The organism is Parerythrobacter aurantius (genome assembly GCF_045291475.1).
GTDB classification, from domain to species: domain Bacteria; phylum Pseudomonadota; class Alphaproteobacteria; order Sphingomonadales; family Sphingomonadaceae; genus Parerythrobacter; species Parerythrobacter aurantius.
In genome coordinates, this window is sequence record NZ_CP147985.1 from 1 (window position 1) to 111,263 (window position 111,263).

The window sequence follows — 111,263 nt, forward strand, 5'->3', positions numbered from 1 at the left end:
AGCACGGCATTGGCACTGCTGGCAGCAACCCCGTTGATCGTGTCGCTGGTGAAGGCGTTGACCACCGCGGTCGCGCCGGCCAGACCGTTAACCCCGCCTACCGTGTCGTTGGTCGCAACGATTACGGCCAAGACATTATCGGTGTCGGTTGCGGAGTTATTGGCTGTGTTCGCTTCGAACGTTCCTGCGGGTGCACTTACGGTCGCAGTATTCACGGCCGTGTCGGCAAAGGCGACTGTCGGTGAGAGTAAGACAGCAGCCGGCACCGCACTGGTCATAAGACGAGAAAGCAGGGCCTTGCGCGAGAATGCCGAGCGGCTGATTTCGTTGGTGTTTGGCATGTCAATTCACCTTGCAGGAGTATGTAAGAGTTGCGGTTTGGCCGTTTGCCAGCGTGCCAAGGGCAATGCCGGCGCCAGTTAGATCGGAAATGGCGAAGGACCCGGCCGGCACCCCGCTTCCCGTGATCGTCACGGGATCGGTGGCGAGGCAGGTCAGGCCGGAAACAGGGTTGTCTTGGACGATCGCGCCAGTCGTGCTGGAGGGTCCGTTGTTGGTGACGGTCACCGTGTAGGTAGTGGTCGAGCCGGAAACGAGAGTGGTACCGCCGTTGGTCTTGGTGATGACAAGATCGACGACCGGGGTGACCGTGTCGGTGTCGGAAACAGCGTTGTTCGCCGAGGTAGGATCGACCGTTCCAGACGGCGCGGCGACAGCTGCGCTGTTGGCGACGCTGCCTGATGTGGCGGTGACGTTAGCGGCAATAGTGATCTGATAGGTCTGGCCTGAGGCGAGCGCCGGCAGGGCATAGCCGCTTTCGAGCTGCACGATTGTCGGCGTGGAACCCGCGGAGCACTGGCCTGGCGTGGCGGAGCAGGCGATGGCAGTCTTGGCAAGACCGGTGGCTGGTGCGTCCGTCAGGATTGCACCTGTCACCGTCGACGGGCCGTCGTTGGTAACGGTGACAGTGTATGTCGTAACGCTGCCCGCATTCACGCTCGTGACGGCGTTCGTCTTCGTAACCGACAAATCTGCAGACGGGAGTATCTGGAGTGGATAGTCCTCGACCTCGCCATCGACGGCCACGCCGCTGGGTGTCGCACTCGTTATGGCTGGATCCGACGTGAAGCGGAACCGGGCGTAGGTTGCGCCAGTCGTCATCGCAGGTAGCCCATTGAAGACAAGGTCGCCCGAAAGAACACCTGCGGCGACGTTCACGCTTGCATATTCAGTCGCCTGGAATGCACCATCGCGGTTGAAGTCGATCCACGCGTGCAGTCTTCCCGTTCCAGTAGCAGCTATGTTCGCGGAGGGAATTGTGTAGGTCGAGCGTCCAATCGAAAGTGCCGGAAGCGAACTCACGCCATCTTCGTCGTCCGAACCGCTGAGATCGTCCCCGTTTGCGTTTGCACTCGCTTGTGTAGCCGTTTCGATATCGATCGAAGGGCCGAGGAGAATGCCGGATACCAGACGGTGCGTTGCATCGCCAAAGCTTGCAGGCACGTCTGAATAGTCTTTCTGCACGTCCCATGCGAAGGTCGTGAGATAAAGCGTGGTGTTTGCGTTGTAGCCGACCAGGCTTTTGCCCACCCTGCTGAACACCACACGCTTGATACCGAGCGACAGCGGGGCTCTGAAATCGACATAGATCTGCCCGGCGGTGGAAGTGCCATCCGTTTCGGTTACATAGATGCCCTGGCCTTGCTGTGTGACTGCCAGTTCAGTCCCGAATGCGCTGATGTTGGCAGCCACAGTGAGAGGGACGATATTTCCGGCAGCGTCGTAGGCGTTTATGACGAAGGAGTCATAGAAATTGACATCCTCCATCCGGAACGTGAGGCCATAAACAGTCTTGCTGAAATTAATCGTATATGTGCCGGAGTCACCGTCCGGTACGATCGTGCTCTGGGTCTGAAAGCCGATCTGCGTCGACGTCGGGAACCACACACCCGAGCGCCAGGCTGCATTGAAGGCGCTTGGGGCGTTTGTAATTTGGCCTGTAACGTCGAAGGTTACACCTTGATTGAGCCCGAGGCCGGTCAGCGTCGCAGTATTCTGGGTGCCATTCGCGGAACCGCCCTGGTTCAAAGTCGCGACCGGGAATGCACCATTCACAGTTGCCGGAGGTGTCGATTGCCCGAACGCCGGCGAATTCGCCAGAACAATGGCAAAAATGGCGCAAAGCATTGCAAGAATTCGCTTGCTCAGCGCGGCGTTGCGAAACCAATGGAATGCACAGCCCGCAATATGAGGCGGCGCCGGGTTAGCAGAGACGATTTTAATGTCACGCCGCAGCAAAGCTCGCCTGCATATCAACGCATCATATTTTCCTAGATTTAGAAAAAAATCTGGCATTAACGTGCGCCCCAAATGATTATTTTATAATCTCAATAGCTATTTATATTTTATGATACCACGTTGATAAAATGCAACGCCGGATACCATTTTTTACATTGTTAAATTTATTCGAAAATTGCGATAGGGGCACTAACGCAGGTTTGGTTAATCAATTGATAAGTTTCGGGCCGCCTTTACACGGTTTTACATTCTCGTTCCCGCTTGGATGTGCTGCGGGCAGTAGTAAGGATCGGTCAGCAGGCGCAGGCGATCTTTCGACTATTGACCCAGCAAATCGAGAGGATGAATTCAGTGTGAGTAAAACTTGCCGAAGAAAGGCAGAGCCATCCCTTAAGGCAGTTCACCGCAGGTGAGATGGCCGTCGATAGCGGAGAGGACCGGACATTGATCCTGCTACCCCTCACAATGCAGGTGCGCAGTGGTCGGCGGATCGTCGGACCGGCCGCGCAGTGCGGCGCGAACATAGATCCGGCACTTATCACTGCCCTTCGAAGGACCCACGCCATGCTCGAACGTGAACGCGGCCTGCCCTCCATGACCGCCTCACCGGTCTCACCCTACAAGCGCATGATCCTGCGCCTTGTCTTCCTTGCGCCCGACATCCAGCAGGCGATCCTGCGCGGGCTCCAGGCGCCGGGGTTCAACCTTGAGGTGTTCAGGAAGATGTCCGTTCCGCTGACATGGTCCAGGCAGCGCGAAATGCTTGGATTCGCCCAGCTCCGTCCACCCTGTTAGGGCGAGCGAATTTCCTGATATCGTCGATTAGCAGGGAAGCGGCGTTTTCGCTCCTCCAAGCCACCGAAATTGCGGCATTGTTTCAGACGCGAGCGGCCGGATTTGGTCGGAAAATGGCCTGCTTTGGGGACGAAATGCGCAATTTTCCCTGCTTATTCCCTGATTATCAGGGAAACCGAACCGATCCACTTCGCCCAAGAGACGCGGCGCCTGTTCGGGCCCTGAAAGCCGCGATGAGACGCGCAGCTCAATGCTGCGGTTACGGATTGGCGGGAAGATAGCGCCCTGTTCCACGGACTTGCAGTAGGTCTCCTCAAAAGGAGACAAGTGCCGGGTGTAGCTGGCGGAGAGGGAGGGATTCGAACCCTCGATACGGTTGCCCGTATACCGCATTTCGAGTGCGGCGCATTCGACCACTCTGCCACCTCTCCGCATACCCGGGTGCGAGACACGCCACGAAGGCGCCGGTCGTTCAGGAAGCGGCGCTGCTAGACGAACGCCTCGGCCTTGCCAAGCCCGAATCATGCGAAATCCGGGGAGCCGTCCGCTCGGAGCATTGTGCACCGCAGCAGGGCGCCTATATTCCCTGCATGGACAACGCGTTCTTCTTTTCCCCGCAGGCCGGCCGCCAGGTGGAAGCGCCGCGCCGCGTCAGTGCCCGCTTTGCCATCGGCGATGTCGTCCGGCACCGGATGTTCGATTTCAGGGGCGTCATTTTCGATATCGATCCGGTCTTCGCCAACAGCGAGGAATGGTACGAATCCATCCCCGAACATATCCGTCCGCGCCGCGACCAGCCCTATTACCATCTGTTCGCCGAGAACGAGGAATCGTCCTACGTCGCCTATGTCAGCCAGCAGAACCTGCTGCTCGACGGTGACGGCGGCCCGGTCGATCATCCGCAAGTGGCGGAAATGTTCGAGGATTTCGCCCTCGGGCGTTATCGCATGCGGCGCAAGCTCACGCACTGAACCGTGATTGTGCGCAGCCCGCGCTCAATCCTTCAGCTTCCATCCCGACCTGAGAACGCGGTAGACCACCGCCGCGAAGGCCAGGTTGAACAGTCCCAGACCCATTGCGGCATAGACGATCTGGTCGTTACCGCCCGCTATGTCGCTTTCTGCCAGGAAACCGTAGCGGAAGCCGGAAATCACAAAAAAAAATGGGTTGAAATGGCTGATCGTCTGGAAAATCCCGTGCAGGTTGTCGATCACGTAGAAAGTGCCCGACAGCAGGCTGAGCGGCGCGATCACGAAGTTGGTGATGGCGGCGTTGTGATCGAATTTCTCCGACCAGATCGAGGTCATCAGCCCCATCAGCGACAGCAGCACCGCCCCCATCAAGCCGAACCATGCGATGGCCCAGGGGTGTGATGCGGCCAGCGTGACGCCCGGCCACAGCAGCATGGCCAACGCGACCGTCAGGCCGACGAGTATGGCCCGCGTTACCGCCGCCCCGACGATGCCGGCCATCAGCTCCCCTTCCGACAAGGGAGGCATCAGCAGGTCGATGATCGTTCCCTGGATCTTGCCCGACAGGAGCGAGAAACTGGAATTGGCAAACCCGTTCTGCATCATCGCCATGACGATCAGCCCGGGCGCAACGAAGGTGGCGAAAGGCACGCCCAGCACTTCGCGCCCCTCGCGCCCCAGCGCCACGGTGAAGATGACGAGGAACAGCAGGGTGGTTACGGCAGGTGCCCAGATCGTCTGCGTCTGCACCTTCATGAAACGCCGCACCTCTTTCAGGTACAGGCTCCACAACCCCAGCCAGTTGATGCCGGTGAAGACCGGCTCGCCCCGCGGGCGGAATGTCGGCTGCGTGGTGCCAGTGTTTGCTTGATCGCTCATCCCTGCGCGGGTAGGCGCTCGGCTCTGCACTGGCAAGATCGTGTCGGTCTCCCTATATGGCCGCCACACACGAGATACGGATCACAAGCACCTATGAGTTGGACCGAAGAACGCACGGCAACCCTGAAAAAGATGTGGGAAGGCGGGGCGACCGCCAGCCAGATCGCCGATGAACTGGGCGGGGTCAGCCGCAATGCGGTTATCGGCAAGGCGCACCGCCTCGGGCTGAAATCGCGGCCCTCCCCGGTCAAGGCCAACGAGAAGAAGCTTGCGCCCAAGCCTGCCCCCAAACCCGTGGCAAAGAAGCCCTTGCCGAAGCCCGCCGTGCCGGTCGCGCGCCCGGTGGCGGCAAAGCCTGTGGCCCAGCCTGGCCCGGTTGCGGCGGCTGCAGCGGCGACCAATGCCCCCATTCCGTCTCAGCCGCTGCCCAATGCCGGGCAGAACGATCTGCCCAAGATCGTGTCGGTCGGCCCGGGCGGTTTCCTTCGCCAAGGCCCGGGCGACCAGCAGGCACCGATCCCGCCGGCCCCGCCGCGGCGGCTGGTGCCCGCCAAGCCGAGCCCCGAGATCGCCGACAAGACCAGCCTGCTCGACCTCAACGACAAGGTCTGCCGCTGGCCGATGGGGCACCCGGGCGAACCCGACTTCCATTTCTGCGGCGAGCAGGTCAATCCGGGCTTCCCTTATTGCGTCGAGCATTGCGGGCGGGCCTACCAGGCGCAGCTGCCCCGCGGCGCGCGCCGTCCCCCGCCGCCGCTACCGTTCGGCGGCCCGCGGGTGCGCTGAGCAACGAAATTCCAAGGCCCGGTTGCATGCCCGCGACCGGGCCTTTTTCTTCAGGGAGAGGACTAACCCATGGCACTGACACTCTACGACGCTTTTGTACCCAGCTGTCGCCAGATACTCGGCGGCATGGCCGGCGTCATTGCCAAGGCCGAGGCGCATTGCACCGAGCATGGCATCGATCCGGCCGAACTGATCGAGGCCAAGCTGGCCGACACCATGTGGAATCTGCCGTGGCATGTCCGCAGCACCTGGGTGCATTCGGCCTATGTCATCAGCCTGCTGCCGACCGGCGAATTCTCGCCCGATTTTACCGAGCTGCCGGGCGACTTCGCCGCGATGAAGGCCAAGATCCAGCGCACCCTCGACGAACTGGCGCAGGTGACGCCTGAGCAGCTCGAAGCGGTGCAGGACAAGACCATCGGCTTCGTCCTCGGAGGACAGCGTTTGATGGAATTCACCGGCCAGAACTTCCTGCTCGGCTTCAGCCAGCCCAACTTCTATTTCCACGCCACCACCTTCTACGACATCCTGCGGATGAAGGGCGTGCCGCTGGGCAAGCGCGATTACATGGGCAACCCGATGGCGCGTTAGTCGCGGTCCTTGCCTGCTAGGAGGAAGACGACGTAGCCCTTGAACCGCGGATCGTTCGACAGGCCAGGCGGGGCCTCCCATTCCCCGCCTTCGGCCAGCGCAACCCGGTAGGGCATCGGCAACCGGGCAACGGCGGCGATATAGTCGCCGTATGCGGGAATGGTCGTGCTGCCCTGATAGGTCTGGATCACTATCTCGTCGAGCGCGCCTGCCATCGCCGCCAGGTCCGCCTTGCTGGCATTGGCAGGCCAGTCGAGCAGGCCGGTAGCGGATAGCTTCAGACCCTCCGGCAATCGTCGACGCAGGCCGGCAAGGAATTCCGCATAGCCGCGCAGTTCGCCCGTGCTCGAATCAAAATCGACCTGCACCCCGGCCAGTCTCCCGGTACCGCGCCACCGGTCGGCGGCATTGAGCAACTGGCTGTAGGCCCCCTCCCCCCAATCGGTGCGCTCGGCCCTTACCACCAGCCACAGTTCCCCGGGCTTGCCGCGCGGCACGCCGCGGAACAGCACCACGACCCGATCGGGATCGATCTTCCTCAGCTCGCCCCAGAGGATATAGACCGCCTCGGCCTGTGCGAGATCGCGCGGCGGTTCGACGCCCGGCCAGAGGTAGAACGCCCGGTAATCGCCCGGATCGACTGTGCCGGTTACCGGTCCATGGGGTGCGACATCGCAGGCCGCCAGCGCGCAGGCGAAAACCGGGGCCGACAGCAGCGCCAGCCACCGCTTACCAGTAATATTTCGCCTCCCGCGCCCAGCGCGTGTCGCTGTAACGCGCCTTCAACCGTTTGAACCAAGCTGCGCGCACGTCAGCCTCGACCCCGTCGCCACCGCAGCTGTTGTTTCTCGACGGTGCGTAGCAGCGGATGGCGCGGTAGAGGGCATAGGCCTGCTGGTCCCGCGTTGCCACCGGATCGTCCATCACCGCCGTATAGTAGTCGTGCCGGACGAAGGCCTTGCCGGGATAGCCTGCCGATGTGCCCAGCTCGACACCCTCATCATCCTCTACCCACCCGCTCGAAAGGCTGAAGTCGTCGAAGCCGTTGAGCCTGAGGAAATCGCCCAAGCACAACAGTGCAGCTGCATCTTTCGGCCTGCCGGCCAGCGTGCGGGCGGTCCTTTCAAGCGAAGGGCAGGCGAAACCGTCCGCGGTCGGCCCCTGCACGAACACATTGGCCGGGGCGACCGGCGTGTCGAGCAGGTTCCACAAGCCGTAGCTGTCCTCCCCCGGCTCGAATTTCGCGGCCAGCGGCAGGTCTGCGAGGAAGCCGGCAAATTCGTGCCGCTGAAGCTGGCGCCATAGCACCACGAAGGTGGCGAAGCTCGCCTCCCCGGCCGGACCATCCGAGGTGCGGGCCTGCGCCTTGAGGATCGCCGGACCCGCCGAATTTCCCAGCAGTATCCGCCGCAATCGCGGTTCGCGCACCGGCGAACCAGAGGCAAAGACGTCTTGCAACTCGCCCTTCTGTTCGAGCGAACGGGCAAGGGCCAGTTCGACCGACGGGCGCTGCCAAAGTCCGTCGCTGCCTTCGACAAGCTGGCGCCAGAATCCCTCTTCATTGCGATCGTTCAGCGCGTGCAGCGCGAGGCCGCGAAGGTACTGCCGGCTGAATGCCAGCGGCGCATAGCTCTCTTGCCGCGCATCATCGGGCAACAGCTCTAGAACCGCCGCGTAGTCCTTTCCGACGTAGAAGGCATGCGTCGCCTCGAGAAACGACCAGAGTTCGGGCGTTTCGGCAAAGGTCGCCGCCTCTGCATCGAGCTCCTCGCGGGTGAGTTGCTTTTCGTCGGGGTCGAAACTGTGGGGCCGCATCCGCATCAGCAGGTTTGTCGCCGACAGCACCGGGTCGGCAGCGCCGGGCGTCCGGTCGCGCACCAGCAGCTTGTCGTCGATCTCTTCGACCAGCCTGGCGGATTCTTCCTGTGCCGGATCGACCGTTTGCAGGGCAGCGCCATAGGCCGTGCCCAGCCGCGCGAAATCACGTTGCAGCCACAGGGCCTTGCGCACCAAACCGCGTGCGGATGCGGCGTAGCGACCGTCCGGATAGGCCTCCAGGTATTCCATGAAGGCATCTTCCGATTGCCGTGCGACAGACGGGTCGGCCTTCTGCAGGTCGAACCAGCCCCATTCGTCTTCGGACTTGTCCATCGCCTCGTTGAGCAGGGTACGCGCGATCATGTAGGTAGCCGTCTCTGTCAGCCATCCATTGGCGCGAGCTCCTGCCACCTTGCGGTAATAAACCTTCGCACGGTCCCATTCGCCGCCATAAAAGCTTGCCGATGCTTCGAGATAGGCCATGAAGCCGGCCGGTGCGTCGGGAATACCGTTAGCGCCGAAGTTGGCGAAATATCCGCCCTCGCCGGGGAGCCTGACCGATCCCGGCCCGTTCTCGCACACCGCTCCGAGCCGGTCGCGTGTCGAGGCAAGAAGGCTGCGCTCGCCCGGTTTGACGCCTGCCGCTTGCTCGACCGCAGCAAGGAAGCTGCGCTTGCCACTGCCAAGGGTCTGGCAGCGCCCGGAGCCGACTTCATCGCCAGTATCGTCGGCAGCCCCGCCTTCGCTGTCCGCAGCCTCCGGCCGGGGATACCAGGCATTGGCGACATCGCGCCACTTGAGGAAATTGCGCCCGTAGAAAGGCTCCGTTTCGGGGTAGGCCAGTCCCTGTCCGTTCCTGCCCGCGCGATCCTGTAAGAGCAGGAAGAGATTGACCCGCGTATCGTTGCCCGGAGCGATGGGGACCGAGCTGACGCAGCTGAAGCCGGCATTCTCCGGCGTCCAGCGCGGCTCGCAATAATCGCCGCTGGCAAAGGCCGGTGCGGTCCAGGTCGCGCCCGCTAGCGCCAGTGCAAAAAGCCAGCATCTGCGCACCGCCAATTCCCCCTTCCCTAGCGCGAATCCGTCGGTGATCCGCATCACCGGGATGTATCGCACAGGAAGCGTGTTGGCGAAATCTAGCGCGTCTTTTCCGCAAACCAGATCGTGTGGTGGGGCCCCTTGTTGTTGGGGCGGGCACGAACGGTCTGGACGTCGACCTGGAAACCGGCGTCCTTCAGCCTGCCGGTGAACTTGTGGTCGGGTGCGGCGGACCAGACCGCCAGCACCCCACCGGGGTTGAGTGCATCACGCGCGCGCCCGAGCCCGGTGCGAGTGTAGAGCCGCTCGTTCCCCTCGCGCACGATCCCGTCGGGGCCGTTGTCGACATCGAGCAGGATCGCGTCATAGCGGTCGGTCGTCCCGTCCACCGCATCGTCAATCAGCGCAGCGACGTCGGCCAGCACGATCTGACCCCGCGGATCGTCGAGGCAGTCGCCGGTGAGCGATGCCAGAGGTCCCTTCGCCCATTCGAGGATTTCGGGGACGACTTCGGCAACGACCACCTGTGCCCGGTCGGGCGCGGCGGCGAGTGCGGCGCGATAGGTGAAGCCCATGCCGTATCCGCCGATCAGGACGCGCGGAGCCTTGGCGACAAGCCGCGCCAGCGTCAGCTGCGCAAGCTGCTCCTCGCTGAACTGCATCCGCGTACCCATCAACTCGTCGCGGCCGAGCATGATGATGAAGTCGCGCCCGTGCGACACCAGCGTCAGCGTATCGCCGCCCGGTATCAGCGCCGTGGCAAGGGTTTTTCGAGGAAGCATGGAGCGATCCTAGATACGAAAAAGGCCGCCCTGTCGAGCGGCCCTTCCCTGTTTCACTTTCCGAAGGATCAGTCCTTCAGGAAATCCGGTACGTGGTTGTCGCCGCCGCCGTCACGGTCGCGACGGGGACCGCGATCGCGGTCGCCGCCACGACCTTCTCCGCGGGGGCCACGGCCGCCGCGGCGATCGCCGCCACCGCCGTCACGACGCGGGCCACGGTCACCACGCGGTTCGCGCGGTTCGCGGGGCGGACGGGTGTCTTCCAGTTCTTCGCCGGTTTCCTGGTCGACAACGCGCATCGACAGGCGGACCTTGCCGCGGTTGTCGATCTCGAGCACCTTGACCTTCACGTCCATGCCTTCCGACACGACATCGGTCGGCTTCTCGACGCGCTCGTTCTTCATTTCGCTGACGTGGACGAGGCCGTCCTTGCCGCCCATGAAGTTCACGAAGGCACCGAAGTCGACGATGTTGACGACCTTGCCGTTATAGATCTTGCCGATTTCCGGTTCCTCGACGATGCCGAGGATCCAGGCCTTGGCGGCCTCGATCTGGTCGAGGTCCGAAGACGAGATCTTGATCACGCCTTCGTCGTCGATATCGACCTTGGCGCCCGTTTCGGCGACGATCTCGCGGATCACCTTGCCGCCGGTGCCGATGACGTCGCGGATCTTCGACTTGTCGATCTGGATCGTCTCGATGCGCGGGGCGTGCTTGCTGACTTCGGTGCGGGCAGTGCCTAGCGCCTTGGTCATTTCGCCGAGGATGTGCGCGCGGCCACCCTTGGCCTGCTCCAGCGCAGCCTGGAAGATCTCGCGCGTGATGCCCGCGACCTTGATGTCCATCTGCATGGTGGTGATGCCTTCGCTGGTGCCGGCCACCTTGAAGTCCATGTCGCCAAGGTGATCTTCGTCACCCAGGATGTCGGACAGCACGGTGAACTCGTCGCCCTCAAGGATCAGGCCCATGGCGATGCCCGAAACCGGGCGCGTGATCGGAACGCCGGCGTCCATCATCGACAGCGCGCCGCCGCAGACGGTGGCCATCGAGGACGAGCCGTTGGACTCGGTGATGTCCGAGACCACGCGGATTGTGTAGGGGAAGTCTTCCTTGCTCGGCAGGACTGCCTGGAGGGCACGCCAGGCAAGCTTGCCGTGGCCGGTGTCGCGGCGCGAAGGCGCCCCGAAACGACCTACTTCACCGACCGAATAGGGCGGGAAGTTGTAGTGCAGCATGAAGCTCGAGTAGCTCAGGCCCTCGAGGCCGTCGATCATCTGCTCGCTGTCCTTGGTGCCCAGCGTGGTGGTGCAGATCGACTGCGTTTCACCGCGGGTGAACAGCGCCGAACCGTGGGTACGGGGCAGGAAGCCGACCATGGCTTCGATCGGGCGGACCTGGTCGACCTTGCGGCCGTCGATGCGGGTACCGTCCTTGAGGATTGCGCCGCGCACAATATCCGCCTCGACCTTCTTGACCGACTTGATGGCGACCATCTGGGTCTGCGCATCTTCGTGGGCAAAGGCTTCCTTGGCCTTGTCGCGGGCGGCATTCAGCGCGGCCGAGCGGGCCGACTTGTCGGTCAGCTTGTAGGCTGCGGCGATGTCGTCGCCGATCAGCTTCTTGAGCTTGTCCTTGATCGCCGAATTGTCGCTGATGGCGATGTCCCACGGATCCTTGGCGGCCTTCTCGGCCAGGTCCACGATCAGGTCGACGACCTTCTTGCATTCGTCATGGGCGAACAGCACCGCGCCGAGCATGATGTCTTCGTTGAGTTCGCGTGCCTGCGATTCAACCATCATCACGGCATTGCCGGTGGCGGCGACGACCAGGTCGAGATCGCCGGCGGCGGCTTCGTCCTGGCGCGGGTTCAGCGTGTATTCGCCATCGACGTAGCCGACGCGGACTGCGCCGATCGGGCCCATGAAGGGCACGCCCGAAATGGTCAGCGCAGCGGACGCCGCGATCATGGCAAGGACATCGGGCTCGCACTCGCCGTCGAACGACAGCACCTGCGCGATCACGTTGATCTCGTTATAGAACCCTTCCGGGAACAGCGGGCGGACCGGACGGTCGATGAGGCGCGAAACCAGCGTTTCCTTTTCCGTCGCGCCGCGTTCACGCTTGAAGAAGCCACCGGGGATGCGGCCCGAGGCGAAGAATTTTTCCTGGTAGTGGACGGTCAGCGGGAAGAAGTCCTGCCCTTCCTTGACGCTCTTGGCGGCCGTAACGGCGCAGAGGACTACCGTTTCGCCATAGGTGGCGAGGACCGCGCCGTCTGCCTGACGGGCAATGCGGCCGGTTTCGAGGGTGAGGGTTTTCCCGCCCCACTCCATCGATACTGTTTTCGTGTCGAACATGTATTTTCCTTTTCGAACCCGCGGGGCCATATTGCCGCGCGGGGCCTGCAGTGCCGGGGAATCCGTCCCGGTCCGGTGTGGGGCTTTTTCTGCGCCCCATGGCCCCTGCACCGGATTGTGCGGGAGCCGGATAAACGAAGCGGCCCGAGTTGGGCCGCTCCGGGAAACTCTTACTTGCGAAGACCCAGCTTCGCGATCAGGGCGTTGTAGCGAGCCACATCCTTCTTCTTGAGATAGGCAAGCAGGCTGCGACGCTTGTTGACCATCGCGAGGAGACCACGACGCGAGTGGTTGTCCTTGTGGTTGGCCTTGAAGTGCTCGGTCAGGTTGCGGATGCGCTCGGTCAGGATCGCGACCTGGACTTCCGGCGAACCGGTGTCGCCATTGGCCTGTGCGTTGTCCTTGATGATTTCCTGCTTACGCTCTGCAGTCACTGTCATAGTCTTTACTCCGCGACATCGGGAAGGTTGAACCCCCGCACGACTTTCATCGTGCCGCCGCCGAGTTCCACGAGCGCAACCGGAACGCTTTCCAGCTTCGCAAGGTAGAGCCCGTCGGCTTGGGGCATGTCCGAAATGACCCGGCCCTGTCGGACCGCCTGCGCGCTATCGGGATCGAGTTGCAGAGCCGGGATGTCGTCCAGCCCCGCCTCGAGCGGCAGGAGGAGGTCTTGAAGTGGCGCGCCCTTACCGATTTCGTTCAGATTGTCCAGCGAAATCGCCTGATCCTCGCGGAACGGGCCGGCCTTGATGCGCCTGAGATAGGTCACGTGGCCCACGGTTCCAAGGGCATGGGCGATATCGCGGGCGAGGCTGCGGATGTAGGTGCCCTTGGAGACGTGGGCGGTCAGGGTGACGGCGTCGGCCAGTTCGAGCGGCGCAGCAGGGTCGAAAGGGTCCGGTCGACCGGCGGTAGTTTGAAACGACGATCTCAACCCCACGTCCGTTCGGGCTGAGCTTGTCGAAGCCCTGTCCTCCTTTTCCAGACCAGCGCCAGAAGAAATGGACAGCCCTTCGACAGGCTCAGGGCGAAGGGAGAAGTACAGGTCGTAAACCGTCACCGCGCGGGACTTGAGTTTGACCTGTTCCCCTGCCCGCGCCAGGTCATAGGCGCGCTTGCCGTCGACCTTGAGCGCCGAATAGGCGGGCGGAAACTGCTCGATATCGCCGGTAAAGTGTTCCAGCACCGCCGCCACCGCCGCCATCGGCGGGCGATGGTTCGAGGTCGCGATCACTGCGCCTTCGGCATCGAGCGTGTCGGTCTCCTCGCCGAACTGGACCGTGAACTCGTAGATCTTGCTCGCATCGAGCATCCGCCCGGCGAGCTTGGTTGCTTCGCCCAATGCAATGGGCAGTACGCCCTCCGCCTCGGGATCGAGCGTGCCCCCATGGCCGACCTTGGGCATGTCCTTGGATTTGGGGCCATACCCGGCCTCGCGCAGGTTGCGCTTCACCGCCCCGACCGCCTGGGTCGAGCCCATGCCGCGCGGTTTGTCGAGGATCAGCCATCCGTGGGGTTGGGGTTTCTTGTCGGTCATGCCCCGTCAGGCTGGGGACTGCGCCCGCCGAATGCAAGCGTGGCGCGGTTGCCGAACACCACACGGTTGGTCAGCAGCGCCATCGCGACCGAGGTCGCCAGCACGAACAGCATGACGTCGATATAGTGCACCCACGGCAGGCCGATAGTGGCGTACCAGCTCACCCCGCCGAAATTCTCCGGCACGTAGAGATAGAAGGTGTGGAAGGCATAGAGGCAGAAGCCCCACGCCAGCCCCGCCACCGCGGCGCGAGCGTCCATGTTGCGGAACATCAGCGCGGCGATGAAGGCCGAGAGGATCGGCATGGAGAGCAGCCCGTTTAGCTCCTGCAGCAGGTTGATGATGCTGGTGGCGCTGGCATAGAGAGGAACCAGCGCGACCGAGCCGATCATGGCGACCACGCCGACGATCCGGTTGAGCCGCGTCACGTCGACATCTGCATTGATGAAGCGGCGGTGGAAGTCGACCGACCACAGGGTAATCGTGGCGTTCATCACCGCCGCATAGGTGGTCAGCACCGCCGCCGCGATCATCGCCGCGAACATGCCGCTGGTCCAGCCGGGCAGCACTTCGCCCACCACCATGGCATAGGCCCGGTCGTCGACATCGCCGAACAGCTTGAAGGCGACGATGCCGGGGATCACCACGATCGGCGGTACGATCAGCAGTCGGATCACCGCCGCCGCGATCACACCCTTCTGCGCTTCCTTCACATCGGGCGCGGCGAGCGCTTTCTGGGTGATGTTCTGGTTGGTCGACCAGTAGAAGATCTGGATGAATATCATGCCGGTGAACAGCGTGTGGAAAGGGATCGGGCTGTCGGTCGCCCCGACCATCGTCAGCCGCTCTGCCGGGACGCCGCTGGTGATGTCCCAACCGACCGCCTGCATGGCAAGGAACACGACGACCAGCGCCAGACCCAGCACACCGATCCCGCCATAGGTATCGAGCACCGCCACCGCCCGCAGCCCGCCGAGGATTGCATAGGCCGCACCGACGACCGCGAACATGGCTGCGATCGTCACGATCGACGCCTCGACCCCGAACAGGGTCTGCATGAACAGCGCCCCGGAATAGATCACGGCGGGAAGATAGATCAGCAGGTTGCCCAGCAGGAACAGCGCCGAGATCACCGTGCGGATGCTGACCCCGTCGTAACGCTGCTCAAGCAATTGCGTGATCGTCGTGCAGTTGTTGCGGTAGTAGATCGGCACGAACACGAAGGCGAGCATCAGCAGGCCGATGAAGCCTGCAAGCTCCCACCACGCCAGCAGCAGCATCTGGTTGCCGTTCATCCCCACCAGCTGGTCGGTGGAAAGGTTCGTCAGCGTGATCGCCCCGGCGACGAAGAACCAGCTCAGCCCGCCGCCAGCGAGAAATATCTCGCGATCGGCCGAAGCATGGCTGGCCGCGCGGGCAGAGGCGACCTTGCGCCAAGTCAGCAACGCGAGCAGCGCCATCAGGCCGGCGAACACGCCTAGCTGCACAGTATCGATCATCGCCAACCCTTTCCCCGCGCGAATGCGTATCCTGCTAGCCTGCTTTCCCACCGCATACCAATGGGCAAGCACGAGAATCCCCGATAGGGAGAGGATATGAGCGACACCCTGAAATCGATCGGTGCCGACGCCTCGGGCCGCCCGGTCCACCGCCGCGACTTTGCCAAGGCCGATGGCCGGATGCTGCGGCTCTACGGCCATACGCCGCACGACCTGCCCCCGCAGCCGCAGGAGGCCGACGCCATCGCATTGGGCGGCGAGCTGCGTTTCCACCCGCTGCGGCGCGAGTGGAACATCTATGCCGCGCATCGCCAGAACCGCACCTTCAAGCCCGCTGCCAGCGCCGACCCGCTCGCCCCCACCCTGCCCGGCGGCCCGGCGACAGAAATACCGTTCGAGAATTTCGAGGTGGCAGTTTTCAACAACAAGTTCTCGGGGCTTCATCCGCAGGCACCGCAGCCGCCCGTGCCGGATGGGATCGACACCGCCCGCGCGCTCGGGGCGTGCGAAGTCGTGGTCTATTCGCCCGAGGCCGAAGGCAGTCTCCATTCCATCGGCCAGGCGCGGCGCGAAGTCCTGCTCACGGCATGGCAGGACCGGATGGCGGCGCTGTTCGAGGCGGGTTGCGAATATGTCCTGCCGTTCGAGAACCGCGGGGACGAGGTCGGCGTCACCCTGTCCCACCCTCATGGCCAGATCTACGGCTTCACCAAGGTGCCGCAGGTGCAGCAACAGGCCATCGATGCCTTTGCCAGCGGATACGATCTGTCGGCGGAGATCGACCGTAGCCTGCCCGACTACGGCGTGATCGAAGCTGGCGGGGTCGCGGCTTTCTGCCCGCGCTTCGCCCGTTTCCCCTACGAGGTCTGGATTGCCCCGCGCCTGGCGCGCCAGAGCCTGCATGACATGAGCGACGAGGAAAAAGCAGGGTTCGCGCAATTGCTAGGCGACATCACCCGGCGCTATGACGCGCTGTTCCAGCGACCTGCCGCGACCATGCTGGCCCTGCACGCCGCCCCGCGCAGGGGCTCGGCAGGCTATCACGTCACCGCCCAGTTCTACCCCCTGCTTCGCGCGCCGGGGCGGGTGAAGTACCTGGCCTCGGTCGAGCAGCACACCGGGGTGATGACGGTCGATGTCATGCCTGAAGCGGCCGCCGCTGACTTGCGGGAGCTATGAGCATGGAAACCGTTAGCGCGACCGTTCCGGGTAGGGTCAACCTGATCGGCGAGCATACTGACTACAACGGCGGGATGGTGCTTCCGGCAGCCTTGTCGGTCTCGCTCACCGCCGCGTTGACGCCGCGTGACGATAGCAGGGTCGTCGTCACCGCAGAGGGCTTTTCCGGATCAGCCGAGCACACGCTGGATGATCCCGCGGCCGATCACTGGTCCGATCCCGCTGTTGGTGCCTTGCGTGAGGCAGCGAAGCTCGGATTGCTGGAAGGGGGTGCCGAACTGGCAATCCGTTCCACCATCCCTGCTGGTTCGGGCCTGTCGTCCTCCGCCGCATTGATCGTCGCCATCCTGAAGGCAGCGCGCACTGCCGCAGCCAGCAATGTCGGCGACATCGACATCGCGTTGGCCGCACGGCGCGTCGAGAACGAATATCTCGGCGTGCCCTGCGGCATCATGGACCAGGTCGCCGTCGCCGTGCCCCAGGCCGGTCAGGCCATCGCCCTCGATACGGCGACGCTCGCCTACGAGCTGGTCGCGCTGCCGGCCAGCCATGCGATGGTCGTCATCCACTCGGGCCATTCGCGTAAGCTCAGCGACGGGCGCTACAAGGAGCGCAAGGAAGAATGCGATGCGGCGCGCGCCGTCTTCGGGCGCAACGATATCTGCCTGCTCGACCCTGCCGATATCGACGCCGTATCCGGCATCGACGAAACCGTCCGCAAACGTGCCCGCCACTGCGCCACCGAGCATCGCCGTGTCCTGGCCGCGCGTGAAGCGCTGGGGAGCGGCGATATCGCCGCCCTCGGCACGCTGATGAATGCCAGCCATGCCTCGATGCGCGACGATTTCGAGGTCTCGATTCCGGCGATCGACGCGCTGGTGGCCGATGCGGTCCAGCTCGGCGCAGAGGGCGCGCGGCTGACCGGCGGCGGCTTCGGCGGTTGCATCGTGGCCTGCGTGGCGAAGGAGGGGCGGGACGAATGGCTCGCCGCGCTGCTCCGGCGTCATCCGCTGGCGCGCTACATCGACGAGGTCAGCGGCTAACCTGCGACCGCCTCGGCGATGACGTAGAGCCGCTCCATCGCCCAGTCGACCGGCCGCCCGACCAGCCGCTCGATCAGTCCCAGTTGGGGCGCAAACCACGATATCGCGATCAGGCCCACGAACAGCAGCAGTCCGAAAGGTCGCAGCTTCTCGTACCCCCGTGCCAATGCCGGCGGGAGCAAACCTTCGACGATATGCGATCCATCGAACGGCGGTATCGGCAGGAGGTTGAAGAAAGCGAGGAAGACGTTGATCAGCAGGAACGTCGCCATCGCCTGGAACCACAAGGGCGGATCGCCCAGCACGGCCACATTGTTGGCCATCAGGATCCCGAGCACCACGGCGCCGAGCAGGGCCAGCACCAGGTTGGTCGCCGGGCCCGCCGCCGCGACCGCCATCATGCCGAAGCGCGGATTGCGGAGCCGCTCCTTCACCACCGGCACCGGCTTGGCCCAGCCGAACACCGGTCCGCCAACTGCCAGCATGAAACCGGGCAGCAGCACGGTGCCGACGGGATCGACATGGCGCAGCGGATTGAGGCTCAGCCTGCGCTGTTCCTTGGCCGTGGGATCGCCCAGTGCCAGCGCCGACCAGCCGTGCGCGACCTCGTGGAAGACGATGGAGACGATCAGCGCCGGGATGAGGATCGCGGCAAGCAGGACGGTATCGGTCATATCGCTGAGGTAGGGTGCCCGGCGCCGCTAGGCCAGCGCCTGCAGGAAATGTTTGCGGCAAAGCGCGGTATAGCGGTCGTCGCCGCCGATTTCCGTCTGCGCGCCCTGCTTCACCGCCTTGCCGTCCGCATCGACCCGCAGGTTCATCGTCGCCTTCCGCCCGCAGTGGCAGATCGCCTTCAGCTCGACCAGGGCGTCCGCAATGCCCAGCAATCCGGCCGAACCTGGAAACAACCGGCCTTGGAAATCAGTTCGCAGGCCATAGCAGATGACGGGGATATTGGCTTCGTCCGCCAGCCGGGCGCATTGCCAAACCTGTTCTTCGGTCAGGAATTGCGCCTCGTCGATCAACACGCAATCGACGCGCCCTTCGCTGTTTTCCTCCACGACAAAAGAGAGGATGTCGGTATCCTCGCGAAACCGGTGCGCATCGCTGGCGAGCCCGATGCGGCTGCTGATCGCGCCGAAGCCGGGCCGGTCGTCGAGCGCGGCCGTCCAGAGCGAGACCTTCATGCCCCGCTCGCCATAGTTGAACGCGGTCTGGAGCAGCGTGGTGCTCTTCCCCGCGTTCATGCTGGCGTAGTAGAAGTATAGCTTGGCCAATCCCGATCCCCGCTGCTGAAGCGAAAGTGCTAGACCGATGATGAGTGTTTCGACAAGCTGCGCGCCAATAGCCATGGGGATAGCATGATCCGGGTCCGCAACCTCTTCGCTGCTCTTGCTGCTGTCGCCTTGATCGGCGCTGCCGCCGGTACCGGCTACTCGGTCGACACCACGGCCAGCAATGTGTCGGCCAAAGTCGCCTTCCTCGGCATCGGGAGCAAGACGGCGGCGTTTCCGGCCCTGTCGGGCACCGCGCGCCTGTCGCCTGCCGATCCGCAGCAGATCGACCTTGACGTCAGGATCGACGCGCGCGCACTCACCGCACCCGACGCCGTGACGCGCGACCGGCTGAAGGGCGAGAAGTTCTTCTGGGTCGAAAAATATCCGACCGTCCGGTTCCAGGGCAACAGGATGGTGCTGAAAGACGGGCGAAGCGGGACCGTGCAGGGCTCGCTCACCGCGCGGGGCGTGACCAGGCCGGTCACGCTCTCCATCGCATTCGACAGCCCGCCTGCCAGCGTGAAGCCCGGCACGGCGATCACCCTGACCGGAAGCACGAAGATCAACCGCTACGACTTCGGCATGAAGTCCTATTCGCTGATCGTCGGCAAGACTGTGGACATCACGCTGAAGGCGCGGTTGCGACCGACGGGCTAGTCTTCCTCGCCCAGATCACGCGCAACCTTCGGGTCGCTCAGCAGCCGCTCGATCCGCTCCGCCTCGTCGAAGCTTTCGTCCGTCCGGAACTGCAGCTTCGGCGCGAACTTGAGACCCAGCCGCTTGGCCACTTCCTTCTGTAGGAAGGCGGTATTCTGGCGCAGCGCCTTGACGATGGAGTCCTCGTCCCTGCCCAGAAGCGGCTTCACATAGACGCTGGCGTTGCGCAAATCGGGCGACATGCGCACCTCGGTCACGGCGATATTGGCCGCGCTGACGGTATCGTCATGCACCTCCTGCCGCGCGAGCAGTTCGCTGAGGATATGGCGCACCCGTTCGCCCACCTTGAGGACGCGAACCGATTGCTGTTCGGGGGTGAATTGCTGTCGTGCCATCAGGCCACCATCTTGCCGAGAATACGTTTGAGCGAGGTCATGTTGCGCGCCGTACCCTTGCAGCCGAGCCGCCGTTCCAGCACCTTGTTCGACAGGTCCGACACGCCGACGCCGTTGACATAATCGAGAAACAGCACGCGGTCACCCAGTGCCAGTCGCTCGCTACCCTTGCTGCGATGCTCCTCGATCAGCGCATCCACCGCGGCCTTGTCGGGTTGTTGGCTCAGGAAGATCGAGTGCACCATCTTGTCGGAGCCATGCTGCGGCCCGGTGCCATGGAAAGGGTTCCGTTCGATGGCATAGCGGATCTCTTCCGACATCCGCACCATGGCGCAGGATTTGAAGCCGAACGACTCCTGCACAACCGATTCCAAGCTGATCTCCAGCATCGCAGGGTCGCGATCGTCGGTCAGGATCACATTGCCGCTGGCAGCCACGGTGGACACGTCCTTGAACCCGGCTTCGGTCAACGCTGCGACGAGATCGACCATATTGATCCGGTTGCCGCCAACATTGATGCTGCCCAGAAAGGCGACGAGCCGCGCCATCAGCCCTCTGTGGGTGCCGCCACCGGGCGCGGCGTAGGAATTGCCGTGCTGGTCGAGCGGGCAAGCAGCTTGCCTTCTGCGTCGAACAACTCGCCTTCAAGGTAGATCGCCTTGCGCCCGCGCTTGATCACGCGGCCCTTGCCGACCAGCGGTCCCGCCGGGACGGGCCGCAGGATCGTCATCGTCAGGTCGAGGTTGAGCGGGGCCTCCTCATGGTCGGTGGCCCAGACGTGCGCCCAGCCCATTACCTCGTCGAGGAACCCGGCCACCAAGCCGCCCTGCACGCTGCCGCGCGGGGTGATGAAGCTGGCGGGCGCGCGGAAGCGCAAGGTGATCTCCTCGCGCTCCCGGTCGAAGCTGTCGAATTCAACCCCCATCAACTCCGCATGCGCGGCGCCGAGAGCGTGCTTGCTGCCGTCGATTTCTCCGCTCACAGAGTCCGCTCACGCTCCTCGACTTCGAAGACTTCGAGCTGGTCGCCCGGCTTGATGTCGTTCGTGTCGGCCAGGACCACGCCGCATTCGAGGCCGGTTCGGACTTCGTCCACGTCGTCCTTGAAGCGCCGCAGCGAGGCGATGGTGGTCGCCGAAACGATGACATCCTCGCGGGTGAGACGAGCGAACAGGCCCTTGCGGATGACGCCTTCCTCGACCAGCAAGCCGGCCGCCTTGTCCTTCTTGCCGGACTTGAAGACTTCCTTGACCAGCGCGCGGCCGACGACGTGCTCGATCCGCTCCGGACCCAGCTCGCCCGCCATCTCCTTCGCGATTTCCTCGGTCAGGTGATAGATGACGTCGTAATACATCATCCGCACGTTATCGCGCTTCACCAGGTCGCGCGCCTTGGGGTTCGGACGCACGTTGAAGCCGAGGATCGGCGCATTCGAAGCCGCCGCCAGCGTCACGTCGCTCTCGGTGATCGCACCTACGCCGGCGTGCAGCACGCGGACCTTGATGAGATCGTTCGAGAGGTTGTGCAGCGCGGTCACGATCGCTTCGACCGAGCCCTGCACGTCCGCCTTCACCACCACCGGGAATTCGATCACGTTCGAGGCGAGGCCGGCGAACATGGTGTCGAAATTGGTCGGGGCGAGCGCGGTGCGCTTCTCGGTCGCCTTCTGCTGGCGGAACGAGGCAACCTCGCGGGCGCGCTGTTCGTTCTCGACCACAGTCAGCAGCTCGCCTGCACCCGGCACACCGCCGAGACCGAGCACCTCGACCGGCATCGAGGGACCGGCTTCCTTGATCTGCTTGCCCTGGTCGTCGATGATCGCGCGGACCTTGCCGCTTTCGGTGCCGACTACGAAGGTGTCGCCACGCTTCAGCGTCCCGCGGTTTATGAGGACGGTCGCCACCGGACCGCGGCCCTTGTCGAGCTGTGCCTCGATCACGGTCGCTTCCGCGTCGCGATCGGGGTTGGCCCGCAGTTCCATCAGTTCGGCCTGGAGCTCGATCTTTTCCAGCAGCTCGTCGAGACCGGTCTTCTCCTTGGCGGAGATTTCGACATCCTGTACGTCGCCCGACATCGCCTCGACGATGACTTCGTGTTCGAGCAGTCGGGTGCGGATATTGTTGGGATCCGCCTCCGGCTTGTCGATCTTGTTGATCGCCACGATCATCGGCACGCCGGCCGCCTTGGTGTGGTTGATCGCCTCGATCGTCTGCGGCATCACGCCGTCATCGGCCGCGACCACCAGCACCACGATATCGGTGACGTTGGCCCCGCGCTGGCGCATTTCGGTAAAGGCCGCGTGGCCCGGCGTATCGAGGAAGGTGATTTTCCCGCCGGACTTGGTCTTCACCTGATAGCTGCCGATGTGCTGGGTGATGCCGCCGGCTTCGCCCTTCACGACATTGGCCCCGCGCAGCGCGTCGAGCAGGCTGGTCTTGCCGTGGTCGACATGGCCCATGATCGTAACCACCGGCGGACGCGGCTTCAGCGTGTCTTCCGGGTCCTGGTCGGTCGAGGTGTCGATATCGACATCGCTTTCCGAAACACGGGTGATGTTGTGGCCGAATTCCTCGACCAGCAGCTCGGCCGTGTCCTGGTCGATCGTCTGGTTGACGGTGACCATCATGCCCATGTTGAACAGCGCCTTCACCAGGTCGGCGCCCTTTTCGGCCATGCGGTTGGCGAGTTCCTGGACGGTAATCGCCTCGGGCACCACGACATCGCGGACCTGCTTCTCACGCGGCGCGGACGGCCCGCCATGCATGCGGCGTTCCTTTTCGCGGGCGCGCTTGAGCGCGGCGAGCGAGCGGGCGCGGCGGCCTTCGTCCTCGTTGAGTGCCTTCGTAACGGTCAGCTTGCCGGAACGGCGCTTGTCCTTGCTCTCTTCTGCAGGGGCGACGCGGCGCTCTTCCTTCTTCTTCTTTTCGGGGCGCTTGGGTTCGGGCCGTTCGACCGGGGTGAACCTGCGCGCGGCGGGCGCCGCACTGCTGGAGCTGGCCTCCGCAGCGGAATCCACTTCGGTGGGCGTTTCTTCAGTAGCGGGCACGGGCGCAGGCGCTTCGGCCTTGGTCTTTTCGGCCTCTTCCTCGGCCCTGCGGTTTTCTTCGGCGCGCTTCTTTTCTTCCTCTGCAGCCTTGCGGGCTTCCTCGGCCTCGCGAGCGGTCTGCTCGGCCAAGGTCGCGAGACGTGCCTCTTCCGCCTCACGTTGCAAGCGTGCGACGCGCTCTTGCGGGGTTTCCCCGGCAGGGGCCGCCTTCTTGGGCGCAGGCTTCGCTGCTGCCGGAGGCGGAGGGGGCGGAGGCGGGGGCGGCGGCGGGGGCGGCGGGGGCGCGACCTCACCCGGCTTGCCGACCAGGCGACGACGCTGCTTCACCTCGACCACCACCTTGTTGGTGCGGCCGTGGCTGAAGGTCTGCTTGACCTCGCCGGCATCCACGCTCCGCTTCAGGCCAAGCGGTTTGCGGGTGCGCGGGGTTTCGTTTTCGTCGCTCATAAAACTCGTTTCTTCCTTCGATCTCAAATCGTCTCGCCGACGGGGCGATTGCTCGTTCCGCCGGATTCGGGCGCATCCGCGGATGCTCCTGCAAAGTGCAACAGGCGTGACAGGGCCTGTTCGACCCGTTCGGCTGCCTTTCGGCTGCCAACGCCCAGGTGGACGACATTGTCGCGGCCCAATGCCACAGACAAAGCTGTCCGGTCCAGAGGCAAGCGGATGCCCCGCTCGCCCGATCCTTCCATCTCGCGCCCGACCCGCCAAGCCTGGTCGAGCTTCTTCGCCCCGTCCTCGCTGGCATCGGCGGCGTGGAGCAGGAGTTCCAGCACCCCGCCGCGCGCATGTTCGGCAATCCGGTCCGATCCGAGCACAAGGTGCCCGGCGCGCATTTCGAGGCCTAGCCGGTCGAGCAGCGCCTTGCGCAGCGCATCCTCGATCCGTTGAGGCAAATCGTCAGGCACAGTCAGCGGAGCGCCCTTGTAGGCCCGCGCCAGTGCGCCCTTGAGCTTGCCTTTGGCCATGGCGGCTTCGAGCCCGGCGCGATTGACGCCGAGCCAGGCCCCCCGCCCCGGCGCGCGGGCGAAGACATCGGGCAGTACGAGCCCGTCGGGCGAGATCGCGAGGCGCACCAGCGCATCGCGCGCACCATGCTCCCCGGAGAGGACACAGCGGCGCTCCGGCTCCGAACGGGACGTCCGGGCCTCGGCAGCTTCAGGAATGTCGGACGCTACGCGCTCATTGGGTGGAGTCCGCATCGGCGGCCTCCTGGGTGTCGGGCGCGGAGACGTCTTCGTCTTCGAACCAGTGCGCACGGGCAGCCATGATGATCTCGTTGCCCTGCTCTTCGCTCAGGCCGTATTCGCCCAGCACGCCGCCCTTGTCCTCGGCGCGCTGGTTGCGGCGCAGCGGCGGACCGTCAGCATTGTTGCGACGACGCGGGGCCTCACGCTTCTTGGCGATGAGTTCGTCGGTGGCGAGATCGGCCAGGTCGTCGAGCGTCTTGATGCCGCCCCTGCCCAGCGTCACAAGCATCTGCTCGTTAAGGTGCGGGATATCGGCCAGCGCATCTTCCACGCCGAGCGCGCGGCGCTCTTCGCGGTAGGTCGCTTCCTGCCGGTCCAGCGCTTCCTTGGCGCGGCTCTGCAGTTCCTCGGCCAGTTCCTCGTCGAAGCCCTCGATCCCGGCGAGTTCGTCGAGCGCCACATAGGCCACTTCCTCGAGTTCGGCGAAGCCCTCGGCGACCAGCAGCTGCGACAGCGTTTCGTCGACGTCGAGCTCTTCCTCGAACATCTTGGAGCGGGTCGAGAATTCCTTGCTCTGCTTCTCGCTCGCCTCTTCCTCGGTCATGATGTCGATCTGGTGACCGGTGAGCTGGCTCGCCAGACGCACGTTCTGGCCGCGGCGGCCGATGGCGAGGCTGAGCTGGTCGTCAGGAACCACCACTTCGATGCGGCCTTCGTCCTCGTCGAGCACGACGCGGCTGACGGTGGCCGGCTGCAATGCGTTGACGATGAAGGTCGCCTGGTCTTCCGACCACGGGATGATGTCGATCTTTTCGCCCTGCAGTTCCTGCACCACGGCCTGGACGCGGCTGCCCTTCATGCCGACGCAGGCGCCCACGGGATCGATGCTGGAATCGCGGCTGATCACGCCGATCTTGGCGCGGCTGCCTGGATCGCGGGCGGCGGCCTTGATCTCGATGATGCCATCGTAGATTTCGGGCACTTCCTGCGCGAACAGCTTCTTCATGAATTCGGGATGCGCGCGGCTCAGGAATATCTGCGGACCGCGGTTGTTGCGCTCGACCTTGGTGATGATCGCGCGGACACGCTCGCCGGTACGGGCGGCTTCGCGCGGGATTTGCTGGTCGCGGCGGATCACGCCTTCGGCGCGGCCGAGGTTGACGATCACATGGCCGAACTCGACCGACTTGATGACGCCGGTGATGATTTCGCCGGCGCGGTCTTTGAACTCTTCGTACTGGCGCTCGCGCTCCGCATCGCGGACCTTCTGGAAGATGACCTGCTTGGCGCTCTGGGCATCGATGCGGCCGAGATCGACGTTGGGAAGCGGGTCGACGATAAAGTCACCGACCTTGGCGCCCGGTTGCAGTTTCTCGGCCTGCTTCAGGTCTACCTGCTTGAAGTAATCCTCTACTTCCTCGACCACCTCGACGACGCGCCACAGGCGCAGGTCGCCGGTCAGCGGATCGAGCTTGGCACGAATGTCGTTTTCCGCACCATAGCGGTTGCGCGCGCTCTTCTGGATCGCTTCTTCCATCGCTTCGATGACGATCGCCTTGTCGATCATCTTTTCCGAAGCAACCGAGTTCGCAATCGCGAGCAGCTCGGCCTTGTTGGCGGAAATTGCACTGGCCATCAGTCGTCAGCCTTCTCTTCTTCGTCTTCGACAATGTCCTCGACACCGGTGGTGTCGATGGGTCTGGTGGCAGCGATCAGCTCGTCCGTCAGGACCAGCTTGGCGCTGTGAATCTGTTCGAGCGGGACAGCAATCGCGCCCGCCTTGCGGTCTTCTATGGTGACCGTCTCGCCCTCAATGCCGCGCAATATACCACGAAGGTTGCGGTGGCCCTCGACCTTTTCTTCGAGCGCGAACTTGGCCTCGTGCCCGGCCCAGTTGGCGAAATCCTTGGGGCGGGTAAGCGGGCGGTCGATTCCGGGGCTGCTGACCTCGAGGTGGTACGCACCTTCGATCAGCACTTCACCGGCTTCCTCGGCCGCATCGATCACGTCCGACACGCGGCGGCTGAGCGCGGCGCACTGGTCGATCACTAGCTGGCCCGTCGCCGGATCCTCCGCCATGATCTGCAGCGCCATGCCGCCGTCACCGGCTTCCGACGGCATCATCTTGACGCGCACGAGCTCGAACCCGAGCGCGGTCGCTTCGGGTTCGATCAGGGCGGTCAAACGTGCCACGTCGGCCATCGGGTCTCCATCATGTGCAACATCATCGGGCAAAGGCGCTTGGCGCCGGCCCCTTGCGGCGCCAGCCCCTCCAAAGTCTCGACGATATCGGGATGGCGGCCAGATAGGCCGGACCCGGCCGGATTGCAAGCGCAAAGGAGCCCTATCCCCCGCGCCGCCTGAACCAGGGTTCGTCGGTGCGATCGATGGAAAGCTCCCCCTGGAAGGGAATGCAGAGATCATAGGCCTCCGACGGCGTTCCGCCCAGCCACCGGTCCCAGCTCTCGCGCGGCAGGATTACCGGCATGCGGTTATGAACTGGCGCGACCTGCGCGTTCGCCTCGGTCATCAACATGGAGCAGGCTGCACCCCACTCGTCGGTCTTGCGCCAGATCCCGGCAGTGGCGAACAACGGCGTCTCGGGCATGGTGAACCATGTGCGGGTCATCCGACCTTTCGGCCCCTCGGCCTCGGCGAAGGTCGAGACAGGGATAAGGCAACGCCGGTTCTCGAAAGAATCGCGCCAGAAGAAGCTCTTCACCTTGTCGGTGCGGGTGTTGTTGACCGGCTTGGGCTTGAGCGGCTGGCCCTTGGCCCCGGTCTGCGCAAGCGGGAAACCCCACACCATCGAACGCACCCGCCCCTCGGCAACCGCAATGGTCGGGTAGCCGGGGTAGAACTCTTCCGGCGTGTTGGCACCGAAATCCTCCGCGATGGCATCGAAGAAGTCCGCGACCTCGGTATGCGAGCTCTTCACCTTGTACAGGTTGCACATGGCAGCCCCTCCAGCCTGCTAGTCCGCCGCCTCTTCCATCAGGCCGTGCTTCTTTATGCAATGGCGCAGCTGGTCGTAGGTGAGGCCAAGCGCTTTGGCGGTCTGGCGCTGGTTCCAGCGGTGCCTGCCGAGTGCATGCTCGAGGATCTTGCGCTCGTGGGCATCGACGGCGGAGCGCAAGTCATCGATCCCTTCGAGATCCAGGGTCGGACGCGCGGTCGGCTGGACCGCATTGCGGAAATCGGTGTCCCGCGACCGCGTGACTCCCTGCCCCGCGAGCGGCTTCCATGGGCTTTCGAAAGGATCGAATTGCACATGGGCGATCGGCTCCTCCCAGGAATCCCAGCGGTAGACCGCCCGCTCGATCACGTTGCGCAACTCGCGAACATTACCGGGCCAGGAATGCTCCTCCAGCTGCTGCTGGACGTGACCGGCATAACCCGGCCAGCCCTCCCAGCCCAGCTCTGCCGCCATGCGCCGTCCGAAATAGTCCGCCAGGACGCCGATATCCCCCTCGCGCACGCGCAGCGGCGGCAGCGTGATGACTTCGAAACTGAGCCGGTCGAGCAGGTCGGCGCGAAACTTGCCCTCTGCGGCCATGCGCGGCAGATCTTCATTGGTCGCGCCGACAATCCGCACATCGACTCTGATCGGCCGCGAGGACCCGATGCGGGTGACTTCGCCATATTCGACCGCGCGCAGCAGGCGTTCCTGCGCCGCCATTGACAGTGTGCCCAGTTCGTCGAGGAATAACGTCCCCTTGTCGGCTTCCTCGAACCTTCCCTCGCGCGCTCTGGTAGCACCGGTGAAAGCCCCTGCCTCGTGGCCGAAAAGTTCTGCTTCGATAAGGGTTTCGGGAAGTGCTGCGCAGTTCATCACGACCAGCGGTTCGTCCCACCGGGAAGACAGGCGATGAAGACGTTCGGCGATCAGTTCCTTGCCCGTCCCGCGCTCTCCGATGATGAGGATCGGGCGCTGCATAGGCGCCGCACGGCTGGCACGTTCTACCGCATCGAGAAAGGCCGTGGACTGGCCGACGAACTGATTTCCCCTCTCCATGCCCGAGATATAGTGAAATCTCCCAAGGCTTGGCAATCCCTACCAGATGCCGTTGATCGATATCTCCCGAAAACCTTGGAAAACCGGCATTTCTGCAGTTTGGCACACCCCTTGCTGAAACATGAACATCGAACGTTGAACATTCCCGCCGGCACCCGCCACGGGACGTTTTCGAGGAAGGGATTGAGCCATGTACACCCGCGCATTCTTCCGGACCCAGCTGGGCCAGGCTGCGCTGGCGAGCATCGCCGCGATGACCGCTTTCGTTGCCCTCAGCACGCAGATGCAGGTGACTGCCGCCCACGCTGCGACGCCGGCGTACCAGCAGGTCGAAATCGCGTGAGCGTTCACGACGACCCCCTAGGACCGGAGCCCACCAGCCCCCAAGCGCCGCGCGATTCCAGCGCCGGCGGGGCTCCGGTCCGCCCCCAGGGCCTGGTACGCGGCCTGTCGCGGCTGGAGGCCGAAGTGGAGAAGCTTCGCCGCAGCCCGACGCCGACCATCGACCAGCCCGCCACTACCGCTAAAGACACTTTCAATCTCGGAGCACCCTTCATGGGCATTTTCAGCCGGACCCGCGATATCATTGCCGCCAACTTCAACGACATGCTGGACCAGGCGGATGATCCGCAGAAGATGATCCGCATGATCATCCTCGAGATGGAGGAAACGCTCGTCGAAGTCCGTGCCAGCGCCGCGCGTACCATTGCGGACCAGAAGGAAATGCACCGCCACACCGTCAAGCTCGACCGGCTGCAGGCCGACTGGGCCGAGAAGGCGCAGCTGGCCCTGAGCAAGGACCGCGAGGACCTTGCCCGCGCCGCGCTGGTGGAAAAGAAGAAGGCAGCCGACATGAGCGACCAGCTCAAGCAGGAAATCGCCGTGCTCGACGATGCCCTTCGCGCCTACGAGCAGGACATCCAGAAGCTGCAGGGCCGCCTGCGCGAAGCCCGCAGCCGCCAGACCGCGATCGCCGCCCGGCTCGAAAGCGCGGAGAACCGCGTCAAGCTGCGCAGCCTGATGACCAACGAGCGGGTCGACGATGCCCTGAGCCGGTTCGACCAGCTCGAACGCCGCGTCGACTATGCCGAAGGCCGCGCCGATGCGCTGCAGATCGCCGACAATTCGGGCAAGCTGAGCCTGGCCGACGAAATCAACGCCCTCGCCGGTGCCGACAAGGTCGACGAGGAACTCGAAGAAATGAAGCGCGCGCTCGGCATGGGCAGCGACAAGAAGGAGGGATAACCCATGGAACCGTTCTTTTTCCTGGTGGGGGTGGCCTTCATCGTCTGGATCGTCCTCCACTACGTGACCAAGTGGAAGACTGCAGCGACGATCACCACCGACGATGAGGTTCTGCTGGAAGAGATGTACAATCTCGCCAAGCGCCTCGACGAGCGGATGGACACGGTCGAGCGCCTGGTCGCCCACGACCACGCCGACTTCAAGCCCGCCCGCCTGGTGCAGGACCCCGACACCGACAATGCCAAGCTGGCCGAGCTTGAGAAGCTCGTTGCCGAGAAGAGAGGAGCACGCTCGTGAACACGCCCCGAACGACCCTTTACCGCGACAAGCAGAACGCCAAGCTTCTCGGAGTGTGCTCAGGGATTGCCGACTACACCGGCGTCAACGCGCTGTGGGTCCGGCTCGGCTTTCTGGTGCTCCTGTTCGCCGGAATGGGCATCATCCTGCCGTTCTACTTCATCGCCGGCCTGTTGCTGAACAAGAAGCCGCCGCATCTCTACACCGATCGGGAAGAGCAGAAATACTGGCAGGGCATGCGCCAGAACCCGAAGCGGACGGTGCGCGAAGTGCGCGGCAAGTTCCGCGAGATCGACCGCCGCCTGGCCGAAGTCGAGACCTTCTACGTCTCGTCCAACCCGCGCCTCAACGCCGAGATAGAGCGTCTGCGCTAAGTCACCGGAACAGGAAGGGACGCCCTATGCCACCGCAAGAAGCCGTCGCGATGATCTTCGTCACAGTCTCGTTCTTCGTGGCGATCTGGGGGATCACCGACTCGATCCTCAAGCACCGCCGCAAGATGGCTGAGATCAAGTACGGCCGCAGCGACCGCGAAGCATCGCTGGCCCACGACAAAGCCGAGCTGAAGGAAACCGTGGCCATGCTTAAGGACCGGCTTGCCGTCCTGGAAACCATCGCCACCGATCCGGCCCGCCGGACCGCCGAGGAAATTGAACGACTGCGCTGAGGGGCGCAAGGGAGGACTGACATGGACGCAGGCGCTATCGGAGCATTGATCCCGATCTTTGCCCTTTCGATCCCGATCATCGCCATCTGGGCGAGGCACCAGCAGAAAATGGCCGAGATGCAGGTGGGTGCCACCGCCGAACAGACCGCCGAAAAGGCTGCGCAATACGCCAGCCAGATCCAGCGGCTGGAAGACCGGGTACAGGTGCTCGAACGCATCGTCACCGACGGCGGCTACAATGTCGCGACCCAGATCGAAGCCCTGCGTGACACGCGCCGGGTGGAAGACGCCGGGGTTTCGCTGAACATCAAGAATGAGGAGCGCGCCTGATGGAATGGATCGTCGGCCTCATGCTGGTCAGCACCCTGGGCTGGCTCGGCAACAACTGGATCCGCGCCAGGCACGGCTACGACCTCGAAGACGAATGGGGCGGCAAGACCGGCATGGGCGAAAACCCGCAAACGAAACAGCTGCGCGACGAGAACCGCCAATTGCACGAGAAGCTCGACGCCATGCAGGACCGCATGATCGTGCTCGAGAAAATCGTCACCGATCGCGGATATTCGCTGGCAGACGAAATCGAAGCCCTGCGCGACACCGGCAGCGGCGTCCCGCTCGACACAGGCAGGAAGGAACAAGCATAATGGACCCCGCAGTTGCCCAGTTTATCCCCCACCTGCCGTGGATCATCGGCGGCGCGCTCGGCATCGGCGTGATCAGCACCTTCGGCTGGATCCACACGACCAAGCTGAAGATCAAGCATGGCTATCCGCTGGAAGGCATGTGGGGCCAGTCCTTGAAGCCCTCCACCGACGGCCAGACTGCCGAAAGGGTCAAACTGCTGACACAGGAAAACGCCGAATTGCGCGCCGAACTGGGCGCAATGAAGGATCGGCTCGCCAATGTGGAGCGGATCGTCACCGACAGCGGCTACCAGCTGGGAAGCGAAATCGAGGCGCTGCGCGGAAGGGCCCTGGCCGGAGCCAAGACGGAAGGAAACGCCTGATGGACGGCGACCTCCCCCTCATTTTCGCATTCATCCTGACTGTCGTCCTGGTGACTGCCTTCACCATCAGCCGTATCGTCTCGCGCGTTTACCGGCACAAGGAATGGGTGGCGGAGCACAAGGCGGGGAAGATCTCGGTCGCGAGCAACGACAAATATGCCCTCCTCGAAGAACGCGTCCGCGTGCTGGAGCGTATCGCCACCGACGGCAATCCAACCCTCGCGCACCAGATCGAGCAGCTTCGTGACCTGCATGACAGAGACACCCGCATTGCCGGGCGGGAGGCGGCACGATGACCTGGCCAACTGCAGTCGTGATCATCGTGATGGTGGTTTGCGCCGCCAAGGTGCTGAACGCCCGCTATCGCGCCCGGAACGGCATCATCGAGGACATGCACGGCAACCAGAGCTTCGGGCAGCAGGCATCTGCCGAGAAGGACCGCGAACTGGCAGAATTGCGCGAACGGGTGAAGGTGCTGGAGGCCATCGCCACCGACCCTGCCCGCCGTACCGCCGAGGAAATCGAACGACTGCGCGACGAGCGCTGAATTGCATGAGGATGGTTCGAGATGAGTGACCCCACATTCGTCATCGCAGTGACCGCACTGGTCGGACTTACCGTTGTCGTGGCCGCCCTGCTGCGGGCCTGGCACGAATGGCTCGCGCTGAAGCGCCAGGAACTCGACCGGGGGCAGTCGCGTCACGCTGTCGAGATCGAAGGCGGCGTCGGCGAAGGCGCGGCGCGGATCGAGATCGCCGATCTCAAGGAACGCATACGCAAGCTCGAAGCCATCGCCAGCGGGGTAGATTTGTAGCCGCAAGCGCCTAAATGCCCCCGCATGCGCACGCTCGACGATATCCGCGAAGAATACGAGTTTCTCGAAGGCGACGAACGCTATCGCCTGCTCATCGAACTGGGCCGCGAACTCGATCCGATGCCCGATGCACTCAAGACGGACGCGACACTGGTGCGTGGCTGCTCTGCCAGTGTCTGGGTCTATCCCACGGGTGAAGGCGACAGGCTGCACTTTCTCGCCGACAGCAATGCGGCGATTACCAAGGGCATCGTCGCGCTGGTGATCGCAGCGGTGCAGGATCTACCGGCGGAATCGATCGCGCAGATGGATATCGCCGAAGCCCTCGCCCCGTTCGACCTCAAGAACCAGCTCTCTTCCAACCGCACCCAAGGTGTTCCCAACATGATCGCCTTGGTGCGCGAACATGCGGCGCGGATCTCGCTGGGCGCCTGACACCATGCGACCGCTATACCTTGCCGGCGGCATTGCCAGCGTCGCGCTGGGTGCTGTGGGCGCGATCCTGCCGATCATGCCCACGGTACCTTTTCTGCTGCTGGCGGTGTTCTGTTTTGCGCGCAGCAATCCAGCCTGGGAACAGAAAATTCTCGACCATCCGCACTGGGGTCCGCAGGTCCGCGACTGGCGTGATCGTCGCGCGATAGGGCGACCGGCCAAGGTCGCGGCCATTTCGGCCATGGCCGCGGGTGTCGTCTTCACCTGGCTCACCCTGGGCAGCCCATGGGTTTTCGTCTCGCTGTCTATCCTCCTGATCGCCGGTGGATGGATCGCTACACGCAACGAATAGGCTGCCGACTCGCTTTTTGAACGACGAACGGGCATGGACAGTCGACCACCCGGGGGTAGACCGATGCGCGAACACGAGTTGCGAAGGCTGGTTGTCGGCGAAATGCACCTGCGTCGCTGGCCGAGCGTGCCGGTGCCGGGAGTGATCCTCCAATGGGTCACGGAAGTCGACCCGAACGAGCGCGACGAGGAACTCGCCGTGCTCGACCGCCACAGCAATCTGACGGGCTTGGACGCGCCTCCGCGGCATCGCGACGGCACCCTGCCCAAGGGGGTGCGCTTTGCCTGGGAACGGCATAGCGAAGGCAGCAGCCTGACGCTCTTCATCCCCAGTACTGACATCACGGCCTTCCGCGCGCCGCGCCAGCAGCCCGACCTCGCCGGCCCTCTCGCCTGGGCCGATAGCCTGCCGGGCAAGATCATCCGGGCAACGGCGATCTGCCTGGTGGAGACGGAGACGGAAGCGGAGGCGCTCGTTCCGTCGCTCGACTTCCTGCCCTCCGAAACCGTTTCCTGCCGGTTGCAGCAGACCGCCCGCATGTGGTCCGATTTCCGGCTGGGCGACGACGGCTTCGGTCGGCTTCTGGTCGCTGCGGGCGACACCGACCGACGCGATTTCACGCGCTTGCTGCAGCGGCTGCAGGAACTCGGCAATTACCGGAACAAGGCCCTGCTCGGCCTGCCCGAGGCGCAGGCGGTCTGGCCAAGGCTCGATGCCGCAGAGAAGCGACTGGCGCGGTTGTCACAGCGTGTCACCAATGCCGACGAAACGGACGATGCCCTGTTGCAGGAACTGTCGGACCTGTCGCTTGAGCTGATGGCTGTCGCTGCCTCTATCAATTACCGGATGAGCGCGACGAAGGCCTATGCGACGCTGGTCGAGGAACGGCTGGAGCAGCTGCGCATCGCGCCGATCGACGGCTTCGCTTCGCTGGAGGATTTCACCGAACGCCGCTTCCTCCCCGCGATGCGCACCTGCAATGCCGTGATCGACCGGGAGCGGCAGCTTGCGCTGCGGGCGAGCCAGCTTTCGTCATTGCTGCGCGCGCGGATCGAGACGCGGATCGAGAACCAGAACGCCGACCTGCTGCGTTCGATGGAGGAATCGAGCAGCCGGCAATTGCGCCTGCAACAGCTCGTCGAAGGCTTCTCGGTGGTGGCGATCACCTATTACCTGCTGAGCCTCGTCGGCTATGTGCTCAAAGGCGCCAGATACCGCTGGCCGGGGATTGATCCGGACGTTGCGGTGGCCGTGCTTGTCCTGCCGACGGTGCTGGTGATCTGGCTGGTGCTTCGCGTCGTCAAGAAACGGGTGCTGGGCAGCTAGACGCCCGCACTGTCGCGAACCACGGCGACCCCGGCCTCGCGCTGGCGCTTCAGCTCAGCCTTCAAGGCCGCCGGATCGCGGGCGAACACAAACCCGAAGCTGACCCCGCCTTCCTTGCCCACGGTGGCGTGATGAAGCTTGTGCGCCTGCACCAGCCGCTTGGCATAACCGCCCCGCGGCACCCAGCGGAAATACCGCTGGTGGACCAGTCCGTCATGCACCAGCGTGTAGATCACGCCGTAAAGCGTGATGCCCACGGCGAACCACCACAGCCAGTCGGAATAGAGCGCCCCGACGATGAACAGCGCCGCCGTGATCGTGCCGAAGACGACGGCGAAAAGGTCGTTCTTCTCCAGCACATTGTCGTGCGGTTCGTGGTGGTCGCGATGCCAGCCCCAGCCCCAGCCGTGCATGATGTACTTGTGCGCCGCCCACGCGAACAGTTCCATCCCGATCAGGGCGGCCAACACGGTCAGGGCGATTTCAAGCCAGCTCATACGGGTACCTTGGCAGGGTTTGCGATCGATCCGATCCCGGCGCGGCGTGCGGCGGGGAGCGCCCACCAAGGCACGTCAGGCCTGCGGTGGTGCTCGAGATGATAGCCGAAATGGAAACAGGTGGCGAGGCTGATCAGCGGCCCGAAGCTCTCGCTGCGGGCATTGTGGCGATCGGCGAAGCCCGGCTCCCCACCGGCATCCGCATGGCGATGCGGGCGGTAGGTGCCGAAATAGAACAGTTGGAGAGAGGATGCGAGCGCGGGTAGCCCGTAGAGGAGCACGATCTGGGCCATCGGCACGTCCAGCGCCAGCCAGTTGATGCCTACCACCGTGTGCACGTAGACCAGCGAGCGCCATCCGAAGTACCGCCGCAGGAAGGTGCCGTACCATGGCAGGAAACGGTCGGGATGGTTCTCGTCGAAATCGGGATCCTGCCCGGTGCCGACGAAACGGTGGTGATCGAAGTGCGCGTCGCGCAGCTGCCGCCAGCCGAACCCGGCATAGAGGAACAGCAGCACCGCCCCGATGGCTCCGTTCAGTCGCGGGTGCCCCGGCGCCAGGCTGCCATGCATGGCATCGTGGCTTATGATGAAGACACCCACCGAAAGCCAGCACTGCAGTGCCGCCATGACGAGCGCCAGCGGCAGGTTCGACCATGACAGGTCGAATCGCAGCATCGCGTAAAAATGCAGGCCCAGCCACGACCCGGCAACCAGCACGGCCAGCAGAAGGCCTGCGGCCGCCTGCCATTCGCGGGCGGGAAGGTGATACTGCGGTGTCACGTCAGCAGGATACGCACCTGAAAATCATGGGAATGCGTATAGGTGCGCGGAAAAGGCGCGCAAGATGGCCCTTAGCCGCCGTCCGGGAAAAAGAATTCGCGCAGGTGATCGCCGATCCTTGCCGGGCGCAAGGTGCGCGCATCGATGCAGCACCAGCTCGACTTGACCTCGGCCAGCACTTCCTCGCCGCGGCTGATCACCGTGTGGTAGAATGCCCGCGCGCCCTGAAAGTGTTCGAGCACGGTCTGCGCAATCACATCGTCTTCGAGGAAGGCCGGTTTGCGATAGGTGATCTCGTGCTTGAGCGCGACCCAAGCCTTGCTCGCCACTTCCTCGGCCGGGGCAAGCTTGCGCCAGTGCGCCAGCACCGCGTCCTGCACCCAGTTCAGATAGCGCGCGTTGTTGACGTGCCCCATGAAGTCGATGTCGGCCGGGAGGACCTGGATCGGAAAGGCGAAGGGCTTTGCTGACATGGTTGTAAGTTAGGGACGAAAAGCTTTCTTTTCCATGACACCGCAATTGCTTTTCGCACATCGCCTTGCCTGTGTTGCGCAAAGGACGCAAAGCACAGGCCCATGGCGAGCAGGCCCCGCACCCTTTACGAAAAGATCTGGGACGCGCATGTCGTCGACCAGCGGCCGGACGGCACTGCGCTGATCTACATCGACCGTCATCTCGTCCATGAAGTGACCAGCCCGCAAGCGTTCGAGGCGCTGCGGATGACCGGCCGCAAGGTCCGCAGGCCCGACCTCACGCTGGCTGTTCCCGACCATAACCTGCCGACCACCGCGCGGCTGGATGCTGCCGGCCAGCGCCTCCCCATTGCCGACGTCCAGAGTGCGCAGCAACTTGCCGCGCTGGAGCGCAACGCCCCCGAGTTCGGCATTCGCTATATCGATGCGACGGCCCGCGAGCAGGGGATCGTCCATGTCGTCGGACCCGAACAGGGCTTTTCGCTGCCCGGTACGACGATCGTCTGCGGGGATTCGCACACCGCCGCGCACGGAGGCATAGGTGCCCTCGCCTTCGGGATCGGCACCAGCGAGGTCGAACATGTGCTGGCGACCCAGACGCTGCAGCTCAAACGCTCCAGATCGATGGAAGTGCGCGTCGATGGCGAACTCGGGCCGGGCGTGACGGCGAAGGACCTGATCCTGCACATCATCGGCGTCATCGGCACCGCCGGCGGTACGGGCCATGTCATCGAATATCGCGGCAAGGTATTCGAGCAGATGAGCATCGAAGGCCGCCTGACGGTGTGCAACATGAGCATCGAAGGCGGCGCACGCGCCGGCCTCATCGCGCCCGATGATCTGACCTTCGCCTATCTAAGGGGCCGTCCCTATGCCCCCAAGGGCGAGGAATGGGACCAGGCCGTGGCATGGTGGCGCTCGCTGGCCACCGACGAAGGTGCCGTGTTCGACACCAGCGTCCGCATCGATGCCGCCGATATCGAGCCGACTGTGACCTGGGGCACCAGCCCGGAAGATGTCGTCCCCATCGGCGGCACAGTGCCGGCACCGGAAAGTTTTTCCGATGCCTCGAAACAGGCGGCAGCGGCGAAAAGCCTCGACTACATGGGCCTCACCCCCGGCCAGCGGATGCTGGACGTCGCTATCGAGAACGTGTTCATCGGCAGCTGCACCAACAGCCGCATCGAGGACCTGCGCGCTGCCGCCGCAGTTCTCAAGGGCCGCTGCAAGGCCGCAGGCGTCAAATGGGCCATCGTCGTCCCCGGCTCGGGCTTGGTGAAAGCGCAGGCCGAGGAGGAAGGGCTCGACCGCATCTTCACCGAGGCGGGCTTCGAATGGCGTGAGCCGGGCTGCTCCGCCTGCCTCGCCATGAACCCCGACAAGGTGCCGCCGGGCGAACGCTGCGCCTCGACCAGCAACCGCAATTTCGTCGGCCGCCAGGGCCCGGGCGCACGCACCCATTTGATGAGCCCCGCCATGGCCGCCGCCGCCGCGGTTACGGGGCGACTGACCGATGTCCGTGAGCTGGTACGATGAATGCCAGCTGCCATTGCGGTGCCGTTTCCGTGCAACTCGACCACGCACCCGAGTACGTGAACTTCTGCGATTGTTCCTTGTGTCGCAAGACAGGCGGTGTCTGGGGTTACTTTGAGCAATCCGAGGTACACATCAAGGGGCAGACCCTTTCGTACAGACGGCCCGACTACGACAAACCTGCAGTCGAGGTTCGACGGTGCCCGGCCTGCGGAACGGTGACCCACTGGGTGCTGACCGAGCATTTCGACGGCACGCGAATGGGTGTCAACATGCGCCTCTTCGCTCCGCCGGAGTTGGCAGGTATCGAGGCCCGGACCTTGGACGGGCATAACTGGGTGGGGGATACCGAACCGGTCCACCGCCGTCCAATCGGGAAACTCGGTGAAGACGTTTTCATATAGGCTCTTGCGGGACGCGCCGGACGATACCAAAGCTGAGGCTATGACAAAGAAACTCCCCGCCAAGACCATCGCCGGAGCCGTCGGCTCCGCCGCCATCGCTGCCGCCCTGCTCTATGTCGGCAAGCGCAAGAAGAAGGACGAGAAGCCCAAGCCCGGCACCGTCCCTTCGGGCGAGAAGCCGGAAACCGATTGATGCAGCCGGTGAGCCAGGTCGAAGGACGCGCCATTCCCTATGGCGCAAAGAACGTCGATACCGATGTCATCATCCCTGCGCACTGGCTCAAGACCGTCACCCGCGAGGGTCTCGGGCGCGGCGCGTTCGAAACCGTTCGCGCCGATCCCGACAATCTGTTCGACAACCCTGAATTCAAGGGCGCGCCGATCCTTATCGCGGGCGACAACTTCGGCTGCGGATCGAGCCGCGAGCATGCGGCCTGGGCGCTGCTCGATCTCGGCATAACTGTCGTTATCGCCCCCAGTTTCTCCGATATCTTCAGCGGCAATGCCTTCAAGAACGGCATCCTCACGGTCGCATTGCCGCAGGACCAGATCGACCGGCTGCTGGACGTCGCCCGGACCGATCCGATCATGGTCGATCTGGAGACGCAGACCGTCACGACGCCTTTCCAGGATCGCTTCACCTTCGAAGTCGATCCTTTCCGCAAGCACTGCCTGACCGAGGGGCTCGACGAGATCGGCCTGACGCTGCAACAGGCAGGCGCTATCGACATATACGAGAAGCAGCAGGCATCGGCGATGCCATGGCTGACACGAGGAACGGAGATTGCCGCATGAAAGCCCTTAGATCGCACGCCGTCGGCGGCCCGGAAACGCTGACGCTCGACGAGATCGACACACCAGTGCCCGGCAAGGGCGAGGTACTGGTGGCGGTAAAGGCCTGCGCTATCAACTTTCCCGACACGCTGATCATCCGCGACATGTACCAGTTCAAACCGCCCCGCCCCTTCGCGCCGGGTGGGGAGATTTCCGGCGTGGTCGAGGCGGTCGGCGAGGGGGTCGATGGCTTCAAGGTCGGCGACAAGGTGCTGGGCGGCACGGGCAATGGCGGGCTGGCCGAAAAGGTCATCATGCCCGCAGGTCGCCTGTTCCCGGTGCCCGAGGGCGTGCCGTTCGAGAAGGCGGCCTCGCTGCTGATGACCTACGGCACGACCATTCACGGGCTGAAGGATCGCGGCCACATCAAGGCCGGCGACACTGTGCTGGTGCTGGGCGCGGCCGGCGGCGTCGGCCTCTCTGCCGTGGAACTCGCCAAGGCTTTCGGAGCGCGGGTGGTTGCCGCCGTGTCGAGCGAGGCCAAGGGCGAAGTCGCGCGCAAGGCCGGAGCCGACGAGGTCGTGATCTATCCGCGCGAAGCGATGGACAAGGATGCCTCCAAGGCGCTGGCCTATGCTTTCAAGGAAGCCTGCGGGCCGGAAGGCGCGAACATCGTCTACGACATCGTCGGCGGGCAGTATTCCGAACCGGCTTTGCGCGCCATCGCATGGGAAGGCCGTTTCCTGGTCGTCGGCTTCCCCGCCGGGATCGCCAAGATGCCGCTCAACCTGACGTTGCTCAAGAGTTGTGATATAGCGGGTGTGTTCTGGGGCGCATTCACCGCGCGCGAACCGGTCAAATACCGCGAGCAGGTGCAAGAACTGTTCGACCTGATGCAGGCCGGCAAGATAGACCCGCTGGTGAGCGAGACCTTTCCCCTCGAGCGCGGGGCCGACGCCATCGCCAAGCTTGAAAACCGCGAAGCGGTGGGCAAGCTGGTCGTGACCATGGGAGACTGATCGATGCGCAAGACAATCCTCACCGCCGCTGTCGGTACTTTTGCCCTTGGCGTGGCCGCGCAGGCGCATGAGAACCACAAGCACTCGACCAATCCGCTGGTCGATGCGCGCCAGGGCGGCATGACCATGCTTGTTGCCAACATGGCCGCGCTTACCCGCGCATCGCAGGCCGAGGAGGCCGATGCCGTCGCCAAGGCAGCCTTCCCCGCCAGCGGCGTTGCGTCTTTCGCACGGTCCCTCCCCGCACTGTTCGGGCCCGATACCAGGGATGTCGCAGGAACCCGGGCATTGCCTGGCGTCTGGGATGACGCATCCGGCTTCGCGGCGCAGGTGGCCGAGTTCCAAGCGGCAACCGCCGCCGTCCAAGCTGCTGCCAAGGCTAGCGACAAGGCCGCGTTCACCGAATCCCTTGCGAGGACGAAGGCTGCGTGCCAATCGTGCCATACGGCCTTTCGGGCCGAGGGCTGATAGCGCCCTCCCCCAACCAACAGACATCCAGGACCGATTCAATGACCGATTTCAAGGACCGCGAACGCGCCGAGGAAGCCAAGTTCGCTATGGACGAGGAAACCGCCTTCAAGGTCGCGGCACGCCGCAACCGCCTGCTGGGCCAGTGGGCGGCCGAAAAGATGGGCCTCAACGAGGAAGAGACCACGTCTTACGCGACGTCGGTCGTCCAGGCCGATTTCGAGGAAGCGGGCGACGAGGACGTGGTCCGCAAGGTGCTGGGCGATCTCACCACCGCGGGGGTCGACATCGACGAGGCCGGCGTCCGCGCCGCACTCGAGGACATGGCCGTCGAGGCCCGTCGCCAGTTCATGGCCGGAAGCTGAGGCCCGCCCGATGCCGATGAGCGCTGCCGAGATCGAGGGGATGATCCTAGACGCCCTTCCCGGCGCGGAAGTCGAGATGACCGATCTCGCCGGCGACAACAACCATTGGGCCGCCAGGGTCACCGCCCCGCAGTTCGCCGGCAAGACGCGGGTCCAGCAGCATAAGCTGGTCTATGACGCCCTCGGCGGCCGCATGGGGGGCGTGCTCCACGCCTTGCAACTGACCACAGCCGTTCCCAAGTGACGGGCTGACACTCTTTCATCAGGAAACTGGATCATGTCCGATACCAACGCCCGCATTGCCGATATCGTCGGCAGCAACGATGTCGTGCTGTTCATGAAGGGCACCCCGCTGTTCCCGCAATGCGGCTTCTCTAGCCGCGCGGTGGCGATCCTCGACCATTGCGGCGTGGTCTATGAAAGCGTCGATGTGCTCCAGGACATGGAGATCCGCCAGGGGATCAAGGAATTCTCCGACTGGCCGACCATTCCCCAGCTCTATGTTAAGGGCGAATTCGTCGGCGGCAGCGACATCATGATGGAAATGTTCGAAGCCGGGGAATTGCAGCAACTTATGGACGAACAGGCCGTCGCCCGCGCCAGCTGAATCGGCTTCGTAGCGCTGGAATCGAAAAGGCCCGCCGTCTGGCGGGCCTTTTTCGTGGTGGACTTCGGGGAGGCGGGGTCGGGAGACTGGTGACCCCGCCTCGTTTCGAAGACTACCTTCGGGGTACGCAAAGGATAATGCACGGCCCGTGCCACTTCTGCTGCCGCCAACTTTTCTGAGCTTTTCAATGGTTAACGGGGTCTTCATCCCTACGGCAGTGTAAAGCCCGCCGACATTGTCATTCAGGGAAAATGCGCGCTTGGCAAGAACCGCACGGCACGCCAGAACATGCCCATGAGCGCAACCGAGGACATACAAAGCGGCGAAGGCATACCGGCGGCGACAGTCGTCATCTTCCGCAACGGGGCATCGGGCCACCCGCCTGAAATCCTCATGACCGTACGTTCGCGGACCATGACCTTCGCCGGCGGGATGGCCGTCTTCCCGGGCGGCCGTGTCGATCCTGCCGATTTCGCGCTCGCCGAAACAATCGCGCCCGCGCTTGGGTTGGACGAAGCCGCACACCAGATCGCGGTCGTGCGCGAAACCCTCGAAGAAACGGGGCTGGCTGTCGGTCTTACGGGCGAACTGACAGCCGAAAGCGCTTCTGCGGCGCGGGCCAGGCTGCTGGAACTGGGTGAACTGGCACCCGTGCTCGATGAGTTCGGGTGGAGGCTGGACCTTCCCCAACTCACACCCTTTGCACGCTGGTTTCCGAAGAACGAGCGCATCCCGCGCGTGTACGATACCCGTTTCTACCTTGCCGACATCGGCACGGGCGCCGTGGATATCGCGGTCGACCAGTCGGAGAATACACGGCTGTTCTGGACGAGTGCCAAGGGGGCGCTGGAAATGGCCGCGCGCGGCGAGATCCAGCTCATTTTCCCTACACGCCGCAATCTCGAACGGCTGGCCATGTTCGGCTCCTATGCCGAAGCCAAGGCGCAGGCCGAGGCCATCCCGGTACGGACCATCACGCCATTCATGGGCGAGAGGGACGGCAGGGGCTGGCTGGAGATCGGACCGGAGCACGGCTACCCCGTCACCGGTGAACCACTCGACGAAGTAATGCGGGGCTGATCGCGCTAAATCGGTGGAGCGGCAGGAGGAATAAAACCTGGCGCGCCCGGCAGGACTCGAACCTGCAACTCCAAGCTTAGAAGGCTCGTGCTCTATCCAGTTGAACTACGGGCGCGCGCTGGGGGCCTGTTAGCGCGCTTTGCCGCGCTGCAAAACAGCGATAAGGCGCGATTCGATGGAAAACACCGCTCCACACCGCGTCTCGGGCACGGCCCCGATCCACTTCCGCTACTACGACCTGGTGATGGCCGCCTTCGTCGCCATCCTGCTGCTGTCGAACCTGATCGGGGCGGCAAAGCTTTCGACCGTAGCGGGGTTCACCTTCGGCGCGGGCATACTGTTCTTTCCGGTCAGTTACGTCATCGGCGACGTGCTGACCGAAGTCTATGGCTATGCGCGGGCGCGGCGCGTCATCTGGACCGGGTTCGCGGCGCTTATCTTCATGGCCTTCATGAGCTATGTGGTGGTCGCCATGCCGCCTGCCGCTAGCTGGGACGGGCAGGAGGCTTACGAGCAGGTATTCGGCAGCACCTGGCGCATCGTCGCAGCATCCATCATCGCCTTCTGGGCCGGCGAATTCGTCAATTCCTTCGTCCTGGCCAAGATGAAGATCTGGACAAAGGGCAAGGCGCTGTGGAGCCGCACGATCGGATCGACCGTTTTCGGTCAGGGGATCGACAGCCTGCTGTTCTATCCGATCGCATTCCTTGGCATCTGGGAAACGCAGGACGTGCTGACGGTAATGGTGACGAATTGGCTGCTGAAGGTGGTCTGGGAAGCCGTGCTGACGCCCGTCACCTATGTCGTGGTAGGCACGCTGAAGCAGAGAGAAGGCGTCGATGTGTTCGACAGCGACACCGACTTTTCGCCTTTCTCCAAAACCTCCGCCAACTGACGGCGGATACGAAAAGGGCCGACCCGAAGGCCGGCCCTCCCCCTCTCCCTGACGACTAGCGCGTCAGAAACTGATGCCGGCGGCAATGCCGTAGCGGCGCGGATCGAGCGTGAAGACGTTCGTGAACAGGCCCGAAGAAGCATCGGTGACGTAAAGCCCGGTCACCGAGTCGCTGTCGAAGATGTTCTGCACGAAAGCCCGCACGAACCACTTGTCATCGGGACCGTTGAGCTGGATCTGCGCGTTCGCCTGGACATAGGGTTCGATCCGGTTGACCGGGCCGTTGAACACGTTGCCGTATTGCTCGCCTGTGAAGGTCAGGTCGAAACGCGGGACCAGCGACCAGCCGCTGTCGAAGTCGGCAGTGTACTGGATGCCGGCCGATGCCTTCATTTCCGGCGCCTGCGGCAGCTTGTTACCCTTGAGGTTCACTTCCACGCCCGGGCTCAGCACCTGGATCCCGCCGAACAGCCCGCCGATAGAGGCCGCCTGTGCCGACAGGACGTTACAGATGCTGAACGCACCCGACGAGGCAATGCCGCCGTCCGAAGGGAATTCCGTCGTCGGGCGCAAGCCCAGCGCCGGATTGACCGCGTTGACGAAGGCATCCGGGCCGCCGGGCGCAGCCCCGGTTACTGCGCAGAGCGCACCGTTGGTGATGTCCTTGATGATGACGGCATTCGGATCGCCACCCCCCGGATCCCGCGGATCGGAGAAGAACTGGTCGCCCGCCACCTCGGCGTTGAGGTAGCTGAAGTTCATGTTGATCAGCCAGTTCGGCGAGGGCGAGATGAGGCTTTCCAGCTCAAGGCCCCAGACCTTTGCGTCGATCGTATCGTTGACCGACGTGCGGGCAATAATGCGGCTGAGCTGCAGGCCCTTGTAGTTGTAATAGAACGCGGTCGCATTGAGCTGCAACGCACCGTTGGCGAAGGTGTTCTTGCTGCCGATTTCGAAGGCATCGATCTTTTCAGGTCCGAAGCTCTCGGGAACCGCGAAGATCGGCTGCAACGGCGGGTTGATGCCGCCCGACTTGTACCCGCGCGAGTAGGACGCGTAGAGGATGTTGTCCGGCGAAATCTGGTAGTCGAGCACGACACGGCCGGTCCATTCGTTGAAACCGACTTCCCGTTGCTGGATCAGCTGGTTACCCGGCGTTCCGGGGTCGGCGTCGAAGCTGCCGACGAAGGGAGATGCGAAGGGATCCCCATCGTTGCTGTAGGGATTGAGGAAGCTGGCCAGCGTAGAGCGCGCCGTCAGCGCTTTCTTGTCGTCATTGTAGCGCAGGCCGACCGTCAGCTTCAGCGCGTCGGAAATGTCGAAATAGACTTCCCCGAAGATGCCGAAGCTCTTGAGTTCGAACTCCTGCGTGTTGTTGCGGAAGAACGATGTCGCCAGGTAGCTCGGCGGCAGGTTGTTGTTGGGGTTGGCGTCGGTCGCCGTCCCCAGCGTGGTGAATGAACCGAGCAGGCCGGTGATGTAATCGATGGCAAACGAATTGACGAAATAATCACCGTCGGTGGCCTTCGAATTTGCGTAGATGCCTCCGACCAGGAAGTTGAACGGCCCGTCGAAATCGGACGAGACGATCAGTTCCGTCGACCAAGCCTCGCCGAAGCCCACCGAGCGGTCGAACTGCTGCAACTGGTCGTTACAGATCGAAAACCCTTCGAACGCGCCGCGGTTGTCCAGCCGTGTGTCCGACACGCACAGCGGGCCATTGGGTCCGTTGGGAATCAGCGCCTGGACGATCGGCTGGAAATAGGACGACACCAGCGGGCCGGTGACCAGCGGATTGGCAAAGGCCGACAGCTGGGTCAGCGCAGGCGTCAACAAGGCGCGGTTGCCGACGCCGTTGTTGTAATCCTGGCGCGAGTCGACCGAGGTTTCCTGGTACGTGCCCGAAAGCCCGACCTGGATGCCGCCGAAGTCATGTTCGATATGCGCCTGCAGCTGCAGTTCGTCGGTGAAGTATTCCGGCGTGAACGGCGTGCTGACCTGCCGCACATCGCGCGGCTCGATGAAGCTGGCATAGGCATCCGGCCCGTAGAGGCTGTTCAGGCCGAACCCCGGCGGAAGGCCGTTGATACGCAGGAATTCTTCCGAGCCCAGCGTACCGGTGAAGGTCGAATTGGTGTTGGTCTTGGAATAGTCGCGGCGGGTGTTGAGGCATCCGAGCACGCCGGTGGCATCGCGTTGGCACAGCTGCTTCTGGATGCGCATCCGGTCGTCGTCTTCACGGAAGTAGTAGCCCATGAGATCGATCGTGGTGTCGGGGCCAGGCTCGAACCGGAGCGAGCCGCGGATCGCGTACATTTCGCGCCCGTCGATGTCGTCGCCGTTGAACAGGTTCTCGGTATAGCCGTCGCGCTTCAGGTAGAAGCCGGCGATGCGGGCGCCGATGCTTTCACCGATAGGCAGGTTGACCATGCCCTTGGCGGTGATGCTGTTGTAATTGCCGTACTGGAATTCCGCCTTGGCCCCGAAGCCGGAAAGGTCGGGCTTGGCAGTGACGACGTTGACGACGCCGGATGTCGCATTGCGTCCGAACAGCGTACCTTGCGGACCGCGCAGCACCTCGACGCGTTCGAGGTCGAAATACTCGGTTTCGAACAGGCGGGTACCGAACAACGGCGCCGAGTTGACATGGATCGCGGTCGCGCTGTCGCAGCTGAAGCCGACACAGAGGTCGCCGATGCCGCGGATTGTGAAGCTGGACCCGGTGAAGTTGCCCTTGGTGAAGGTTACGTTCGGGAGCGTTAGCTGGAGGTCGCTGGCGTTTTCGATCTGCTGGGCTTCGAGGGCTTCGGCAGAAAAGGCGCTGACCGCAATCGGCACTTCCTGCAGGCTCTGGGCCTGTCGCTGGGCGGTGACGACGATGACGGGAGGGCCTGCCTCCGGTACCGTCGGATCATCGGATTCTTGCGCATAGGCCGGTACGGCGATCGCACCGGCACAGATGCCGGCCATCAGGGAAGCCCTGATCCTCATAGATTTTCTCCTCTCCCTCGTGCCGCTTTTCCGCGACATCTGGGAAAGGAATCTAAACCGGAATACGTATGCGTTGCAACAGGATTGCGCGATTTTGCCCAGTTTGCAGGTTTTACGTCTCACGATCTGCTGACTGGGCCATAATGCCAGCACGGATTTACGCTACGGCATCCTGTGCGCGGACGATCTCGACCTCCCCTGTCAGCCCGAACCATTCGGCGAGCAAGGCAAGATCCTTCTCGTTCGGGATCCCGAACAGCGCGGCCCTGCTCTCATCCAGCGAGAGGACCAGCGCCCCGTCCCGTCGTTCCAATCGGGAAAGCTGGAGCGATTGGCGCGATTGCCCGCCGAGCCGGCGACACAGGCGGATCGCCAGCCCCCATGCGACGGCACGGTGGAGTTCATCTTTGCCGGCGAGCGAGGTAACCTCGTCCGGCAGATCGAGGTGGTTTCCGTTCGCGCAGATCGCCGCAGCGATCATGGCGCGGCCTTCGGGCGAAAGGGCGATCCAGCGCTTGTGCAGAGCCCACTCGACCCCGACCCGCATCCGCAGGTTGGGCTCGACCTGCATTGTTGCAAGCGCCAGCATGGTGGCAGCCAAACGCCTGCGTTCGGAATTGCCGCCCCCCGGTGGAAGCGCATCGACGGTCCAACTCGCAATGCGTGTCGCCATCGTCGGGCTGGCGCCACGCGAAGCGGCGAAGGTGGTGACGCCGGCAATAAGCGGATCCTGCGCCCGCGCATGAGGGGCGAGACCGGAGAACAGGATGCCCTCGCGCAGGCCCCACGCAGAAACCACGACATTGCGGGGTTCGAGCCGCTTGGCCAGCACTTGCAGGAGAACGGCCGCGTCGGCCATGCTGGCGGAACGCATCGACGAAATGCGCGGGGAAGTCCGCAGGTCTTCCGGCGAACGTCGCGCAAGATCCTTTGCCAGTTCCAGCGCCTCCCCACGCGGCAGGCTGAGTCCGTGCGGGTCGGTGAGCGGATATCCCCGCTGTTCCATCGCATAGACGGCAATGGCGCGCCATGTGCCCCCGACGAGGAAAAGGTCGCCGTCTTCCACCGGGGCAAGGGCGGCATCCTTTAGCCCTTTCTGGAGAGCCTTGCGCAACTTCTCGGGGTCGCCCTTCTTCAGTTCCGGCAAGCGCAAGGTGCCGATCGGCAGGCTTATCCCGCGTCCGGGTTCGCCTCCGTCCTCTTCACAGCCGATGCGGATCAATTCTAGGCTGCCGCCGCCGAGATCGGCGACGGTGCCCCGGCCCCTGGGAAACGCTCCGATCACCCCCCAGGCACTGAGCCGGGCCTCCTCTTCCCCCGACAACAGCCTGGGTTCGAAGCCGAGTGAGCGCAGCCTGTCGAGGAACGCGCCCCCGTTGCTGGCATCGCGGACGGCGGCCGTGGCGACCACGTCCACCGTGTCGATGGCAAGGTCCGCAAGCAGCAGCGCGAACCGGGAGAGGCCCCGCATGGCCAGTTCCACCGCGTCCTCCGCCAGGCGCCCGGTCGTCGTGATGTCGCTGCCGAGCCGCGCCGCCACTTTTTCGTTCAGCAACACGGTCGGCGCCCGCGGCGATCCGCCGTACACGACAAGCCGAACCGTATTGGAACCGATATCGATGATGGCCCGATGGGCGATGCTGCCCAGGAATACGCCATCGCGGTCGGTCTTGCGCCCCGTCAGCGCCATTCAGATCGCGCCCCGGCGCAGGGCCAGCTTGGGAACGGCACCGGCTTCGAGCGCCCCTCCCCGTCCCGAGAGCGAGGGGTTGGTCATGAAGTAGCGATGGCAGTTGAACGGCTTGTCCCCGGCCGCAACGCGTGCATAGCTGCCATCCGGCTGAAGTTCCCAGCTTTGTTCGTTGTCGAGCAGGTTTGCGAGAAGCACCTGCTGCAGGACCTGGTCGTGGACTGTCGCATTCTCGATCGGCACCAGTTGTTCGACCCGGCGATCGAGGTTTCGCACCATCAGGTCGGCCGAGGCAATAAAGACCTTGGTGAATTTGCCCGGGATCGGATGACCGTCGGCGAAGGCGTAGATGCGGCTGTGTTCGAGGAACCGGCCGATGATCGATTTGACGCGGATGTTGTCGGAAAGGCCGGGCACTCCGGGGCGCAGCTCGCAGATGCCGCGCACGATGAGCTGGATTTCGACCCCGGCCTGGCTTGCGGCGTAGAGCCGGTCGATCATGCCGACATCGGCCAGCTGGTTCATCTTCATCCAGATCGCGGCCGGCTTGCCAGCCTGGGCGTTCACCATCTCGTTGTCGATCAGCGCGTAGATTGTCTCGCGAAGGTTGACCGGCGAAACCGCGAGAACCTCGAGATCGCGCGGCTCGACGTAACCGGTCACGAAATTGAACAGCTTGGCCGCATCGCGCCCCATCCGCGGATCGGCGGTAAAATAGCTGAGGTCGGTGTAGATCTTGGCCGTAATCGGGTGATAATTGCCTGTGCCGAAGTGGCAGTAGGTACGGAAGCCCTCTTCCTCGCGCCGCACCACCATCGATACCTTGGCGTGGGTTTTCCAGTCGACGAAGCCGTAGATGACCTGCACCCCGGCGCGCTCAAGCTTGTTTGCCCAATAGAGGTTCTGCTCCTCGTCGAAACGGGCCTTCAGCTCTACCACGGCCGTCACCGACTTCCCGTTTTCCGCCGCTTCCACCAGCGCATCGACCACTTCCGACTGATTGCCCGCGCGATAGAGTGACTGCTTGATCGCCACCACGTCCGGATCGCTCGCCGCCTGACGGACGAAGTCGACCACCACGTCGAAGCTTTCGTAGGGGTGGTGGATGATGATGTCTTTTTCGCGGATGGCGGCGAACAGATCGCCGTCATGTTCCAACACGCGCTCGGGATATCGCGGGCTGTAGCTGTCGAACTTGAGATCGGGCCTATCCTCGCCGACGATGACGCCCAAACCCTCGATACCGAGCATCCCTTCGGTCTTGACGATAGTGGCGCTTCCAGTGTCGAGCTTCTCCCGCAGCAACGCCTCGGCAGTGGGGTCGAAATCGCCGTCGATCTCGAGCTGGATCACCTGCCCCCGCCGCCGCCGCTGGATAGCGCTGCGGAAGGTGCGGACGAGGTCCTCGGCCTCTTCCTGGATTTCGATATCGCTGTCGCGCAGGACGCGGAATGTGCCGCCGCCGACGAATTCGAAGCCGGGGAAAATGTGGCCGGCAAACCGGGTGATCAGGCTTTCGATGCTGATGTAGAGCGCATCCTCCCCCGGCACGCGGATGAAGCGCGGCAGCGCCGAGGGGATGAGGATCATCTCGACCAGTTCCTCGCCATTGCGGCGAAGGGTGAAGAGCAGGCCCAGGCCTTCGTTGGCAACGAAAGGAAAGGGATGCGCCGGATCGAGCGCCTGCGGCGTCAGCAAGGGCATGATTTCGGTATGGAAATGCTCGCGCAGCCAGGCATAGGCCCCGGCGTTGACCCGCTCCTCCGCAGCGATGTGGATGCCGGCATCGCCCAGCAGAGCGCGCAGCTCGCGCCAGATATCCTGCTGGCGCGCGTTCAGCTGTTCGAGCCGGGCGAGAATGGCTGCGAGCTGTTCCCTGGGCGTGCGTCCGTCGTTCGATACCTTCTCGATGCCTCGCTGCACCTGCCCGACGAGGCCCGAGACGCGGATCATGATGAATTCGTCCAGGTTACTCCCGGAAATCGACAGGAAGCGTAACCGCTCCAGCAGCGGATAGGCATCGTTGCTGGCTTCGGAGAGCACCCGGTCGTTGAATTCCAGCCAGCTCAGCTCGCGATTGAAATAGCGCGCCTGCGGCTCGAGCGGGATATCGGGATCGTTGTCCTGCGTGATCGGCTGGCTGCCCATGGCGCCGCCCTAGACCAGATCGCGGGCCAAGGCGATCTCGCTGATGCCGCGTCGCCCCTCGTCCGAGCGGCCGAGCTGGACAATCACGTCGATGACGTTGGCGGCATAGGCCTTGGTGTCGCCGCGGGTCAGGCCGATACCGGTCTGCATCACCATGAGCGACAACTGCTCCAGCGCACCGGCGATCGAATTGGCATGGATGGTCGAGAAGCTGCCCGGGTGGCCGGTATTGATCGCGCGCAGGAAGCTGACCGATTCCGCACCCCGCAATTCGCCCAGTACGATCCGGTCGGGTCGCAACCGCAGGGCCGCCTGAAGCAATTCATTGGCGGTAACCTTGGCTTCGCCCAATTCTCCCTTCACCGCGACCAGGCCGACGCCGTTTTCGCCGGGCAGGCGCAATTCGGGCGTGTCCTCGACCAGCACGACCCGCTGGTCGCGCGGGATTTCCCCCAGCATGGCGTTGAGGAACGTCGTCTTGCCGGTGCTGGTGCCGCCGGAGATGAGGATGGTGCGGCGTTGGCGGATGGCTTCGCGCAGGAAGGCGATAGGCTGCGCCTGCGCATCGGGCATTGGCAGCTCGTCGGGCGGGCTGAGCGGGCCCGAGTCATAGGCGTCGAGCGGCAGGTCGAGCCGGCGGTGACGGCGGATGGCCATGACCCAGTGCTTGCGGCTGGCGGGCGGACCGCAGAACTGGACGCGAGCGCCATCGGGCAATGTCGCGCCCAGCAAGGGATGCTCGCGATTGATCCCTTGGTGGCTGACCCGCGCGACCTGTTCCGCCAGGCGTTGTACCAGCCGGTCATCGATGTCGGGCGTCTCGATCCGCTTCATGCCCGGATCGGTAGCATCCTCGATCCATACCTCGCCCGGCCGGTTGACCATGATTTCCGTCACCGTGTCCCGGTCGAGCCAGCGGCGGAACGGGGCGAGATAGGCGTCGAGATAGACGCTGCGATCGGCCGCGCTGATTTCCTGCTTGGCCAGGGGATGGACGTCGGCAGCCATCGCTCGTGCCTACATCACCGGGCCAAAATCGAGGTCGCGGGCGGTGAAGACGCGGATCGGCTCGCCCTGCCGTACGCGGATGCGAGGACCGACCTGGCTGTTCTGTTCGACCGCCGCGGCGGCTGCCGATTGTCCGGCACCGCCGACGATTACCGAGGCGCCGCCGCTAGCCAGCGTGCCGATACCGCCCACCAGCGACAGCAGCAGGCCGGATCCGAAGCGCTGGAAGAAACGGCTGTCGACATCGCCCTTGAGGCCAGTCGTCCCGTCGAAACCGATGGCCGGAGACTGCAAATTGACCGAGCTCCCGTCTGGCCGGATGAGTCGGGTCCAGATGACATAGGCGCGCTTCTGGCCACCCTGCACGCCCGACTGGTACTGCCCGATGAGCCGGCTGGACCGCGGCACGAGGACGTTCTTGCCATCGAAACTGCGCACATCCTGGCTCACGACCGCGCGGACATAGCCCGGCACGTCGGTATCGATGGCTGTTTCGAGAATGGCGGGAATCAGCGTTCCTTGGGTCACGGTTGTGGCGGGATTGACGAGCCGCTGGGCGGTTGCGGTCGCGCCGCCGACGCCGCCGATGCTGCTGGCGAAATCGCCGGCGGCATTTCCGGTGGTTGCGCTGCCCATGGCCGAAGCCACGCCCGGGGCAGTCGCCAGCTCCGGCACAGTCACACGGGCACTCTGGTCGAACACCAGCGACGGGGCCCCATACGGGTTGAGCACGGCCACCGCTGGCGCACCGCCGGGATCGGCAGCGAGGACCGGCATGGGCGCGGGATCGGGCTGCGGGGCACCGACCGGGGGCGGCACGGCGGCCTGTTGCGGCGCCTGCGCCTGCGCGGGGGCTGGCGCAGTCGCCTGCTGCGGGGCCGCTGCATTGCCTACGCCTTCGGGCGGGGAGAGGCGCGCCGAATTCATGCTCCACAGCGTCACTGCGCCAAGCGCTGCCACAACCGCGATACCTGCGGCCAGCCCGACCGCATCCGACTTCCCGCCTTTCGCTGCGACGACGGGGTACGCCGTGCGCGAGGCCAGGTCCGTCACGTCGCTATCGAGCGTGTCGCGCGGGTCTGTGTCGTTGGCAGGACCGGCCGTCCCACCTTTTTCCGGAAGTCGCATCGCTAGACGCATCACAGATATCCTTCAGTTCAACCGCCGCTTCAGCGGCCCTTGGGCGCCAACGCGGCCTGCGCGGGCGGTTTCATATTGGTCAGCGTCGCCATTTCCTCGCCGGAACGCAGGATGATCTGCGCCGGCACACCGTCGACCACCACGGTATTGCCGCGCACAGTGAAGTTCACCGGACCTTCAGTGCCCTGGAAGTCCTTTACCAGGATCGCTGGGACCGGCGCGCCCTCGGGCCATTCGAGGAACGTTGCCTCGCCGTCGTCGAAAGCGTTCTGCGGCAGCAGGGCAGCCGGCCCAGTCTTGGTCCACTGGAAATTGAGAGCTGCAGGATCGACTACGGCATATGGGTCGGTCGCCGCAGCGAGTTCCGCCTCGCTGGCTTTCCCGGCGGCTGCCTGCAACGCTTCCGCCTCTTCCTCGGGATAGGTAAAGGTGAGGATATACAACGGCCTCGCGCGCGGACTTGCCACTAGATCGAACAGATAGGTTCGCTTGTTTGTGACCACTGTCATGTTCGTCTGTGCCAGCGGTGCGAGCGGCTTTACGAACAGCAGGTTGGCGCGCTTGTTGGGGGTGATCTGCCAGGCAGCCGAGTCGCCGACGGCGACATTTTCGATGGTCTCTTCCTCACCGAACTGGATCGTTGCCTGCACCTTGGTGCGGCCTTCGATTACTACCACCCGATCGGGATCATAGGCGACTTCCCGCATGCGCGCGTCCTGCGCCGCAGCGGGCACAGCCGAAAACAGCAGGACAAGCGCGGGGATCAATCCGGCGCGGTTCATTTCACTTTCTCCGTCGATCGGGGGGCTGCGGCCTTGTAGCGGTTGCCGAGCCCGCGGGTGCGCGATGTCGCCGCGGTAGCGGGCACTTGCTGTCCGGCCCCTGAAGCTGTGCCGATAATGCGGGTTTCCCGCAGCGAGGAAGGCCCTGCTCCGCGGTCGTTGGCGGCAGCAATATAGGGCAATCCGGCAGCGGCCGCAGTCCGGCGCGCCGTGCCGCCCGCTGCCACAGCCGTCGGGCTCGCCTGCTGCGATGCGGGATCGCTCCTGACAGTTACGATTTGCGGGCTATCTGCGGCGCCGGTTTCGCTACCCTTGGCCTCCTTGCCCGGAACCATACCGAACACCTGCCAGCCTGCCACCATCGTCCCTGCAACCTTCAGCACCATCATCATGAGCGCCAGCTGCACACAGCCGACCATGAGGAACGCCATCGCCGGACGGGCCGGGATTTCGCCGGCGTTCTGGGTCAGGGCCGAGAGGATCGGTACCGAGAGTTCAAGCATGATGCCCCCGGCAATTACGGCAAAAAGCGGCGTCAGCGCGAGCATGACGAGCGCCTTGACCCAGCCCGTGAACAGGCCCCGCGTACCGTCGAACAGCGCCATCACGACGAACACCGGCCCCAGCGCCACGACCAGTGCAAGGGCTATGCGCGCCGTGACCAGCACGCCCACCGTGCCCAGCATGAAGGCGAAAGCGCCCGCCCACAGCATGCCCGGCGGCGAGAACAGTTCGATATCGGTCTGCCCTGAGGAAGCGCGCTCGACTGCCTGGAAAACGACGTCGACCTTGCTGGCAAAGGTCATGGTGGCGGAGCCGCGGTCACCGGTCAGTATGCCCGCAAGCCAGTCGGGGGCACCGAGCGCGAGGTTCCAGACCACGCTCTGATAAGCAACCCAGCTCGTCGCAAAGGTAAGGACCAGGCCGACCGTGAGCATCCGCGGCATGAGTTGCCGGATGCCGAGGCTGGAGCGCCCGGTCAGCAGGGCAATCGCGAAAAAGGCGACGTAGAGGGTGAGCAGGATCGTCAGCGTCGTCGCCAGCGCCCCTCCCGGCGCGAACAGTTTGCCGAAGGCGGTGCCGGTGACCTCGGACGACACGCAATCGACAGCCTTCAGCGCCGAGGCGATGCCCCCGGCGGCCTCGGACATTGCGGCATCGCATTGCGCGCTCATTCTGCGGCCTGCTTGAACGAAACGATATCGGCCACGTCGGGCTCGCGCGCGGTCTGCACCGGCCAGGCATGGCCTGTCAGCGCGGGGAACCAGTCGGCAGGATTGTCGCCCACTGCATCGCGCAGCATGTCGAGACGGCGCACCGTGCCTTCGCGGCCGGAAAGCACGGTCAGCACTTCGGGCGCGTTTGACAGGTCGAGCCGGACGACGACGCTGGCATCGGGCTGGCGGATAAGGAAGGCGCGGCTGTGCGCCGGGAGGGAGCGGATCAGCGCCAGCTCATGGCTGGTGAGCCCGAAGCCGTCGCAATAATCCTCTGCCCGGGCGCGGCTGTTGGGCATGAAGATCATGGTCGCGGTCTGTTCGACCAGCGCGGTCGAAATGCGGCTTTCGAGGGCATCGGCGGCGCTCTGGGTGGCGAACCCGACCAGCGCGTTGCGTTTGCGCAGCGTCTTGAGCCAGTCGCGGATGCGCGCGGCGAAGACCTCGTCGTCGAGCGCCTTCCAGCCCTCGTCGATCAGGATCATCGTCGGCTTGCCGTCCAGCCGCTCGTCGATGCGGTGGAACAGGTACATCATCGTCGGCGTGCGCAGCTTGGGGTTTTCCAGCAGCGCGGTCATGTCGAAGCCGAGCACGCGGTTGTCGAGGTCGAGCTTGTCGCGCTCGTTGTCGAACAGCCAGGCGTTCTCGCCCTTGTTGATCCAGGCCGAGAGGCGATCGGCCAAGTCCCCCGCCTCGGGACGACGCGAGCCCGACAGCAATTCGCGGAAATGCCGCAGGCGGCGCAGCGAAGCGTCGTTCTCGTAAGCCGCATCGACTGCATGGGCGATCATCTGCAGCTCTTCCGGGCCATCGGCTTTGAGCAGCACGCCGAGCCAGTCGCGCAGGAAGGCGCGGTTGGCGGCGGTATCGGGCAGCGCCAGCGGGTTGAACCCGGTCGGCTCGCCCGCGTAGATCCGGTCGTAGCGCCCGCCGATGCCGCGGATGAACAGTTCCGCGCCGCGGTCCTTGTCGAACAGGATCGTGCGAGGGCTGAATTTCTGCGCCTGCGCGGCGAGGAAGTTCATCACCACCGTCTTGCCCGAACCCGACGGGCCGATGATGGAGAAATTGCCGAGGTCGCCGTTGTGGAAGTTGAAGAAGAACGGCGTGGCGCTGGTAGTTTCCAGCAGCGTCACGGCATCGCCCCAGTGGTTGCCCTCGGCCTGCCCCAGCGCGAAGCCGTGCAGCGACCCGAAGCTCGCCATATTGGCGCTGGAGATCATCGCCCGGCGTACGGCATAGGCCTCGTTGCCGGGGAACTGTGCCCAGAAGGCGGGTTCGAGATTGGTATCCTCGCGCACCACGACGGCGCCGGTGTCTGCGAGCGCAGCGGCGCAGGCGGCGCTGGCATCGTCGAGCCGGGGAAGGTTCGTCTCGCGCACCAGCACGGACAGGTGATGGTCACCGAAACCGACGCCGCCATTGCCCAGCGCATCGCGTGCGTTCATCATGTCCACGCGCTCGGCCGTCGCTTCTTCGTCCACCGAGCGCAGTCGGCGCAGCGAGAGATCGATCCGTTCACGTGCGGTCGTCCGCTCGTGCGGAGCGTAGGTCTCGGTGACGATCATCTCGTAAGGCAGCCGCAGCAGACCGTCGAGCAGTCCGGGCGAGGTCGCCTCGGGATAGTCCTTGAGGCTGAGGATGCTGGCGAAATCGGGGTCCCCTGCCCCCCGCTGCTCCATTGCGTCGAGCCCGAACGAGGTGCGCCGATAGGGCAGCATGAAACCGACATCGGTGTCGTCGGAGGGACGGCGAACCGGACGCATCTCGCCATTGTAGAGCGCGGAGAGCAGTTCGAGGAGCTCGCTGTTGGTGCTTCCCGAAGGCCCCTGGTATTCACCCAGGACACTGGCCCCATAGGCCTGCAACGACGCCAGCAGTCCGCCCACCGCCGCCTTCAGCGATCGCAGGTCGCGCGGATCGGCCTCGAGTTCCTTCTGCCCGCGCCGGCTCCATTTCTTTCCCAGCCGCTCTGCCAGCCCCGCCTTGCCGCGCGCGGGCCGCCGGATGAGCGTCACGAACTGATCGTTGATGAAGAGCGAACCCGAGCCCAGCCGCTCCTTCCAACGCGCATCGATATGGGCGCTCAACGGATCGGGGAAATCGGCGTCGAGCTCCACCTCCACCCGGCGGCGGATGACGTGGTGATAGAGCACGAAGCGCGAATCCAGCGTCGAGCGCAGCACCACCTCGCGGGTCGCGGCATGGGCATTCAGAGCCTCGCTATCCTCGGTCTCGAAGAGAAGGCCAGGAACCTGCAGCGCCATCATCAGCGAACCGTCGCGGAGCAGCAGCGTATTCTCGTCTTCCAGCCGGGCGTAGGGGAGCCGGTCGCCGGCACGGGCTTCCTTCTCGCTCCAGGCCGCAGGGCCGATCCATTTGCTCATCGCATCAATCTTTCCGCGTCAGGGCGCATAGCTGTTGCAGCCCCAGCGCTTGTAGTTCTTCACCCGCGGGCACATCGAGACCTTGGTAATCCACAGGTCGAAGATGCGCGGTTCGCGCAGCGAGACGAAATAGCCGATCGCGTGCGTAACGATCGGCACCGGCACGATCCAGAAGCTCTTTAGTATCAGAAATGCGATCGTCGTCACCATCAGGTTGATGATGAAGAAATTCATCGTCACGCCCGCGAACATCTGCGGCCGCGTGAGCGCGCGATGGACTGGATGGCGGACAAGCTCGCTCACCGCTGGTTACCCCGCCGCATTCTGAATGCCGGCGACGATGGTGGTCGCGCCGAACAGGATGAAGACACCGATGATTACCGTCGCGCCGAACCGCCAGTTGATCCGGCCGGTCAGCATCATGAAGCCGACGGCAGCAACGGCCATCACCGCAACGGCAGTGGCAACCGAGCCGAGCAGCGTACCCTGGAGCCAGGCCAGCGCATTGACGACCGGGCCGGAGCCCTGCGGGTCGGCAGCCTGGCTCTGCGCCAATACGGCGGTGGGAGAAAACAGCGCCGAAAGTGCGGCCAACCGTGCGAGCGATCCCATAGTGTTACATTACCTTCCTGGAATGATCGGACAGGCGACCGATGATCGCCGCCACGTAAAGTCGCGTTTCGCGGATATTGGGGATGCCACCCGCGTCGATTACCCGGCCGGGGCCGGCATTGTAGGCGGCCAGCGCCTTTTCGAGATCGCCGTCGAACCGGTCGAGCTGTTCGCGCAGGTATCGCGCCCCGCCTTCGAGGTTCTGGTAGGGGTCGTAGGGATTGACGCCCAAGTAGCGCGCGGTTCCCGGCATCAACTGGGCAAGGCCGCGCGCACCTGCGGAAGAGACCGCGCCCTGCCGCCAGCGGCTTTCCTGCCAGACCAGCGCTTCGATAAGGCTCGGACTGAGGTCGAAACGGCGCGACAGTTCCTGCACCGCGGCCTGATAAGCGGGCGGAACGCCCAAGGCGGTGAGCGACGGGTCGGAGATCACCTGGCGCGGCAGGTCGCCGCTGTAAGGACTGCCCACACCAATCGAGAGCCCTGAATCGGGGCCGCCGGGGTATGCGGCCGCCATCGCTTCGACGGACGACGCAGCAACGGGACCGCCGACAACCCAGCGCGCGCCTTCTTCACCAATCTCGAGCACATCCGCCCGCAACGGAGCGGATGCCAGGGCCAGCACAGCAAAAAAGGCAAGCCGGCCCGATCTAACAAGAATCACCGAGCCCTCCATCAGCGTCCCATTGCGACATTAAATGACATGGCTGTGACGGCAAGATGAATGCTTATGGTTCCCGCCTCACACGAAAAACGGCCCGTCCGCATGGACGAGCCGCTCCTCCCCGCTGTTACGATGGTTAATTCCGGGTTTCGGCGCTGTCGATGCAGCCTATTTGCTGGACGCGAACCGGACGGTATCGTCGCGACGCTCGATGGCCAGAAGGCCCCGGCGGGCGATCTCTGCCGGATAGGCCCAAGTGCCGCTCGTGGTCTCGAGCTTGAAATCCGCAGGTGTCGCCGCGACCTGTCGGTACAAGATGCGGGCGGCCGCATAGTCGCCCTTCGCCACGAGTTCCGCCGCCTTGTTGAGCATGGCTGCCGGATCGGCTTCGTTGGCGGCAGCAGGCACTGCCATGAACAGCGCGCCTGCCACCAGTGCGATGGTTGCCTTCATAGTCCGCTCCCCTTCATCAACCGCGCTTCAATATGACAGGAGTATTACATCTTGCGTAACATTGCAACATTTCTGTCACGAAAAGGAAAAGGAGACAGCAGATTTGCCGATCCCGGGGCAGCTTGTGGAAAGTCACAAAAGAGCAATGTGCTGACACAAACTGTCACCAGCCACCCCTAGCGGCCCGACTCGCGACACGCTTTTCGCGCCAATCCGTACCGATTCTTCGGCCAAATCAGGGGACCGTTTGCTGTGACAACCTTCCATCGCTCGCTCATCATCGGCTGCAGCGCACTGGCACTTGCCGGCTGCGGCGCAGACGAAATCGTCTCGCCCGGCACCGGCGGCAATATCATCATCAACAATCCGACCCCGACGCCGACCCCCACCCCGACGCCGACCAGCACGCTGGTGACCCCGGCTGCAGGCTGCCCCACCATTTCCAACCCCAGCCCGCTGGTCGATGCCGGCACCATCAGCGGCCCGACCGGCACCTGGCGCGTCTGTCGCCTGCCGACGAACTTCACCGCCTCGACCACGCTCGCCCAGATCCGCGGCCTGCTCTACCAGATCGACGGCCAGGTGAATGTCGGCGCCGACGGCGGCCCGGCCCCCGATGCTTCTGACGGCGCGAGCGACACCAATGTCGTGCTCACCATCGAGCCGGGCACCATCCTGTTCGCTTCAGGCTCCAGCTTCCTCAACATCAACCGCGGCAACGACATCCGCGCCAACGGCACAGCCACCCGCCCGGTGATCTTCACCAGCCGCGACAATGTCCTCGGCCTCAACAACGCCAACTCCTCCGGCCAGTGGGGCGGGGTCATCATCAACGGCCGCGCCCGCGTCACCGACTGTTCGGCCGCCGGTGCGACCCCCGGGACGGTCGCGTGCGAACGCCTGGTCGAAGGTGCGACCACCCCGCCGCGCTATGGCGGTGCGACCGACAACGACAATTCGGGCGCGATGACCTTCGTCCAACTCCGCTATTCCGGCTTCATCCTCGCCAATGGCGACGAGCTCCAGTCGCTCACCACCGGCGGCGTCGGGAGCGGCACGACCTTCAACAACATCATGAGCTACAACAGCTCCGACGACGGGGCTGAGTTCTTCGGCGGCGTCGTCAACATGCGCCGCCTCGTGGTGGTCGGGTCGGAAGACGACTCGATCGATACCGACGTGGGCGTCAAAGCCAGCTTCGACCAGGTCATCGCCATCCAGCGCGCGTCAGCCGGCGACACCATCATCGAGGCCGATTCCTCCAACACGCTGGAAGAGAACACACCGCGCCAGAACACGCGCATCACCAATGCCACCTTCGTCGGCAACAGCGCGACGGGCGACCAGTTGCTCCGCTTCCGCGGCCGGACCGATTTCGCCATCGTCAACTCGGTGCTGTTCGACCAGAAGGGCTCGACCCCCTGCATTCGCGTCGACGGCATAGATGCCCTCAACCGAGCAGCCGACGCGAGCATCGACGAGGCCGGACCGCTGGTGTTCAATTCCTTCGTGCTCGATTGCGCGACCGACTTCCGCGCCGGCACCGGCACGACGGTTGCGGACGTCCAGACCCGCTTCGATGCAGGCTCCAACAACAGCTCCAGCTTCACCCATTCGCTGACGGCCCTTGGCGGCGCGCCGTTCATCAACGGAAGCAACGAGAATGGCCGTGCGGTCTTCAACCCCACCGCATTGTCTTCGTTCTTCGCCGTGGCGCCGACCTTTATCGGCGCTGTGCAGAACACCGCCGGCAACTGGGCCGAAGGCTGGACCTGCAACTCGCCGACCGTGACGCTGGGAACCGCCAACACCGGCGATTGTTCCTCGCTGCCGGTTTACTGATCGGGGACGGACGGGGCCCGGTAGCACCTTGATCCGCCGCCGCCCCGCCATCCTGCGACAGCCTTCCGGCCGGCACTCTCCCGCCGGCCGGAAGCATTTTCGAAACTACCACTCATGACGGGACCACGTATCATGTCCATCGGCAAGCAGCTGGCAGGTTGGCTGCTCATCACGACCGCGCTCACCACCCCGGGCGCGGTCTTCGCGCAAGACCAGGGCCAGCCCGAAGAGGAAGCCGTCGCCGACGAAATCGCGACCGGCGAGGACTTGACGACGCAGGAGCCGGCTGGCGAACCGCCGCTGGAGGATCCGGCTGCAGACCCTGCAACGGACGAAGGCCCGGATGTCTCGATTCCCGGCGGTGGCAACATCATCACCGTCACCGGGCGCCGCGGCCCGCGCGATATCACCCGCAGCTCGACCCAGGTCGTCTCGGTTCTGTCGACAGAGGATATCGCGCGTACGGGCGACGGCGACATCGCCAGCGCCATCAGCCGCGTCACCGGCTTGTCCGACAATGGCGACGGGCGCGTGTTCGTTCGCGGCCTCGGCGACCGTTATTCGCTGGCGCTGCTCAACGGCCTGCCGCTGCCCTCGCCCAACCCGCTCAGCCGCGTCGTCCCGCTCGACATCTTCCCGACCGACATTGTCGCCTCCAGCCTGGTGCAGAAAACTTATTCGGCCAATTTCCCGGGTGAATTCGGCGGCGGGGTCATCAACCTCACCACCACGGCAGTGCCCGACGAAGGTTTCCTGAAGATCGGCTTTGGCGTCAGCGGCGATACGATCACGACCTTCGGCGACTCCGTGCAGTACTACGGCAGCAGCTACGACAAATTCGGCTTCACCACCGAACGGCGCGATGCCCCGCCCGCGCTGCAGGCCTACTTCAATGGCAACACCCAGTTGTCCGACCTGCCGCTGGCCGACCAGCAGGCGATCGCCACGCAGCTCAACGTGCCCAACCTGCTGCTGGTGCAGGAAGTCAGCCAGACGCAGCCCAATTTCTCGGGCGGGATTACGCTGGGCGATGCCTATGATATCGGCACCGCTCGTCTCGGCATCATTGCCACCGCCAACCTCAGCAACAGCTTCACCACGCGCAACGTCATCTCGCAGACCCCCGACGATCTCGACCTGAACCTGCGCACCGATTTCCGCGATTTCGTGACCAACAACCGCATTACCGCCAACGCGCTGATCGGGCTCGGACTGGAGATCGACGAGCACCGGTTCCGCTGGACCAATGTGTACATCCGCGACACGCTGAAGCAGGCGGTGATCTCCCGGGGCCAGAACCTGCAGGACGGCGACGACGAACTGCAACAGTCGACCGGCTGGTTCGAACGCCAGCTCATCGACAGCCAGCTGATTGCCGAGCTGGAGTTCGGCGACCTCGAGATCGACTTGCGCGGCGGCTATGCCCAAACCGACCGCGAGAGCCCGTTCGAATACGAATTCGAATACGTCCGGACGAATAACGCAGGCGACGAAACCGGCGATATCTTCGTCAACCCGCTCAACCGCATCCGCGGCGACCTCGCGCAGGTATCGTTCTCCGACCTGACCGAGAAGCTGTGGTACGGCGGCGCTGACGTCAGCTACCCCGTCATTCCCGACCTGGTGACCCTGACCGTCGGCGGCGCATATTCGGACACCAGCCGGATTTCCTCGTTCCGCCAGTTCCTGTGGGATTCGGATTCCGATTTCCCCTCGGGTGTCGGGGCTCTGCGGCCCGACCTGCTGCTGGGCGACGCGATCATCGAATTCTACGATGTCGGACTGTTCGAGACATCGCAGGTTTTCCCCGTTTTCGCGGCCGATCTCGAAATTAAGGCAGGCTATGTGAAGGCCGACATCGCTCCGTTCGATGGCCTCACGATCGACATCGGCGTCCGGTACGAGGATGCGGTGCAGACCGTTTCGCCGGTGCAGATCTTCAGCAACCAGCAAAACCTCGACGCGGTTACCAGCCTGGCCAACGACTATTTCCTGCCCGGTGCGACGATCACCTGGGAGGTGGCCGATGGCTTCCAGCTACGCGCCAGCGGTTCGAAGACCATCGCCCGCCCGCAGTTCCGCGAGCTGATCTTCCAGCCCTATACCGATCCCGAATCCAACCGCACCTTCGTCGGCAATCCGGCATTGCAGGATTCCACCCTGACGAACGCGGAACTGCGCGGCGAATACTACTTCGGATCGGGCAGCCGCTTCGCCGTTGCCGGTTTCTGGAAGAAGATCGACAACCCGATCGAGCCTTTCTCCGGTTTCACCGACAACGACCAGACCACGCAATTCGCCAACGCGCCCGAAGCCACCTTGTGGGGCGGCGAAGTCGAACTGCAGTGGAACTACGACCTGATCGACCTCGGCGGCTGGTTCGAAAGCAAGCGCGCCGTTGTCGTGGCGAACTACACCTATACCCAGTCCGAACTGAAGGTCGGCGACGATGACGAAACGCTCATCTTCACGCCGGGCGTCGGTTCGGTTCCGCGGCCGGCATCGAGTTTCTTCTTCGACGGATTTCCGTTGACGGGGCAGTCCGACCACATTGCCAACCTGCAAATCGGCATCGAGGATCTCGACAAGCTGCAGCAGGCGACCTTCATCATGTCCTACGCCAGCGAGCGCGTGACCAGCCGCGGTGCCGGCGGGCTGCCGGATATTCTGGAGAACCCCGGGTTCCGGCTCGATTTCGTGGTTCGCGAAGGCATCACCATTGCCGACGTGCCGCTGGAATTGAAGCTGGAGATGCGCAATCTCACCGGTCGCGACAATTTCGAATATCTCGCCACCGGAACCAATCGCATCGAAGTGAATAGTTTCGATGTGGGGCGGAGTTTTTCATTCTCTGTCTCCGCCGAATTCTAGAGCTTAAAATATAACAAAACAGCTTGCGGCCGGCCCTCAGGGGTCGGCCGTTTTTCTTTCTTGGCGCGATCAGCTCGCCGGGCGGGCACTGCCCCGTTCGACCAGCGAAACCGATACGCGGCGGTCGCGGTCGTCACCGGAGCCGCCCAGCGCCGCCTCGACCAGGTTGAGCCCCGCTTCGGCGAAGTCCGGTTCAATCGTGGTCAGCGGCGGGGAGGAATGCGCCCCGACCCCGAGACCGTCGAAACCGATCACCCCGATCTCGTCCGGCACCGCAACGCCGGCATCGCGCAGCGCCGCCAGCGCGCCGAGCGCCATGGCATCGCAGGCCGAGAATACCGCGTCGAAACCCGTATCGCCTGCCCGCAATGCAGCGATCGCGCCTGCCCCCTGTTCTTCCCGCGTTGCGCCCGCAGCGGTGACGGCATCGAACATCGGCAGCCCCGCATCCTCGAGCGCCGACCGGTAGCCTTCGTAGCGTTCACGGAACTGGCGCTGCGCCCCGTCGGTTTCGCCGATGAAAGCGATCCGGCGGTAGCCTCCGGCCACAAGCCGCTCGACCGCAAGCCGCGCGCCGTGCCGGTTGTCCGACCGGACATAGCCCGGCCCATCGAACGGCGACCCCCAGAACGCGAGATGGCTTTGCGCTTCGCGGTAGTCGCTGAAATACCGCCAGGCATCGCGATTGGTAGCGGTTCCGAGCACCACCACGGCGTCGGCCTGGCCGCGCTCGATGAACTGGCCGAAGAACTGCTCGGGTTCCGACTGGATGGACACCAGCGCCTGGTAGCCCAGTGTCGCCGCCGCCGTGCAGACGCTTCCGAGAAGCGAGTAATAAAACGGATTGACCGCCGCCGCACCCTGCCCCGGACGGCCGATGACCACAACGGCGATGGTCTTGCTGACCCCGCTGCGGAGCCGGGCGGCGCGTTCGTCGATGACATAGCCGAGTTCGCGCGCCGCCTCCATCACGCGCAGGCGGGTCGCCTCGGTTATGGTGGGCGATCCCGACAGCGCGCGCGATACCGTAGATTGCGACACCCCTGCCCTTGCGGCCACGTCGAAGGAGGTCAGCCGCCTCTCGTCCCTGCTCACCCGCTTGTCCTCACCCCAGCTCTCCTGTCGCCTGATTGGCCGAAAGGGGCAGGCAAGGTCAATCGGCTTGCGCGGCAATCACCGGATCGTAGGGCTGGAAGTTCATGGCGCAGGCATCGATCATGCCCTCGACCCCGTCGAGGTCCGCCACACGGGCCTGCGGCGGTGCTGGCTGCAGTTTTTCCGGCGGAGGGAAAGTGCCGTAGCCTGCGAAGAGGCAGTGCCAGCTGGCGTTCGCGTAGTAGCGCTTGCCGCCATAGGCAGCGTCGTTTGCGGCATTCATGTCCTGCTGGCGGAACCACGCGGACATCATCGCCTTCAGCCCGTCCGACAGGTCGTGGTTCGCGGCATTGTCACGCCAGTATTGCGTGTCGGTGCGCTGGTTCAGGCGGTAATGCGCCACGATATAATCGCGAATGCCCTCGTAACGCGCAGCGATCGAGGCGTTGAAAGTGTCGCGGTGCTGCGGGCCGAAGCCGCCGGCGGCAAAGGCCTGCGTGAACTCCAGCGCGGTAGCGATGACGATATGGAGCGCGGTCGCCTCAAGCGGTTCGAGGAAACCCTGTGACAGGCCTACCGCGAGGCAGTTGCGGTGCCAGGTTTCCGCGACCCTGCCGACCTTCATCTTGAGGAAGCGCGGCTGCGGACCGTCCTCACCCAGTCCCAGCGAGGCGCGCAGTTCCGCCTCGGCCTCTTCGTCGGAGATGTATTTTGAGGAATAGACATAGCCGTTGCCGACCCGGTTCGTCAGCGGGATAGTCCAGCGCCAGCCGGCCTTCATAGCGGTGGCATCGGTCTGCGGCCTGAACGGGGCGAGGTGCCCAGTCGGCATGACCACAGCGCTGTCGTTGAACAGGTTCTCGGCGAAGGGCAGGAACTCGACCCCGAGCTCCTGCTGCGCCAGCATCGAACGGAAACCCGAGCAATCGACGAAAAGCGTGCCCTCGACCCGTTCGCCGCCCTCGCACAGCAGCGCGGCGATGTCCCCATCGTCCGCCCGTTCGACTGCGGCGACCTTGAGCGGCAGGTGGCGCACCCCGCGTGCCACGGCCCACTCGCGCAGAAAGGCGCCGATGGCATAGGCGTCGAAGTGATAGCCATAGCTGGGTGCGAATGGGAAATTTTCGCCCGCCACCGGTCCGAGTCCGCGTTCGCTCAATTGTGTGGCCAAAAACCAGGGATCGGGATGCACGGGGACATCGAAACCGTGCCGGGCGAGCAGGCAGTTTTGGACGAAATGCGGCTCGCTGTGCAGATCCACCGGGCCGGGAAACGGGTGGTAGTAGCTCTCGAAGCCCGCCCGCTCGCTCCAGCCGTTGAAGCGGATGCCGAGCTTGTAGGTGGCATTGCAGGCCGGCATCCACTCCGCCTCTTCCACGCCGAGCATGTCGAAGAAGGCCTTCAATTGCGGGGTAGAGCCCTCGCCCACGCCAATGATGCCGATCTCCGGGCTTTCGACCACGGTGACCGAGCCACCCCTCCCCGCCCATTCGCGGTGCAGCAGGCAGGCGGTAATCCAGCCCGCGCTGCCGCCGCCGAGGATTACGACATCGGGTGCTTTGGGTTCGCTCATCGCTCCGACAGTAGCCAGACCAGCATTTCCGGCAAGCGGGCATTCCAGGCCACTTCGTCATGCTCTGCCCCGGTATATTCCCGCGCGGCGAAATCTCGCCCTTCCTGCCAACCGGCGTCCCTGAACATCTCACTGATCGATTGCTGGAACGGCGGATAATAGCCATCGAGCGTCGCAGTCCCGTGATCCATCCAGATCCGCCGACCGGTGGGCGCGCCCAGTTTGCCCATCAGGTAGTCGCGCCAGACGCGGTCGACCTCGGCCTTGCTCGCCTTCGCCAGGTCGGGATCGACCAGCGGCCAATGCGAACTCACGCAACCGGCGCGGCCGAAGATGTCCGGGCGCTCGACAATGGCATAACAGCTCATAATCCCGCCCATGCTGGCCCCGATCATGGTCGTATCCGCACGACCGGTCCGGGTACGATAGTCGCGGTCGATACGCGGTTTGAGGTAAGTGACGATCCAGTCGAGGTAGTGGTCCGACAGGATGGGGCCACTACGGCTCAAATCCCCGTCGAGATCGTCCTTCAGCACGCCTTGCAGCGCCTGCGCAGGCTTCTGCGGCAGGTACTGGCGATAACGGTCAGCGCCCGGCGACCAGATGCCGACGATGATGACGGGGTCGATCGTCCCGGCCGCAACGAGATCGCGCATCACCCGATCGGCCTGCCAGATCTTGCCGTAATGGGCATTGGCCGGATCGAACAGGTTTTGCCCGTCGTGCATGTACAGCACGCCGTAGCGACGGCTTGCCGTATCGTAGCCGGGCGGCAGCCAGATAGTTACCCGCTGGTCAGGCAGGCCCTCCGCCGCCATCCGTTCGATCTCGACGAAGCGGCCCGCATCGGCTTGCGACGCCTGCGGCGTGGTGCATGCCGACAAAAGCACCAGCAGCAGCGCCGCGAGCCACCTCACTTGCTGGCTTTGAACTGCATGGCGAGGCCCCCGCCCGGCGCGAGGCGCACGGTGTAGCTATCGCCTTTCTTGACCGTCAGCGTGTCATAGGCGATGTCGTGGCGCTTATCGGTCAGGTAGGTCGCTTCGGGGCCGTCCTTCCACACCTTGACCCTGTAGGTCTTGCCTGCATCGAGGAAGTCGAAGGTCAGGGTCACGGTCCGCTCGGTCGCGTCGTTGACGCCGCCCGCGTACCAATCCTCGCTATTGCGGTCCTTGCGCGCGAAGATGGCGTAATCGCCCACCGCACCGTCGAGCAGCTTGCTGTCGGCCCAATCGGCGGGGACCGCCTTGATGAACTCCAGCTCCTTCGGATGCGCTTCCAGGCTCTCGACGAAATCCGCCGCCATCTGGATCGGCGAATAGATCGCGAGATAGAGCCCGAGCTGCTTTGCGAGCGTGGAGGCCATGGGATAGTTGTTGTCCCCGACCAGCCCAAGCACGCCGGGCGTGTAGTCCATCGGTCCCGAAAGCATGCGGGTGTAGACCAGTGTAGGCTCGTGGTCCGGCCCGCTCCCGAATGCACTCCAGGCGTTGTATTCCATGCCCCGCGCGCCCTCGCGGGCAACCCAGTTGGGATAGGTCCGGCGCAGGCCGGTGTCCTTGACCGGCTCGTGCGGGTTGATGGCGATGCCGCGCTCGGCGGCTTCCTTCACCACTTCGAGGTGGTGCTGCACCATGCGCTGGCCGTCGTGCCATTCGAAGACCTCGCCCCCGCCATCCACGCAGGGATCGGCAATGTCGGCATTGCAGGAGATAATCCCCCCCGCGTCGGCAACATAACCGGTCTTCACCACGTCGACGCCATTGGCGGCGTAGAGATCGAGCCCGGCTTCGAGCTGTGCCTCGTAAACCTCTATATTCCCGCCGGTTTCGTGGTGGCCGATGATGTGGACGCCCTTCTTCTTGGCGTAGGCGGTCACTTCGGCAAAATCGAAGTCGGGATAGGCCTTGGTGAAGCTGAAGTCGCGCCCGTCGCCGAACCAGTTCCCGTTCCAGCCCTCGTTCCAGCCTTCGATCAGGATGCCGCGGAAACCGTGCTTGGCGGCAAAGTCGATATACTGCTTGGCGCGTTCCGTGGTCGCCCCGTGGCGATCGCCTTCGGCCCAGGTCCAGCGGTTGGAGATCATCCCCCACCAGATGCCGATGTACTTGGCCGGCTTGAAGAAGCTGACATCGCCGAGCGCATTGGGCTCGTTGAGGTTGAGCTCCAGATCATTCTCCACCAGTCCGGCAGCGCCGTCGCTGATGCGGATGCTGCGCCACGGGGTGGTAAAGGCGCCCTTGCGGACGACGCGCGCCCCGCGGCTCGAGGGTGCCAGCGTCGCCTTGAAGCGCTGCCCTTCCATGCGCTGCAGCCGCATGCCGGAATAGTCGACCAGCGCCGCTTCGTGGAACGACAGGTGGGTTCCGTCCTCGAGGCGGATGGTCATCGGAGTATGCGCGACCGAGACGCTGTCGATGGGGGTCTGCTTGTACATCTGCTCGTAGCGGTTCCAGTCGCCGCCCTGGATCCACCAGGCGGTACCGGCGGGCGCAATCACGAATTCGGTCAACTCGTCGGAAATGTTCGTGACCTTGTCGTCGGGCCGGTCGAATTCGTAGCGGAAGCCCACGCCGTTATCGAACACCCGGAACCGCACCTTGAGCTGCCGCTTCGACAGGACCCTGTTTTCCTGCAGCACGACTTCCAGCTCGTTGTGATGGTCCCGCACGAAGCGGCGCTCGCCCCACGGCTGCTCCCAGGTCGAATCCGCGCTGGTGATTTTCTCACTGACCACGGTGAAATTGCGCCGCATCACCTCTTCGTCGGTGAACTGGAAGCCGAGGTCGCTGTTGGCGATGATTTCCTTGCCGTCACGCTCGATACGGTAAAACGGCACGCCGTCGCCATCGACCTCGACTTCAACCTTGATCCGGCCGTCGGGCGACGTGACTTCAGCGGCTGCGAGTGGGGTCGCAACAGCCAGCATCGAGGCAGCGGCAAGCAGGTAGCGCATCGGTCAGATCTCCAGGATGACCACGCCGAAGGGCGGCAGTTGGTCGGGGGAGGCGTCATTGACGGCAAACAGGTTCCGCCCCTCGACCCCTGTTAGGGTTTGCAGGTCGGGGCCGATATTGAACAGGCAGCGTATCGTCTGTCCGTCGGCGCTTCGCTGCAAATCCAGCAGCCGCCCATCGGCACGACAGGCGCTGACCGCACCATGGCGAAGCGCGGGGTTGGCTACCCGCAGCGCCACAGCCTTGCGGGTGAGGTTCAGCAATGAAGCGGGATCCGCATCCTGCACGTCGACAGCCCGCGCGGCATTGTCGGCGCCCATCGGCAACCACGGTTCGACCGACCCGAAGCCTGCGCAGGCCGCATCATATTGCCACGGCATCGGGGTCCGCGCCCCGTCGCGCGACAGGGTCAGCGGCCAGTTGGCGATGGCTTCGGGATCGTGCAACTGGTCAAACGGGATATCGACCTGGGTGAGGCCCAGTTCCTCGCCGTAGTAGAGGATTGCATTGCCCCGCAGGCACATGAGCAGCAGCACCTTTAGCCTCGCGAAGGCCTCGCGCTGGTCCGGCGCGCACCAGCGCGACAGGGCGCGGGGGGCATCGTGGTTCTCGAACGCCCAGCTCGGCCAGCCCACGCCGTCGTTGTCCGGCCATTGCGCCAGCGCGGAACAGACAAGGCCGGGCGATACCGTATCGGCGTAGAGGAAGTTGAAGCCGTAGGCGGAGTTGAGATGCGTTTCGCCGGCGGTGAACGCCTTCATCTCTGCCTCGGCTTCGTCGCCGCCGACTTCGGCAACGGTGAAGATTCCATCGTAGCTGTCTGTCACTTCGCGGATACGGGCGATGAAGGCCGGGATATCCGGGTGCGACTGGTTGCGCGTCTTGAGCTGGAAATCGAACGGTCGGGTGCGCGGTTTGTCGCTTGCCGGCGCGGGTGGATTGTCGCGCAGTTCTGGGTCGTGCATTGCGAAGTTGAGCGCGTCGATGCGGTAGCCGTCGACCCCGCGGTCGAGCCAGAAGCGGGTCACCGCCAGCAGCGCTTCCTGCACTGCCGGATTGTGGCAGTTGAGCTGCGGCTGGCTGCTGAGGAAGTTGTGCATGTAGTACTGGCCGCGGCGCGCGTCCCAGGTCCACGCCGGGCCACCGAAAACGCTTTGCCAGTTGGACGGGGGCGACCCGTCGGGCTTGGCATCGGCCCACACATACCAGTCCGCCTTGTCGTTATGTTTGCTGGAGCGGCTTTCCGCGAACCATGGGTGCTCGTCGGAGGTGTGGGAATAGACCTGGTCGATTAGGACCCGCAGCCCTAGCGCATGGGCACGGGCTACAAGTCCGTCGAAATCTTCCAGCGTGCCAAACAGGGGATCGACATCGCAATAATCGCTGACGTCGTAGCCGAAGTCCTTCATCGGCGAGGTGAAGAAGGGCGAAATCCAGATCGCATCGACCCCGAGCGAGGCGACATGATCGAGGCGGGCGGTGATGCCGGGCAGGTCCCCCACCCCGTCACCGTTCGAATCCATGAAGCTGCGCGGATAGATCTGGTAGATCACCGCACCCTTCCACCACGGCAGGGCGGCGGCCGTTGCCGCGGATGGTTGGCTGGCAGTTGCCACGATTATTCCACGCCCTCCCCGGCGGTCAGTTCGCAAGCCGCGTAGCCGAAAGCCGGCAAGGTCAAACGGACGCTGCCCGGCGCCTCGATGGCCGTCGCACACGGTCCGACAAGGGTCGCGATCGCGTTTACGTCATAGGCGATCTCGATATTGCGGGTAATCGGCTTGGCGCTGGTATTGAAGGCCAGGAGCACGCGCTGGCCGCTCTGCGGATCGGTCCGGGTGAACGAAAACAACCCCGGCTCGCGGTCGAAGGTGCCTAGCGTTTGCCGCCCTCTCGTCAACGCGGGATTGGCCAGACGCACGGCAGAAAGCCCCTTGATCAAGCGATAGAGCGGGTGCTGCGCATCGTAATTGGCGCTCGCGGTTGTCGCGTCGGTCCCCAGGAGATCATTGTCGTTGTAGGCATCGACGCGGCTCGGGAACATGTCCTCGCGCGCCAGTTGGTCGTTGCCGTCCGACACGAAGCCCTGTTCATCGCCATAGTAGATAGTGGGGACGCCGCGCGACAGCATCATGATGGCATGGCCAAGCATCGTCCGCTTCAGCAGCTCGTCGGGATCTGCATCGGGGTTGCCCTGCTTCACGAACATGGAGAAGCGGCCGATATCGTGATTGCCGACGAAAGTCGGATTGATCATCGCGGTGTCCTCGCCATCCCGGTAAAGGACGTCACCACGGAACATCTCGTAGAGAATGTCCGGGCTCTTGTTGTAGGCGACGACTTCCTTCACCGCCGACTGGAAGGTGAAATCCAGAACCGAAGGCAATTCGTCCCGGATCGTATACTGGTGCAAGCCGCCGGGCTTCTCCCCTTCCCAGTAGACTTCGCCGAAGACATGGAAATTCGGAATACCCCTGGCCTTGGCCCGCTCCAGCATTGCCGGAACAAACGCCCGCCAGAATTCCGGATTGACATGCTTGGCGGTATCGATGCGAAATCCGTCGATCCCGAAGCGGTCGATCCAGTTTCCGAAGATCTCGATCATCCCGGCAACGACGCGAGGGTGCTCGGTAAAGATGCCGTCGAGACCCACGAAGTCGCCATAGATGGCGCTTTCGCCCCACCATTCGCTGTCACCCCGGTTGTGGTAGTAAATGGGATCGTTGAGCCACGCCGGCACCTTGGCGTTCTTTTCCGCTTCCGGGACGACGGGGGTGTAGGCGTAATCCGGCCTGACCAGCTTCGCCCAGTTCTCGGCGCTCGGATCGGTGTCTCCGTTGAACCCCTCGTTGATCGGCTCGCCGGCGACACCGCCGCGGGCCGAGTAAGGATATTCGGCCTTGCTGCGATACTTGTACTCGTTCTCGGCGTAGCGAATGATGTCGGCGGTGTGGTTGGTGATGATGTCCATATAGACCTTCATCCCGCGGGCATGCGCGGCGTCGACGAAGGCCTTGAACTCCTCGTTCGTGCCGAAATGGGGATCGACCTGGGTGAAATCGGTCACCCAGTATCCGTGGTAGCCGGCGCTCTCGTCGCCCGCTGGGCCCTGGACCGGCTTGTTCTTGAAGATCGGCGCGAACCAGATCGCGGTGACGCCCATCCCCTGGATGTAGTCCAGCTTTTCGGTCAGTCCCTTGAGATCGCCGCCATGATAGAAGCCCCTTGCAGCCGGATCGTAGCCCGATACCAGCCTGTCCGCCTTGTAGCCCCCGAGATCGTTGGCCGGGTCGCCATTGGCGAAGCGGTCGGGCAGAACGAAATAGATCACCTCGTCGGTGACCGGGCGCTGGCGCAAATCCGCAGCCGAGGGGCTGGCCGCAACCGGAGCCGCTTCCTGCGCGATCGTCGGGGTCGTGGCGCAAGCCGACAGTACCAGGGCAATGGCGGTCAGGGATGGCAGGCACGGGCGCATCAGGCGGTCTTCCTCTGGTTGGCAGGATCGATATAGGCCCGCAGGAACTGCCCATGGGCCGGCATGGCGGCGACCAGCTTGCGGTTCGTGTCGGCAATGCGCGCGAGCATCGCCTCGAGTTCGACGGGCAGCATCGCATCCGCGATCGGATTGTAGCTTTCGGGCATGATCCCTTGTCCGACCATCACCTGCAGCCAGCCCTGTTCGGTGAACAGCTCTTCGTGTTCGCGGTGGATGTGGCCGGCGGCGCGGAATGCCTCGATTCTGGCAAGAAGCGTCTCGGGAAGCGCCATTGCGCGGCAGCGGTCCCAGAAGGCCTCGCCGACCCGCCCGTTCGCCCAGTAATGCAGGATCAGGAAATCGCGGATCCGGGTCCATTCGAATGCCGCCTGACGGTTGAATTCGTCCCGCATCGGCGGCGCCATCCCGGCGCCCGGCAGCATCTGCAACAGGCGCGCGATGGAACTCTGGATCAGGTGGATGCTGGTCGATTCAAGCGGCTCCATGAAGCCGCCCGCAAGACCGAGAGCGAGGCAGTTGTGCGACCATTGCTGCTGCCGCATACCGGTGGTGAAGCGGAGCACGCGCGGATCGGCGGTCGCTGCTCCGTCCAGATTGGCGAGCAGGATAGACGTCGCCTCGTCTTCGCCCATGAAGTCCGAACAGAACACATGGCCGTTGCCGATGCGGTGCTGGAGCGGGATGCGCCATTGCCACCCGGCCCTGTGCGCTGTCGAGCGAGTGTAGGGAGTGAAATCCCCCTTGGCCTCGCACGGCACCGCGACGGCGCGGTCGCATGGCAGCCAATGGCTCCAGTCGTCGAAGGTGACGCCGAGCGCATCGCCCAGCAACAGCGAACGGAAGCCGGTGCAATCGACGAAAAAGCCGCCTTCGATCCGGCGATCCCCGTCGAGCAGGAGTCCGGCGATGTCGCCGCTTGCCGGGTCGCGCTCGACTCCGGCGATAGTGCCCTCGACCCGTTGCACCCCGAGTGTCTCGGCGTAACGGCGCAGGTACGCTGCGTAGAGCGTGGCATCGAAGTGGTAGGCCCACGGCAAGTCAGGTACGGGCTGTCCATTCTGGCCGCGCCACATCTGCATCTTGCCCGCCCGGGCAGCGCCGTCGTTCAGGCAATAGTCGGCGAGCGGCTCCGCCGTGCCTGCCGACCGCGCTCGCAGCCAGTACTGGTGGAACGGCAATAGCCCGGCACCGTGGCCGACATTGCCGAAGGCGTGGAGGTAGCTCGTGCCCTCCCCGGCCCAACCGGCGAATTCGATCGCCAGCTTGAAGGTCCCTCGCGTCTCGCGCAGGAACTCCGCCTCGTCGATGCCGAGAGCGGCATTGAACAGGCGTATCTGGGGAATGGTCGCTTCGCCGACCCCGACCGTGCCGATCGCCTCGGATTCGACCAGTACCACGCGCCGGCCCGAAAACCGCCCCAGCGCGGCCGCTGCCATCCAGCCCGCGGTGCCGCCGCCGGCAATGACTATGGGAGGGTAGGACGTCGGGTTCATGGGCAGCAACCGTCGATAGCTGCCGGGACGATTCCCGGCGAGCCCATCGTATCAGTGTGTGCAAGTGGGCGGGAGCGTTCCGGCATGCCGTTCGCCCCCGCCCATGCGACCCGCTATCAGAAGCGGTATGTGAAGCCGGCCAGGAAGCGGCGACCGTAGGTCTGGTAGTCGACGACCTGGAGGCGGTTGGAGCCGACGGAGGCGAAGCGCTCGTCCGTCAGGTTCTGGCCCTGCAGATAGAGCGACAGGCCTTCGAGTGCACTGCCTTCCTGGAAGTCGTACCCGATCTGCGCGTCGATGATCGTCTCGCCGAGCGCGGTGCGGCGGGTCGGCGAACCACCGAAGCCGGTGAAGTCACCGAGGAAGGTCGAGCGATAGCGGGCGCTGGCGCGCGCGTTGAAGCCCCACTTTTCGAAGTAGGCCGTACCGTTGACGACCCACTTCGAGTAGCCCGGGATTGTGGTTTCGTTGCCGTTGGCATCTTCCACCTTCGACTCGGTATAGCTCGCGCCGCCGGTGATGCCGAAGCCATCCAGCGCCGATACGATAGTGCCTAGCGGCATGGTGACCGCCAGTTCGCCGCCGTAGAGGTCACCGCCGCCGGTGTTGATCGGCGCATCGAGCGTGCCGATGTCCGGCAGGTTCGGGAACGCCGCCGAACCGGTCGGATCGGGGAAGCCGCTGTAGTCGAAATCGAAGCGACCGTTGAAGATGAAGCTCTTGATGTCCTTGTAGAACAGCTGGAGCGCAATCACCCCGCCCTGGCCGAAATACTGCTCGACGTTGAGGTCGACGGCATTGGCGCGATAGGGCCGAAGGAACGGGTTGCCGCCGCCCCCGCGGATCAGGCCGCCGGGGACCGAGTTGTCGATACCGTAGCCGATCGACAGGCGCATGTCGTCGAGACGCGGACGCATGATCTGGCGCGATGCGGCAACGCGGATCACCGTGTCGCTGTTGAGACGCAGCGAAAGGTTGGCGCTGGGCAGGATATCCCAGTAATCGTCGCCGATCGTGCGCTCCTGCGGTCCGCCCGGCGCGAAGATGAAGCCGGTCGACTTCTGGATCGTGTTGACAGCCTGCACCCCGAAGTTTCCGGTCAGCGTTCCGGCACCGAGTTCCTGTTCGATGTTCGCCTGGAGATAGGCGCTCATCAGGTCTTCGTTGACGGTGTAGCCCTTGCCGATCACGTCGTTTGCAGCACCAGGACCGCTGGTCACGCGCGGTTCGAGCACCAGCACGCCGGCATCGATCAGGTCACGGGCATCGTAGCTGACGATCGGGCCGAGTCCGAGATAGCTGAGGTCGGTCGAGCGCAGCAGGAATTCCGCCGGCACCGCCGACTGCAGACGTCCGGCAGGAAGGCGGACGAAGGCCTCGTCCGGGGTCAGCGTCTTCTGGCGCGTGGTGTAGTTCATGCCAAACTGCACACCGCTGAGGAAGCCGCCTTCGAATTCCTTGCCGACTTCGACCCGGAACTGCTTCAGCTCGTCCTCAATGATGCGGTTGTTCGAGTAACCGGCCTGCGGCACGGTGCCGCCACCCCAGCCGAGCGGGTCGGTCAGGAAAATGCGGGTCGGATCCGAATAGTCGAGCGACGGGTTGAACACGGTGCCGGTCAGGCCCGACTGGAACCCGATCGAAGCGGCCGCACCATTGCCGGTGTCGTCGCCGTTGAACCCGGTGCCGGCATAGCTTTCGAGGCTTAGTTCGTTGCGGTCGGTCCGCGACCAGCCGAAATCGAACATCGCGCTCCAGCCGTCGTCGCCTTCGTAGTCGAAGTTCAGGCCGATGGCGTACTGGTCGGCCTTGCGCTGGAAGATGTCGTTACGGACAACGCCGCGCACGTTATTGAAGGTTCCCGACGTGGCGAAACCGTCTTCAACCGTGCCGATCGAAGTGGTGGTGCCGAAAGCACCGAAGCCGAGCGGCAGTTCGATGCCGCGCTTCGACTGGTCGTCGTCGAAGTTGGAATAAAAAGCGTCGAGCGTGAACATCAGCGTGTCGGTCGCCTGCGCCTGGAAGGTGCCGTTGACGCCGAGGCGCTTGAGCCGGGTCGAGGTCACGAAGCTCTTCGAACCGCCGATAACCGAAGGCGAAGCCGCCGTGCCGGCGCCCGCGTAGCCCCAGGCGTTGAACTCCTGGAGCTGGTACGGTTCGTCGACATAGGACGCTGCCAGCGACAGGCCGAGCGTATCGTCGCGGAACTGGTCGACATAGGCCGCATTGACGCGGTAGCCGAGATCGCGCGAACCGGCGTTGAGCTTGCCGAGGTCGGCATAGGACCCGCGGGCACCGATGGCGACGACGCGGTCGTTGGTTTCGAGCGGGCGTACCGTGCGGATGTCGACCGTACCGACGAGGCCTTGGCCGACCAGCGAAGCGGTCGGCGACTTGTACACGACCACCTGGTTGACGATTTCCGACGGATACTGGTCGAGCTCGACCGAGCGGTTGTCGCTGGTCGTGGTCTGTTCGCGGCCGTTGAGCAGGGTCTGCGAGAAGTCCGGGCCGAAACCGCGGATGGAGATGACGTTGGCACGACCGTTGAGGCGCTGCGAGGTCAGGCCCGGCAGGCGGGCGATCGATTCACCGATCGAGGCATCGGGCAGGCGGCCGATATCTTCGGCGGTAACCGATTCCAGGATCTGGTCGCTGTTGCGCTTTTCGGCGACGGCGCTTTCCAGCGACTCGCGGAAGCCCGAAACGATGATGACGTTTTCTTCGTCATCCTGCTCTTCGGCAGCCGGTTGCTCGTCTGCATCCTGCGCCATTACGGCTTGCGGCGCCAGGACCAGCGCCATGGCCAGCCCACTGATGCCAGCGGTCAGAAACTTGCGGTCAATCACGATGTGCTCTCCCAATTCCGTCCCGGCCAGTCGCGGCCAAGGTACGGCAGTCCACCAAAGAAAAGGATTTGCATCTCCCCGGCGCACGACCCCCGCACGCCTCTGGGGAGAGGTCTACGCCCCAAGCAAAGGCACCGCATAGACGGTATACGTATGTTTGTGCAGCGCAGCATGGCCGGTCGCAGAACCGGTGTCGCAGAAGTGCAACATCCCGCCGAAACAGTTCGGGAGCGGCAATTACGGCCTATTGTCCTAGTTACAACGGCCTGCGGCGCGCCTAGTCTCGTGCACGGAGAGACTGCATGGGGCGCACAGCCACAGGGAAGCCGACCAGCTTCGATATCGCCTATCTTGCCGGGGTGTCACAGCCGACCGTCAGCCGTGCCCTGCGCGGCGACCGGTCGGTCAGCGCCGCAACGCGCGAGAAGATCGAGAAGATCGCGCGCGAACTCAACTACACGGTCGACAAGAACGCCTCCTCGCTGCGGACGCAGCGGTCGAACACCATTGCCCTGCTGTTCTTCGAGGACCCGACGCCCGACGACAGCATGATCAACCCGTTTTTCCTCGCGATGCTGGGTTCGATCACCAGGGCGGCCGGTGCGCGCGGGCTCGACCTGTTGATCTCGTTCCAGCGGATGGAGGACGACTGGCACACGCGCTACCAGGACAGCCACCGGGCCGACGGGCTGATCCTGCTCGGCTATGGCGACTACACACTGTACGAACAGCGGCTCGAAGACCTGGCCCGGCAGGGCACCCATTTCGTTCGCTGGGGCAGCGTGCGCGACGACAACATCGGGGCCACCATCGGATCCGACAATGTCGGCGCCGGCAGGATGGCAGGCGAACACCTGCTGGCGCTCGGCCGCAGGCGGATTGCCTTCCTCGGCCATGCGAGCGAGAATTACCCCGAATTCGCCGGTCGCTACGCCGGCCTTTGCGGGGCGCTGGAGGGTGCCGGTATCCCGCCCGAACCGTCGCTACAGGTCGATGCTCTGAGCGGGGAGGAAGAAGGCTACGCCGCGGTGCGGCAGCTGCTGGCGCGCGGTGCCGCGTTCGATGCCGCCTTCGCCGCCAGCGACCTCATCGCCATCGGTGCCATGCGCGCCTTGGCCGAGGCAGGCCGGAGCGTGCCGGGCGACGTGGCGGTCGTCGGCTTCGACAATATCCCTTCGGCAGCGCTGACAGTGCCGCCGCTGACCACGGTGATGCAGGATTTGCGCGGAGCGGGCGAAGCGCTTCTCGACGCGCTCTGCGCCCAGATCGATGGCGGCGAGCCAGCCTCGCGCACCCTGCCGGCAACGCTCGTCACCCGCGCCTCTACCACCGAGCAGCTTCCGGGCTAGCACCCGCACAACATTCGTATGCGGCTTGCGGGGCGGCGCATGGCATGCCAGCCATGCCGCATTGCAGGTGCGGCTGCCCGTCAGAGGCGCGCACTTCGGGGAGAGAAAATGGCCACCATCACAGCCAAACCGCGCCAGAGCTTCTGGGGCCTGTGGAATATCAGCTTCGGCTTCTTCGGCATCCAGATCGGCTTCGCGCTGCAGAATTCCAACATGAGCCGGGTGTTCCAGACGCTCGGCGCGAGCATGGACGACCTCCCGGCGTTGTGGGTGGCGGCACCGCTTACCGGCCTGATCGTCCAGCCCATCATCGGCCATTTGTCGGACAAGACCTGGAACCGGCTGGGGCGCAGGCGACCTTACTTCCTGACTGGTGCAATCTTCTCGGCCCTGGCGCTGTTCGCCATGCCGCTGGCCCCGACCGTCGCCGCGCCGCTGTTCTTCGCCGCTGCCATGCTGTGGGTGCTCGACGCCTCGCTCAACATTTCGATGGAGCCGTTCCGCGCTTTCGTGGGTGACATGCTCGACACCGACCAGCACAGCGCCGGTTACGCAGTCCAGACCGCCTTCATCGGAGCGGGCGCCGTGGTCGGATCGATCTTTCCCTACCTGCTCGAAGCCATGGGCGTCAGCAATGTGGCCGCCGCAGGCGCGCTGCCCGATACGGTGAAATGGAGCTTCTGGGCCGGCGGCTTCGCCCTCTTCGGCGCGGTGCTGTGGACGATCCTGATGACGCGCGAATACAGCCCGGAGGAAATGGCGCGCTTCGGCGGCGGCGAGGTCCACGACACCGAAAGCCCGCTGCGCGCACTGGCGGCCAAAACCTATGTGACCAGCGCAGGATGGACGGCCCTCGGCGTAGCGGTGATCCTTGCGGTCGACGCGCTGGGCCTCGAAAAGGAAGTCCTGCTGCTCGGCGGGCTGCTCGTTACCTACGGCTTCCTCAGCGCCATTGCCATTTCCATGGCCAAGCAGGGCCGCGCGGCCAACATGCTCTCCAGCATCGTCGGCGATTTCTCCGGCATGCCCGAGGTGATGAAGCGGCTGGCGCTTGTGCAGTTCTTCAGCTGGTCCGCGCTGTTCATCATGTGGATCAACACCACCCCGGTCGTGACGCAATATGTCTTCGGGTCGAGCGACACCGCGAGCGCCGCCTACAATGAAGGCGCCAACTGGGTGAACGTGCTTTTCACCGTTTACAACGGGGTCGCCGCCGTGGCCGCCCTCGCCCTGTTGCCCTGGCTCAGCAAAACCTTCGGGCAAGTAAAAACCCATTCGATCTGCCTGACGCTGGGCGCGATCGGTTTCCTGATGTTCTTTCTCGTCCGCGATGCGAACACGCTGCTGCTGGCCGAGGTCGGCATCGGCATCGCCTGGGCCAGCATCCTCGCCATGCCCTACGCCATCCTCGCTTCCAACCTGCCGCAGGCCAAGCTCGGCATCTACATGGGGCTGTTCAACATCTTCATCGTCGTGCCGCAATTGCTGGTGGCGACGGTGATGGGCAGCATCATGAACGCTTTCTTCCCTGGCGAGCCGATCTGGACCATGCTGTTCGCGGCGGCGAGCTGGCTGGTGGCGGCTGCGGCAATGCTGCGGGTACAGGCGGCCCTGCCAGCTGCACGGCTGGAGAATGGCCATGCGTAGACTCGCCCTGGCGCTTTCCGCCACCGCCCTCCTCATTGCCTCGCAAGGCTCGGCCGGGCCGGCCGGCACCGGGTCGTTGGAACCCCGTCCGTTCGTCCAGTTGAACAATGCCGACTGGTCGCGCGACGCGGTGCTCTACCAGATCAACACGCGGCACTTTACGCCGGAAGGGACTTTCAGGGCCGCGCAGGAACAGCTTCCGCGACTGAAGGCGCTGGGCGTCGATATCCTGTGGCTGATGCCGATCCACCCGATCGGCGAGAAAAACCGCAAGGGCACGCTCGGCAGCCCCTATTCGGTCAAGGACTATTACGCCGTGAATCCCGAATTCGGGACCGAGGCGGATTTCCGCGCTTTCGTCTCAGCCGCCCACGCGCAGGGCTTCAAGGTGATCCTCGACCTCGTAGCCAATCACACCGCGTGGGATCATCCTCTCGCGAGCGAGCGTCCCGATTGGTACGAGAAGACCTGGGACGGCAACTTCCGCCCGACGCCGTGGTGGGACTGGTCGGACATCATCGATCTCGACTGGACAAAGCCGGGCGTGCGCGAACATGTCGGCGGGGCCATGGAAATGTGGGTGCGCGACTATGGCATTGACGGTTTCCGGGCCGACGTCGCCGGTTACGTACCGGTAGACTTCTGGGAAGCGATGCGTTCGCGGCTCGAGGCGATCCGGCCCGTCTTCATGCTTGGCGAAGTGCAGCAGACGGCCTGGCACCGCGCGGCGTTCGACGCGACCTATGCCTGGGATTGGCACAACACCACCAAGAACGTCGCACAAGGGCGCGGCAATGCAACAAGCTTCTACGGCTATTATGCCGAGAACGAGAGCCTGTGGCCACGCGAGTCCATGCGGCTGACCTATATCGAGAACCACGACAGCAATGCGTGGGAAGGCACCATGGCAGAAAATTACGGTGCCGCGCTGGAAGCGATGACCGCGCTCAGCTTCACCGGCGAGGGGCTGCCGCTGGTCCACAACGGGATGGAAGCCTGCAACAGCAAGCGGCTGGAGTTCTTCGAGCGCGATCCGATCGACTGGAGTCAGGGCGAAGGCTGCACCTATGGCGCGTTCCTGCGTGACCTTATCGCCTTTCGCACCGCCAACCCTGCCCTGCATAACGGCAAGTGGGGCGGACGGATGCAGAAGATCGAGAACAGCGCTCCGCAGCAGCTTTTCGGGTGGGTCCGCGAGACCGGGACGAACAAGGTCATCGGCCTCTTCAACATGAGCGATCGCCCGGTGGTCGCCACCTTGTCGGACGGCATCGCGGCCGGCACCTACCGGAGTTTCCGGGAAGAGGCGCCCGTCACGCTCTCTGCCGGCGACACGATCGAGCTGCCGGCCTGGGGTTTCCGCCTGCTGGCTGCAAAGCCCTAGGCTGGGGAACGGAACGGCGCTAACGCTGCGCGCATGACAGAGCCAACGCCCATGCCCTTTGGGGCCCGCAGCTGGCTGTTCGCCCCCGGCGACAGCGAAAAGAAAATGGACAAGGCCGCCGCGAGCGAAGCCGATATCGCCATCTTTGACCTCGAGGATGCGGTCGCGGCGGAGAACAAGCCGCTCGCCCGGCAATTGGTGCATGACCGGATCGCCAGCGAGGGCGAGCCGGCCCGCACGCGGCTGTGGGTGAGGATCAATCCGCTGGACAGCGGCATGGCGGTGCACGATCTGGCCGCCGTCATGCCAGCCCGCCCCGGCGGGCTGTTGCTGCCCAAGTCGCGCGGGCGCGAAGATGTAGAAACGCTCGATCACTTCCTCACCGCACTGGAGGCGGCCAACGCTATCGCGCTCGGCAGCACGCGCGTGCTGGTGCTGGCGACCGAAACTGCGGGCGCGATGTTCCATTGCGGCGACTATGCCGGCCTGCCTCGCGTCTGCGGCCTGACATGGGGCGCGGAAGACCTCTCCGACGCGCTTGGCGCCAGCGACAACCGCGCGCCCGACGGCCGCTACGACCCGCCCTACGAATTGGCCCGCACGCTCTGCCTGCTCGGCGCGTGCCACGCGGGCGTGCAGCCGGTCGAAACCATTCATGCCGACTTCCGCGATCTCGACGGCCTCGAAGCCCGCGCGCGCGATGTGAAGCGCCAGGGATACCGCGGGATGCTGGCGATCCACCCGGCACAGGTCGAGGTCATCAACCGCGTCTTTACGGCATCTGCCGAAGAACTGGCCGAGGCGCAGGCGGTGGTCGATCTCTTTGCCGCCAACCCGGGCGCGGGTACCATCGGGTTCGAAGGGAAGATGCTGGACCGCCCGCACCTTGATCGTGCCCGCAACCTTCTGCGGCAGGCCGGGCAGGCGTAGGCCTGCGGGCGGGCAGCCCGCCTTAGGCCCGGTAGCCGTCAGGACCTCAGGTAAAGCTTGCCGCCGTGCTGCCGCAACACGGACCGGATCGTGCTCTCCGCCTGGTTGGATGCGGCAATGTTGACCCACACCACGACCTTGCCGCGCTCGACCTGCTTCTCGTAGAAGTTGGCGGCGACGCCATCCACGTCCTGGTCAGTGAGCATGCGCGCTATGGCCCCGCCAGTCGCCCCCGCGATCCCGCCGAAGCTTGCCACCGCGCCGAGCGCCGAGCTCGCAAGTGCACCGGCGGCCGCCACCGGACCGATGCCCGGAACAAGCAGGAGAGCGAGCGCGAAGGCCGTGCCGGCAATCCCGCCCGCGAGCGTCGCCCCGGCAACGCTCGCGGCACTATGGCCCTCGTGCCAATTGATGTCCGGGTCGAGAAACAGATTGGCGCGCCACAGCATGGAAATCGCTTCACCCGGGATCTGCCGGGTGACGAGCACGGCAACCGCATCGCGCGCCTGCCGCAGGCTGTCGAACGTGGCGGCGCAATGGGTTTTCTGCATGCTGGCGAGATCGGCATGGGCCTGCGCCATCTGCGCCGCGAACAAGCGGCGTTCGGCCTCGTTGGCGAATTGCAGCCGCAGCCCGGCCTCGCGCTGCAGCTTGACGATGCTTTCCGATGCGATCTCGTTATGCATCGTCCGCAGCAGCAGGTCGATGCTCGACGGTCGAAGCGGCCGGTCGGTACCGCGATTGATCCATTCGCTGGCACGCGGCTGAGGGCAGTCGTCAGGCAAATGGTTGAGCGCGCCGAGTTCATCGGCACGGACGACGAAATGGTATTCGGTTCCGGTTCGCTCCACGCGCGCACAATCTCCAGGAGAGTGAGGCGCGACCCTTGCTTGCCCTATCGCACGTGCGCTCCGGGCGATCTTGGTTCAAAACGACATTTTTCGCCGCAACTGTGGAGCAGACCGTCGCAGAGGGGGCCAAATCGCCCGCGCTAACGGAAAAGAAACGCTTGCCGGTGCATTGACGGGCTATGAACCTGACGCTCGCCCTGGTGATCGACTACCTGCTCAAGGCAGGTGCCGTCTTTCTGGCGGTGAACGAAATCCGCGGGCTCATTCTCGCAGGGCCAGTGATCTACGGCATCTACCAGTCCGGCGGTAACACGGTCGCGATACTCGTGGGTCTCAGCACGCTCGGAGGCATCGCGCTTTCGGTTATCATCCCGCTGATCGCGGCACGACAGGTCCGGCGTTACGCTTTGGCTCGCGCCGACGGTCGCTGACAGTCGGCGTCTAAGCCGGTTTCCTGAGTTGCAGGCCGGACCGTTTGCAGCTCCCCACCAAGTCGCCGTGCTGGTTATAGGCGCGGTGTTCGAAGGTCACGATCCCGGCATTGGGCCGCGACTTGCTCTCCCGCAAATCCACGATCTCGGTCTCGATCCGGATGGTATCGCCGTGGAAGAGCGGCTTGGGAAAGCGGACTTCGTCCCAGCCGAGGTTGGCGACCGCCGTCCCGAGCGTCGTATCATTCACCGAAATCCCGACCATCAGCGACAGGGTGAGGCATGAATTGACGATGCGCGTACCGTAGTCGGTGCCCTTCATGTACTCCTCGTCGAGGTGCAGCTGCGCCGGGTTATGGGTCATGCAGGTGAAGAAGACATTGTCGCTTTCCGTGATTGTGCGGCGAATGGGATGCCGGATCACCTGCCCCACCTCCATGTCGTCGAACCAGATACCGGCCATTGCATTCTCCTGAACAGGTGTATGGCTGCGCGATAGCCGAGCGTGCGACGCCGGGACAATCGTTTTCCTACATGAACCTTTTTGGTTATTTCACTCGACCCTTGTAACCTTAAAGGACTCCGACCCATGGCCATCATAGAATCCCTCAGCGGCCCCATCGCCTCGATCATCGACAAGATCATTCCCGACAAGGAAGCCCGCGCCAAGGCGAAACTCGAACTGTTAACGCTGGAAGGCACGCAGGAACTGAAGGCGATCGAAGCGCAGCTTTCCGCCATCGTCGCCGAGGCGCAGTCGCCCGACCCATGGACCAGCCGCGCCCGGCCGAGCTTTCTCTATGTGATGTATGCCATGCTGCTGTTCGCCTTGCCAATGGGCGTGGTCGCGGCTTTCTCTCCGCACTCGGCAATCGCCATCGCGGACGGCATCAACGCCTATCTCAACGGCCTGCCCGAACCGCTTTATGCCCTCTTCGGCACCGGCTATCTGGGCTACACCGCTGCCCGCCAATGGGGCAAGGCGAGGGGCACGGACAAGTAGGATTTTGGTGTGAACTTTGTGTGAACTTTCGCACTACTAACGACCCTTCCCGCGCCTTGCCCGAGAGGGTAAGGCGCGGGAATGGACATGGTTTTCATCCTGAACGGCCCCAATCTCAACCTGCTCGGCACGCGCGAGCCGGCAATCTACGGGCACCAGTCGCTGGCCGACATTGAATTGATGTGCGAGATCCGCGCCGCCGCTCTCGGGCTCGCCATCGACTTCCGCCAGACCAACCACGAAGGTGTGCTGGTCGACTGGTTGCACGAGGCAAGGGCGTCAGGCGCGAAGGCTGTGCTGCTCAACGCCGGCGCCTATACCCACACTTCGATCGCGCTGCTAGACGCGATCAAGGCGATCGAGTTGCCAGTGATCGAAGTACACCTCTCCGATCCGCACGAACGCGAGCCGTTTCGCCACCTGTCCTATGTCGGCATGGCCGCTGCCGCTACGGTCCAGGGGCTCGGCGCGCAGTCCTACATCGTCGCGCTGGAGCAGGCGGCGGAGTTGTAAACTCGCCGGTGACAGTCACAAAACTGCCCCAATTGATGCCTTGCCTTGCCGCCCCGCCCCGCGCATAGGCGGTCGTCTTCGGGAAACCAACAGGGACATTATGCCTGACAGCAAGAGCACGTCCCCGCGTAACGGCGGGATGAATGTGGATACGGAGCTGGTTCGCGAACTCGCCGAACTGCTGGCCGAAACCGGCCTTACCGAAATCGAAGTGGAAGACGGCGACCGCAAGGTCCGCGTTGCGCGCGGCGGTGTCGCCATGGCTGCGCCGGCCCCGATGATGGCCGCACCCGCCGCCCCTGCGCCCGCCGCTGCTGCGCCTGCTCCGGCGGAACCGGCGGCACCGGCCCATGCCGATGCGCTTAAGTCGCCGATGGTCGGCACCTGCTACCTCGCCGCCGAACCCGGTGCGGCGAACTTCGTCAACGTCGGCAGCACGGTCAAGGAAGGCGACACGCTGCTGATCATCGAGGCGATGAAGGTGATGAACCCGATTACCGCCGACAAGGCCGGAACGATCAAGGCGATCCTAGTCGAAAACGCGCAGCCGGTCGAGTTCGACCAGCCGCTGGTCGTTATCGGCTAGCCCCAGCCATGGCCATCAAACGTATCCTGATCGCCAACCGCGGCGAGATCGCGCTGCGCATCCATCGCGCCGCGCACGAGATGGGCATCGAAACGGTCGCGGTGCATTCCACCGCCGATGCCGATGCCATGCACGTCCGGCTGGCCGACCACGCCGTGTGCATCGGGCCGCCCAGTGCGACCGATAGCTATCTCAACGTCGCTGCGATCATCTCCGCCGCCGAAGTTAGCCACGCCGACGCGATTCATCCGGGCTATGGTTTCCTGTCCGAAAACGCCAAGTTCGCCGAAATCGTCGAGGCGCACGACATAGCCTGGATCGGTCCCAAGCCCGAGCATATCGTGACCATGGGCGACAAGGTCATGGCCAAGAAGACCGCCGGTGCGCTGGGCCTGCCGCTCGTGCCCGGCAGCGACGGTGCGGTTTCCGACCCCGAGGAAGGCCGGCGCATTGCCGCCGAGATCGGCTATCCGGTGATTATCAAGGCCGCCTCGGGCGGCGGCGGGCGCGGCATGAAGGTGTGCGAGAGCGAAGACCAGCTCGAGACGCTGATGCAGCAGGCTGGGAGCGAGGCCAAGGCGGCCTTCGGCGATGCCACCGTCTATATCGAGAAGTACCTCGGCAATCCCCGCCACATCGAGTTCCAGGTATTTGGCGACGGCAAGGGCAATGCAATCCACCTGGGCGAACGCGACTGCTCGCTCCAGCGCCGCCACCAGAAGGTGCTGGAGGAAGCGCCCTCGCCCATCCTCTCGTCCGAGGAACGCGACCGCATGGGCGAAATCTGCGCCGATGCCATGCGCAAGATGGGCTATCGCGGCGCCGGCACGATCGAGTTCCTGTGGGAAAACGGCGAGTTCTACTTCATCGAGATGAACACCCGCCTGCAGGTCGAACATCCCGTGACCGAGGCGATCACCGGGCTCGACCTGGTGCGCGAACAGATCCGCATTGCCGAGGGCAGACCGCTGTCGGTCACGCAGGACGAGATCGAGTTCAAGGGCCACGCGATCGAATGCCGCATCAATGCGGAAGACCCGTGGACCTTCGCCCCTTCGCCGGGCGAGGTGAAAGCCTATCACGCTGCCGGCGGCATGCATGTGCGGGTCGATAGCGGGCTCTACGCCGGCTACCGCATACCGGCCTATTACGACAGCATGATCGCCAAGCTGATCGTCTATGGCCGCACCCGCGAAGGCTGCATCATGCGCCTGCGCCGCGCGCTGGAGGAAATGGTCGTCGCCGGGGTCAAGACCTCGATTCCCCTGCACCAAGAACTGCTGCGGCAGGACGATGTCCTCAACGGCGACTACAGCATCAAATGGCTGGAGGACTGGCTGGCGAAGCGCGAAGGCTGAGTGCCGCCAGGATGGTGTCGATCATCGGCCCGACGATGGCCGCTGCCTGCTTGCGTTCTGCCCGGGTCAGCGCGGCGATTTCCGCCAGCACGCCGTTGACGAGCTTGGCCGCCAGCGCCGTGTCCGCAAGTTCGACTTCGCCTGCGGCCACGGCTTGCTCGAGCGCGGTCTGGAACAGGACGATGGTCAGCTCGTCCTCGATTTCCCGCACCCGCCTGACGCCCAATGCGGTGGGACCGATATCCAGCAGGATCCGCGCGACGTCGTGGGCGTCGAGTTCCGTGAGCCATGCCAGGCAGGCGAGTTTCAGGCTCTCGACCGCAGTGAGCTCGCCACGGACGCTCTCCGTCGCCCTGCACACGGCCGCGTGCGATTCGGCGCGGTAGACCGCTTCGATGATCTCTGCCTTGCTGGCGAAGTGGTGGTACATCGCCCCCTTGCTGAACCCGGTTTCGGCCAGGACCGCGGCCGTCGTCGTCGCATCGAGACCCTTGTCGAGCAACGATTTCCTGAACGCCGCGCACAGCGCTGCGCGCGTCGTTTCCGTCCTCTCTAACTGGCTCGGCATGGCGCGGCTTTACCGCAAGGGCAGGCTGTTGTAAAACAAACCAACGGTCGGTTTATTGACGCCAGCAAAAGGGATCCCGCGATGCAACAGGCTATGGACAACCTCGACAAGATGCTGGCCATCTGGAACACAAGAGATGTCGCCGAGATCGAGCGGCTCACGGGCGAAGCGCTCGAACACAACGTCCACTTCGCCGACCCTAACCACAATATCGTCGGCCGCGCGGCGTTTATCTCGATGGTCCACGAGGTGCAGGCTCGGATCCCCGGCGCGGTCTACTCGCGCGCCAGCCGCATCGATGTGCAGAACAATTTCTGTCGCTATCACTGGGCCATCGATTTCCAAGGCCAGCGCCTGATGGACGGCTTCGACGTTACCGAAGTCAACGATGGCGGCAAGATCGTGAAGGTGCTCGGCTTCTTTGGGTTGCTGGAGCGAGAAACGGCAACCAACTGAGCCTTTGCGGAGAGCGGGGAGCCACGCCCCGCCGGCAACTTATTGCCGCGCTGGTTCAAGTACCGCGTTTTGCGAGCCAGGCATCGATCTCGGAAATCTCGCGGCGCTGCTCGCGGATGATCGCTTCTGCGAGCGCCCGGGTTTCGGCATCCTTGCCGTGTTCGAGGACGGTCTCGCTCATCGCGATCGCAGCTTCGTGGTGGACCTTCATCTGCTGCATGAAATCGACGTCGGCATCGCCAGTGTAGGGAGGTGCCTCCTCCATCATCGCGGTCATCGATTGCTTGTAGCCGGCAGTGGCAGGGCTGTCGCCGCTCGTGGCCCCGTGACTGGCCATGTCGTGACCTGTCATGGCTCCACCCTCGCCAGCCCCTGCGGCATCGTCCGGAGCATCCTGGCAGGCAGATAGCATCAGACAGGTGGCGATAACGCCGGGAAGCAAAGCGATCTTCATCTCGTAGGCCCTATTTCCTTGGGTTGCCCACGACGAAAGCGCCTGCCGGTGGATGGTTCCCGCTCAGATAAGGGGCACACCCGGTTCGTGCTTCGCAGTGCGGATGGTCAGCGAAGTCTTAACGCTCGCCACATTGGGCGCAGGCGTCAGCTTGCTGGTGAGGAACTCCTGGAAGCTTTGCAGGTCCCGGCTGACGATCTTGAGGATGAAGTCGATTTCGCCGTTCAGCATGTGCACCTCGCGCACTTCGGGCAGGTCGCGCATGTGGTTCTCGAATTCGCGCAGCGCGTCTTCGGCCTGGCTCTTGAGGCTCACCATGGCGAATACGGTAATGGCGAAGCCAAGCTTCGACGGCTCGAGCTCGGCATGGTAGCCGCGGATTACGCCCTCGTCCTCCAGCGCGCGCACGCGGCGCAGGCATGGCGGCGCCGTCAGGCCGACCCGCTGGGCGAGTTCGACATTGGTGATGCGGCCTTCGTTCTGGAGTTCGGCAAGCAGGCGCCGGTCGATGTCGTCGAGATTGGCCATGGCCCCGCCCCTCTTGTCTTTTATCGCAAGGTTACGAAACATGCCGCGCAACGAATGGCCTGTCTCGCTAATATTATTGTTCATGACAGCAATTGTCCCGCTTTGCAACGCGTGACGCAGCTGTGGTTCTTAACCTTTCGGAAACTGTTAGAACGCCCGGCGATGGCGCATTTTGCGGTCATCCCCGATTCAGCCGGAGCCGCGCAACGCGCACCATGCATTTCGACGACCGCCTTGCGACAGTACTGCGCCACCGCGCCGGGGGGGCACGGGCGGCGCGTACCCAATATCGCCAGTTGCTCGACCTGCTCGGCCAGCGACGGCACGGGCGCGACGAGAGCCTGCTGGCGGCGGCCTGGCTGCGTCTGGGCGCGCTGGGCGAGACGATCCCGGCAGCCGACCGCGCTGCAATCGTCCGCGAACCGGGCGTGCGGTTCGGCAATCCCGAGCTTGCCGCGCATCTGGCGGAAGACGAACCTGCCGTCGCCGCAGCGGCGCTTGCTGCGGCCCATTTGACGGAAGACGACTGGACCGCGCTGATACCGCGCCTGCCGGTCCGGGCGCGCGGTTTCCTCCGCTTGCGGCGCGACTTGCCGGAAGGTGCCATACGCGTGCTCGACAGGTTGGGCGTCAGCGACCTCGCCCTGCCGTTGCCCCGACAGGAGGAACCGCTTGTCCTGACCGAGGAGACGGAGCCGGAACAGGAACCGGACCGGGGATTTGCCGACAGCGTGATCATGCCCTTCCCCGCCAATGATGCCGCCGACCCGTTGCCCCGCGTTCCTGGACGCGCCGACGCCGACAGAGAGGCGCGACCGACCGCAATTGCCGCGCTCGTCGAACGGATCGAGGCATTCCAGCGCAACCGAAGCGAAACGCGCGATGTGCCTGCGGTGGACAACGACACCCATCCGCCCCTGCCCTTCGTCGAACTGGAAGAAGGTGGCGAGGACGACAGCGATGCTGGAATCGTCTTCACCACGGATGTCGAAGGACGGATCGACTGGGCCGACGAAGCTGTTGCCGCCATGCTTCGCTACCTACCGCTGACGGAATCCGTCGGCCGCGATGCGCGGCGCGCGATGCAGCGGCGCCTGCCCCTGGTGGCGGTGCCTGCAACCCTTGAAGGGGCGCCCAGCATTGCAGGGCAGTGGCTGTGCGACGCGGCCCCCCGGTTCGACGAATTCGCCGGCCGGTTCCTCGGCTACGCCGGCCGCCTCCGCCGCGTCCGTCCGCGCCAGGAAGCGCCGGACGATCATGCCGAGAGCGACCGCATTCGCCAGTTGCTTCACGAGCTCCGCACGCCGGTGAACGCCATTCAAGGCTTTGCGGAAGTGATCCAGCAGCAGCTTTTCGGACCCGTCCCCCACGAATATCGCGCGCTGGCAGCCGGTATCGCGGGCGATGCGGCGCGCATACTGGCGGGTTTCGAGGAGCTGGACCGGCTGGCAAAACTCGAAAGCGGTGCGAAGGAACTGGACAGCGGCGATGCGGACTTCTCGGCAGTTGTGGCCGCACAGGTCCGTCAGCTCGAGCCGATCCTCGCACCACGCGAGGCAGCGTTCGTGGCGCGGATCGAGGAAGACTGCCTGGTCGCCCTGTCCGAGAGCGATGCAGAATCATTGAGCTGGCGGCTCCTTGCCGCGATCTCCTCGGTCGCGGCCCCGGGGGAGCACATCGCCCTCGCGCTGGACCGCAGCGCGGAGACCATGTCGCTGCGATTGTCGCTGCCGGCCGCCATGCTCGACCGAGACGATCTGTTCGCTGCCGACATCCAGAAGCCGGGCGGTGCCGGGATACTCTCACCGGGGTCTTTCGGCAGCGGTTTTGCGCTGCGCCTGGCCCGCGCAGAGGTGCGTTCCGTCGGCGGGACGCTGGCAAGGGTGGAAGACCGGCTGGAGCTGACGCTGCCGCTCTTGACCGCGGCGCAGGCCGATTCTAGCCCTGAAGACATCGTGCAGGAGGCCGTTCAGCCAGGACTGCCCTGACACCGGACGCGGGGAAACCAGCAGCGCAATGCAGACACCTCCGCAATCCGGCCAGCTCGCCCGATTTGCCGACGGCTTTGCTCCGCGCGTCCTCCTGACCGTCGATACCGAAGAGGAATTCGACTGGGGTGGCGGCTTCAGCAAGACGGGCCACGGGCTCGACCACGTTCGCCAATTGCGGCGGTTGCAGGAGTTCTGCGAGAACCTGGGCGTCTCGCCCGTGTACCTCGTCGACTGGCCGATCGCACAGTCCGCCATGGCCCAGGACATATTGGGCGCAGCGTGTGCCCGCGGCAGGGCCGAAATCGGAATCCAGCTTCACCCCTGGGTGAATCCGCCGTTCGAGGAAGAGACGAACACGCGCAATTCCTTTGCCGGCAACCTTCCGGCCGATCTGGAGCGCGAGAAGCTGTTCCGCCTTCGCGATGCTATCATAGAGAATTTCGGATGCGCACCGCAGGTGTATCGCGCCGGACGTTACGGCATCGGGCCCAACACGGCCAAACTGCTGAAGCAGGCCCACATTGCCGTGGACACATCGGTCCGGTCGGGCTTCGACTATTCTCGCGGGCACGGTCCCGACTTCTCCCGTCATCCGCTGGTTCCCTGGTGGGTGGATGCAGAGCGGCACCTGCTGGAGTTGCCGGTCACTTCCGTGTTCTGGGGCCTGCTCCGGCGGCAGGCGCCGTGGCTGTACCCACTGCTGGCGCGCACGCGGCTCGGCCCGGGCCTGCTGGCGCGGCTGGGCTTGCTGGAACGCATCGCCATGACGCCGGAGGGTGTTTCGATCGAGGAAGCTCTTCGCGGGGTCGACATAGCAGTCGACGACCGCCTGCCCGTTATCGTCCTGTCGTTCCACAGCCCGTCGCTGGCCCCGGGATACACGCCCTATGTCCGCAACGAGCAGGACGTGGATGGGCTCTATGAATGGTTCCGGCAGGTCTTCGGCTATCTCGCCCAGCGCGGCGTCCGGCCGACGACCGTGCGCGAGATCATGGAAAATACTGCCGTCTAGGGCGACAGCGACAGCCGGTGTCGGCGCGATGCCGCTTGCCCTTTGCGTCGCACCCCGCTAGCGGCGCTGGCGCGGGTTGCCCCAAGGGCGGGCCTGTAGCTCAGTTGGTTAGAGCTGGCCGCTCATAACGGCTAGGTCGCGGGTTCGAGTCCTGCCGGGCCCACCAGGGGCACCGCACGAAATCGGTCGGGGAGTGGCGCAGCCTGGTAGCGCACCTGTTTTGGGTACAGGGGGTCGCAGGTTCGAATCCTGTCTCCCCGACCAGCATTTCGTAACGCGACGGGCTATTGCCCCGTCTGGATATCCTTCGGCTCGTTGGCGAGGATGCCGACCACTTGCGTCCATACTGCGACATTCTGGCGGAGCTGCGCCAGATCGATCTTGTCGAGCGTGTCGTCCGGCGTGTGGTGCAGGTCGAAATAGCGCGTGCCATCCTGCTGCAGGTCGATCAGCGCGCCCTTCTGGTCACGCACGATGTTAAGATCCGCGCCGCCGGTCGCAACATCACTGCCGCTTGACACGCCGAAGCGCGCAAGGGCGGAGGCGATGCGCATGTGCAGGGCCGGGTTCGTTTCCCGGAAATTGCTGTCGAAGCGCCAGATGCGATCGGCACCGAAATCGCTTTCGAGTCCAACCGCGATCGGCTCCGAAAGGTGCGCTTTCGAATAGGCGACCGAGCCAAACAGCCCCACCTCTTCGGCCCCGGCCAGCAGCACACGGATGGTGCGCAGCGGCTGGCCCGACCTTTTGGCGTGGAGCGCTGCGGCGATGATTATGCCGCAACCTGCCGCATCGTCGAAGGCGCCCGGCGCGTTCCACCAGCTGTCGAGATGGCAAGCGAGCAACACGGGCGGCAGCGACGGATTGCGCCCGACAATCTCGGCAACCACATTTCCGCTTTCAGTCTGGCCAATCCGGCGCGGGTTCATTTCCAGCTTCAGCGTGATCGGGCGACCCTTGGCGCGGGCGAACATGCGTTCGAGATTAGCAGCATCGGGCAGGCTCAGCGCGCCCGCAGGGATTGGCGCAACACCGTCGGGAAAACTGGTTCCGCCCGTGTGCGGATTGCGGTGATTGTCGGTGCCGACCGACTTGATCACCGTTGCTACCGCCCCCTTGCTCGCCGCGATCCCCGCACCGACCCAGCGCGCGGGGCCGGCGAAACTATACTGGCTGCCGTCCTGAGTCCGCGTCATTGCATGGCTAATATAGGCAATCTTGCCCTTAAGGCTCTCATCCGGCGCGGCGCGCAGTTCATCGACATTGCGGAAATATACCGCTTCGGCCTCAATTCCTCCCACCGGCGTCGCCGCCGAATTGCCGAGCGGAAGCACCTCAAGATCCTGCGCGAACGGCGCGGTCACGCGAGCGCGAAAGATGTCGCCGGGCACCCAAGTGTCCATCATGAACGGTTCGATGGCGACATTGGCAAAGCCGAATTTCCGCAGCCACGCTGCCGCCCATTCGCGCGCGCGCGCCTCCGCCTCGGTCCCGGCCTGGCGCGGGCCGACCTCGGTGGTGATGCCTTCAATGAAGTGATAGGCATGCGTATCGTTGTCCAGTGCGCTCGCCGCGCTGTCCTCCAGCTGCCACGAAGGCACAGGTGGGCTGGCATAAGCGGGAACGGTGAGCGAAAGCGCAAGCAGCGCTACGAAAGGTGTCTTCATGGCCGCGATTGCTATCGCCGCGCACCGGCCAAGTCCAGCTTGCCCTTGCCGCCATGCGCCCCTATCTGCACGCCCAATTCCAGCCACAGATTCCAGAATTCGAAGGATCCGCGATGTCCGCCCAATACGCCTATGTCATGAAGAACATGACCAAGAGCTTCCCCGGTGCCCAGAAGCCGGTGCTCAACAACATCAACCTGCAGTTCTACCAGGGCGCGAAGATCGGCATCGTGGGCCCCAACGGCGCGGGCAAGTCGACGCTGATCAAGATCATGGCCGGGGTCGATACTGACTTCACTGGCGAGGCCTGGGCGGGCGAAGGCATCACTGTCGGATACCTGGAGCAGGAGCCCGAGCTCGACCCGACCAAGACCGTGCTGGAAAACGTCAAGGACGGCGCGCGCGAAACCGCCGACATGGTCGAGCGCTTCAACGCCATTGGCATGGAAATGGCCGAGCCCGACGCGGATTTCGACAAGCTCGGCGCGGAAATGGCCGAGCTGCAGGACAAGATAGACGCAGTCGACGGCTGGACGCTCGACAACCAGCTCGAGGTCGCAATGGAGGCCCTGCGCTGCCCGCCGGGCGACATGGGCGTGGAAAGCCTGTCGGGCGGCGAGAAGCGCCGCGTTGCGCTTACCCGCCTGCTGATCCAGAAGCCCAGCATCCTGCTGCTCGACGAGCCGACCAACCACCTCGATGCCGAGAGCGTCCAGTGGCTCGAAAATCACCTCAAGGAATACGCCGGTGCGGTGTTGATGATCACCCACGACCGCTACTTCCTCGACAATGTCGTCGGCTGGATCCTCGAACTCGATCGCGGCAGCTACTATCCCTACGAAGGCAACTACTCGACCTATCTCGAGAAGAAGGCCAAGCGCATGGAGCAGGAAAGCCGCGAGGAAAGCGGCAAGCAGAAGGCTCTGCAGCGCGAACTCGAGTGGATCCGGCAAACCCCGGCCGCGCGCCAGACCAAATCCAAGGCGCGTATCCGCAAGTTCGAGGAACTGCAGAACAGTCAGGACACCCGGCAGGTCGGCAAGGCCCAGATCGTCATCCAGGTGCCCGAGCGCCTTGGCGGCAAGGTGATCGAGGCCAAGAACCTGACCAAGGCCTATGGCGACAAGCTATTGTTCGAAAACCTCAGCTTCATGCTGCCCCCGGGCGGCATCGTCGGCGTGATCGGCCCGAACGGCGCGGGCAAGTCCACCCTGTTCAAGATCCTGACCGGCAAGGAAACGCCCGACAGCGGCACGGTGGAAATCGGCCAGACCGTACACCTGGGCTATGTCGACCAGAGCCGCGACCACCTCGATGGCAGCAAGAACGTGTGGGAGGAAATCTCAGACGGGCTCGATTACATGAAGATCAACGGCCAGGACATGAGCACGCGTGCCTATGTCGGGGCGTTCAACTTCAAAGGCCCGGACCAGCAGAAGAACGTCGGCAAGCTGTCAGGCGGCGAACGCAACCGCGTCCACATGGCCAAGATGCTGAAGGCAGGCGGCAATGTGCTGCTGCTGGACGAACCTACCAACGACCTGGACGTCGAAACGCTGGCCGCACTGGAAGACGCGATCGAGAACTTCGCCGGCTGCGCCGTGGTCATCAGCCACGACCGCTTTTTCCTCGACCGCCTGGCGACGCATATCCTCGCCTTCGAGGGCAACAGCCATGTCGAATGGTTCGAGGGGAACTTCGAGGCGTACGAGGAAGACAAGCGTCGCCGTCTGGGCGATGCGGCGGATCGGCCGACCAGGTTGGCTTACAAGAAACTGACCCGCTGACGGATCGCGCCATGGACTGTGTCTATGGCGTTACCCACCGTCCCTGCCAGCAGCCGTCGGTGCGCACGAACTGCGCCCGGCGATGGCCGGTGTGGGCGAGCGTGAACCAATCGAGTTCCTCCAGCGTCACCAGCAGCACCGCGAAATTTGCGCGTGCAGGCACCAGCTGGAGATCGTCCGGCTCGTGACCTTCGAATTCCGGGGGAAGTCCCGACGTGGGTCCGTCCGCTACCGTGCCCGGCCCCGCACCAAGGTAACACCGCCGGGCAAAATTGGTGCCGGTCGACCAGGCCGCATCGACCACCGGGCCGTCCGCACATATGCGGCCATGGCCGCGCGTGCGAATCTGCACCTTAGCCTCGCGGTCATAGAAGAGTACGCCGACGGGCGCCCCCTCCCCGATGACGCCAGCCTTGGGCGCGCGCAAATCGGTATGGAATCGAAGGGTCGCCGTCGCCGGGTCGAATTCCCGCAGCACCATGATCCGCGCATCGGCATCCGCCGTGGCCACGACCGGCGTGTGCATCGCACTGCGACGGTCATTAGCCGCAGCGAAGAGGCGGTTTTCGAAGTCGGTCCTGATCGCGTCGAGCGTCAACTGCATGAAGGCCCTACGCAACCTTTCGCGCATCGCGTCAAGCCCGTTGGCATTCAGATTTTCCTGCCTGAAGATTAACAGAGGGGTATGGGCCCAGTTCAGAAACCGCTCACCTCGCCTCCCCTAACACACGGTTTACCGTCAAGGGCCGCCGGGTGCGACGTGCGGCGCAAGGAAGGAACGAACGGAATGACGACAAGGAACCTCCTCAACGCCAGCGGGCTCGGCGTTCTCGCCGCCGTGTTGGCACTCAGCGCCGTCCCCGCCCAAGCGCAGGATAGCGATGACCGTCCCCGTGCTGAGCGCGGTGAGCGGGGCGATCGCGGCGGACGCGGCGGCGGACGCGCTGCCCGGTCGGCACCGCAGCCCGAAGTACGCGAAGCTGCCGAGCCGCGGGCCCAGGCGCCGCGATTCGAAAGCCGGCGGGCCGAACCGGCCGCTCGGGAACAGGTCGAGCGCCCGCAACGCGAGGCGCGCGGCGACTGGCGCCGCGAGATCGCCCGCGAAACCGCCCGCGAAGATTTCCGCCGCGGTGGCCGCGAAGAGCGCCGTGTGGAAGCTCCGCGCCCTGTGATCGTCGAGCGCGACACGCGTCTCGAGCAGCGCCGCGACTGGTCGGCGGACCGCCGCGACGATCGGCGCGAAGATCGCGGCGAACGCCGCGAGGAGCGGCGCGATTGGCGCGGTGAGCGGCGCGACGATACGCGCGAATGGCGAGGCGAGCGGCGTGAAGACACCCGCGAATGGCGCGGTGAGCGGCGTGACGACCGGCGCGACTGGCGCTCGGACCGGCGTGAAGAATGGCGCGACAATCGTCGTGATGCCGTCCGCGATGCCTATCGTGACGGGCGCCGCGACGGACGACGCGATCGGTATTACGACGGTCGGCGCTGGCACGACTACGACCGCTGGGACACCCGTCACTGGCGCGGCGATCGCCGCTACGACTGGTACAGCTATCGGCTGGGCAACCGGGGGCTGTACCGCCTCGGGCGCTATTATTCGCCCTACCGGTCGCACCGCTACAGCAGGCTGAGCATCGGGTTCTATCTGGACAGCCTGTTCTTCGGCAACCGGTACTGGATCGCCGACCCGTGGCGGTACCGTCTGCCTGAGGTCTACGGACCGTACCGCTGGGTGCGCTACTACGACGACGTGCTGCTGGTGAATATCTACAGCGGCGAAGTGGTGGACGTGATCTACGACTTCTTCTGGTAGTCTTGCCGCCAACCTATCCCGGGTCGACGGGGGTCTGCCCGGTACCCGAAACCCCTGCCCCGGTTCCTGCCCGGGCAGGGGTTTCTTTTTGCCGGATCAGCTGCGGCCCCAGGGCAGCATCCGGGCTACGCCGCCGCTCTTGTCGACGAAGGTGTGCTTCAGCGCACCCAGGATGTGCAGGCCGATAAGGTAGATCATGATCTCCCCGCCGGTCTTGTGGAAGCCGATGATGGCTTTCGCCAGGTCGAAGTTCTCACCCACCGGAAGCGCAGGGATCACGAAGGCCCCGAAATAGGAAATGTCCCTGCCCGCGAACGAACCGGCGAGCCAGCCGCCCAGCGGGAGCCCTACCAGCATCACGTAGAAAACGACATGGACGGTCCGCGCCAACGCCTTTTCCCACCCGGCCATCGTGTCGGGAAACGGAGGAGGTTTGTGCCCGAGCCGCCAGGCCAGCCGCCCGAGCGTGAGGACCAGTATGGTGATACCGATCGCCTTGTGGTTCCCGACCAGCGCCGCCTCGTCGATCTCGCTCGCATGCTCGGCCGCTTCGGCAATCCGCCAGTTCACGATCACCAGCAGGGCGATGATCCAGTGAAATGCCATCGCCACGCCCGAATAGCGGCTTTGTCCGGCAGTGCTCATCCGCTTACTCCCCTCGTCGATCCGACACTCAGTCTAGCAGCCGGTGGCAAGCGCTGCTAGCCTATGGCCATGGCAACACAGCTTATTGTTCCCGACAAGGACGCTCTCGCGCGTGTAGGAAAGATCGTCCGCAAGCAGCTGGATGCGGACCCTCGCGCCACCAAGATCCAGACAGACAAGGCGGAAATCTACGCCATTCAGGAGTTCGTCACCGCCGACGAATGCAAGCGGCTGATGATGATGATCGACGTGGTCGCCCAGCCTAGCCTGCTGTACGAAGGTACGGAGCGGGAAGGATTTCGCACTTCCTATTCGGGCAATTTCAACCCGCACGATCCTCTGGTGAAGGAGATATCGGCCAGGATCGACGGGGTACTGGGCCTGCCTGCCCAGCTCGGCGAAACCATCCAGGGCCAGCGGTATTCCGCCGGGCAGCAGTTCAAGCCCCACCATGACTTCTTCCATACCAGCGAAAACTACTGGCCGCCGGAAAAGAAGCGCGGTGGCCAGCGCAGCTGGACGGCGATGCTCTATCTCAACCAGGTCGAAGCCGGCGGTGCGACTGCATTCGTGAAGGTCGGCATCAAGGTTCCGCCCAAGCCCGGCGTCCTGCTGATCTGGAACAATGCCTCGCCCGACGGCGTGCCCAATCCCGACACGCTCCATGCCGGCACGCCGGTCGAACGCGGAGTGAAATACGTCATCACCAAGTGGTACCGCACGCGAAAATGGAAATGACGGCGGCGGCTTATTCGAAGGCTATGACGAGGTTGAGGCCGCCAATGGCATAATCACGGGAAACCTTGCCGCCGCAGCCGGCCAGCATACCGTCGACCAGCATCGTTCCCGTGCCGCGCGCTGGCGGCGTGTCGCTTTCGACGGGCGGGCCGCCCGATTCCTGCCAGGTGATGTGCAGGCGATTGTCCGCGTTGGTCCAGCTTACCCGCACTCGCCCTTGCGCGACGCTGAGCGCCCCGTACTTAATCGCATTGGTGGCAAATTCGTGCAGCGCCAAACCAACGGCGTTGACCTGCCGCGGCTGCAATTCGACCGGGGGCCCGTCCACCTGGACCCGCTCTTCGAACCGGTTTCGGTAGGGCGCGAGGACCGCATTGGCGAGCGTGGCGAGATCGGCACTATCTTCCTTAGATTCATCCGCCGCAATGGTCGTGCGGTGCGCGGCGGCGAGAGCGGCAAGCCGTTCGCTCAGCTTTTCGACGAAGATCCCGACATCGTTCTCGCGCCGGGAGGTCAGGTTGATGATGGCACCGACCACGGAAAAGATATTGTCGGTCCGGTGGCGCAACTCTCGCGCGAGCAAGGCCTGCATCGCCGATTTGTCGCGCTCCCCGACGAGGTCGGTGATATCCCATTGCGATCCGTAGAAATATTCAAGCTTCCCGTCGGCACCGAAGATCGGACCGACATGCACCGCGTTCCAGAACGGCGTTCCGTCCTTGCGGTAGTTCAGCAAGTCCACGACCGTGTAGCGGCGCTCCTCGATGCCCGTGCGCAGCCGCGCCACGGCGTCCCGGTCGGTCGCCGGACCTTGCAGGAAACGGCAGTTCCTCCCCAATACTTCGTCGCGGCGATAGCCGGTCAGGTCGATGAAGGCCTGGTTGACATAAACGATCGGGCTGTCGGGCCCGTGCGGGTCCGAAATGGCGATCGCCATGCGAGTCTGCTGCGTCGTTTCGAGGAAGAGTTGCGCCGGGTCGACCCGCAGATCGCGCGGATCGACTACGCCGCGCAGGTCCAACTGCGCGGTATCGAATTCCCTGGCGGCCTGCGGACTTATCTCGCCCCTTGGCGGGATGGGCCGGTCACTGTCGTCGTTCACGTAAATCCATTTCGATGGCGGCGAGGGCCCCACCCCCGCGCCAGTGATCCCGCGTGTCAGGCCTTCTCGAGTGCCTGCGCGATCAGCTTACGGGTGTTTTCGATGCCGTACAAGCGAATGAAACTGCCCATGCGAGGTCCCTGTTCGCTGCCGAGCAGCGTCTGGTACAGCGCCTTGAACCAGTCCCGCAGGGTCTCGAACCCGTATTCCTCGCGCTTGCCGATTTCGTAGACTTCGGTCTGCAAGTCTTCCGCGCTCATTGCCGGATCGGCAGCCGCCAGAACGGCATCCAGGGCGGCAAGCGCTGCAGCCTCGTTGGTATGGGGAGCCCGCTTGCTGAGTGTCGGGGCGATAAAATCCCGGGTGTAGGCGACTGCGGCCGTGATCATGCCGTCGAGCTCCGGCCCGCGAGGCACGCCGCCGAGGTAGGTGTCGAGATACTCGGCCAGATTGGCCTCGGTCGCCTCCGTCCCGAGCACGCTGGCGAGATTGAGGAGAAGCCCGAAGCTGACCGGCAGCGTGTCGCCCTCGCCCACGGCTTCCTCCGCCTGCCACCCGCCGTTGACACGCAGCAGGTTCCACACCGGATTGCCGAGCTTCTTGTCGAGGTCCTGTTCCGGGATGGCGGCGCGGAACTGCCAGTAATCGTCGACCGCGCGCGGGATCACGCCTACGTGCAGCTGCTTGGCGCTCTTCGGGTTGGGGAAGATGTAGAACCCCAGGCTCTCTTCGGTGCCGTAAGTTAGCCATTCTTCGATCGTCAGACCGTTGCCCTTGGACTTGGAGATCTTCTCGCCCTTCTCGTCGAGGAACAACTCGTAGATCAGCCCCTCGGGCTTGCGCCCGCCGAGCGCCTGGACGATCTTGCCCGACTGGATGCCGCTGTCGGTCAGGTCCTTGCCGTACATCTCGTAATCGACGCCGAGCGCATACCAGCGCATCGCCCAGTCGACCTTCCATTGCAGCTTGGACATGCCGCCAAGCGCGCTTTGCTCGACAACGGTGCCGTCTTCGTCGGTGAAACGGACAGTCCCTGCCTCTGCATCGACAACTTCGACCGGTACCTGCAGCACCTTGCCCGTCGCGGGACTGATCGGCAGCACCGGAGAATAGGTCGCAGCGCGTTCGGCCCTCAGCGTCGGCAACATGATGTCGAGGATCGCCTGGTTCTTGCGCAGGACCTGCTTCAACGCTTCGTCGAAATGGCCCGAATTGTACATCTCCGACGAGGCCACGAACTCGTAATCGAACCCGAACCGGTCGAGAAACGCGCGCAGCATGGCATTGTTATGGTGCGCGAAGCTGGCGTGGCCCTGCTCGAAAGGATCGGGGATCCGGCTCAACGGCTTGTGGAGGTTGGCTTCCAGTACGTGCCCGTTGGGGACATTGTCCGGAACCTTGCGCAGGCCGTCCATGTCGTCGCTGAAGGCCACCAGCCGGGTCTTGCCGTCTTCCGGGCGGGCGCCGATCATCGCTTCGAACGCGCGCCGTACCAGCGTCGTCCGCAGGACTTCCTGGAACGTGCCGATATGGGGGAGCCCGCTGGGGCCATACCCGGTTTCGAACAGCACCGGCGATCCGTCCGGCTTGGTACCGTTGGGATAACGCTTGAGAAGGCGCTGGGCCTCCTGGAAAGGCCAGGACTTCGAAACGCGCGCTGCGGCGATCAGGTCTTCCATGCTCATGGTGGGGTCCATTGCAGCGGACTATCGCTGGTGCAAGTGCGAAGGACATCGCATCCGTTGTCCTCTAAAGCGAAACCGGGCGCACCGACTGGCGGTGCGCCCGGCGCCGTGGGCAGGAACCATGCGACCCTCGGGATGGACGGCAGTGCCGCGATTGCGACTTCTGCCAAGGGGTTGGCGCCTGCCTGCAGCTAACCCGTCAGGTTCGATGCCTCGCCTGGTACGGAACCCTCAGGCGTTCTCCATCGAGGCCAGGATCAGCCGAGCACGCCGCATGCGAGCCTTGCGCGACGTGAAGGGGTTGCGCGCGTCGGGCTGTGCATCGACCATGGATTCAAGCAGTTCACGCCGGTGTCCCCTATCCCGCGACGCGCTGACGGACCAAGCGGCGGGACTCGCGTCAGGGACATACGAGCTCCGTACGTCGTCTTCAGGCACGACAGGCTCGGCGTAGCGTTCATCGTTACGCGCGGGAGCTGCTACAGGTCGCTCCGCCACCGTAACATTGCTACCGCCGTAGGTGACGGGCGCCGAGGGCCGTTGCGGAGCCCATGTCGACTGGGGCGCCACCACCTTCGGAGCCGCCACAGTTGATTGTTGCGGCATCGTGCGCGCCTTTGGTTCGATGACCTTCGGAGCGCCCGGAGCGATGGGAGGCGAGGCGGCCGCCTGGGCGCGCATCGGCGCATCCGCGACCTGACGCGACCTGCGACGCCACCATACCAGTGCCGCAATCGCGATGCCGATCGGGATGAGACCCGCCAAGGCCGCTGCCACCAACCCGATGACGCCGCTTTCTCCCGCGTCTCCGGCCGTGTCGACACCGTCCGCCGATCCATCGACAGGCTCGATGGTTGGATCAATCTCGGGGAATTCGGCTGCAGGTGCCGGGTCGGCGATAATATTCGTCACAGATTGCCCGGACTCAGAGGGAGGCAGCGAAGTCGTCGCCGGTTGTGTTGATGCTGCGGACGGACGTGCAGTCGTTCGGACCACCGGTGCGGGTTCGCGTACGGGCGCACCAGCCTGCGGCGCCTCATCGGCTGGAGTTTCAACATTAGTCGGTGCTACGGGGTCGGGTTCCGGTACAGGCTGCACCTGCGGCTCCGAAATAAAACGCGGGCTCGGGTTTACTGTAGGCGTCGGAGCAGGGGCCACCGGTGATTGCATCATCGGCGCGGAAACAGCCGGCCCCGGTGCAGGGCTGGGCTGGGTCGTCGCATCCTGTGCGATTACAGTTGTCGGGCCAAGCGCAAGGATCGCGGCAATCGCGACCGGGGCGCAGCGAGCGGTGAGGCTGTTTCTGGTCATAGTCCGCCAAAAACGGGCGGGTTCTGCGCCAGGTTCCTGTAAGCCGAGGTTCAGGAAAGCCTAAGCTGTTGTATAATAGATGTTTCACTACAAGTCGCTGCGGCCAGTGCAAATTCTGTAACGACGAAGCGATGGACGCAGTCCCGTGCCGCAACGGCGGTTGTGGCGGAGTCGCACCACCGAAAATCGGTACTCGAGGTACGATCTCATTCATAGCTGACTACCTCGAATTCTATCCCGTCCCAGTCGAAGAAATAGAACCGCCGCCCGGGCTCGTAATCGCCGTGGTTGAACGGCACGAGCCCGTGTTCGATCACGACAGCTTCCGCCGCATCGAGATCGTCGACCAGTAGCCCGACATGGTTGAGCGGCACCCCCTTAGCATAGCCACCGGCGGCACGCTCGTTGGTATAGACCGCGAGATAGGTCGTCTCGTCGCCGACATGGATGGTCCACCCACCCAGCTGCGACGGCCCGCGCCAACGCTCGCGCCAGCCGATCAGCTGCTCGAACAGCTTCGCGCTGCGTTCCGGGTCGGTGACCGTGATGTTGACGTGTTCGAGCTGGCCCGTGGGCATGGTGCATCTCCTGTTGCGATGCACAGCGTTATGAAACCTCAAGCCAAGTTGAGGTCAAATACTATTTTCGCTACCGCCGGAGCCTGTGAACGCGAACAACCTCCTGCCTATTGGCGAGCTTGCCTGGCGCACGGGGCTCACCGTCTCAGCCATACGTTTTTACGAGGAGCAGGGTCTGGTTGCCGCCCTGCGTACCAGCGGAAACCAGCGCCGCTTCCTGCGCGGGGATATCCGAAGGCTGAGCTTTATCCTGATCGCCCAGCGGCTGGGCCTTCCGCTGGCTGAGATCGAAGCGCAGCTCGCCCGTCTGCCGCAAGGCCGCAACCCGACCGCCGCCGACTGGAAAAAGATCAGCGGCGCGATCCGCACCCGCATCGACGCGAAGATCGCCCGGCTGCAGAAAGTGCGCGAGGATCTCGACGGCTGCATCGGCTGCGGCTGCCTGTCGTTGAAGAAATGCGCGCTCTACAACGCGGCCGACAAATGGGGCGACAACGGCAGCGGTCCGCGGGTGCTGCGCTAGTCCCCGTCCGGCCCCAGCGCAGGATCGAGATCGCGCGGGCGGGTGAAGTGAGCCAACGTACCGTTCTCGCCGCCGAGCTGGTCCCAGCTGTCGATCGCGAGCTCGATCACCGCGAAGGCGGCGGTGGGGAACTTGGTGCTGGCCTCGTCGAACAGCGCGTTCTCGTTCGCGGGTGCGATCAGGCGCAGGAGCATTTCCTGCAGGCCCGGGTTGTGCGCGCAGATCAGCACCGCGTGCGCATCACCCGCCTTTTCCTGGATCACGTCGATCATGGTGTCGGCGCTGGAGAGGTAGAGCCGCTGGTCGAAGCGCGGCGAGAGGCCCAGCTCGGCCGATTCGAGTGTCTTCTTGACCCGCTCGGCCGGGCTCGCGAGCAACATGTCGAAATTGTAGTCGCACCCCCGGATATGCTCGCCCATCAGCGCAGCGCCCCGGCGGCCACGATTGTTGAGCCCGCGATCGAAATCGCGCGTCGACATATCGTCCCAGTCCGATTTCGCATGCCGCAGCAGGCCCAGCGTTTTCATAAATCGTGCGATTCCTCTCGAGGAGCCGTAACGGCATCCTCGCGTTCCCTATCCACGTTCGGCGGCCCGGCTGCAACCCGCTTCAAGGCCTCATCCAGTGTCAGCCGGATGACCGGCGTTCCGGGCGGGAAGGCGCTGAGAAGCCGCGTCGGCAAGGCAGAGGACAGGACGACGAAATGGCCGGCATCCTCGCGGCTGCGGATCAGGCGACCGAAAGCCTGGGCCAGCCGCGCCCGGATGATGCGGTCGTCATAGGCGCCGCCGCCGTTTGCGGCACGCCTCGCCCGGTGAAGGATTGTGGGGCGCGGCCAGGGCACCGCCTCCATCACCACGCAGCGCAGGCTCTCGCCCGGCACATCGACCCCGTCGCGCAAGGCATCGGTGCCGAGCAGGCTGGCCTTGCGGTCGTCGCGAAAGATATCGGTGAGCGTGCCGGTGTCGATGGGATCGACATGCTGGGCGTACAGCGGCAGGCCGGCCCGCGCCAGCCGGTCGGCAATGCGGCCGTAAACCGCGCGCAGCCGTTTGATGGCAGTGAACAGGCCCAGCACCCCGCCGCCCGCAGCCTCAATCAACCGGCCGTAAGCCCCCGCCAGCGCCGCCAGGTCGCCGCGCTTGATATCGGTGACGATCAGCACTTCGGCCCGCGCCGCGTAGTCGAAGGGGCTCTGCGCGCTGGTCGTGAGCGGCTGCAATTCGAGATGCGGCGCGCCGCTGGCTTGGATCGCGCCCTGCCAGTCCTCGCCCGTCTCGCCGCGGTCGGTCAGTGTCGCGCTGGTCAGCATCACGCCGTGCGCCGGTTCCAGCACGACGTGGGCGAAGGGCTTCATTGGGTCGAGCCAGTGTCGGTGGATACCGATATCGAACTCGCGCATGTCGTTCCGCTCGACCGCGAACCAGTCGACGAAATCGGGGTCCGCCGGTCCGCCCAGCCGCGCCAGCAGCGATTCCCACGCCGCAAGCAGGTCGATCCGCCAGCGCAGCGAATGCCGCGCGCCCTCGATCCGGGCCCGGCCCTGCCCGTCGAGCCAGTCGGGCGCATCCTCCAGCACGGCCTCGAGCCGTCCGGCGAGCTTCATCAACGGCGCGCGGATTGCGGCAAGTGCGGTGCCCGCATCCTGCGCCGCTTCGATCAGCGCACCGGGCAGCGAGGCGACCTCGGTCTCGATCCCGTAGCCAGCATCCTGCGCCCCGCTCTCGTCGCGGGCGTAGGCAAGCGCGCGAACCTGCCCCAGCAGCGCCTCGACCGGGCCGAAGGGTTGCCCTTCTGCGATCCGCCCGAGCCAGCCGTCCGAGGGCAGGCGCGATGCAGCTTCGACCGCTGCCTCGACCGCTTCGCCGCCCGCATCGTCGTAGCTTGCGACATCGGCCAGCCGTGCCGCCAGCCCGCGCCTGCGCCCGCGGTTGCCCTTCTCCGGCCCTACGATCCAGCGGCGCAGCTCGATCGCCTCCGCGCCGGTGAGGGCAGCGGCGAAGGTGCTGTCGGCGGCGTCGAAGACATGGTGGCCTTCGTCGAAGATCACCCGGGTCGGCGGCTGGCCCTGGTGCCGCCCGCGCGCAGCGTTGACCATGACCAGCGCATGGTTGGCGATGACGAGGTCGGCCTGCGCACTCGCCCGCGTGGCGCGCTCGATGAAGCACTTCCGGTAATGCGGGCAGCCGGCATAGATGCACTCGCCGCGCTGGTCGGTCAGCGCCGCGATGCCGCGCTTGCGGAACAGCGTGCCGAGCCAGCCGGGAAGGTCTCCGCCGATCATGTCGCCATCGGCGCTGTAGGCGGCCCAGCGCGCCACCAGCTGCGCCAGGATAGCGGGCCGACCCGCGAAACCTCCTTGCAGCGCATCTTCCAGATTGAGAAGGCAGAGATAATTCTCGCGGCCCTTGCGGACCACCACCGGCTGCGACCCGTCGGCGCGGCGGGTCGGCCAGGCCCGGCGACTCTCGCGCCGCAACTGGCGCTGCAGGTTCTTGGTATAGGTGCTGACCCACACGGTCCCTTGCGACCTTTCCGCCCACAGGGAGGCAGGGGCGAGATAGCCGAGCGTCTTGCCGATGCCCGTGCCCGCCTGCGCCAGCAGGACATGGGGAAGCGAACGCTTGTCGCGCGGACTGAAGACCTTGGCGACATCGAGCGCATAGGCCTGTTGTCCAGCGCGCCTCTCCGCCCCCTCGCCCGTCAGCCGTTCGAGCTGCGCGGCGACTTCCGCCTCGGCGAGGTTGACCTGCGCAGGCTGAGGTCTTTCCGGCGCTTCCTCCCATTCCGGCAGGCGCGCGAACAACCACTTCTCCGCCCGTTCGGGCTTGGCGACATGCGGCGCCAGCACCCCCGCCCATGGCCAGCGTAGCCGGGCGAGAGACTGCAGTACGCTCCACGCCCCCTCGCGCTCGTCCCACTCCGCAGTTTCGCATCTTTCCAGCAGCTTGCCCGCCGCTCTTTGCAGCAGTTCGGGGACTGCCGCGTCGTCCCTCGGCTCATCGAGCTCGAGCGCATGGGCCAGTCCCTTGGGCGTCGGCACGCAGAATTTCGCCGGATGGACGAAGGCGAACAGCTCCAGCAGGTCGAGCCCCGACAGGTCGGGATATCCCAGCCGCGTCGCCACCAGCGGGGCATTGAGCATCAGCACCGGCGTATCCGCCGCCGCGTTGATCGCCTCGCCCTTCGAGCAGCCGCGCGTGTCCCTGTTGCCGTCCTTCAGCCAGGTCCCGGCATGGCTCGCGTGCAGCGCTGGAAGGGGTATCGCAGGCATCGGATGTGGTGGTGAAGCTGGGAGAACGAAAAGTAAACACCGCTCATTGCAGGTGTCAGGCGTTCCCCACCACGAAGCACGCCGCCGCCATCAGCGCCCCGGCCCAGCGATTGGAGCGAAACCGCTCCAGCGGGTTGGCGGGATCCTCCGCATCCAGCGTCGCAACCTGCCAAGCGAGATGCCCTGCCACCGGAAGCAGTGCGAGCAATGCAATCCAGTCGGCTCGCAGCAGCCAGATGCCGAGCGCCCACAGCGCCACCGCACCGGCATAGAACAGTCCGACGCCCGCCGTGACGCTCTCACCCAGCCGCAAGGCGCTGGACTTGATGCCGACCATTGCATCGTCCTCGCGATCCTGCAGGGCGTAGATCGTGTCGTAGCCGATCACCCACAGCGCCGATCCGGCATAGATCGCCGCGAGCGCAGGCAGCTGGTCCGTCCGGAACTGCGCCCAGCCTACCAGCAGGCCCCATGTGAAGACCATTCCCAGCCACGCCTGCGGCCACCAGGTGATGCGCTTCATGAAGGGATAGGCCGCGACCAGCGCGAGGCTCGCCAGTGCCACCAGCTGCGCCTCGAGCCGCAATTGCAGCAACACGATGAGGCCGACGAGGCAGAGCGCCAGCAGCCAGCCCCACGCAACCTTTCGCGACACGCGCCCGCTCGCCACCGGGCGGCTGGCGGTCCGGGCCACTTGCCGGTCGAGATCGGCATCGACGATATCGTTGTAGACGCACCCCGCCCCACGCATGGCGATCGAACCGAGCAGGAGCCAGCCGAGCATGGCCAGCTGCCAGCCTGCCCCTGCCAACCACACGCCCCAGACGCAGGGCCAGAACAGCAGCCACCAGCCGATCGGCCGGTCGAAGCGCGCCAGCATGGCGAGATCGCGCGGAAGCTGCGGAAGGCGTGCTACAAGGCCCCGATGCTCGGAATCCGGGACAACATCGGTGGTGGCGGCATCGGACATGGCTTGCCCCCTAACGCGGCGCGTGCCACGTGCCTAGTCATGCCCGCAACGCCTGCCTGGCCGCCCCGCTCCGCCCCGCGACTGTTCGTGCCGCACCCTGTGACGGCGGGCGCACCGGTAACGGTCGACGGGAACGCTGCTCATTACCTGGGCAAGGTCATGCGCATCCACACCGGCGATGCGGTGATCCTGTGTGATAACGAAACCGGGGAATGGGCCTGCAAGGTGCTCGACGCCGGCAAGCGGCAGGTCATGTTGGAGCCGGTCGAGATGCTTCGGCCACGCGAACAGGTGCCCGATGTCTGGCTCGTCCCGGCGCTGCTGAAGAAAGACCGCTTCGACCTGGTGCTGGAGAAAGCAACCGAGCTCGGCGTGCGCGCGATCCGGCCGGTCGTCACCCGCCGCTGCGTCGCCGACAAGCTCAATGCCGAGCGCGCACGCACCATCGTCACCGAAGCGGCCGAGCAATGCGCCCGCACAGCCCTGCCCGAACTCGCCGAACCGGTGAAGATCGACGCCTTGCTGCGCGACTGGCCGACCGACCGCGCACTGTTCTTCGCCGACGAAACGGGCGGCGAGCCTGCAGAGACAGCCTTCTGCGCACGCCGTGGCCCGGCGGCGCTGCTGACCGGGCCGGAAGGCGGCTTCGACGATGCCGAGCGCGAAGCCATCCGTGCGCTGCCCCAGGCCTGCGCCATTACCCTCGGCCCGCGTATCCTGCGAGGCGAGACCGCCGCAATCGCCGCCACTGCATTGTGGATGGGTACCGTTGGTGACTGGCAGGATTAAATTACAGCACGGGCGCAAGTATTGCGGTTTCAGTTGGAAACCGAAATTTCTTTCCCTCGCCATGATCGCGGCCTAACGGCGATTTCATGAGCACTCGGGAGGAGAGCGGGGCCGAGGACCCCATCATCGAATCGCGCGACCAGCTGGTCGCGCCGATGCAAATGGGCGAGAAGCCCAAGAGCGACTGGCGCATCGGCACGGAGCACGAAAAGCTCGTCTACCGGCGCGAGGACTTCCGCGCCCCGTCCTATGACGAACCCGCAGGTATCCGCGATATCCTGCTGAGTTTGCAACGCTTCGGTTGGACGCCTGTCGAGGAAGGCGGCAACGTCATCGCGCTCAAGGGCGAAGACGGCGCCGTCAGTCTCGAACCGGCCGGACAGCTGGAGCTGTCGGGCGCCCCGCTCGAAAACCTGCACCAGACCTGCAACGAAACCGGCCGCCACCTCAAACAAGTGAAGGAGATCGGCGAGGCTTGCGGCATCGGCTTCCTCGGCCTCGGCATGTGGCCCGACAAGACGCGCGAAGAGCTGCCGATCATGCCCAAGGGCCGCTACGAGATCATGCTGCGGCACATGCCGCGCGTGGGCAGCATGGGCCTCGACATGATGCTGCGGACCTGCACCATCCAGGTCAATCTCGACTATTCGAGCGAAGCCGACATGGTGAAGAAGTTTCGCACCTCGCTGGCGCTGCAACCGCTGGCAACGGCGCTGTTCGCCAATTCGCCCTTCACCGAGGGAAAGCCCAACGGCTTCCTTTCCTACCGTTCGCACATCTGGTCTGACACCGACCCGCATCGCACCGGCATGCTGCCGTTCGTGTTCGAGGACGGCTTCGGCTACGATCGCTGGGTCGATTACATGCTCGATGTACCGATGTACTTCGTCTACCGTGAGGGCAGATATATCGACGCGGCGGGCCTCAGCTTCCGCGATTTCCTGGAGGGCAAGCTTTCGGTCTTGCCCGGCGAGAAGCCGACCCAGAGCGACTGGTGGGACCACCTCAGCACCGCCTTCCCCGAAGTGCGGCTCAAGAGCTTTCTCGAAATGCGCGGCGCGGATGGCGGCCCGTGGAGCCGCATTTGCGCTCTGCCCGCTTTCTGGGTCGGGCTGCTTTATGATGACTCGGCGCTCGATGCGGCCTGGGAACTGGTCAAGGACTGGTCGATGGAAGAGCGCAAGGCGCTGCGCAATGCCGTGCCGAAACTCGCGCTGGATGCGCCGATCCCGGGCGGACACAAACTGCGCGACCTTGCACGCGATGTCCTGAGCATATCGCGCCAGGGTCTCGCTGCCCGGGCAAGACTCAACACCGGCGGCGACAACGAGACCGGCTTCCTCGAAACGCTCGACGAAATCGTCGCCAGCGGCAAGGTGCCCGCGCAGCGCCTGCTGGATATGTACCACGGCGAGTGGAACGGCGACATCAAGCGGATCTACAAATACAGTTTCTGACGATTGGGAGAGACCAGATGATCCAGATCAACGGCACGATCCAGCTGGCACCCGGCACGGTCGCCGCGAAGCCCGACGTAGTCGAAGCGATCAGGACGATGGTCGCCGCCAGCCGCGCCGAGGACGGCTGCCTGACCTACACTTTCGCACAGGACCTGTCGGATCCCGACGTGCTCATCATCTACGAACGCTGGCGCGACCGCGACGCGCTCGCCGCCCACGGGCGGAGCGCGCACATGGCCGAATTCCAGCAGGTGATGGCGGCCAATCCGCCGGTCGGGCGCGATCTCAGGATATACGAAACCGACTACGGCGCGCCGCTCTAGGGTCGCCTATTCTGCCGGTTGGGGCAAAACCGGTCTGCTCGACCGGACCCACCTGGCGATACGCGCAAGCGGCGCGGTGATTAGGCCGTGGCGATCCATCCACGCGTGGTATTCGCGATATTTCGGATCTTCGGCGAGCAGGTGGGCCTCTTCCGTCCGGGCACGCCAGTAGTAGATCGCGCTCACCAGCCCGAGGAAGAAGGTGTTGCGGATGGCGTCCACCATGGTGCCGTCGGTGCCGACAAGGAAAGGCAGTGTCGACAGCCACCAGAAGAGGTTTTTCGAAACATAGGCCGGATGCCGGGTGAAGCGGTACGGTCCGTGCGTAAGCACCCCGCGATAGGTGAGGTTGGAAAAGCGGATGCCGAATGCAACCGTCGCCCAGGCGTAGATTCCCGTGAGGCAGACCAGCGCCGTTCCCCATAGGGCGGTTAGCAGGGTATGCCCTTCGAGCCAGAAGGCCCAGCCGGGTGTGTGCACCTCGTAAGCGAGCAGCCCGTTGCCGCCCATGAAGCCGAAAACGAAAGGCGGGTAGCAGAGCAATGCCGCGACCCATCCGCCGAGGAACGGGTTGCCGCTGCGGATATGCGCATCGAGCGGGCGAAAGGTCACCAGATAGCCTACCGTCCCGATCTGCACGTCGACCACGAAAAGCAGGTTGATGAGGAACCACGCCAGCGCCGCCGGCCTGTCCGCCATACCGGCAAGGTCGGCTTCCACGACTTGCGCGAAACCACCGGGCAGGATGGAAATCATGAAGGCGCCGAAGAACCCCTTGATGATCCATGCGCGCCAGTGCTTCTTGACCTCGTCCGCGTCGAACGGTTCACGACCCAGCAGCAGCACCCCGAAATGCCAGCAATGGTCGCGCGGCTCGATCATGCGGCGGTCGAGCCAGAGGACATAGGGCACCGACAGCAAAAGCATCGGCACCAGGGCGATGCCCAATACCTGCATGGCAAAGAGGTACTGCCCGTCCCAGTACCACCGCCCGAGACAATAAAGACCGGCGATGATCGCCCAGGTCGCCCAGAGCCCCGTCAGCTTGGTGAAGGATATCGCCCGGGTGGCTGCG

The 111,263-nt window shown here is 64.4% G+C and carries 113 protein-coding genes and 4 tRNA genes (1 of these 117 running past the window's edge); 55 read left to right on the top strand and 62 right to left on the bottom strand.

All coding sequences use genetic code 11. The features are described from left to right. Both WAB17_RS00005 and WAB17_RS00010 read right to left on the bottom strand, forming a co-directional pair. A partial coding sequence (locus WAB17_RS00005; RefSeq protein ID WP_435417996.1) for a hypothetical protein occupies positions 1-341 on the bottom strand: 341 nt, incomplete at its 3' end. Position 342: 1 nt separating this feature from the next. After that, complete coding sequence (locus WAB17_RS00010; RefSeq protein ID WP_435417997.1) at positions 343-2,355, bottom strand: GEVED domain-containing protein; 2,013 nt, start codon at positions 2,353-2,355, stop codon at positions 343-345. Between the two features lie 507 nt (positions 2,356-2,862). Between WAB17_RS00010 and WAB17_RS00015 the strand changes: the two genes are divergently transcribed. Next, entirely contained in the window at positions 2,863-3,093 is a 231-nt protein-coding gene (locus tag WAB17_RS00015) for a hypothetical protein (protein ID WP_435417998.1), read from the top strand. A gap of 341 nt (positions 3,094-3,434) precedes the next feature. Here the strand turns inward: WAB17_RS00015 and WAB17_RS00020 are convergent. Beyond that, positions 3,435-3,524: transfer RNA gene (locus WAB17_RS00020), tRNA-Ser, on the bottom strand. A 159-nt stretch (positions 3,525-3,683) separates the two neighbouring features. On the opposite strand from WAB17_RS00020, the gene hspQ reads away from it, so the two are divergent. After that, the gene (gene hspQ / locus WAB17_RS00025) at positions 3,684-4,064 is read left to right on the top strand and encodes a heat shock protein HspQ (protein WP_435417999.1); all 381 of its coding nucleotides are present in this window, start codon (positions 3,684-3,686) and stop codon (positions 4,062-4,064) included. Positions 4,065-4,088: 24 nt separating this feature from the next. Here hspQ and WAB17_RS00030 read toward each other — a convergent pair whose 3' ends face one another. Next, positions 4,089-4,943, bottom strand: a complete 855-nt coding sequence (locus tag WAB17_RS00030; protein WP_435418000.1) for an ABC transporter permease — start codon at positions 4,941-4,943, stop codon at positions 4,089-4,091. Between the two features lie 93 nt (positions 4,944-5,036). Between WAB17_RS00030 and WAB17_RS00035 the strand changes: the two genes are divergently transcribed. Both WAB17_RS00035 and WAB17_RS00040 read left to right on the top strand, forming a co-directional pair. After that, positions 5,037-5,729: a GcrA family cell cycle regulator gene (locus tag WAB17_RS00035; RefSeq protein ID WP_435418001.1), complete on the top strand. Its 693-nt coding sequence runs from the start codon at positions 5,037-5,039 to the stop codon at positions 5,727-5,729. A gap of 69 nt (positions 5,730-5,798) precedes the next feature. Next, a complete protein-coding gene (locus WAB17_RS00040; RefSeq protein WP_435418002.1) occupies positions 5,799-6,320 on the top strand; it encodes a DUF1993 domain-containing protein in 522 nt (173 codons plus the stop codon). On the opposite strand, the gene WAB17_RS00045 is transcribed toward WAB17_RS00040, so the two are convergent. From WAB17_RS00045 to WAB17_RS00075, 7 genes are all read right to left on the bottom strand, one after another. Beyond that, positions 6,317-6,835, bottom strand: coding sequence for a DUF3142 domain-containing protein (locus WAB17_RS00045; RefSeq protein ID WP_435418003.1), 519 nt, complete (start codon positions 6,833-6,835; stop codon positions 6,317-6,319). The genes WAB17_RS00040 and WAB17_RS00045 overlap by 4 nt on opposite strands. 214 nt (positions 6,836-7,049) lie before the next feature. Continuing rightward, positions 7,050-9,191 carry a hypothetical protein gene (locus WAB17_RS00050; RefSeq protein WP_435418004.1) on the bottom strand — a complete coding sequence of 714 codons (2,142 nt, stop codon included), beginning with the start codon at positions 9,189-9,191 and terminating at the stop codon, positions 7,050-7,052. A gap of 83 nt (positions 9,192-9,274) precedes the next feature. Continuing rightward, the gene (locus WAB17_RS00055; RefSeq protein ID WP_435418005.1) at positions 9,275-9,958 is read right to left on the bottom strand and encodes a spermidine synthase; all 684 of its coding nucleotides are present in this window, start codon (positions 9,956-9,958) and stop codon (positions 9,275-9,277) included. Between the two features lie 68 nt (positions 9,959-10,026). Then, positions 10,027-12,315 (bottom strand): polyribonucleotide nucleotidyltransferase, encoded by a 2,289-nt coding sequence (gene pnp / locus WAB17_RS00060; RefSeq protein WP_435418006.1) that lies wholly within the window; start codon positions 12,313-12,315, stop codon positions 10,027-10,029. Positions 12,316-12,485: 170 nt separating this feature from the next. Beyond that, positions 12,486-12,755: a 30S ribosomal protein S15 gene (rpsO, locus tag WAB17_RS00065; RefSeq protein ID WP_435418007.1), complete on the bottom strand. Its 270-nt coding sequence runs from the start codon at positions 12,753-12,755 to the stop codon at positions 12,486-12,488. Positions 12,756-12,760: 5 nt separating this feature from the next. Continuing rightward, positions 12,761-13,852, bottom strand: coding sequence for a tRNA pseudouridine(55) synthase TruB (gene truB, locus WAB17_RS00070; protein WP_435418008.1), 1,092 nt, complete (start codon positions 13,850-13,852; stop codon positions 12,761-12,763). Continuing rightward, complete coding sequence (locus WAB17_RS00075) at positions 13,849-15,351, bottom strand: SLC5 family protein (RefSeq protein WP_435418009.1); 1,503 nt, start codon at positions 15,349-15,351, stop codon at positions 13,849-13,851. The genes truB and WAB17_RS00075 overlap by 4 nt, the downstream gene beginning before the upstream one ends. A gap of 96 nt (positions 15,352-15,447) precedes the next feature. Between WAB17_RS00075 and WAB17_RS00080 the strand changes: the two genes are divergently transcribed. After that, entirely contained in the window at positions 15,448-16,530 is a 1,083-nt protein-coding gene (locus tag WAB17_RS00080; RefSeq protein ID WP_435418010.1) for a galactose-1-phosphate uridylyltransferase, read from the top strand. A 2-nt stretch (positions 16,531-16,532) separates the two neighbouring features. After that, positions 16,533-17,573: a galactokinase gene (gene galK, locus WAB17_RS00085; RefSeq protein WP_435418011.1), complete on the top strand. Its 1,041-nt coding sequence runs from the start codon at positions 16,533-16,535 to the stop codon at positions 17,571-17,573. On the opposite strand, the gene WAB17_RS00090 is transcribed toward galK, so the two are convergent. Together WAB17_RS00090 and WAB17_RS00095 are read right to left on the bottom strand one after the other, a co-directional pair. Next, positions 17,570-18,247, bottom strand: coding sequence for a site-2 protease family protein (locus tag WAB17_RS00090; RefSeq protein WP_435418012.1), 678 nt, complete (start codon positions 18,245-18,247; stop codon positions 17,570-17,572). The two genes, galK and WAB17_RS00090, sit on opposite strands and share 4 nt — an antisense overlap. A gap of 27 nt (positions 18,248-18,274) precedes the next feature. Next, complete coding sequence (locus WAB17_RS00095) at positions 18,275-18,850, bottom strand: thymidine kinase (protein ID WP_435419401.1); 576 nt, start codon at positions 18,848-18,850, stop codon at positions 18,275-18,277. An 84-nt stretch (positions 18,851-18,934) separates the two neighbouring features. On the opposite strand from WAB17_RS00095, the gene WAB17_RS00100 reads away from it, so the two are divergent. Further along, positions 18,935-19,507 carry a YceI family protein gene (locus WAB17_RS00100; RefSeq protein WP_435418013.1) on the top strand — a complete coding sequence of 191 codons (573 nt, stop codon included), beginning with the start codon at positions 18,935-18,937 and terminating at the stop codon, positions 19,505-19,507. Here the strand turns inward: WAB17_RS00100 and rbfA are convergent. From rbfA to pspF, 9 genes are all read right to left on the bottom strand, one after another. Next, complete coding sequence (rbfA, locus tag WAB17_RS00105; RefSeq protein ID WP_435418014.1) at positions 19,504-19,902, bottom strand: 30S ribosome-binding factor RbfA; 399 nt, start codon at positions 19,900-19,902, stop codon at positions 19,504-19,506. The genes WAB17_RS00100 and rbfA overlap by 4 nt on opposite strands. Further along, positions 19,902-20,450, bottom strand: a complete 549-nt coding sequence (locus WAB17_RS00110) for a DUF1697 domain-containing protein (RefSeq protein ID WP_435418015.1) — start codon at positions 20,448-20,450, stop codon at positions 19,902-19,904. Before WAB17_RS00110 ends, rbfA begins: the two co-directional genes overlap by 1 nt. After that, positions 20,450-20,884 carry a PaaI family thioesterase gene (locus WAB17_RS00115; protein WP_435418016.1) on the bottom strand — a complete coding sequence of 145 codons (435 nt, stop codon included), beginning with the start codon at positions 20,882-20,884 and terminating at the stop codon, positions 20,450-20,452. The genes WAB17_RS00110 and WAB17_RS00115 overlap by 1 nt, the downstream gene beginning before the upstream one ends. Further along, on the bottom strand, positions 20,881-23,394 hold the full coding sequence (gene infB, locus WAB17_RS00120) for a translation initiation factor IF-2 (protein WP_435418017.1): 2,514 nt from the start codon (positions 23,392-23,394) through the stop codon (positions 20,881-20,883). The genes WAB17_RS00115 and infB overlap by 4 nt, the downstream gene beginning before the upstream one ends. A 23-nt stretch (positions 23,395-23,417) precedes the next feature. Beyond that, a complete protein-coding gene (locus WAB17_RS00125) occupies positions 23,418-24,149 on the bottom strand; it encodes a DUF448 domain-containing protein (protein ID WP_435418018.1) in 732 nt (243 codons plus the stop codon). Further along, positions 24,130-25,773 (bottom strand): transcription termination factor NusA, encoded by a 1,644-nt coding sequence (gene nusA / locus WAB17_RS00130; protein WP_435418019.1) that lies wholly within the window; start codon positions 25,771-25,773, stop codon positions 24,130-24,132. Before nusA ends, WAB17_RS00125 begins: the two co-directional genes overlap by 20 nt. Further along, positions 25,773-26,339, bottom strand: a complete 567-nt coding sequence (gene rimP / locus WAB17_RS00135) for a ribosome maturation protein RimP (RefSeq protein WP_435418020.1) — start codon at positions 26,337-26,339, stop codon at positions 25,773-25,775. The genes nusA and rimP overlap by 1 nt, the downstream gene beginning before the upstream one ends. A 142-nt stretch (positions 26,340-26,481) precedes the next feature. Further along, entirely contained in the window at positions 26,482-27,093 is a 612-nt protein-coding gene (locus WAB17_RS00140; RefSeq protein WP_435418021.1) for an SOS response-associated peptidase, read from the bottom strand. Between the two features lie 18 nt (positions 27,094-27,111). Further along, on the bottom strand, positions 27,112-28,152 hold the full coding sequence (gene pspF / locus WAB17_RS00145; protein ID WP_435418022.1) for a phage shock protein operon transcriptional activator: 1,041 nt from the start codon (positions 28,150-28,152) through the stop codon (positions 27,112-27,114). Positions 28,153-28,342: 190 nt separating this feature from the next. Here pspF and WAB17_RS00150 point away from each other — a divergent pair, with 190 nt between their 5' ends. From WAB17_RS00150 to WAB17_RS00215, 14 genes are all read left to right on the top strand, one after another. Then, positions 28,343-28,495 carry a hypothetical protein gene (locus WAB17_RS00150; RefSeq protein ID WP_435418023.1) on the top strand — a complete coding sequence of 51 codons (153 nt, stop codon included), beginning with the start codon at positions 28,343-28,345 and terminating at the stop codon, positions 28,493-28,495. A gap of 158 nt (positions 28,496-28,653) precedes the next feature. Next, positions 28,654-29,397, top strand: a complete 744-nt coding sequence (pspA, locus tag WAB17_RS00155; protein WP_435419402.1) for a phage shock protein PspA — start codon at positions 28,654-28,656, stop codon at positions 29,395-29,397. A 3-nt stretch (positions 29,398-29,400) separates the two neighbouring features. Continuing rightward, positions 29,401-29,694: an envelope stress response membrane protein PspB gene (pspB, locus tag WAB17_RS00160; protein WP_435418024.1), complete on the top strand. Its 294-nt coding sequence runs from the start codon at positions 29,401-29,403 to the stop codon at positions 29,692-29,694. Beyond that, positions 29,691-30,068: an envelope stress response membrane protein PspC gene (gene pspC / locus WAB17_RS00165; RefSeq protein ID WP_435418025.1), complete on the top strand. Its 378-nt coding sequence runs from the start codon at positions 29,691-29,693 to the stop codon at positions 30,066-30,068. Before pspB ends, pspC begins: the two co-directional genes overlap by 4 nt. 26 nt (positions 30,069-30,094) lie before the next feature. Further along, the gene (locus tag WAB17_RS00170) at positions 30,095-30,361 is read left to right on the top strand and encodes a hypothetical protein (protein WP_435418026.1); all 267 of its coding nucleotides are present in this window, start codon (positions 30,095-30,097) and stop codon (positions 30,359-30,361) included. A 21-nt stretch (positions 30,362-30,382) separates the two neighbouring features. Further along, complete coding sequence (locus WAB17_RS00175) at positions 30,383-30,691, top strand: hypothetical protein (protein WP_435418027.1); 309 nt, start codon at positions 30,383-30,385, stop codon at positions 30,689-30,691. Then, a complete protein-coding gene (locus WAB17_RS00180; protein ID WP_435418028.1) occupies positions 30,691-31,005 on the top strand; it encodes a hypothetical protein in 315 nt (104 codons plus the stop codon). Before WAB17_RS00175 ends, WAB17_RS00180 begins: the two co-directional genes overlap by 1 nt. Next, complete coding sequence (locus WAB17_RS00185) at positions 31,005-31,367, top strand: hypothetical protein (protein ID WP_435418029.1); 363 nt, start codon at positions 31,005-31,007, stop codon at positions 31,365-31,367. Before WAB17_RS00180 ends, WAB17_RS00185 begins: the two co-directional genes overlap by 1 nt. Next, positions 31,367-31,663 (top strand): hypothetical protein, encoded by a 297-nt coding sequence (locus WAB17_RS00190; RefSeq protein WP_435418030.1) that lies wholly within the window; start codon positions 31,367-31,369, stop codon positions 31,661-31,663. Before WAB17_RS00185 ends, WAB17_RS00190 begins: the two co-directional genes overlap by 1 nt. Then, positions 31,660-31,914 carry a hypothetical protein gene (locus WAB17_RS00195; RefSeq protein WP_435418031.1) on the top strand — a complete coding sequence of 85 codons (255 nt, stop codon included), beginning with the start codon at positions 31,660-31,662 and terminating at the stop codon, positions 31,912-31,914. The genes WAB17_RS00190 and WAB17_RS00195 overlap by 4 nt, the downstream gene beginning before the upstream one ends. A 21-nt stretch (positions 31,915-31,935) precedes the next feature. Next, positions 31,936-32,181 (top strand): hypothetical protein, encoded by a 246-nt coding sequence (locus WAB17_RS00200; protein ID WP_435418032.1) that lies wholly within the window; start codon positions 31,936-31,938, stop codon positions 32,179-32,181. 24 nt (positions 32,182-32,205) lie between these two features. Continuing rightward, entirely contained in the window at positions 32,206-32,616 is a 411-nt protein-coding gene (locus WAB17_RS00205) for a SufE family protein (protein ID WP_435418033.1), read from the top strand. Positions 32,617-32,620: 4 nt separating this feature from the next. Beyond that, on the top strand, positions 32,621-32,968 hold the full coding sequence (locus tag WAB17_RS00210) for a YbaN family protein (RefSeq protein WP_435418034.1): 348 nt from the start codon (positions 32,621-32,623) through the stop codon (positions 32,966-32,968). A gap of 63 nt (positions 32,969-33,031) precedes the next feature. Further along, positions 33,032-34,294 (top strand): DUF3422 family protein, encoded by a 1,263-nt coding sequence (locus tag WAB17_RS00215; RefSeq protein ID WP_435418035.1) that lies wholly within the window; start codon positions 33,032-33,034, stop codon positions 34,292-34,294. On the opposite strand, the gene WAB17_RS00220 is transcribed toward WAB17_RS00215, so the two are convergent. From WAB17_RS00220 to WAB17_RS00230, 3 genes are all read right to left on the bottom strand, one after another. Then, a complete protein-coding gene (locus WAB17_RS00220; RefSeq protein WP_435418036.1) occupies positions 34,291-34,791 on the bottom strand; it encodes a sterol desaturase family protein in 501 nt (166 codons plus the stop codon). The two genes, WAB17_RS00215 and WAB17_RS00220, sit on opposite strands and share 4 nt — an antisense overlap. Next, entirely contained in the window at positions 34,788-35,573 is a 786-nt protein-coding gene (locus WAB17_RS00225; RefSeq protein ID WP_435418037.1) for a fatty acid desaturase, read from the bottom strand. Before WAB17_RS00225 ends, WAB17_RS00220 begins: the two co-directional genes overlap by 4 nt. A 71-nt stretch (positions 35,574-35,644) precedes the next feature. Beyond that, a complete protein-coding gene (locus WAB17_RS00230) occupies positions 35,645-36,046 on the bottom strand; it encodes an acyl-CoA thioesterase (RefSeq protein ID WP_435418038.1) in 402 nt (133 codons plus the stop codon). Between the two features lie 102 nt (positions 36,047-36,148). On the opposite strand from WAB17_RS00230, the gene leuC reads away from it, so the two are divergent. The 10 genes from leuC (at position 36,149) to WAB17_RS00280 (ending at position 42,296) form a co-directional block, all read left to right on the top strand. After that, positions 36,149-37,582 carry a 3-isopropylmalate dehydratase large subunit gene (gene leuC, locus WAB17_RS00235; RefSeq protein WP_435418039.1) on the top strand — a complete coding sequence of 478 codons (1,434 nt, stop codon included), beginning with the start codon at positions 36,149-36,151 and terminating at the stop codon, positions 37,580-37,582. Further along, on the top strand, positions 37,579-37,983 hold the full coding sequence (locus WAB17_RS00240) for a GFA family protein (RefSeq protein WP_435418040.1): 405 nt from the start codon (positions 37,579-37,581) through the stop codon (positions 37,981-37,983). Before leuC ends, WAB17_RS00240 begins: the two co-directional genes overlap by 4 nt. A gap of 40 nt (positions 37,984-38,023) precedes the next feature. Then, positions 38,024-38,176, top strand: a complete 153-nt coding sequence (locus WAB17_RS00245; protein WP_435418041.1) for an isopropylmalate isomerase — start codon at positions 38,024-38,026, stop codon at positions 38,174-38,176. Continuing rightward, entirely contained in the window at positions 38,176-38,778 is a 603-nt protein-coding gene (leuD, locus tag WAB17_RS00250; RefSeq protein ID WP_435418042.1) for a 3-isopropylmalate dehydratase small subunit, read from the top strand. Before WAB17_RS00245 ends, leuD begins: the two co-directional genes overlap by 1 nt. Next, complete coding sequence (locus tag WAB17_RS00255; RefSeq protein WP_435418043.1) at positions 38,775-39,776, top strand: NADPH:quinone oxidoreductase family protein; 1,002 nt, start codon at positions 38,775-38,777, stop codon at positions 39,774-39,776. The genes leuD and WAB17_RS00255 overlap by 4 nt, the downstream gene beginning before the upstream one ends. A gap of 3 nt (positions 39,777-39,779) precedes the next feature. Beyond that, a complete protein-coding gene (locus WAB17_RS00260; protein WP_435418044.1) occupies positions 39,780-40,244 on the top strand; it encodes a cytochrome c in 465 nt (154 codons plus the stop codon). Between the two features lie 41 nt (positions 40,245-40,285). Further along, positions 40,286-40,609 (top strand): DUF1476 domain-containing protein, encoded by a 324-nt coding sequence (locus WAB17_RS00265; RefSeq protein WP_435418045.1) that lies wholly within the window; start codon positions 40,286-40,288, stop codon positions 40,607-40,609. 10 nt (positions 40,610-40,619) lie between these two features. Beyond that, a complete protein-coding gene (locus WAB17_RS00270) occupies positions 40,620-40,853 on the top strand; it encodes a BolA/IbaG family iron-sulfur metabolism protein (RefSeq protein ID WP_435418046.1) in 234 nt (77 codons plus the stop codon). Positions 40,854-40,886: 33 nt separating this feature from the next. Further along, positions 40,887-41,216: a Grx4 family monothiol glutaredoxin gene (gene grxD, locus WAB17_RS00275; protein ID WP_435418047.1), complete on the top strand. Its 330-nt coding sequence runs from the start codon at positions 40,887-40,889 to the stop codon at positions 41,214-41,216. Between the two features lie 294 nt (positions 41,217-41,510). After that, on the top strand, positions 41,511-42,296 hold the full coding sequence (locus WAB17_RS00280; RefSeq protein ID WP_435418048.1) for an NUDIX hydrolase: 786 nt from the start codon (positions 41,511-41,513) through the stop codon (positions 42,294-42,296). Positions 42,297-42,334: 38 nt separating this feature from the next. On the opposite strand, the gene WAB17_RS00285 is transcribed toward WAB17_RS00280, so the two are convergent. Then, a tRNA-Arg gene (locus tag WAB17_RS00285) sits at positions 42,335-42,411 on the bottom strand. A gap of 60 nt (positions 42,412-42,471) precedes the next feature. Between WAB17_RS00285 and WAB17_RS00290 the strand changes: the two genes are divergently transcribed. Continuing rightward, a complete protein-coding gene (locus WAB17_RS00290) occupies positions 42,472-43,191 on the top strand; it encodes a queuosine precursor transporter (RefSeq protein ID WP_435418049.1) in 720 nt (239 codons plus the stop codon). 63 nt (positions 43,192-43,254) lie between these two features. On the opposite strand, the gene WAB17_RS00295 is transcribed toward WAB17_RS00290, so the two are convergent. The 12 genes from WAB17_RS00295 to WAB17_RS00350 all read right to left on the bottom strand — a co-directional run bounded on the left by WAB17_RS00295 (position 43,255) and on the right by WAB17_RS00350 (position 58,283). Next, positions 43,255-46,182, bottom strand: coding sequence for a TonB-dependent receptor (locus WAB17_RS00295; RefSeq protein ID WP_435418050.1), 2,928 nt, complete (start codon positions 46,180-46,182; stop codon positions 43,255-43,257). 157 nt (positions 46,183-46,339) lie between these two features. Further along, on the bottom strand, positions 46,340-47,872 hold the full coding sequence (locus WAB17_RS00300) for a Ppx/GppA phosphatase family protein (protein WP_435418051.1): 1,533 nt from the start codon (positions 47,870-47,872) through the stop codon (positions 46,340-46,342). Further along, positions 47,873-50,020, bottom strand: coding sequence for an RNA degradosome polyphosphate kinase (locus WAB17_RS00305; RefSeq protein WP_435418052.1), 2,148 nt, complete (start codon positions 50,018-50,020; stop codon positions 47,873-47,875). 9 nt (positions 50,021-50,029) lie between these two features. Continuing rightward, positions 50,030-51,028, bottom strand: coding sequence for a P-type DNA transfer ATPase VirB11 (gene virB11, locus WAB17_RS00310; protein ID WP_435418053.1), 999 nt, complete (start codon positions 51,026-51,028; stop codon positions 50,030-50,032). Between the two features lie 9 nt (positions 51,029-51,037). Next, positions 51,038-52,168 (bottom strand): TrbI/VirB10 family protein, encoded by a 1,131-nt coding sequence (locus WAB17_RS00315; protein ID WP_435418054.1) that lies wholly within the window; start codon positions 52,166-52,168, stop codon positions 51,038-51,040. Positions 52,169-52,197: 29 nt separating this feature from the next. After that, positions 52,198-52,950, bottom strand: coding sequence for a TrbG/VirB9 family P-type conjugative transfer protein (locus WAB17_RS00320; protein ID WP_435418055.1), 753 nt, complete (start codon positions 52,948-52,950; stop codon positions 52,198-52,200). Then, positions 52,947-54,125 carry a type IV secretion system protein gene (locus WAB17_RS00325; protein ID WP_435418056.1) on the bottom strand — a complete coding sequence of 393 codons (1,179 nt, stop codon included), beginning with the start codon at positions 54,123-54,125 and terminating at the stop codon, positions 52,947-52,949. The genes WAB17_RS00320 and WAB17_RS00325 overlap by 4 nt, the downstream gene beginning before the upstream one ends. Then, positions 54,122-56,554 carry a VirB4 family type IV secretion/conjugal transfer ATPase gene (locus tag WAB17_RS00330; protein ID WP_435418057.1) on the bottom strand — a complete coding sequence of 811 codons (2,433 nt, stop codon included), beginning with the start codon at positions 56,552-56,554 and terminating at the stop codon, positions 54,122-54,124. Before WAB17_RS00330 ends, WAB17_RS00325 begins: the two co-directional genes overlap by 4 nt. 18 nt (positions 56,555-56,572) lie before the next feature. Then, positions 56,573-56,857 carry a type IV secretion system protein VirB3 gene (locus tag WAB17_RS00335; RefSeq protein ID WP_435418058.1) on the bottom strand — a complete coding sequence of 95 codons (285 nt, stop codon included), beginning with the start codon at positions 56,855-56,857 and terminating at the stop codon, positions 56,573-56,575. 6 nt (positions 56,858-56,863) lie between these two features. After that, complete coding sequence (locus tag WAB17_RS00340) at positions 56,864-57,166, bottom strand: TrbC/VirB2 family protein (RefSeq protein ID WP_435418059.1); 303 nt, start codon at positions 57,164-57,166, stop codon at positions 56,864-56,866. 4 nt (positions 57,167-57,170) lie between these two features. Continuing rightward, the gene (locus WAB17_RS00345; protein ID WP_435418060.1) at positions 57,171-57,842 is read right to left on the bottom strand and encodes a lytic transglycosylase domain-containing protein; all 672 of its coding nucleotides are present in this window, start codon (positions 57,840-57,842) and stop codon (positions 57,171-57,173) included. Between the two features lie 156 nt (positions 57,843-57,998). After that, a complete protein-coding gene (locus WAB17_RS00350) occupies positions 57,999-58,283 on the bottom strand; it encodes a hypothetical protein (protein WP_435418061.1) in 285 nt (94 codons plus the stop codon). A 252-nt stretch (positions 58,284-58,535) separates the two neighbouring features. Here WAB17_RS00350 and WAB17_RS00355 point away from each other — a divergent pair, with 252 nt between their 5' ends. Beyond that, positions 58,536-60,125, top strand: coding sequence for a hypothetical protein (locus tag WAB17_RS00355; protein ID WP_435418062.1), 1,590 nt, complete (start codon positions 58,536-58,538; stop codon positions 60,123-60,125). Positions 60,126-60,257: 132 nt separating this feature from the next. Next, the gene (locus tag WAB17_RS00360; RefSeq protein ID WP_435418063.1) at positions 60,258-62,996 is read left to right on the top strand and encodes a TonB-dependent receptor domain-containing protein; all 2,739 of its coding nucleotides are present in this window, start codon (positions 60,258-60,260) and stop codon (positions 62,994-62,996) included. Between the two features lie 69 nt (positions 62,997-63,065). On the opposite strand, the gene WAB17_RS00365 is transcribed toward WAB17_RS00360, so the two are convergent. The 8 genes from WAB17_RS00365 to WAB17_RS00400 all read right to left on the bottom strand — a co-directional run bounded on the left by WAB17_RS00365 (position 63,066) and on the right by WAB17_RS00400 (position 76,414). After that, positions 63,066-64,091, bottom strand: a complete 1,026-nt coding sequence (locus tag WAB17_RS00365; RefSeq protein ID WP_435418064.1) for a LacI family DNA-binding transcriptional regulator — start codon at positions 64,089-64,091, stop codon at positions 63,066-63,068. 58 nt (positions 64,092-64,149) lie between these two features. Further along, positions 64,150-65,664, bottom strand: a complete 1,515-nt coding sequence (locus WAB17_RS00370) for a tryptophan halogenase family protein (RefSeq protein WP_435418065.1) — start codon at positions 65,662-65,664, stop codon at positions 64,150-64,152. Continuing rightward, on the bottom strand, positions 65,661-66,581 hold the full coding sequence (locus WAB17_RS00375; protein ID WP_435418066.1) for an alpha/beta hydrolase: 921 nt from the start codon (positions 66,579-66,581) through the stop codon (positions 65,661-65,663). Before WAB17_RS00375 ends, WAB17_RS00370 begins: the two co-directional genes overlap by 4 nt. Next, positions 66,578-68,620, bottom strand: coding sequence for a glycoside hydrolase family 97 protein (locus tag WAB17_RS00380; protein ID WP_435418067.1), 2,043 nt, complete (start codon positions 68,618-68,620; stop codon positions 66,578-66,580). Before WAB17_RS00380 ends, WAB17_RS00375 begins: the two co-directional genes overlap by 4 nt. 3 nt (positions 68,621-68,623) lie before the next feature. Then, positions 68,624-70,237, bottom strand: coding sequence for an alpha-amylase family glycosyl hydrolase (locus WAB17_RS00385; protein WP_435418068.1), 1,614 nt, complete (start codon positions 70,235-70,237; stop codon positions 68,624-68,626). A gap of 2 nt (positions 70,238-70,239) precedes the next feature. Then, positions 70,240-72,096 carry an alpha-amylase family glycosyl hydrolase gene (locus tag WAB17_RS00390; protein ID WP_435418069.1) on the bottom strand — a complete coding sequence of 619 codons (1,857 nt, stop codon included), beginning with the start codon at positions 72,094-72,096 and terminating at the stop codon, positions 70,240-70,242. Next, positions 72,096-73,610: a tryptophan halogenase family protein gene (locus WAB17_RS00395; RefSeq protein WP_435418070.1), complete on the bottom strand. Its 1,515-nt coding sequence runs from the start codon at positions 73,608-73,610 to the stop codon at positions 72,096-72,098. The genes WAB17_RS00390 and WAB17_RS00395 overlap by 1 nt, the downstream gene beginning before the upstream one ends. A 116-nt stretch (positions 73,611-73,726) precedes the next feature. Further along, positions 73,727-76,414: a TonB-dependent receptor gene (locus WAB17_RS00400; RefSeq protein ID WP_435419403.1), complete on the bottom strand. Its 2,688-nt coding sequence runs from the start codon at positions 76,412-76,414 to the stop codon at positions 73,727-73,729. A gap of 347 nt (positions 76,415-76,761) precedes the next feature. Between WAB17_RS00400 and WAB17_RS00405 the strand changes: the two genes are divergently transcribed. The 4 genes from WAB17_RS00405 to WAB17_RS00420 all read left to right on the top strand — a co-directional run bounded on the left by WAB17_RS00405 (position 76,762) and on the right by WAB17_RS00420 (position 81,769). Beyond that, positions 76,762-77,808, top strand: coding sequence for a LacI family DNA-binding transcriptional regulator (locus WAB17_RS00405; RefSeq protein WP_435418071.1), 1,047 nt, complete (start codon positions 76,762-76,764; stop codon positions 77,806-77,808). A gap of 108 nt (positions 77,809-77,916) precedes the next feature. Next, the gene (locus WAB17_RS00410) at positions 77,917-79,455 is read left to right on the top strand and encodes an MFS transporter (RefSeq protein ID WP_435418072.1); all 1,539 of its coding nucleotides are present in this window, start codon (positions 77,917-77,919) and stop codon (positions 79,453-79,455) included. Then, positions 79,448-80,839, top strand: coding sequence for an alpha-amylase family glycosyl hydrolase (locus WAB17_RS00415; RefSeq protein ID WP_435418073.1), 1,392 nt, complete (start codon positions 79,448-79,450; stop codon positions 80,837-80,839). The genes WAB17_RS00410 and WAB17_RS00415 overlap by 8 nt, the downstream gene beginning before the upstream one ends. Positions 80,840-80,890: 51 nt before the next feature. Next, complete coding sequence (locus WAB17_RS00420; protein WP_435418074.1) at positions 80,891-81,769, top strand: HpcH/HpaI aldolase/citrate lyase family protein; 879 nt, start codon at positions 80,891-80,893, stop codon at positions 81,767-81,769. Between the two features lie 38 nt (positions 81,770-81,807). Here the strand turns inward: WAB17_RS00420 and WAB17_RS00425 are convergent, their stop codons facing one another. After that, positions 81,808-82,620, bottom strand: coding sequence for a hypothetical protein (locus tag WAB17_RS00425; protein WP_435418075.1), 813 nt, complete (start codon positions 82,618-82,620; stop codon positions 81,808-81,810). Between the two features lie 179 nt (positions 82,621-82,799). Between WAB17_RS00425 and WAB17_RS00430 the strand changes: the two genes are divergently transcribed. Then, positions 82,800-83,051 (top strand): hypothetical protein, encoded by a 252-nt coding sequence (locus WAB17_RS00430; RefSeq protein ID WP_435418076.1) that lies wholly within the window; start codon positions 82,800-82,802, stop codon positions 83,049-83,051. Between the two features lie 10 nt (positions 83,052-83,061). Here WAB17_RS00430 and WAB17_RS00435 read toward each other — a convergent pair whose 3' ends face one another. Further along, positions 83,062-83,514, bottom strand: a complete 453-nt coding sequence (locus WAB17_RS00435; RefSeq protein WP_435418077.1) for a MaoC family dehydratase — start codon at positions 83,512-83,514, stop codon at positions 83,062-83,064. A 126-nt stretch (positions 83,515-83,640) separates the two neighbouring features. Here WAB17_RS00435 and WAB17_RS00440 point away from each other — a divergent pair, with 126 nt between their 5' ends. From WAB17_RS00440 to accC, 4 genes are all read left to right on the top strand, one after another. Then, positions 83,641-84,054, top strand: a complete 414-nt coding sequence (locus WAB17_RS00440; RefSeq protein ID WP_435418078.1) for a holin family protein — start codon at positions 83,641-83,643, stop codon at positions 84,052-84,054. A gap of 81 nt (positions 84,055-84,135) precedes the next feature. Beyond that, positions 84,136-84,567, top strand: a complete 432-nt coding sequence (locus tag WAB17_RS00445) for a type II 3-dehydroquinate dehydratase (protein ID WP_435418079.1) — start codon at positions 84,136-84,138, stop codon at positions 84,565-84,567. Positions 84,568-84,667: 100 nt separating this feature from the next. Continuing rightward, complete coding sequence (gene accB / locus WAB17_RS00450; RefSeq protein ID WP_435418080.1) at positions 84,668-85,153, top strand: acetyl-CoA carboxylase biotin carboxyl carrier protein; 486 nt, start codon at positions 84,668-84,670, stop codon at positions 85,151-85,153. Between the two features lie 8 nt (positions 85,154-85,161). Continuing rightward, positions 85,162-86,511 carry an acetyl-CoA carboxylase biotin carboxylase subunit gene (accC, locus tag WAB17_RS00455; RefSeq protein ID WP_435418081.1) on the top strand — a complete coding sequence of 450 codons (1,350 nt, stop codon included), beginning with the start codon at positions 85,162-85,164 and terminating at the stop codon, positions 86,509-86,511. Here the strand turns inward: accC and WAB17_RS00460 are convergent. Next, entirely contained in the window at positions 86,471-87,079 is a 609-nt protein-coding gene (locus WAB17_RS00460) for a TetR/AcrR family transcriptional regulator (protein ID WP_435418082.1), read from the bottom strand. The genes accC and WAB17_RS00460 overlap by 41 nt on opposite strands. 81 nt (positions 87,080-87,160) lie before the next feature. Here WAB17_RS00460 and WAB17_RS00465 point away from each other — a divergent pair, with 81 nt between their 5' ends. Continuing rightward, positions 87,161-87,535, top strand: a complete 375-nt coding sequence (locus WAB17_RS00465) for a hypothetical protein (RefSeq protein ID WP_435418083.1) — start codon at positions 87,161-87,163, stop codon at positions 87,533-87,535. Between the two features lie 55 nt (positions 87,536-87,590). On the opposite strand, the gene WAB17_RS00470 is transcribed toward WAB17_RS00465, so the two are convergent. Then, positions 87,591-87,989, bottom strand: a complete 399-nt coding sequence (locus WAB17_RS00470; protein WP_435418084.1) for a DUF305 domain-containing protein — start codon at positions 87,987-87,989, stop codon at positions 87,591-87,593. Positions 87,990-88,052: 63 nt separating this feature from the next. Beyond that, on the bottom strand, positions 88,053-88,517 hold the full coding sequence (locus WAB17_RS00475) for an Lrp/AsnC family transcriptional regulator (RefSeq protein ID WP_435418085.1): 465 nt from the start codon (positions 88,515-88,517) through the stop codon (positions 88,053-88,055). A 215-nt stretch (positions 88,518-88,732) separates the two neighbouring features. On the opposite strand from WAB17_RS00475, the gene WAB17_RS00480 reads away from it, so the two are divergent. From WAB17_RS00480 to WAB17_RS00495, 4 genes are all read left to right on the top strand, one after another. Beyond that, positions 88,733-90,505, top strand: a complete 1,773-nt coding sequence (locus tag WAB17_RS00480; protein WP_435418086.1) for a sensor histidine kinase — start codon at positions 88,733-88,735, stop codon at positions 90,503-90,505. A 28-nt stretch (positions 90,506-90,533) separates the two neighbouring features. Next, the gene (locus WAB17_RS00485) at positions 90,534-91,520 is read left to right on the top strand and encodes a polysaccharide deacetylase family protein (protein ID WP_435418087.1); all 987 of its coding nucleotides are present in this window, start codon (positions 90,534-90,536) and stop codon (positions 91,518-91,520) included. An 89-nt stretch (positions 91,521-91,609) separates the two neighbouring features. Continuing rightward, positions 91,610-91,686 (top strand) — tRNA-Ile (locus tag WAB17_RS00490). A gap of 21 nt (positions 91,687-91,707) precedes the next feature. After that, positions 91,708-91,784: transfer RNA gene (locus WAB17_RS00495), tRNA-Pro, on the top strand. 20 nt (positions 91,785-91,804) lie between these two features. Here the strand turns inward: WAB17_RS00495 and WAB17_RS00500 are convergent. Further along, positions 91,805-93,187 carry a M28 family peptidase gene (locus tag WAB17_RS00500; RefSeq protein ID WP_435418088.1) on the bottom strand — a complete coding sequence of 461 codons (1,383 nt, stop codon included), beginning with the start codon at positions 93,185-93,187 and terminating at the stop codon, positions 91,805-91,807. 113 nt (positions 93,188-93,300) lie between these two features. On the opposite strand from WAB17_RS00500, the gene ettA reads away from it, so the two are divergent. Further along, positions 93,301-94,974, top strand: a complete 1,674-nt coding sequence (gene ettA, locus WAB17_RS00505) for an energy-dependent translational throttle protein EttA (RefSeq protein WP_435418089.1) — start codon at positions 93,301-93,303, stop codon at positions 94,972-94,974. A 22-nt stretch (positions 94,975-94,996) separates the two neighbouring features. On the opposite strand, the gene WAB17_RS00510 is transcribed toward ettA, so the two are convergent. Then, on the bottom strand, positions 94,997-95,578 hold the full coding sequence (locus WAB17_RS00510; protein WP_435418090.1) for a flavin-binding protein: 582 nt from the start codon (positions 95,576-95,578) through the stop codon (positions 94,997-94,999). Positions 95,579-95,761: 183 nt separating this feature from the next. Between WAB17_RS00510 and WAB17_RS00515 the strand changes: the two genes are divergently transcribed. Next, a complete protein-coding gene (locus tag WAB17_RS00515) occupies positions 95,762-96,790 on the top strand; it encodes an RcnB family protein (RefSeq protein ID WP_435418091.1) in 1,029 nt (342 codons plus the stop codon). Between the two features lie 96 nt (positions 96,791-96,886). Here WAB17_RS00515 and WAB17_RS00520 read toward each other — a convergent pair whose 3' ends face one another. Then, positions 96,887-97,435, bottom strand: a complete 549-nt coding sequence (locus WAB17_RS00520; protein WP_435418092.1) for a cytochrome b — start codon at positions 97,433-97,435, stop codon at positions 96,887-96,889. Positions 97,436-97,504: 69 nt separating this feature from the next. Here WAB17_RS00520 and WAB17_RS00525 point away from each other — a divergent pair, with 69 nt between their 5' ends. Further along, on the top strand, positions 97,505-98,173 hold the full coding sequence (locus WAB17_RS00525) for a prolyl hydroxylase family protein (RefSeq protein WP_435418093.1): 669 nt from the start codon (positions 97,505-97,507) through the stop codon (positions 98,171-98,173). Positions 98,174-98,183: 10 nt separating this feature from the next. On the opposite strand, the gene WAB17_RS00530 is transcribed toward WAB17_RS00525, so the two are convergent. The 4 genes from WAB17_RS00530 to WAB17_RS00545 form a co-directional block, all read right to left on the bottom strand. Further along, positions 98,184-99,275 (bottom strand): PAS domain-containing protein, encoded by a 1,092-nt coding sequence (locus WAB17_RS00530; RefSeq protein WP_435418094.1) that lies wholly within the window; start codon positions 99,273-99,275, stop codon positions 98,184-98,186. Positions 99,276-99,331: 56 nt separating this feature from the next. Next, a complete protein-coding gene (locus WAB17_RS00535; protein ID WP_435418095.1) occupies positions 99,332-100,960 on the bottom strand; it encodes a lysine--tRNA ligase in 1,629 nt (542 codons plus the stop codon). Positions 100,961-101,191: 231 nt separating this feature from the next. Then, positions 101,192-101,872 (bottom strand): hypothetical protein, encoded by a 681-nt coding sequence (locus WAB17_RS00540; protein ID WP_435418096.1) that lies wholly within the window; start codon positions 101,870-101,872, stop codon positions 101,192-101,194. Positions 101,873-102,477: 605 nt separating this feature from the next. Next, the gene (locus WAB17_RS00545) at positions 102,478-102,849 is read right to left on the bottom strand and encodes a VOC family protein (RefSeq protein ID WP_435418097.1); all 372 of its coding nucleotides are present in this window, start codon (positions 102,847-102,849) and stop codon (positions 102,478-102,480) included. A gap of 85 nt (positions 102,850-102,934) precedes the next feature. On the opposite strand from WAB17_RS00545, the gene soxR reads away from it, so the two are divergent. Further along, positions 102,935-103,372: a redox-sensitive transcriptional activator SoxR gene (soxR, locus tag WAB17_RS00550; RefSeq protein ID WP_435418098.1), complete on the top strand. Its 438-nt coding sequence runs from the start codon at positions 102,935-102,937 to the stop codon at positions 103,370-103,372. Here soxR and WAB17_RS00555 read toward each other — a convergent pair. The 3 genes from WAB17_RS00555 to ubiA are packed head-to-tail and all read right to left on the bottom strand — an operon-like array spanning position 103,369 to position 107,616. Further along, entirely contained in the window at positions 103,369-103,899 is a 531-nt protein-coding gene (locus tag WAB17_RS00555) for a SixA phosphatase family protein (RefSeq protein WP_435418099.1), read from the bottom strand. The two genes, soxR and WAB17_RS00555, sit on opposite strands and share 4 nt — an antisense overlap. Continuing rightward, positions 103,896-106,646, bottom strand: coding sequence for an ATP-dependent DNA helicase (locus tag WAB17_RS00560; protein ID WP_435418100.1), 2,751 nt, complete (start codon positions 106,644-106,646; stop codon positions 103,896-103,898). The genes WAB17_RS00555 and WAB17_RS00560 overlap by 4 nt, the downstream gene beginning before the upstream one ends. A gap of 55 nt (positions 106,647-106,701) precedes the next feature. After that, positions 106,702-107,616, bottom strand: coding sequence for a 4-hydroxybenzoate octaprenyltransferase (gene ubiA, locus WAB17_RS00565; protein ID WP_435418101.1), 915 nt, complete (start codon positions 107,614-107,616; stop codon positions 106,702-106,704). A 39-nt stretch (positions 107,617-107,655) separates the two neighbouring features. Here ubiA and WAB17_RS00570 point away from each other — a divergent pair, with 39 nt between their 5' ends. The 3 genes from WAB17_RS00570 (at position 107,656) to WAB17_RS00580 (ending at position 110,188) form a co-directional block, all read left to right on the top strand. After that, the gene (locus tag WAB17_RS00570; protein WP_435418102.1) at positions 107,656-108,405 is read left to right on the top strand and encodes a 16S rRNA (uracil(1498)-N(3))-methyltransferase; all 750 of its coding nucleotides are present in this window, start codon (positions 107,656-107,658) and stop codon (positions 108,403-108,405) included. Positions 108,406-108,491: 86 nt separating this feature from the next. Beyond that, the gene (locus tag WAB17_RS00575) at positions 108,492-109,862 is read left to right on the top strand and encodes a glutamate--cysteine ligase (protein WP_435418103.1); all 1,371 of its coding nucleotides are present in this window, start codon (positions 108,492-108,494) and stop codon (positions 109,860-109,862) included. A 17-nt stretch (positions 109,863-109,879) separates the two neighbouring features. Continuing rightward, the gene (locus WAB17_RS00580) at positions 109,880-110,188 is read left to right on the top strand and encodes a putative quinol monooxygenase (RefSeq protein ID WP_435418104.1); all 309 of its coding nucleotides are present in this window, start codon (positions 109,880-109,882) and stop codon (positions 110,186-110,188) included. A 6-nt stretch (positions 110,189-110,194) separates the two neighbouring features. On the opposite strand, the gene WAB17_RS00585 is transcribed toward WAB17_RS00580, so the two are convergent. Further along, positions 110,195-111,263, bottom strand: partial view of a methyltransferase family protein gene (locus WAB17_RS00585; RefSeq protein ID WP_435418105.1) — the 3' portion only. 299 nt of this gene lie beyond the right edge of the window; the window shows 1,069 of its 1,368 coding nt (coding positions 300-1,368); its start codon lies off the right edge, out of view; it ends in the stop codon at positions 110,195-110,197.

Excerpts from the sequence above, each read along its gene's own strand:
- WAB17_RS00010 (WP_435417997.1), bottom strand. The coding sequence starts at position 2,355 with ATGCCAGATTTTTTTCTAAATCTAGGAAAATATGATGCGTTGATATGC.
- WAB17_RS00015 (WP_435417998.1), top strand. The coding sequence starts at position 2,863 with ATGCTCGAACGTGAACGCGGCCTGCCCTCCATGACCGCCTCACCGGTC.
- hspQ (WP_435417999.1), top strand. The coding sequence starts at position 3,684 with ATGGACAACGCGTTCTTCTTTTCCCCGCAGGCCGGCCGCCAGGTGGAA.
- WAB17_RS00030 (WP_435418000.1), bottom strand. The coding sequence starts at position 4,943 with ATGAGCGATCAAGCAAACACTGGCACCACGCAGCCGACATTCCGCCCG.
- WAB17_RS00035 (WP_435418001.1), top strand. The coding sequence starts at position 5,037 with ATGAGTTGGACCGAAGAACGCACGGCAACCCTGAAAAAGATGTGGGAA.
- WAB17_RS00040 (WP_435418002.1), top strand. The coding sequence starts at position 5,799 with ATGGCACTGACACTCTACGACGCTTTTGTACCCAGCTGTCGCCAGATA.
- WAB17_RS00055 (WP_435418005.1), bottom strand. The coding sequence starts at position 9,958 with ATGCTTCCTCGAAAAACCCTTGCCACGGCGCTGATACCGGGCGGCGAT.
- pnp (WP_435418006.1), bottom strand. The coding sequence starts at position 12,315 with ATGTTCGACACGAAAACAGTATCGATGGAGTGGGGCGGGAAAACCCTC.
- rpsO (WP_435418007.1), bottom strand. The coding sequence starts at position 12,755 with ATGACAGTGACTGCAGAGCGTAAGCAGGAAATCATCAAGGACAACGCA.
- truB (WP_435418008.1), bottom strand. The coding sequence starts at position 13,852 with ATGACCGACAAGAAACCCCAACCCCACGGATGGCTGATCCTCGACAAA.
- WAB17_RS00075 (WP_435418009.1), bottom strand. The coding sequence starts at position 15,351 with ATGATCGATACTGTGCAGCTAGGCGTGTTCGCCGGCCTGATGGCGCTG.
- WAB17_RS00080 (WP_435418010.1), top strand. The coding sequence starts at position 15,448 with ATGAGCGACACCCTGAAATCGATCGGTGCCGACGCCTCGGGCCGCCCG.
- galK (WP_435418011.1), top strand. The coding sequence starts at position 16,533 with ATGGAAACCGTTAGCGCGACCGTTCCGGGTAGGGTCAACCTGATCGGC.
- WAB17_RS00090 (WP_435418012.1), bottom strand. The coding sequence starts at position 18,247 with ATGACCGATACCGTCCTGCTTGCCGCGATCCTCATCCCGGCGCTGATC.
- WAB17_RS00100 (WP_435418013.1), top strand. The coding sequence starts at position 18,935 with ATGATCCGGGTCCGCAACCTCTTCGCTGCTCTTGCTGCTGTCGCCTTG.
- rbfA (WP_435418014.1), bottom strand. The coding sequence starts at position 19,902 with ATGGCACGACAGCAATTCACCCCCGAACAGCAATCGGTTCGCGTCCTC.
- WAB17_RS00110 (WP_435418015.1), bottom strand. The coding sequence starts at position 20,450 with ATGGCGCGGCTCGTCGCCTTTCTGGGCAGCATCAATGTTGGCGGCAAC.
- infB (WP_435418017.1), bottom strand. The coding sequence starts at position 23,394 with ATGAGCGACGAAAACGAAACCCCGCGCACCCGCAAACCGCTTGGCCTG.
- WAB17_RS00125 (WP_435418018.1), bottom strand. The coding sequence starts at position 24,149 with ATGCGGACTCCACCCAATGAGCGCGTAGCGTCCGACATTCCTGAAGCT.
- nusA (WP_435418019.1), bottom strand. The coding sequence starts at position 25,773 with ATGGCCAGTGCAATTTCCGCCAACAAGGCCGAGCTGCTCGCGATTGCG.
- rimP (WP_435418020.1), bottom strand. The coding sequence starts at position 26,339 with ATGGCCGACGTGGCACGTTTGACCGCCCTGATCGAACCCGAAGCGACC.
- WAB17_RS00140 (WP_435418021.1), bottom strand. The coding sequence starts at position 27,093 with ATGTGCAACCTGTACAAGGTGAAGAGCTCGCATACCGAGGTCGCGGAC.
- pspF (WP_435418022.1), bottom strand. The coding sequence starts at position 28,152 with ATGGAGAGGGGAAATCAGTTCGTCGGCCAGTCCACGGCCTTTCTCGAT.
- WAB17_RS00150 (WP_435418023.1), top strand. The coding sequence starts at position 28,343 with ATGTACACCCGCGCATTCTTCCGGACCCAGCTGGGCCAGGCTGCGCTG.
- pspB (WP_435418024.1), top strand. The coding sequence starts at position 29,401 with ATGGAACCGTTCTTTTTCCTGGTGGGGGTGGCCTTCATCGTCTGGATC.
- WAB17_RS00170 (WP_435418026.1), top strand. The coding sequence starts at position 30,095 with ATGCCACCGCAAGAAGCCGTCGCGATGATCTTCGTCACAGTCTCGTTC.
- WAB17_RS00175 (WP_435418027.1), top strand. The coding sequence starts at position 30,383 with ATGGACGCAGGCGCTATCGGAGCATTGATCCCGATCTTTGCCCTTTCG.
- WAB17_RS00180 (WP_435418028.1), top strand. The coding sequence starts at position 30,691 with ATGGAATGGATCGTCGGCCTCATGCTGGTCAGCACCCTGGGCTGGCTC.
- WAB17_RS00185 (WP_435418029.1), top strand. The coding sequence starts at position 31,005 with ATGGACCCCGCAGTTGCCCAGTTTATCCCCCACCTGCCGTGGATCATC.
- WAB17_RS00190 (WP_435418030.1), top strand. The coding sequence starts at position 31,367 with ATGGACGGCGACCTCCCCCTCATTTTCGCATTCATCCTGACTGTCGTC.
- WAB17_RS00195 (WP_435418031.1), top strand. The coding sequence starts at position 31,660 with ATGACCTGGCCAACTGCAGTCGTGATCATCGTGATGGTGGTTTGCGCC.
- WAB17_RS00200 (WP_435418032.1), top strand. The coding sequence starts at position 31,936 with ATGAGTGACCCCACATTCGTCATCGCAGTGACCGCACTGGTCGGACTT.
- WAB17_RS00205 (WP_435418033.1), top strand. The coding sequence starts at position 32,206 with ATGCGCACGCTCGACGATATCCGCGAAGAATACGAGTTTCTCGAAGGC.
- WAB17_RS00210 (WP_435418034.1), top strand. The coding sequence starts at position 32,621 with ATGCGACCGCTATACCTTGCCGGCGGCATTGCCAGCGTCGCGCTGGGT.
- WAB17_RS00215 (WP_435418035.1), top strand. The coding sequence starts at position 33,032 with ATGCGCGAACACGAGTTGCGAAGGCTGGTTGTCGGCGAAATGCACCTG.
- WAB17_RS00220 (WP_435418036.1), bottom strand. The coding sequence starts at position 34,791 with ATGAGCTGGCTTGAAATCGCCCTGACCGTGTTGGCCGCCCTGATCGGG.
- WAB17_RS00230 (WP_435418038.1), bottom strand. The coding sequence starts at position 36,046 with ATGTCAGCAAAGCCCTTCGCCTTTCCGATCCAGGTCCTCCCGGCCGAC.
- leuC (WP_435418039.1), top strand. The coding sequence starts at position 36,149 with ATGGCGAGCAGGCCCCGCACCCTTTACGAAAAGATCTGGGACGCGCAT.
- WAB17_RS00240 (WP_435418040.1), top strand. The coding sequence starts at position 37,579 with ATGAATGCCAGCTGCCATTGCGGTGCCGTTTCCGTGCAACTCGACCAC.
- WAB17_RS00245 (WP_435418041.1), top strand. The coding sequence starts at position 38,024 with ATGACAAAGAAACTCCCCGCCAAGACCATCGCCGGAGCCGTCGGCTCC.
- leuD (WP_435418042.1), top strand. The coding sequence starts at position 38,176 with ATGCAGCCGGTGAGCCAGGTCGAAGGACGCGCCATTCCCTATGGCGCA.
- WAB17_RS00255 (WP_435418043.1), top strand. The coding sequence starts at position 38,775 with ATGAAAGCCCTTAGATCGCACGCCGTCGGCGGCCCGGAAACGCTGACG.
- WAB17_RS00260 (WP_435418044.1), top strand. The coding sequence starts at position 39,780 with ATGCGCAAGACAATCCTCACCGCCGCTGTCGGTACTTTTGCCCTTGGC.
- WAB17_RS00265 (WP_435418045.1), top strand. The coding sequence starts at position 40,286 with ATGACCGATTTCAAGGACCGCGAACGCGCCGAGGAAGCCAAGTTCGCT.
- WAB17_RS00270 (WP_435418046.1), top strand. The coding sequence starts at position 40,620 with ATGCCGATGAGCGCTGCCGAGATCGAGGGGATGATCCTAGACGCCCTT.
- grxD (WP_435418047.1), top strand. The coding sequence starts at position 40,887 with ATGTCCGATACCAACGCCCGCATTGCCGATATCGTCGGCAGCAACGAT.
- WAB17_RS00280 (WP_435418048.1), top strand. The coding sequence starts at position 41,511 with ATGAGCGCAACCGAGGACATACAAAGCGGCGAAGGCATACCGGCGGCG.
- WAB17_RS00290 (WP_435418049.1), top strand. The coding sequence starts at position 42,472 with ATGGAAAACACCGCTCCACACCGCGTCTCGGGCACGGCCCCGATCCAC.
- WAB17_RS00295 (WP_435418050.1), bottom strand. The coding sequence starts at position 46,182 with ATGAGGATCAGGGCTTCCCTGATGGCCGGCATCTGTGCCGGTGCGATC.
- WAB17_RS00300 (WP_435418051.1), bottom strand. The coding sequence starts at position 47,872 with ATGGCGCTGACGGGGCGCAAGACCGACCGCGATGGCGTATTCCTGGGC.
- WAB17_RS00305 (WP_435418052.1), bottom strand. The coding sequence starts at position 50,020 with ATGGGCAGCCAGCCGATCACGCAGGACAACGATCCCGATATCCCGCTC.
- virB11 (WP_435418053.1), bottom strand. The coding sequence starts at position 51,028 with ATGGCTGCCGACGTCCATCCCCTGGCCAAGCAGGAAATCAGCGCGGCC.
- WAB17_RS00315 (WP_435418054.1), bottom strand. The coding sequence starts at position 52,168 with ATGCGTCTAGCGATGCGACTTCCGGAAAAAGGTGGGACGGCCGGTCCT.
- WAB17_RS00320 (WP_435418055.1), bottom strand. The coding sequence starts at position 52,950 with ATGAACCGCGCCGGATTGATCCCCGCGCTTGTCCTGCTGTTTTCGGCT.
- WAB17_RS00325 (WP_435418056.1), bottom strand. The coding sequence starts at position 54,125 with ATGAGCGCGCAATGCGATGCCGCAATGTCCGAGGCCGCCGGGGGCATC.
- WAB17_RS00330 (WP_435418057.1), bottom strand. The coding sequence starts at position 56,554 with ATGAGCAAATGGATCGGCCCTGCGGCCTGGAGCGAGAAGGAAGCCCGT.
- WAB17_RS00340 (WP_435418059.1), bottom strand. The coding sequence starts at position 57,166 with ATGGGATCGCTCGCACGGTTGGCCGCACTTTCGGCGCTGTTTTCTCCC.
- WAB17_RS00345 (WP_435418060.1), bottom strand. The coding sequence starts at position 57,842 with ATGGAGGGCTCGGTGATTCTTGTTAGATCGGGCCGGCTTGCCTTTTTT.
- WAB17_RS00350 (WP_435418061.1), bottom strand. The coding sequence starts at position 58,283 with ATGAAGGCAACCATCGCACTGGTGGCAGGCGCGCTGTTCATGGCAGTG.
- WAB17_RS00360 (WP_435418063.1), top strand. The coding sequence starts at position 60,258 with ATGTCCATCGGCAAGCAGCTGGCAGGTTGGCTGCTCATCACGACCGCG.
- WAB17_RS00370 (WP_435418065.1), bottom strand. The coding sequence starts at position 65,664 with ATGAGCGAACCCAAAGCACCCGATGTCGTAATCCTCGGCGGCGGCAGC.
- WAB17_RS00380 (WP_435418067.1), bottom strand. The coding sequence starts at position 68,620 with ATGCGCTACCTGCTTGCCGCTGCCTCGATGCTGGCTGTTGCGACCCCA.
- WAB17_RS00390 (WP_435418069.1), bottom strand. The coding sequence starts at position 72,096 with ATGCGCCCGTGCCTGCCATCCCTGACCGCCATTGCCCTGGTACTGTCG.
- WAB17_RS00395 (WP_435418070.1), bottom strand. The coding sequence starts at position 73,610 with ATGAACCCGACGTCCTACCCTCCCATAGTCATTGCCGGCGGCGGCACC.
- WAB17_RS00400 (WP_435419403.1), bottom strand. The coding sequence starts at position 76,414 with ATGGCGCTGGTCCTGGCGCCGCAAGCCGTAATGGCGCAGGATGCAGAC.
- WAB17_RS00405 (WP_435418071.1), top strand. The coding sequence starts at position 76,762 with ATGGGGCGCACAGCCACAGGGAAGCCGACCAGCTTCGATATCGCCTAT.
- WAB17_RS00410 (WP_435418072.1), top strand. The coding sequence starts at position 77,917 with ATGGCCACCATCACAGCCAAACCGCGCCAGAGCTTCTGGGGCCTGTGG.
- WAB17_RS00415 (WP_435418073.1), top strand. The coding sequence starts at position 79,448 with ATGCGTAGACTCGCCCTGGCGCTTTCCGCCACCGCCCTCCTCATTGCC.
- WAB17_RS00420 (WP_435418074.1), top strand. The coding sequence starts at position 80,891 with ATGCCCTTTGGGGCCCGCAGCTGGCTGTTCGCCCCCGGCGACAGCGAA.
- WAB17_RS00430 (WP_435418076.1), top strand. The coding sequence starts at position 82,800 with ATGAACCTGACGCTCGCCCTGGTGATCGACTACCTGCTCAAGGCAGGT.
- WAB17_RS00435 (WP_435418077.1), bottom strand. The coding sequence starts at position 83,514 with ATGGCCGGTATCTGGTTCGACGACATGGAGGTGGGGCAGGTGATCCGG.
- WAB17_RS00440 (WP_435418078.1), top strand. The coding sequence starts at position 83,641 with ATGGCCATCATAGAATCCCTCAGCGGCCCCATCGCCTCGATCATCGAC.
- WAB17_RS00445 (WP_435418079.1), top strand. The coding sequence starts at position 84,136 with ATGGACATGGTTTTCATCCTGAACGGCCCCAATCTCAACCTGCTCGGC.
- accB (WP_435418080.1), top strand. The coding sequence starts at position 84,668 with ATGCCTGACAGCAAGAGCACGTCCCCGCGTAACGGCGGGATGAATGTG.
- accC (WP_435418081.1), top strand. The coding sequence starts at position 85,162 with ATGGCCATCAAACGTATCCTGATCGCCAACCGCGGCGAGATCGCGCTG.
- WAB17_RS00460 (WP_435418082.1), bottom strand. The coding sequence starts at position 87,079 with ATGCCGAGCCAGTTAGAGAGGACGGAAACGACGCGCGCAGCGCTGTGC.
- WAB17_RS00465 (WP_435418083.1), top strand. The coding sequence starts at position 87,161 with ATGCAACAGGCTATGGACAACCTCGACAAGATGCTGGCCATCTGGAAC.
- WAB17_RS00470 (WP_435418084.1), bottom strand. The coding sequence starts at position 87,989 with ATGAAGATCGCTTTGCTTCCCGGCGTTATCGCCACCTGTCTGATGCTA.
- WAB17_RS00475 (WP_435418085.1), bottom strand. The coding sequence starts at position 88,517 with ATGGCCAATCTCGACGACATCGACCGGCGCCTGCTTGCCGAACTCCAG.
- WAB17_RS00480 (WP_435418086.1), top strand. The coding sequence starts at position 88,733 with ATGCATTTCGACGACCGCCTTGCGACAGTACTGCGCCACCGCGCCGGG.
- WAB17_RS00485 (WP_435418087.1), top strand. The coding sequence starts at position 90,534 with ATGCAGACACCTCCGCAATCCGGCCAGCTCGCCCGATTTGCCGACGGC.
- WAB17_RS00500 (WP_435418088.1), bottom strand. The coding sequence starts at position 93,187 with ATGAAGACACCTTTCGTAGCGCTGCTTGCGCTTTCGCTCACCGTTCCC.
- ettA (WP_435418089.1), top strand. The coding sequence starts at position 93,301 with ATGTCCGCCCAATACGCCTATGTCATGAAGAACATGACCAAGAGCTTC.
- WAB17_RS00510 (WP_435418090.1), bottom strand. The coding sequence starts at position 95,578 with ATGCAGTTGACGCTCGACGCGATCAGGACCGACTTCGAAAACCGCCTC.
- WAB17_RS00515 (WP_435418091.1), top strand. The coding sequence starts at position 95,762 with ATGACGACAAGGAACCTCCTCAACGCCAGCGGGCTCGGCGTTCTCGCC.
- WAB17_RS00520 (WP_435418092.1), bottom strand. The coding sequence starts at position 97,435 with ATGAGCACTGCCGGACAAAGCCGCTATTCGGGCGTGGCGATGGCATTT.
- WAB17_RS00525 (WP_435418093.1), top strand. The coding sequence starts at position 97,505 with ATGGCAACACAGCTTATTGTTCCCGACAAGGACGCTCTCGCGCGTGTA.
- WAB17_RS00535 (WP_435418095.1), bottom strand. The coding sequence starts at position 100,960 with ATGAGCATGGAAGACCTGATCGCCGCAGCGCGCGTTTCGAAGTCCTGG.
- WAB17_RS00545 (WP_435418097.1), bottom strand. The coding sequence starts at position 102,849 with ATGCCCACGGGCCAGCTCGAACACGTCAACATCACGGTCACCGACCCG.
- WAB17_RS00555 (WP_435418099.1), bottom strand. The coding sequence starts at position 103,899 with ATGAAAACGCTGGGCCTGCTGCGGCATGCGAAATCGGACTGGGACGAT.
- WAB17_RS00560 (WP_435418100.1), bottom strand. The coding sequence starts at position 106,646 with ATGCCTGCGATACCCCTTCCAGCGCTGCACGCGAGCCATGCCGGGACC.
- ubiA (WP_435418101.1), bottom strand. The coding sequence starts at position 107,616 with ATGTCCGATGCCGCCACCACCGATGTTGTCCCGGATTCCGAGCATCGG.
- WAB17_RS00570 (WP_435418102.1), top strand. The coding sequence starts at position 107,656 with ATGCCCGCAACGCCTGCCTGGCCGCCCCGCTCCGCCCCGCGACTGTTC.
- WAB17_RS00575 (WP_435418103.1), top strand. The coding sequence starts at position 108,492 with ATGAGCACTCGGGAGGAGAGCGGGGCCGAGGACCCCATCATCGAATCG.
- WAB17_RS00580 (WP_435418104.1), top strand. The coding sequence starts at position 109,880 with ATGATCCAGATCAACGGCACGATCCAGCTGGCACCCGGCACGGTCGCC.